Below are 115,343 nucleotides of genomic sequence, written 5' to 3'. Positions count from 1 at the left end.
AGAAACTGTCTTTGCTGTTCTCTGTAGGTAGGATTCAAGCAGGATTGAATCAGTTTGCCAGTGAGATATCTCTGGGGGAAACAGATGTTCTAGTTGGCTTATATCAAAATAATCTCCTTTGGGAATCATACACGTTTTAAGTTATGAGTAGTGAAGTGAACAAGTTGGGAGAAAACCTCAGATGGGTCGCAACCCCACCTTAACTTTTGATCGTGGTACGTTAATTTTACACCCACCACCACACAGTAAAGCTTGGATAGACTATGCAACATGGGATGATAGAGTCGAAAAATTCCGCATTCCGGCGATTAGATATCGTTGTTTAGTCGAAGCATTGCAAGCAGAAGATACAAACTTCACAGATGAGGCCAAGGGATTTTATCCTTTGGATTTGGTTGCCAGTTTGGAAATGACTCCATACCCCCACCAAAATGAGGCTTTAGCGGCTTGGAAATTAGCGGGAAGACAGGGAGTCGTAGTGTTGCCGACGGCTGCGGGTAAGACTTATCTGGCGCAAATGGCAATGCAAGCGACACCGCGCACGACGTTGATTGTTGTGCCAACTTTGGATTTGATGCACCAGTGGTATGCACACCTAACGGCGGCTTTTCCTGATGCGGATTTGGGTTTGCTGGGGGGTGGTTCACGGGATCAAACACCGATTTTGGTGGCTACTTATGACAGTGCAGCGATTCATGCGGAAACTTTAGGTAATAAATATGCTTTGATAATTTTTGATGAATGTCATCATTTACCAACTGATTTTAATCGAGTCATTGCTGAATATGCGATCGCACCCTATCGACTCGGACTTTCTGCTACACCAGAACGGACGGATGGTAAACACGCTGATTTAAATATTCTCATTGGTAGAGAAGTTTATCGCCAAGGTGCTGAAGATTTAGCTGGTAAGGCTTTAGCAGAACATCAAATTGTGCAAATTAAGGTCAAGTTATCCCAATTGGAAAGGGAAAGATACAATCAGCTAATTCAAACCCGCAATGATTTTTTAAGGCAATCGCGGATTTCTTTGGGAAGTCTGCAAGGTTGGCAAACTTTTGTGCAAATGAGTGCGCGATCGCAAGTCGGACGCAGAGCAATGTTAGCACACCGTCAAGCTAAAGAAATCGCCCTGGGAACTGATGGTAAATTAAGAATTCTGATGGATTTATTAGCTGAACATTATCCCGCTAGGGTGTTGATTTTTACGGCAGATAATGCTACCGTTTACCGTATTTCTCAAGATTTATTAATTCCGGCTATTACTCATCAAACTCCGGTGAAGGAAAGGCATGAAATTTTAACTAAATTTAAGGAGGGTGAATATAATACTTTGGTAGCTTCTCATGTCTTAAATGAGGGTGTTGATGTTCCCGCAGCTTCAATAGCAATTATTCTTTCGGGGACTGGTTCGGCTAGGGAATATATTCAACGTTTGGGGAGGGTTTTACGCAAGGGTAATATTGAAAATAAACAGGCGATTTTATATGAAGTCGTAGCAGAAGATACTAGTGAGGAGGGAACTTCGGCCAGGAGAAGGGGGGAAAGAAGTAACGAACCGCAAAGGTGCGAAGAGCGCGAAGAGAAGAAAGAGAAGAAGAAGGACAGGAAAGGGAATTGAAAGGTTTTTTATGGAGGTGGACAGGAAAGAAGTGCTAAGGTGGCAGAACAGTTAGAAATTAATTATTCAACTGAGAAGAAGGATGTTACCAACGGAGTTATTGATTCATCGTCAAAACGGGGAAGAAATTATCCCGAAGAGATTGAAACTTGATCAGCAACATTTATGTTTAGCAAACAATTTGATTGGTTTTTTTAAGGAAGCAGTGGGGAAATCCCAAGGGGTTCTTGAACGTCAATTAGCTGATTTTGAAGGTGATACTACTGATTATCGCATGAAGCGCGGTTTGGCTTATATTCTTAAAAGCAGTTTCTGCACTTTTGAAGTTGTTAGTCCTCTTGAGCCACCAATGTTAAGGGAACGGGTTTTTGCTTTCGCTGCAAAGTCTGTTCCTAGTCGGGAAGCAACTGAGGTGACTTTAAGCAAAGTTGCTGATGAATTAAGTCAGCAATTACAGCAGGAAGTTTTACCAATTCAGGTGCGTGATGGTCTTTATGCTGATTTATCTGAAAATAAGATTTTAACTGCTTTTGAAGCACCAAAACCAGACGATTTATTACATCGCTATAATTTGTCTCAAGTACAAGGTGTGTTTTATAAAGCCAGTCAATTGGTGTTAAATGCTCACCGCAATGTACCAGGAGAATATAAGTTGTTATTTCGTTATTTGAAGTTGTTTCGATTAATGGCTTATATTGAAGGTGATGCTGATCACGGTTTTACCATTAGTATTGATGGTCCAACAAGTCTATTTACTCCTAGTACCCGTTATGGTTTATCCATAGCTAAAATGATTCCTGCTTTACTTCATGTTACGAAATGGAGTTTAGCCGCAACTTTACAAACACGAGATCTTTATACAAATGAATGGAAACCTGGCAGATTCACACTGAATTCTGAATGTAGTCTAGTATCTCACTATCCTAAAGGCAAGCCTTATGATAGTATGTTAGAACAGTCTTTCGCTGATAAATGGGATAGTTTAAAAAGTGGGTGGATCTTAGAACGAGAAGTTGATTTAATTCCCATTCCTGGTAGTGTAATGATTCCCGATTTTCGCCTTGTACATCCTGATGGTAGGACTTTTTTATTAGAAATTGTTGGTTATTGGCGTACAGAATATTTACAAAGAAAGTTTTCTCAGGTACGTCGTGCAAATTCCGATAGTTTGATATTGGCAATTTCCGAAAGATTAAATTTAGAAAGGGCAGGTGTAAAATTAAATGATTTCCCGGCCAGAATTGTTTGGTTTAAAGAAAAACTATTACCAAAAGCAGTATTAGCGGTGATGGAATAATTTTGGTAATTGGTGATTGGGAATGATATTTTGACTGATTTCTGCATTGTGAGGGGATTTTAAATCACTGCTGTCTTTGTGAGCTTTAAAATAAAATAAAAAAACATAACTTAGACCAAAAACATGATTACATCTACTCGTCCCATTTGGATAACTGACTTAGAACTGGCAATCTTTGATAAAATAACTAATCAGCACGCACCCCATTTACTGAAAAAGCGATTGTATGAAACTAAACCTCCAGAAACAAAAGCAGAAATTGAAAATTTTTACCGTTTTCGTGTTGCAGGTGCGGCTCATGATTTGTTTATTGTACAAGTTTGCGCTTATATAATTGGTCAAATGCCTGACCCAGAACTTCAATTATTTTTAAGCTGACAAATTGGTGATGATGGCGCACACAAAGATTAAATTTACAAAAGGCAGGTGTAAAAGTAGCTGAAAATACCCATCGTACAGCGCAAATTATCTCTGGACGTGATCCCATTGAAGATATCCAACAACAAGTTCAAAAATATTGGGATTATATGGGAGATTTACCAATTGGTAATTGGCAAGGTTTTTTAGCTTTTGAGTTACATTATGAAATGCATATTGTGGCATCTTTATTAGTTAAGAGTCGTACCAGTAAAATTAGTGATCCTGAATCAGCTAAATTTTCTGTGACCAGAATTCAGCCAGAAGGAGCTTTTCACCGTCTAGGCGTAGTAAACTGGTGGCAACGGAAGTATGACCAAGGTTCGCCAGCAGAAAAAGTAGATTTAGCAGCACAGCTATTAGAACTGGAGCAAGAAGGACAAAAAAGAAGAAATGCCTACCTTAAAGAACATTGGCAACTGACTCATCAAGCCATTGGTACGGATATTAATGACTTACCAAGAATTTACGATGCCTGGCGGCGAGAAGTATTGGCTTACTTTTTAGATATTCCTGTGTCTCAACTTCCCCAACTTGTGAGTGTTAATGATTGATTATAGGGAATAGAGAGGGCCGAAAATTTACAAAGGCTTATGTGTGTGGCTTTCCATAGTGTTAAGATTAGGAAAGAGCCAAGGAAAGAATCAGGGTTGGGAATAGTTACGGATAGTTCCTATCCATGAAGATGTTGATGACAAATTTATAACTGACCTCATATCCATAACATGTATGACATGGGTAGAACTAATGAACTAATTCCTAATGTGACTAAACCAAAAATAGTAAGAATTACTTGTGAGTAAATTGGGGAATTTAAGGGAAATCTTTGTTGAGGTACCCGGAATATTTTTACAAGTCCAATGACCTGTTCAATAAAAATACCCTTGGTGGAAAACTCTTTGTTTCCTGCATTTTGTTCTGAGTCGCCATAGCATAATCGCTATCATATTTTTCTACCTGTTCAAAGAGACTAGCAGGGAAAACATTTCCTAATATCTCTAGCCAGTAATGAAATGTGTCCTTTGCTTCCGTTTTCCATATACCGAAATGCAAACCTAAAACCTCAAATGTTGGCATTTTCCTCAAATAGAACAAGGATAGACATACCTGTTGTTTTATCTCTAGTTTCCCTTTCCCCCCTCCTCCTTTCTAATTTATACCTATCTTTTTACTTTCTATGTCACCTTGAAGTTCTTTATGCTACATCCCAGCTTGGGCTAACAAGTCTTGAAACTGATCGGCAGGCTTTGCGAGGAGAGTAGATCAGAGCAGTTCCTTTAGTAGAGGTACGCAACTATATTGATCAGTTATGGCAAACCCCTACAGCATCAACTATACCAATGCGATCACGCGTAGCCTATCTCAAAATGTTCCTCAACTACATTACCTTAAGGATTGATGCTGAACGTTATTTCCTAAAACTGATGCGACAGGCACAGACTGATGTAGAACTGTTTAACGCCTGCGATCGCTTTCTCCTTGCTGATATGACGAAAACTTTAGCCCTAGCACCCTACTCAGGTGTATAACTATTGGTCTTGGCTGTTGGTAACTACAAGTTTTATCATTCTTGAAAAAGCACAGTAATCAACCATCATTCATGAACAATACGGAACTAGTCGTAATTGGTAGCGGTATTGGCGGATTGAGTTGTGCAGCACTCTTGGCACGCTATGGAATTGATGTCACAGTAGTAGAAAGCCACTCACTCCATTGCCGGTGGTGCGGCTCATACTTTTGAACGCAATAGTTACAAATTTGATTCGGGAGCCTCTTTATATTCTGGTTTATCTTATACCCCTTCCCCTACTCCCTTACGTCAAGTTTTAGATGCCATTGGCGAAGATTTACCATGTGTTAATTACAATACCTGGGGTTGTTATCTGCCAGAAGGCAACTTTGATGCTCAAGTTGGTGCTGACCAGTTTTGTGAAATATTACAAAAGCTGCGGGGAGATAAAGCCGTAGCTGAATGGTGTAAACTACAGGAAATTATGACACCTTTGGGTAAGAGTGCGATCACTCTCCCACCCGCCGCCTTGCGCTACCATTTAGGTGCAATGTTAACAGTGGGTAAATTTGCCCCGGCTTTACTCCAACAAGCTCCTAACGTCATCAAATTAACAGGGTCCTTTTCCCGTATCATGGATGGTGTAATCACAGACCCATTTATTCGTAACTGGTGAGATTTACTTTGCTTTTTATTATCAGGATTACCCGCAAATGGCACAATAGCCGCAGAATTTGCATTCATATTTGCAGACTGGTATCATCCTAATGTGCAGTTAGATTATCCCATTGGTGGTAGTGGTGCCTTAGTTGATGCACTGGTGAAGGGGTTAAATAAACATGGTGGTAAGTTAGTTTTAAATACTAATGTCCGTTTTAGTAGAAAACCACCGTGTTGTGGGAGTGCGACTGCGGAGTGGTAAAGAAATTAGAGCAAGTAAAGCGGTTGTTCCTAATGCTTCTGTTTGGGATACCCTCAAACTAATTCCCGCAGGTGCTGTACCCAAATGGTATGTAGAACAGCGACAAGCAACACCTGAATGCGATAGTTTCATACACCTGCATTTAGGTATTGATGCAGCAGGATTACCAAAAAATCTGCGTATTCACTACATTGAAGTGAACGATTGGGACAAAGGTATAACTGCACCCCAAAATGTCGTAGTTGCATCAACTCCCTCAGTTCTTGACCCATCCTTAGCATCAGCAGGTAAGCACCTAATTCACGTTTATACGTTTATTGATGAACAATTTGTGCTACTTGGCGAAAAAAGGAACGCAATAGCCAGAAATATGCGTTGTTAAAACAAGGAGGAAGTGATGTGGCAAGCTTTAGAAAGAATTATTCCTGATATTCATTCTCGTTGCGAAGTCACTTTAGTAGGTACTCCCCTGACCCATGAGCGATTTTTACGTCGTCATCATGGTAGTTACAGGCCAGCTATAGTTGCAGGTAAAGGTTTATTTCCTGGTGGTACTACACCTTTATCGGGGTTGTTGTGTTGTGGAGATTCGACTTTTCCAGGAATAGGTTTACCTGCTGTGGCTGCTAGTGGGATGATTACTGCTAATACTATTGTTCTGGTACAGCAACATTTACAATTACTCAAAGATATTGTTTAAACATAGCTGAAATTTGTGCAAGTCTATAATGAAGTTCCACCCAATATGTTTAACTTTGACTAAGTAGAAAGACGTGAAAAAACAAAATTTATTTATCTACCGAGTAGATTTTTGATAAAGTTGTCCAGTTTTGTAATAAAATTCCCAAATACCACAAATTGATGAAAATTTTTGTTCCAGGACGCTTGTACTTATTTGGTGAACTTACTGATTGGGGTGGAGGTTATCATCCCCACAATACCCAATTAGAAGAGAGTTATACTTTGCTAGTAGGTACTAATCAAGGATTATATGCTGAGGTAAAATATCATCCTACTAATTTATTTGATAATTAAGACTTCTCTAACTGACAGTAATTGTTAAATCTTAAACTTACCAGTGGAGAAGCAGACTTTACTTACTTACCCAAGCTCAAAAAGGAGGTTTTTTTAATTATACTGCTGGTGTCGCCTATCAAATTTTGAATCATTATCAAGTAGGAGGATTAGAAATTGATAAATATGTCACAGACTTACCCTTTCAAAAATGACTTTCTTCCAGTGCAGCTATTTGTTTGCTAGTAGTGCGGGCATTTAATCAAATATATGAATTCAACATGAGCCGTAGAGACGAAATTAAATTTACCTACTTGGGTAAAATTACAACACCTTCTCCTTGTGGAAGAATGGATCAAGCTTGTGCTTATGGTAATCAACCTATTGCTATAATATTTGATGGTGATGTTACCGAAGTCATTGAGTTAAAAGTCCCAAAAGATTTATTTTTCGTGATAGTAGACCTTGCAACTCATAAAAATACTCAGGTTTTTTTGAGTAAACTGAATTAATGTTATCCTTTTGTTAAGAACGAACTACAAAAGAATATGCATAAATTTGTGGGTACTATTAGTTACCAGATTACCCAAGCTGCAATTGAGGCATTACAAACAGGTGATGCTAAAAAAAATTGGTATGCTGATGAAACAACCACAGGAAGATTTTGATAAATATCTAATTCCCACTTGTATTGATGAATTAACCTCTCCTGTTATCCATCATCTCCTGAACTATCCACCAGTTCAAGAGTATATTTTTGGTGGTAAAGGTGTAGGTTTTCAAGGGGATGGAACAGCACAATTTATTAGTAAAAATGAAGAATACCAAGAAAAAATCATAGAAATAATTAACTGTGATTTTCTCCAAATGAAATGTGTAAAGATGACAACTTATGCTAAGCAATAAAATGAAGAAAGCTGTAATTTCTACTGCTGGATTTGGGACAAGATTATTTCCAGCTAAGAAAGTTCTGAAAAAAGAACTTTTCCCGATTCTTGATAAAGATGGCAGAGCCAAACCTGTGATTTCGGCAATTGTGGAAGAAGCTGTTAATGTGGGAATTACATAAGTAGGGATAGGAGTTCAACCAGATGATATAGGAATATTTACACAGTTATTTAAATCTCCACCTAAACTGGAATTATTCGCTAAACTTTAGCCACAGAATCAAGAATATACTCAATATCTGCAGGAGTTGGGGAGTAGAGTTACTATATTAACCCAAACAGCACAGGAAGGCTATGCTCATGCTGTATTTTGTGCTAAATATTATTGGGTGGATAATGAGCCTTTTTTCTTGATGTTAGGGGAGCATGTTTATAAATCAGAGATAGAAACATCTTGTGCTAGACAAATATTAGATATTTATTCACAAGTTAATCATAGTGTGATTGGTTTAAGAAGGGTGCCCCACCAGAAATTATTTATAAAGCTGGGTGTGTGGCTGGTATTTGGCAGGATAATAATTCTCTGCTTTCTTTAACGGAAATTTATGAAAAGACAAGTGTTGAATATGCGCGTGAGAATTTGCGTGTTGAAGGTATGGCAGAGGATAAGTTTTTATGTGTATTTGGTTTATATTTACTCACACCGCAAATCTTTGATTTTCTGGCAGAAAGAAAGTATCAATCAAAATTGGTGAGAAAGGGGTGAATTTTAGTTAACTTCTTGTTTGGAGAAATTGCGTCAAAAAGAGGGAATGACAGGATATGTTGTTAAAGGTAGGTGTTTTGATACGGGTTTAACTGATGCTTATCGTCAGACTATGATTGACTTTAGATTAATGGGATAGAAAAACTGGTTGTAAAGATGGTGATCGCTCACTGTTTCCTTTCTCTTTAATAGGTGATCGCATACTTCTAAACAGTCCCATGTTCCTAAATAATTAATTATTCCCCAACCGATTGTAAAATTATTGTGTACAATTGGTCACTCACTCGGAAATCAGCTTGCTCAATTAGTTGATCTATCAAAACTTTTACAGAATGAATCAACATTTTTCGTTTCGCTTGCAATAGGACTTCTAATAACCAGGTTATTAGTAAACCATAGCTGGTTGCGACTATCCTACCTCGATGTTCATCCATTAATAGTAAGTAGGTAGACACAAATAAACATAACTATGTAACAAAATGTAAATTACTTGAAACGCTTGGGATTGGTTGATTCCCCTTTGCTGCATTCGCCATGACATAGTTATAAATTCTTCCGCCCACCTACTTAAATCAGCTTTCAGTTCTAAAGCTAAAACAATGGCTTCTGCTTCACCCAAATCAATATTTTCTTGGGTTTCTTGAATCGAGGTTACTCTTTGAGAATCTACAACAGTTTGCTTTTGAATATAAGGTAAAGTTTGTACTTCTACAGCACCAGGAACTCATCAGAGACTCCAGTGTTCAAGGGCAATTTCTTAAACTAGTTTACAGAGGTAAACAGGATAAACTCGATTTAGATATTGAAACTGCTCTTCAAGAACACATTGGTAATCGCAACTTAGACCCTGATAAAAAACTTGGAAAACCTTGGCGTTATCCCATTGGCACTACAATCACGCTTGGTTCTTATGAAAAACGATACTTCCTAACGGGACGTAAACAAAAATCAAGGCCAAATGTAGCCCAAACTGGCTCTATCAGAAGGAAACACGTCCGGATTCCAGTTGAACCAATCAGTAAATAGAAAAGATATGGCTGTTCTCAACGCTTCTAAAGCTTCAGTAAAGGTATTCAAAGGTTTCTTAGCCCACCTTGGTCTTAATCCTCCAGTCCACTGATGGCAAAGAATAAAAGTGTAGGCACAGAAAACCAAAATAAAATGGCGCAGTCAACTGCTATTATCTCCAACTTGATCTTCTTTGAGTCCTAACCGTCCCTTGGCTTCCCTGTAAACAAGTTCTACCCAATTTCTTTGAGAATATGTATCAACTATCCATTAGGGTGTGACAGTTGATGAAGAAACATTGGTCATAAAGTAGTCAATATCAGTGGCTTGAGAGAAAGTAGAAGCCTTGATGACGATAGCAATATTGCCCTTTCCAGTTAAGGGTGATATTTCTACTTCTTGAGTTACTACCCATAATGTTCTGGGTTTATCTAACTCCAGTTGAATTTCTGTAAAAGCCTCTTGGGGTAAACTTTGTGCTAATTCATCTAACCTAATTATTTGTGGACTATCCTCTTGGTCACTGGCAAGGACTTTGGGATTTTTAGCTAATCCTCCTCAATACTTTAAATGCCGATTCTCTATCTTTAATAAGGAAGATGTATTGTGGCCATATCCAGCATCTATAATTACTATTCCTGGTTGATAACCACCGCTTAAGGTCAGATCTATTAATTTAATTCCTAACTCAGGTTTCTTATTAAATAGAGGGTCTTGTTTCCCTTTGGGTCAAGAATCACCGTGGTGATATAACTCTATATGTAATGGTAAGCTTTTACTGCCATCATAATAGATGTATGTGTTGTTACTACTACTATTCCAGTATCCCTTTTCCCGATTTCTCCAATATATTTTCTTCCTACTCCATCCCTAAAATTCCCGCTTTTTCTATGGACAGAATCATCAATTATTAAGCTAACTCCTCTGGTGATTCTCCTCTGACTACACCTGTTCATAATCTCTAACTGACACTCATTGACTTGGGAACTGGACCAAGGTGCTTCAGTTAAAACGTGGTGTAATCGGTGGTAGGTCACCCCTAGGGCATTCTCTGCCATTTTAAATAGGTTTTTTCTCTCACTTTCACCCAATCATCTCCCTAAGTCATGTCTAAACTCTGTTTTTTGCGCTTGATGAGTAAATACATCATCAAATGACACAATCTTTCAAACCATGGTGCCATTGCTGCGGCAGTGGTTTCTTTCATCAGCTTCTTTTAACGTGAAAGCTACACCAAAACCGCACCATACTCCTTTTTACTCTTAACTTTTGTTTAAGTCCCGGTAACAGATTCACTTAAGTATAATTTGTCATCTAACAAAATCCATGCACCTGAATTATTAACACTTTTTTGAGAACGAAGTGTGGAAATTTTTCTAGCAGCTAATTGTTTCTTTACTGTGGGAGATGACTTTACCTTCGTCTTTTTCTGTGTGGACAATAAATTTGATTTCTTCCGACTATCTATTGTAGTGGTCTAAGATTTTGAAATCCCAGTTACTGGAAATGACAATTTAGTGTTTTTGGACGCAGTGACACTGGGTTGCAGAGTTTTACTTTCACGTTTGCTTAACTATTAAGATATATGCTCACGGAATTTATCGCGGAAGTTTGCAGGAGCAGAGTATTCTCGGATCAATACTTTTATTTGAATTTTTTTCTTGAATGCTAATACATTTCGTCGCTGTTTTAGTGCTTATTCTGTATTAAGTTGTGCTGGTGATTGTCGAAAGTAAAACCATATTTCAAGCTGACTATTTTTCTGCCAGGATTTAACAGCCCTCTCAAATTCTTCAACTGTACCAGACTCAGCACGGGGTGTTAGAGTCCCTATAGGATTCCACATAATACCAACAAACAATGCATACTCGTTCATGTTGCCAATTTGCTGGTTGAGAACAGCTTGACCATGTTCGCCATAACCTGGAAAGGCATTTTCCGACTAGACTACATCTAGTTTTACCCCTTTACTATCAGCAATAGTACGATTAATTTTATCAATTACTTCATCTAGGTAGTTACCGGGACTTAAACAAAAGTTAAGAGTAAAAAGGAGTATGGTGCGGTTTTGGTGTAGCTTTCACGTTAAAAGAAGCTGATGAAAGAAACCACTGCCGCAGCAATGGCACCATGGTTTGAAAGATTGTGTCATTTGATGATGTATTTACTCATCAAGCGCAAAAAACAGAGTTTAGACATGACTTAGGGAGATGATTGGGTGAAAGTGAGAGAAAAAACCTATTTAAAATGGCAGAGAATGCCCTAGGGGTGACCTACCACCGATTACACCACGTTTTAACTGAAGCACCTTGGTCCAGTTCCCAAGTCAATGAGTGTCAGTTAGAGATTATGAACAAGTGTAGTCAGAGGAGAATCACCAGAGGACTTAGCTTAATAATTGATGATTCTGTCCATAGAAAAAGCGGGAATTTTAGGGATGGAGTAGGAAGAAAATATATTGGAGAAATTGGGAAAAGGGACAATGGAATAGTAGTAGTAACAACACATAGATCTATTATGATGGCAGTAAAAGCTTACCATTAAATATAGAGTTATATCACCACGGTGATTCTTGAACCAAAGGAAAACAAGACCCTCTATTTGAGAATAAACCTGAGTTAGGAATTAAATTAATAGATCTGACATTAAGCCGTGGTTATCAACCAGGAATAGTAATTATAGATGCTGGATATGGCCACAATACATCTTCCTTATTAAAGATAGAGAATCGGCATTTAAAGTATTGAGGAGGATTAGCTAAAAATCCCAAAGTCCTTGCCAGTGACCAAGAGGATAGTCCACAAATAATTAGGTTAGATGAATTAGCACAAAGTTTACCCCAAGAGGCTTTTACAGAAATTCAACTGGAGTTAGATAAACCCAGAACATTATGGGTAGTAACTCAAGAAGTAGAAATATCACCCTTAACTGGAAAGGGCAATATTGCTATCGTCATCAAGGCTTCTACTTTCTCTCAAGCCACTGATATTGACTACTTGATTACCAATATTTCTTCATCAATTGTCACACCCCAATGGATAGTTGATACATATTCTCAAAGAAATTGGGTAGAACTTGTTTACAGGGAAGCCAAGGGACGGTTAGGACTCAAAGAAGATCAAGTTGGAGATAATAGCAGTTGACTGCGCCATTTTATTTTGGTTTTCTGTGCCTACACTTTTATTCTTTGCCATCAGTGGACTGGAGGATTAAGACCAAGGTGGGCTAAGAAACCTTTGAATACTTTTACTGCAGCTTTAGAAGCGTTGAGAACAGCCATATCTTTTCTATTTATTGATTGGTTCAACTGGAATCCGGACGTGTTTCCTTCTAATAGAGCTAGTTTGGGCTACATTTGGCCTTGATTTTTGTTTACGTCCCCTTAAGATTCTGATAGATCAAAGCCTGATAGTTCTGATTTCATCTGTTGATTCAGCACAAGAAGCTGCCTTACGTAGTCTGCACCGAGAACAGCATTATTCTAAAAAGCAAATTCACTATACTTACCAAAATGAAGCCACAATAATGCAGGTAGAAAGTGTTTTACCAGAATCCATAAAGGGTAAAACTACCTTTGTTCTTACCCTAAAGCCATGTCCACAGGGACAGGGAAACAACATGATAGAGGTGAACTTTAATGGCTATAGCGCAGACAAAATTTCTGAGTTACGCGATCGTTTTTTATTACTCGATAAACTACTTCCTCCTAATCAGAATATAGATTGTTACATAATTAATTATGTTAACAATGGTTATGACAATTCCGTCAAAGTAGAAAAATGTTTTTTTATCAATTTATGGAGAAGCCTAAAAAATAATGATCCGCAGCTTTTCCTAACTCATGGACGTCTAACAGCAATTCGTTATTTAAAAATGAGCTGCATAGTTGAACCTATATTAGGGTTGAAGTTTACTCTACTCAAAAATAATATACTATCTGTTAAGTTTCGTGGGCAAAAAAGCAAGTTGACGGTAATCAAGAACCTGTTGTTATTGAGGTAAAAGGTAATTGCGATCTAAACGCCTAAAATATTTGTAGGGTAGATTATTGGATAATCACTGATGGATATTACTCATAAGATGTAGCGATTGTTGTATTATTTTATTGAGTTGGTATTATTTTCAGTTTCACCTCTAAATCGTTCCAAAATTAGCATCTTCGAAATAAGACTTTCGGGTGCAAAGGTTGGTTAAAAACTCAAGTTTACATCTATACCCAGTCAAAAGTTTTAGCAACCGCCTTCTTCCAAAGCCTATAACAACCTTCCCTCTCCACAACATCTATCTTTGCTTCCCAAGTCTGATCTAAAAGCCAATTATCAGACAACTCCTCCAGACTACTCGAGAAACTAGTTGCCAGCCCAGCAGCATAAGCTGCCCCTAAAGCTGTAGTTTCTACTAGCTGCGGACGAATCACTGGCACACCTAACACATCGCTTTGAAATTGCATCAGCAGGTTGTTGTAAACCATCCCACCATCTACCTTCAAAGCAGTTAAATTCAACTGCGCGTCTTCTCTCATCGCATCTAAAACTTCACGAGTCTGCCATGCTGTTCCTTCTAACAGCGCACGGGCAATATGACCTTTCTTTGTATAGCTGGTCATCCCCACAATCCCACCTCTAGCATAATTGCGCCAATAGGGAGCAAATAACCCAGAGAAGGCAGGTACAAAATAAACACCACCGTTGTCTGTAACTGTACTAGCTAATGCTTCTAGGTCTGCACTGCTTTGAATTAACCCCAAGTTGTCACGCAACCATTGAACTCAAGCACCTGCGATCACTATACTACCCTCCAAGGCATAAACGACTGGAGCATCACCCAACTTGTAAGCTACGGTTGTCAATAAACCATGTTGGGAAATCACTTTTTGTTAGCCTGTATTCAGCAGCATAAAGCAACCTGTACCATAGGTGTTTTTGGCTTCACCTACCTGAAAACAAGTTTGTTCAATTAATGCAGCTTGTTGGTCGCCTAAATCAGCAGCAATGGAAACTCCTGCCAAAATACCTGTAGCTGAGGTTTTTACTTTTATGACCATTGGGGTCATAAGTTGCAACTACTAACCCGTCAATAAGTAAGTTGGCACGATAACACCGATGTATGTTGATTTTTTAATAGCAACTGACTTAGTAGTCTATCAAAGATATTTTGACGGGTAATGACAGGAAAAAAATTTCTATTCTTCCGCTGCTTCCCTTCACCCGTAATTTTTGGGTTGACAGACTAATAGATACATTTCCAAATTAATAACCATATCATATTTAAATTTTAAAATATTAAGCAGATAAAAAATAAAATCTTTTGCCAAGACTTTATTTAAGCCTTGGCACGAAACCTATTCATATTTTTAATCAACAATGCTGAATGTTGACTAAAATGCAACCATTTCAAACTCAAAAGTTGCTACTAAACGCTCATCAACATAAACCTCTATTTTATGTTTACCAAGAGGATCACCGGGAGCTATTTTCCAAAAATTTTCAATTACACCATTTGCAGATGTTTCCGTGCGTTTCGTCACCGCAGTAGTTCCGTCTGCTGATAAATAAAAATTCTCATCTTCCTGTGTAGCCCAGGTTTCTGGTGCTTTTGGTAAGCGCAAAACTTCACGCCATCTTACCTTACCCTGATAATTTTGCAGTTTAATTCGCCAACCATAAGCATCACCCTTCTTTAAGGGTACTTTAGAAGTGGGGAAAAAATTAGCTTTACCCTTAGCATCAACTATTCTCACCCCAAATTCAGATTTCTTAACAGTAATATGTTTACCATTAACTAACAATTGAGAATGTTCTAGTGGGGCTTCTGCTAAAACAGCACTCGTGTTATAGAAATTCACAGCTACAAAGCCAGATATCAATCCTAAGGAAGTTAGAAAAAGCCTAAAAACAGAAATTTTCATGAACATCTCTTGTCAGATATTAAAATTGAATTTTAACACTTTGAATCCAGTTACGGGTTGATTTCTAGAGAAAATTAAACCAAAAAATATCTACCTGAACTCTACTCAAACCATATTGTAAAGCACAATAGCATAAGACTTAAAAAATTGTTAATCTAAGAGGATGTTTGAAAAGTCTTTAGTGATGTATCAAAAACTTTTATATCCCCCTAAGTCCCCCTTATTAGGGGGGTTAGGGGGGATCAATAAGTGCCTAACGTCACAGCCAGAAAATTTTAAAATAACCTCTAACAACAAAATCGCTGGCAGTTTTATTCTTTAGGTGATAGTTTAAAAACAAATAAGTGGTCTTGCAAAATAAATTGTAAATTTAGAGGAGGGACCAGGGAACAGATAAGCAAGACAAAGATTTCTGTTTTTCCCAAAAATGTTTAATTAATTTTGCCCAGGTACTTATTTCATATCATGAAACAAAATTTTGAAAATAGAAAATAGGATACAAACTAGCTGCATCCTAGTTCCAACGTATATTGCTGAATATATTTCAGCTTCTTAGTCTTCGTCAAGTGCAGGGAGAATTTCTTCAAACCGCCACAAACTATCTTTGTTCTCAATAAACCAAATTCGAGATGACGTAGTTAACTTACTCCAAACAACTTCAGGGGGAAGATGAGGAGAAGCATACTGATATTCTTGACCAAGTTCTCTGAGATTATCTGCTACATCACTAGGAATGCCAACATCTTCCCAGTCAATCTTTACATTTCTACCAGAAAGTCCCGCAGCAGGATCAAAAACTAATTGTGCAGTTCTGATTAAATCAGCAAAGTGTTGCGGTTTAAGTCCGATAATATCCTGAATTTCGAGTGATTTATTAGGCTCTAGGCACATTGTAACTGAAGTGATGAAGATAAATGGGTGATTGAACTTACGGCCAGAGATGACCCCAATTTATCTCAATGAATCCCCATAAATTTAGTTTAACGCGAAAAATCAAAGTTAATCACTAAGAGTGAAGGTTTCTAGGGTGAAATTCGTAAAATTAGAAGTTTCATGTTTGCGAATACCACGTAGTAATAAACTAGGTCGGACCAGCTAATCTACCACATATGGAAATTCTTGCCGACCAACTATTGTCTGAGGGCAACTACTAGAAACACTCTTGGATAAATACAAAGTTTGATAATCCTTAGCTAAATTTTCTAATGGTTGCCATGAGGTTACTTTAGGTAAAAATATTGTCAATTCTGCGGTGATTTTTTTAGCCATTCCCTACCAATTACCGCTGACTTCTTGTCGAGGTAAATTAGTCGTTAATTGCGGAAGAGTTCCTATTTGTTCGTCAATGAATGTAATCTTTTGCAAATTACCACTTTCATCATAAATGGTAATGGCTTCTGCTCTTATATTTTCATACCTATAACCCAGTGTCAAAACCAAAGATTGAGCCAATTTTTAATTTTGGAGAACAGGCAGTAAAGCTATTATCTAAAAATCAAGCTCTAATAGTTGGTTTTTTATAGGGACGAAAGGTTTTAATTTCTGTTTTGCCATCTTTATATTCTTTATATATTGATAGTGATTTCGATGTTTAGCTTTACTACCATCTTCAAAACCATCAGCTAAATTAGTAGTTTCTTTGGGTATTTGCCATTATTTTTCTACTTTACTGCCATCAGGTGAGGGAAATTGATTGGTGTGGTTAATGACTATATTATGAGTATTGGGACGCAAATTTATAATGCCTTGAGCAGATTTGATAACTTGTTTTCCTGGTGAATAAACAGTCCATGTACCCTGCATAGAAATACCATCTATGGGCAAGTATCCAAATAATTGTTCCCAATGTTGTTCTATATTCATGATTTTGTGTATACCATGTTGTTGTTAGCTTGTTGGTTATTCAGTTTCTACTAAAACTGTCACCGCTGCAACTGCTATCAACATTTCGTGATTTTTATCATTGAGGGAGGGTATAGCTAAACCATCAACTACCATTCCCCCTGCTTCTACAGTCAGGGTTTTTTTACCACAGGGAAGGACGGCTAATACTTCTGCTTCCCTTACTTGTTCGGGGTAGGGTACAGCTACCTTGACTTCTACAATCATCTCATTGGGGTCTTATAACCCAGCTATTTCCATGATACCGAGTAAGGCATTGTGTGCGATCCCATTTCTCAGCGCCCTTGCTGCTGCTACCGTGAGTTCTTGTCCGTGCTGGTCAACACCCATTCCCTAATAATAAACCGTTTTAGTGGCATAGATTCTTTAATTCTCTTTAGTTTACAATTGAATTGTATTAAAATTAATTAAATATTAATTAATTTTAATAAAGCATCATGAAATATTTGAAAACTTTCAGGGCGATTTTTCAATGGGTTTATATGTTTCTATGGGTTTATATGTAGCGATATCTTTCTTGCTGTTCTTCTATTTTCTAAACCACCTTTTTGATATCCTGCTGTTTGCAATAATTGCTGTAATTATTAACCCTCTATTCGCCAATGCACATCAACCGTCGTCAATTTCTTACCACCCTGGGACTAACCACCATAGCCACCCAAATTCCCCCAGCTATCGCCCAAAATCAACTTTCTCCACATACTACTATTAAACCACCACGTCTAAAAATAGGCGATACTATAGGCTTAATTTCTCCTGCGGGTATCATTGAAACCAAAGATATAAAAGATGCCAAACAAACTTTTACAAACTTAGGATTAAAAATAAAAAAAGGCGCACATATTTTAGATCATAATGGATATTTAGCAGGAACAGACATAAACCGCGCCAAAGATATTCACGCCATGTTTGTCGATAAATCTGTAAAAGCAATTATCGCTATGCGTGGCAGTTGGGGTTGTAATCGGATTTTGCCTTTACTTAGTTAAACTCTGATTCGTTCCCATCCCAAAATTATCCTCGGATATAGCCATATTACTTCTTTATTATTAGCGATTAATGCCCGCATTCAGTTAATTACATTTCATCGCTCAGTTGCTACTTCTAACTGGAATCAATTTAGAGTTGATTACTTTCAACGGCTCTTATTTAATGCAGAATAATTAACAATGGAAAATACTTCCACTAATGAAGGAAGAAGAGAATTAATTACACCAGGAAAAGCTCAAGGTAGATTAATTGGTGGTAATTTATCAGTTGTCGCTGCAATGGTAGGTTCTCCTTATTTACCATCATGGCATCACAGTATTTTATTTTTGGAAGATATTGGTGAAGATATTTATCACATAGACAGAATGTTAACGCAGTTTAAAAATGCTGGTATTATCAATCAAATTTCTGGGTGGATGTTTGGACAATGCACAAATTGCCAACCTTCAGATCAACAATCATTTACTTTCATGCAAATATTACAACAACATATCAAGCCATTAAATATTCCAGCTTGGTATGGCTCTATCATTGGTCATATCAAACACCATAAATTTACAATCCCGGTTGGTTTACAGGTAGAAATAGATGCTGATAATGGCACAATCAAGATGTTAGAATCGGCTGTAATTTAACCCACAGTTCTCATGGTTATATCATTGCTGATAGTTAAATTTGTCAGGTGGGCCGATATTTAAGCATTCAGTTTTGTAATTTTTGAGCAAGTTTGTATTTTCAGCGGTCAACAATTCCCGCAAACTATCAACTTCATTCAATATTTCAATTTCTTTCGCACATTATTGCTGTAATTTTGACAAATACTTATGTCGTTTTTAGACTGGTTGAATATATAAGTCAACCAGGAGACTTTCCGTGAGGTTTGGGTGTACAGGTGGGACTAGCAATGACTGCAAAAACTCCACCCAACGCTTGAGCAACTCTTCCAGGGCTCAATTTATCAACTTCTGCCAAGGTAGAGGATTGTCGGTAAGGATATCACGAGCTAACCACAATTCCCAAGTCATGAACCGCATTTAGCCCTACCTAGATGTTTGTAGGCTGCTTGAAAGAATTCTTCTAATCTGGCACGTTTCATATTGGCAGGTGAGAGGAGAGTTGGTAGTACTTCTCTCAGTTTCTACTACTAGGAGGTCTGATTGAATACAGACCTCATTTTTTTCTTGAACATCACCGATTTAGTCTAAACTCCAGAACTAAGCGATAGCACTTTTAGAAAGGCATCGAGATAAACTTATTCCCATTGACAACAAAGTTACCTCTCTAGAGATCCATAACCTCAGCTAAACCTTGATAGTCTAGATCCATAACACCCTTTAGTCATGTAATCAGGAATTCACATGGCCTATTTAAATCAGCGCCGACCTCAAAACGTCAACGGCGATTTTTATGTTGATACCACTTGTATTGATTGTTATACCTGTCGCTGGATGACTCCTGAGGTATTTTCTCGTATTGGTGAACAATCGGCAGTTCATCACCAACCCACAAATCAAACAGAAAGATTATCAGCACTGCAAGCACTTTTATCATGTCCTACCAGTTCTATTGGTACAGTAGAAATACCAAAAGAGATTAAATCTGTGCAGCAAACTTTCCCGATTTTTATAGATGAAAGTGTTTACCATTGCGGCTATCATTCAGAAAAATCTTTTGGCGGTACTAGTTATTTAATTCAACTGCCAGAAGGTAACATTTTGGTAGATTCTCCCCGCTTTACCCGTTCTTTAGTTAAGCGTCTAGAAGAGATGGGAGGAATTAGTTATATGTTCCTATCTCACAAAGACGACATCGCTGAACATCAAAAATTTGCGGAACATTTTCACTGTCAACGCATTTTACATATTGATGATATTTCTACAGATACACAGAATATAGAAATACAGTTAACAGGTTCAGAACCATTTCCACTCACAGCAAATTTATTAATTATCCCCGTTCCCGGCCACAGCAAAGGACATACAGTTTTACTGTACAAGAATAAATTTCTCTTCACAGGAGACCATCTTGCTTGGTCAGAAGACCTCCATCACTTAGCGGCTTTTCATGATTTCTGCTGGTATTCCTGGTCAGAACAGATTAAATCTATGCGTAAATTGGCTAATTATTGCTTTGAGTGGGTGCTACCCAGTCATGGAGGACGGTTTCATGCTGATGCTGAGACTATGCAACAACAGATGTACAGGTGTCTTGATTTTATGGAAACTTTCAACGCTAAAGTGCCAACTACAAGCCAATAGCTGATGTAACTCATCACCGATGATGAATCATAGAGGTAGAATAGAGGGATTGTGAAAAGATAATATGGCAAATGTTTTGGGCTGATAAAATCGCTGCTGATGCACAAGGCTACCAGGTAGTTAATGATTCCAAGACTCCATCAGGTAGAGTCCACGTCGGGTCATTGCGGGGTGTGGTTATCCATGACGTTATTTACCGTGCCTTGAAACACGCACGTAAGCCCGTGAAATTCTTGTACGGTGTGGATGACTATGACGCACTAGATACAGTTCCCAAATACCTTGAGCAAGAAACATTTGCTCCTTATTTGGGTTTTCCCATATGTAATGTTCCTTCTCCAGCAGAAGGTGCAAGTGATTACGCTAAATATTTCATCGGCGAATTTTTTGAAGTTTTTGAGTATTTAGGAATTAAACCAGAAACTTATTTTTTACGTGATTTATATCGTTCTGGAAAACTCAATTCCCATATCGACACTTTCTTAAAAAATGCCCACCTAGTCCGAGAAGTATACAAAGAGGTTAGTAAAGCAGACCGCCCCAATAACTGGTATCCTTTTCAAGTTGTTTGTGAAAATTGCGGCAAAATTGCCACAACTGTAACTACAGATTACAACGGATCAGAAGTTTTTTACACCTGTAACCCAGATGCAACCAACTATACAAAAGGTTGTGGTCATTCTGGTTGGGTTTCTCCTTTTAATGGTAATGGTAAATTACCTTGGAAAGTTGAATGGGTGGCTAAGTGGGATGTTGTAGGTGTAACTATTGAAATGGCAGGTAAAGACCACTCTCAAAAAGGTGGTTCTAGAGATGTTGCCAATGCTATTTCTCGGAAGGTTTTACAAAAACAACCACCATTCCATTCTCCTTATGAATTTATTCTCGTCAATGGCACGAAAATGAGTTCTTCTAAGGGTGTTGGTTCGAGTGCAAAGGAAATTGCAGCTTTGCTTCCTCCTGAATTACTGCGCTTTTTAATGTTGCGAACTCAGCCGAGAACAGTAATTAATTTTGTCCCGAATTATGAAACCATCACTCGTTTATTCAGAGACTACGATACTTTGATTAACAAGTATTCTAATTCCCCTGAATTAACTGAAGAACTAATGCCGTTATTTTACGCGCAATTAGGTGATGACATTCAAACCTTCCAACCATTTGATTTTAGTACGCTGATTTCTCTGTTGCAAGTTCCCCGCTTGAATATTCAAGAAGAAGTTGTACAACGTAGCCAACAACCTTTAACTGAGTATGATCAGCAAATTGTCAATCAAAGAATAGCTGCGGCTCAACAATGGTTGCAAGATTACGCTGATGAAGAAGAAAAGTTAGTTCTCTATCTGGAACAAGTACCAGAAAGATCAAATGATTTAACTGAAGAACAGGTTAATTATTTGCATAAGTTGGCAGAAAATTTGCAGAATATTTCTAACTGGGAAGCAGAGGAATTGCAAAGTTTGATTTTCTCAACTACCAAGGAATTACAAGTTCAACAAGCGACTGCGTTTAAGGCTTTGTATCTATCGTTTTTAAATAAGGAACGTGGTCCAAAAGCCGGCGGTTTGTTTTCTTATCTAGAGAAGTCTTTTGTGATTTCCAGGTTGCAGGATGTTGTAGCTTTGAATCAATCTAAGGAAAAAGTGGAAGTTTAATTACTTGTTCCCTGTCTCTGACAGGGAATAGAGTTGATGAGGCAGAGCCTCATATTAATATGAGCAGAAGGCAGCAGCCTTTTCATAATTTTGATATTATTTTTTCATGATATATCTATATGTATGGAGTTCTTCTTAGATTCTGTATCTAGACTTTTATCACGCTGCTTACACTCATCCAGTAACCTGAAAAACCATTAAGAGCATCCTTGTCATCACGGGTAAATAGCAGAATAATATTCGCCCAAGAATTGGAAGTTCTTACATCAAAATGTCTTTGTATCCAAGGCTGAAGATTTTCGTAAAAATCGGTATCTTCTTTAGTTAATTTCAAATCTAACTCACTCCGTGCAAACTGAATATCAGACTAAAAAATGGCGTAAAATAGTAATAGAAAGCTTACCAATATACATCCCTCGTCTGTCTTTTATTTTTTGTAAAACTTCATAGACAATAAGACAAATCTGCTTGATAATCGACTACACCCGGAATAACTTGATTAAAACTACTACTTGGAAAAAATTCAATTTCTTTTTCTAGAAAATACTGTCCCAGTAACAAACCTATTAAAGAAGTTATAAATCCATGCGCTTTACCGATACCTACAATTTCTAAAACTCCCTCACAATAAAATAAATGCACTCCTGGTAAATGCTCAAAACCCCTTTGAATTGCTTGAAATCTTTCCCAACTAACTCCACGACGCTAGAAACGTTGTTCCTCCTCTGGTAAACTCAAAGAACCTTCTAAAGCTTGAACCATAACCTCTCCTCCAAAAAACTCCTTGAACCTCCGCGTTCCTCTGCGTTAAAAACACTCCTAAATCAACACCAAATTATCCCGATGAATTACAGTTTCCGCACCTGCATAACCCAAAATTCCCGCAATGTCCCGTGAATGACAACCACAAATTTTTTGTAATTCTTCACTGTTATAATTCACCAAACCTCTGGCAATTTCATTACCTGTGCCATCGCACAATTGTACCGCTTCCTGATGGTCAAATTCCCCTTGTACAGCTTTAATTCCCGCAGCCAACAGAGATTTTCCTGCTTGGGAAATAGCATTAATAGCCCCATCATCTAAATATAATTTACCCATCGGTACTAAACCATAAGCTATCCAGCGTTTTCTAGCTGAGGTTGGTTCTGGTTGCGGTTCAAAATGCGTTCCTATAGCTTCCCCTTGGATAATTTTCTCAATATTGTGAGGAAAACGCCCTTGAGTAATTATAGTTCGCACACCCGCTGCGATCGCAATTCTGGCAGCAGATATTTTTGTTACCATTCCACCAGTACCCCACTGAGAACCCTGTCCCCCGGTTTGAATTTGCAAATCTGCCAATTCCCTCATATTACTTACCAAACTGATAGGACGGGCATCAGGTACAGAACGAGGATCAGCAGAATATAATTTCTCAACGTCTGTCAGTAAAAATAACCAATCCGCTTCCACTAAACTGGCAACTAAAGCAGAAAGGGTGTCGTTATCACCAAATTTCAATTCCTCTACAGCCACAGTATCATTTTCATTCACTACCGGAATTACTCCTAGTCGTAGCAATTCCTGAAAAGTATTGTAAGCATTTAGATAGCGGCTACGTTGTACCAAATCAGCGCGTGTTAATAATACTTGGGCTATAGGTTGTTGTAAAGTAGTAAATAAATCATCATAGATACGTATTAGCCTACCTTGTCCAACAGCTGCTACCGCTTGTTTGAGAGCGATCACTTTGGGACGTTCTGTTAAACCTAAACACGCACAACCCACACCCACAGCACCGGAAGAAACCAAAATTACGCGATGACCCTGGAGTCTTAAATTGCACAGGGTTTCCGTTAAGGTAGCAATGGTGGAAAGGGCTAGTTGTCCAGTTTCTCGTTGAGTAAGGCTAGAAGTACCAATTTTAACAACTATTGTTTTAGTCATGGGGCATGGGACATGGGGCATGGGGCATGGGACATGGGGCATGGGACATGGGGCATGGGGCATTAGTCGGTTACTCACCAATTACCCATTACCCATTACCAGCCTCAACTAGATGACTTGCAACTTGGTTAAATACCTCAAAAATTGTACAGCGCCAATCCCTCTATAGTGAAGGCTGACGCTGTACAGGTTTATATTTATTTATTATTGTCTAAGGTCTTTATGTGCTTGACCTGATCTTATTAATACTTATAATCTAAGATTTTTGGAGAAAGTTGAAATTTCTTAGGTATTTCTTTAGATTTACTTTTTTACTGATTTATAAATCTTTGTTAATTTTTGTCTGCTTGGGAGCGATAGAAGCGCCGAGTATTTCCGATACCCAAACTTCAAAGTTACGGATAGGGTGAGAACGGAGGACAGCATCAGCATGAACAATAGGTTCGACTAAAATAGTAAACATTCCCAAGCGATTACCAGCTAAAACATCAGTAAACAAGCGATCACCTACCATACCCACTTGATGTACAGGTAAATTCATTTGTTCCAAAGCTGCTCTAATTTTGCGGCGTGAGGGTTTAGCCGCACCCAAGTAATAAGGTAAATTCAGAGAACGGGCAATACTACCGATTCTGGATTCACTCAGATTATTGCTGACCAGGCACAATACAGCATAGGTACGGATTTCTTCTACCCATTGTTTCATTTCTGGGGAAGCAGCACTAACAGTTATTGGTACTAAAGTGTCATCAACATCCAACACCAGCCCTTTCAGCCCATATTGTTGAATGCTATCTGGTGTCAGGTTCAACACTGAACCTTCTAAAATCAAGTCAGGCTGTAAGATATTGTTCCAAGTCATAATAATTTTAGATTGTGTATGGGAAATATCTGATTGAGAAAATTCCACTACTCATCAACCTAGTTCACATACAGTGAAAAGTCAGATTAGTAATGGAAAAATTCAGAATTCAATTTTCAAACTTCACAATTAAAAATTTAATTTTTAATTACTGAGTTTTTAATTTTCAAACTCCGATTATTCAACTTGATTAAACAAGTGTTCTTCTAACAGCGGTTGCACTTTGCGAAACTCTTCAGGAGAGAGCAGTTCAGGCTGACCTGTCGTAGTGATCCGGGCAAAAAATAGCAGCGGATCGAGAGGGGTATAAACTGCATACTCCTGGTCATCATGATAAAAACTGGCCAGTAGTTGTAGTTGCTCTGGTTCTAACTCTGCTTCTTCATCTTCGATTTCTAAGGTGAAAATTTCTGACTCTTCCTCCGGTGGTAACTCACCTACTACAGTTAAAGCATAGGCAGTATTTTTAATGATTAAATTCTGCTCGGAGAGAACTGCTTGAGCGGTGCTAAAAATCCTATCAATTGTTTCATCATCTTCCACCAATACAGCTTCTTCTTCCTCACCTTCATCTTGCCAAGCAAAGATTTCTATAGGTGAGTCTATAGGCAGAAGTAAAACATATTCTTGATCATCTACTGAGAGGGAATGCTCAACATAACATTCGAGCGATCGCCCTTTTTCATCTGTCAAAGTGATAGAAGTAGCATCAGCGCGATCATTTTCTTCAGAAAATTCAGAGGAATACATAGTCACATTATGTAAATTTATCAATATCCCTAACTATGGAATTTATTGAACTGTTTAATGGCAGTCAATGTCAAGCCAAAATTTGGATATACAGTTGAGTAATAGTTTTCACAATACCATGTTAAAACACCATGTTAAAAGGTATCAATCATCGACAAATGCTACTGATCTATTGGAGGTGCTACCTCTAGCATCTAACCACTGTTGCAAAATCAAGGCTGCTGCTTTACGGTCAATCAGTCCCTTATGACGTGAAGGAGAGCGATTTTCTGCAATCAGCAGTTGTTCTGCTTGGTAAGAAGTTAATCGCTCATCCACATATTCCACAGGCAGTTTCAGAGCTTGAGCCAACCTGTGGGTAAATTTTTGGACGTGACGGGCTTGAAAACCTAAAGAGCCATCCATTGCATAAGGTAAACCAACAACCAGAACTTGCACCCGGCGAGCATTCACGATTTGTTGTATTTGCTCCACATCCTCTTCAAAGGATTTACGATCAATAGTTGTAAGACCTGTGGCAATTAAACCAGTACCATCGCACCCAGCCAGACCAATACGTTTGCTACCAACATCTACTCCCAAGGCTGATATAAAGGACTTTAACTTCTGCTGAGGGATCACGCTAATTGTTCTCCTCTTTGGCATCAGCTTCTTCACAATGACGAGATGCGTCTATCTTCGAGTATTGGTTGCCAAAAGCGACAATTTCTGATTTATTTGGCACCGGTCGGTCTGACTTGGGCTGCTGTTGTTTAGGAACCCATGACATTCCACCAGGAATAGGTTTGCGTGCTGGTTGTAGTCCTTGCAGCACTTCCGGCCACTGAATCCCTTCCAAGGATACCAATTTTGATTCCCGGATTTTATGCCAAACAGAGCGCGACATAATCAGGGTATGTTCAATACGCTTGGCCCCAATTCCTTCTAAATACTCTTCACGCTCCGGCTGATAATCAGAGGAAGCTAGTTGTAAACCTTGTTGGGGAAAATCTTCACCTATGCGAGCTAGTTGAGACAACAATTCTGGATACAACCAAGTATAGGCAGGGTGAACAGTCAGAGTTGCTACATGAGGATTTTCACCTTTACGATCAAGTTGCACCTGAAAATATCCAATAGCGGCTTTACGCTGGGGTTCAAACACATAGCCGCTAACGACTTCAGTTTTAGTCAGCCACTGTTTCACCGCATCAGAAAGAACACCAAATAAACTGGTTTTGAAATCATGGGTGTGGCGGTCAAATACCTGACGTACCAAAGGCGGCATTGATGCTGTATCTAGTTGATACAGCAATGGAGCATCCGCATTACTGACTGGTAAAAGGTTGGGTAAATCTGGTTCTGCTTTTGCTAATTCAACCAGTAACTCTGGGGTAATTTCCCAGTATGTCATTTCTGCCAACCGCTGAAATCCATTTTGCCGATAAAGTGCCAAAGCATCTTTATCATTGACATTAACTTCTAGTAGCCAGGTACGAGCTTCTAAAATTGATTCAAAACAATGGCGGAGCAATTGTGAGCCTACACCTTGCTTATCAGCAGCCCGGCCTAACATCACCCTGTCAATTCGCCAAGTGCTACGAGTGCGGTTAAACGGTGATACTTGAATCATCCCAAGTAGTATCCGCCCTTGCTCTGCTACATAACCACAGAAACGATATTGTAACGGGTTAGGAAACCAACTTAAAAATTTGAGTAGCCCAAACCAATGACGCAGCCATTGCATCGTAAAGAAGCTTCCCTGGGGAGATACGGCTGGAAATGAATCTTGAGTTAGGCGCTCAATGCCGTCCAGATCCCGGTATTGGACTGGGCGAATTACGAGGCTGAGATTTCGAGGAAGTAGTGAATTCATTTTGATTCAAGCCGCCATTTAGCCTTTACTAATTGCCAAGGGTGAGATACTGCTGGAATAATATTAACGGCTTTTTGGTCTTAAGCTATTGCTCCAAAAGATTGATCTTCGTAACTAATACCGCAAAAAGTATAAAAGGCAGATATATTTGTGATTACACCGGTCCACTAATCACAAATATATCTGCTTATATTATATGATAATTCAGTTAAAATTCTGCATAGTACCTGTTGTTTCTACAAAACTTGTCGAGAAACCAGCTTTTCAAAGTTGGCTTGGGTTTGATGAAGTAACTGCTGGCGACTGTCTTCTTGTATCTGTTTTAGTGTTGGAACCAAGTTGCGAGCTTGGAGTGTCATGTGCAATTGTAGATGTGCCACGTATTCACTGATGTCTTGGTTTTCTACAACTGCGCCCGTTAATACATTTGATTCCATTGTCACTGAGTTCTCCTTGCTAGATTTTGTGTGGTTGTATGACATGATTAAACGCTATCATGTTTGTTTTACTCGGCCTCTTAATTCGTAATGAACTGTAACGATTTTGATAGCTGAATTGATCTAAGTAGGTATAAGTGTATTTTGGTTTAACATTGTCTTGGCAACTGTGATCGCTTCTTCGCCATCATTCACAATAGAAACATTTTCCTATTTCATAACAGTTTTACAAATCATCCGCTGTGGCTGTTTCTCCAAGCCCCATTACACGAATAATATTTCTTCTCACCCTCATTCTCCAAAATCTGGCGACAGATTACAACTGAGCAACCAAAATTAAATTGAACCTTAATTAGGCATTATGAGTTGAATTACCACTTCTCTACCCAATAAACAATTTCTGATGCTGTACTATCAATAGCTACTCCATAACTATGACCATGATTCCATTTAAACCCTGCTTTACCTTAATACTGTGCTTTTAATACCAATATTTATTTGATAAGTCTTGGGAAAAACTTCATTACCCAAACTACTCGTGTAAGAAAAGGTTGTCGGTACACCATTAGGTTGGTTACTATGGTCGTTTGTATCACCTCTTTGATATTAAGACAAAGCACTTTTACTGTACTGTAAAAGTAATTTCTCAATCTTTTCTCGAGGCTGTTGAAAACGGATTTGAAAAAACTACTTCCTTGAATGAGACCTTTTGAGTAAGCTAGATGCACAGCTTTGGCATTAGGAGGAATTGATACAGGAAAATGCTTGATTAAGTTAGGGTCAGACTACTTGTAATTAAGAATTTATGCATAGCGTAATGTATCATTAAGTATCTTTGCTGTTCCTGTTTTGCTAGAAGTTATTGTACCGATAAGTACGCTAACACTATAAATAGAAAATAAACTCATACCAGTAATTTCTACAGCAAGAGATTGCTATATTTAGTTGAAATATTAATCTAGCTTGTAGATGAATATTTCAACTAATAAAATAACTATCATGATAATTTTTAATCTAGCATCAGAGATATTAAATCAGTTACCAGTTATCAATTGTCTAACTAGATAAATTCTCTTAAATTCTTGTGTATCCTTTTCAGTAACTTATGGCTAACACCACGCAAGCTAGAGCCAAAGCTGCCTGTAATATGCGCTTGAAAAACTTTACATATCTGTCTTCTGTCCCTTTTTCCTGTTTAAGAGTCTCTATGTTCATGTAGCATCTCATAAAAATTAATCATGGATATGCAAGGTATTATGAATGAATCAAAGAAAGCAGAATTCCATATACATCTATTGGAAACTTATGTATATTAATTAACTTAATCCTTGGGTTCTTTTACTAGAAAATGAATTACTTATGAGTCAGAATTAAGTAATTGTAAAGCAAGTCCTAATAAAGTTTGATAGTATCAGCTCAAACTAAATAGAAATATAAGAAAGTGCAACTAGTTTTAGCAAAAGACGTTGATTATAATATAATAACTGCAGTATATAACAGCATTGGAACAGAAAATCTCTCATATTAGTTGCTCTAATCAATGATATATCTTCTTAAAAGAAAGATAAAACCTATTTTCTGGAGTCTTGACTCCTTCACTAATAGCTGGAATATAGCCAAAAGAATTAGTTTTGGTTACACGGTATGGCTGGTGTAGCACTAGTATTTGATTTATGAAAATGCTCCGTACATCTGGAGAGAGGGAAAATCAAAGGTAGTATTTTGAATCAACCACTCAAATATCCACTTAAGATGAGAAAATGTTGGGATTAAAGCACAAAAACGTCGCACCCAAGTTTTCCCTTGCAACCAAACATCTTCTATGGGGTTTTGAGAGGGACAGTTAGGAGCAAAGCGGACGCAATAAATTTTCCATTGCTCTAAAGGTAAACCTTGGTTAATAGATGCTAAAAAATTTTGAATTTCTTTTGAACGATGATAACTAGCTCCATCCCAGAAAATAAGTAATTGTTGGTTAGGTGACTCTTCTAGTAAATAGCTGAGATAATCCATAGTATTTTTTGAGTTAGCTGTATCATAGGTTTTCAACAATAAATTTTTACCTAAATAGTCAACTGCTCCATAATAAGTTTGTTTATCTCGTTCGTTACTAATTGGAATGCTTATTTTTTGGTCAGTTCTACCCCAAACATATCCAATGCTATCTCCCCAAAGTAAATGACACTCATCTAATAGCAAAACTCTCAATAGCCCAGCTTCTATATCTTCTCAGCAGCTCGCCAACAATGATGAAATCTCTTTTTTTTGCGGCAAGTGCTTCTTCATTAGCTTTTGGATTTGCTGAAGATGTTTTCTTCCAAGTAATTCCTGCCGCATCAAACAAGTCATAATAACTACCTTTTGATTCATAAAGTACATCATATTCAAAAGCCAATTTATACTCAAGTTCGCCAAGCTCCCAACATTCCTTCGTTTGTAACCAAGCCAGTACTCCTTCTCTTTGTTGAGTATTCAAGTAGCTTTTTCTCCCTTTGTGTTTCAGGCGCAGTCCTAAAATTCCATCTTTCTCATAGGCTTGTTTCCATGTTGTTATTGAACCAACTGAAACATCTAAAATTGTTTGAATTTCCTCATACTTGTAGCTTTGATAAACCAGCTTCACTGCCAATGCTTTTCTTACTTCCCTTGCATCTGGAAGCTCATCTATAAATTCTTGTAGTTCTGCAATTTTAGATTGTAGCTCCTGATTACTCATTGTTAGCTATTAGATAAGATAGTTTCTCAGTATTATCTCTTAGTCTTTTTCAAAAATCAAATATGATTTCTATATAATTCCTACAGGAGCAATAAGTACTTTACTGATTGCCAACTATTACGAAGAAACAGCCCAAAAGCAATTATTTCCATGTTATCAGCAAGAATTACTTGTAAAAGATTTAAAAAATTCTGTAACTACGGTAAGGATGTATCCACAAAGAGCAGTTAATATAGTAGAAAATTATTTCTTAATTAAGATATCTCGAAAAAAATAGATTTACAAAGGAAATTAATCAGGTAAATACACAGTTATCTCAGCTAGAAACCTTTATTACAGAAAATTTTAATGCTTTAGCGGTAAATAATCAAGATTTCATTAGCTTAATACAAGAATATAAAAATAATAGACATCTTAGAAAATTGTTTATGTGGTATGAAAGAGAGTTTTAGATTTTATATATTTTTGGTGTTCTTTGCCCTTGCTAATTCAGAGATAACCCTGGAACTCTAACTTTTGGCTAAAATAAAGACAACCCCCTTTTATAACATAAAATTAATTCTCCATGAAGTCCAATAGACAGTTATATAGTGAAAGTATCATAACTTTTTGGCGTTCTATAGGAGTCAATAACTTACAATATCAAACAAATAATTGTACTCAGCTAATTCTGCTAATTTTGCTAAATTAACAAGAATATCTAAAGCCCAATTCCAATTTGAGGAACTGGTAAATTAGTTAAATATAATTATCAAAAATACTGATCTGCAAAGATATGAGGCAAATGTTAGCTTTTGATAAAGCTAAAAAGCTGCGAATAAAAAGTATATTATAAAAAGTATATTAATTTTGTATTTAATAGCAGCTGTGCTTGCATTTATGACTACTAACTTAATTACCCGTCCTCTACAAGCAGTTACTAACACTGCTAGAAAAATCACCCAAGAATCAAATTTTAAAATCAGAGCTAATATTAAAACCAATGATGAAGTAGGGACATTACCAACATCCTTAAATCAATTAGTCGACTCTGTTGCAGATTATACAGACTAATTATAACTTCCTCGTAAAAATTTAGAATAAAGGGTAGAAAAACGAACTCAAGAACTGCGACAAGCGCAACGAACTTTAGAACAAAGGGTCAAATAAAGAACTCAAGAACTGCAACAAGCACTGCAAGATTTAAAAAATACTCAAGCGCAACTAATTCAAACTGAAAAAATATCTTCTCTTGGGGAGATGGTAGCAGGAATGGCCCATGAGATTAAGAATTCTGTGAATTTTATTCATGGTAATGTTCCATGTACTGAAAATTTTTTTAAAAATTTAATTGCTTTATTGTATTTGTATCAAGAACAGTACCCTGATAAAAATTTAATCATTGAGGAAAAAATTGCAGCTATTGATTTAGAACTTATGACTGAAGATTTGGGTAAGATTTTGTCATCTATGACGGTGGGCTCTCAACGTATTCGGGAAATTCTATTGTCGTTGCGTAATTTTTTCCGATTAGATGAACCGGAAATGAAGGATGTAGATATTCATGAGGGTATTGATAATACTTTATTAATTTTCAATTAACGCTTGAATCAAGAAATTAAAGTCATTAAAAAATATAATAACTTACCTTTGATTGATTGTTATCCGGTACAACTTAATCAGGTATTTATGGACATTCTTTAGTAATGCCATACATGGATTTTATAGAATGTCAAAAACAACATAATAAACAAATAGTTATAGAGATATCACAAGTTGATTATCCATATATCAAAGTCAAAATTAAAGATAATGCTTTAGTAATTGCACCTGAAATTATTAATAAACTATTTGATCCTTTCTTCACGACTAAGCCTGTAGGTAAAGGTACTGGTTTAGGGTTGAGTATTTGTTATCAAATAGTTGAGAAACACTAAGGTAAGATAGAAGTAATTCCAGCGGTTGAAAAAGGAACATAGTTTGTAATTAATTTGCCGATTAAACATCAAGGTCAGTAGCTGGATAAGGTTAGCTTTTTAGGCTGGGTGTGCCGCTATAAATCAATACGGTTTAGTTAAGAAAAATTATCTGTTTACCCAGCCAGGGGGAGAGAAAGAGGCTTATCTGAAACGTATTGGGGTATAAATCTTTAGAAAGAACCAACTATTATTCCTGCTAAAATCAAAAATCCAATCCAGACATTTTGACGGAACATTTCACCATAAGCAGGTTTGGGTAGTTCTGGGTTTCTTAAGCGCATAAATTGCCAAACCCAGCTACAAGCGGAAGTGATTAAGGTAATCCAGAAAAATCCATTGAGATTAACTAAGATTCCCTCTCCAGCGAGGAGGATGATTGTTCCAGCGAAGAAAATACCAATGGCTATAGGAGCGTATTTACCAAAGAAGAGGGCGCTAGAATTAACACCGATGCGTTGATCATCTTGGCGATCGCTCATCGCATAAATTGTATCAAATCCCAATGTCCAGAAAACTGTTGCACCCCACAGTAACCAAGTAGGTGTGGAAATGTTTTGTGTAACTGCACTCCAGCTAATCAACACTGCAAAACCCCAAGCAATGGAAAGCACCAATTGAGGTACAGGAAATACCCGTTTTGCCCCTGGATAAAATAAAATAACAGGTACTGCTGCCACTGATAACCAGAAGCTTAAGGGGTTAAGATAGAAAGCGAGAACTAGTGCACAGGCTAAGGCAACTATACCAACCACAATACCAACTTTTAAGGAAAGGGCTCGGGAAGCCAGGGGGCGCTCGCGTGTTCTCTCTACTTGCGGATCTATATCTCGATCCCATAAATCATTAACTACACAACCTGCTGCACTAGTGGCTAGAGTACCTAATATAATTACTCCCACTAGGGCTAAAGGTGGTTTACCAGCAGCTGCCAAAAATATAGCCCATAGTGCAGGAATCATCAAAATTAACCTGCCTTCTGGTTTATGCCAGCGTAAGAGCCGGATAATTACAAGCCATAATGGTTCTTGGTTGCTTTCTGGTGTTTTGAGCATATTTAAAGAATTCACATATCTTAACATCTATAGAATAATATCGTTATTTGCTAACTGTACATACAGGGAGCATCCAAATTTTGGAAAAATACATGGCGTAAGGCAAAAACTCTTTTTAAACATCTTTCATTTGTATCCTGGGGTTTGTTATTTGATGATCCTTATACATTAACTAAGGTTACAGTTTTGGATACAAGTTCATGACTTTAATTGTGAGTAATATCACCAGATAATTAACCTGATCAATCTAATCTATAGATAGATTGCACGTAACAAGTATTAAGTGCCGATTAAACCGACACACTAATATGGCAGGATTCAGGACTAAAACTCTCTTGCTGTCTAGGTTTCAATTTAGATTCTGTACTTCATTGATCTGCAATCTGCTATAATTATGCACTTGCTTTCTCGCCTTCTACCTCCTTGTACCATTCATTGTTAAGAGAGAGAAACCTAAATGCTGAATGCAGTTTCAGCTAACTGGGAGAGTACACCTACTCAACCAGTCAAGCAAAACCCGATTATTGCGGCTATTGATATCGGTACTAATTCCTTACATATCGTCATAGTAAGAATTGAACCGACGCTACCAGCTTTTACGATGATCGCCAGAGAAAAAGAAACGGTAAGATTAGGCGAGCGCAACTTGGAAACTGGAGAACTCAAACCAGAAGTGATCAGAAAAGCGATCGCTTGTTTGGGACGTTTCCAAAAACTTGCTAAAAGCCTAGAAGCAGAAAGCATTATTGCAGTAGCAACCAGCGCCGTCCGCGAAGCCCCTAATGGGCAGGATTTTTTACAGAACATAGAAAGCGAAATAGGCTTAAGCGTAGACTTGATTTCTGGTCAAGAAGAAGCCCGACGCATCTATTTAGGTGTTTTATCAGGGATGGAATTTAATCACGAACCACACATCATTATTGACATTGGTGGTGGTTCCACAGAATTAATTTTAGGTGACTCTCAAGACCCCCGCAGCCTTACCAGCACGAAAGTAGGTGCAGTGCGACTAACTGGAGAGTTAATTAACACCGACCCAATCAGCCATTGTGAGTTTCAATACTTACAAGCTTATGCAAAAGGGATGTTAGAACGTTCTGTAGAAGATGTACTTTTTAAACTCAAACCTGGTGAATCTCCCAAATTGGTGGGAACATCAGGCACCATTGAAACCTTAGCAACTATTCATGCTAAAGAAAAAATGGGTGTTGTTCCTTCTACTCTCAACGGTTATCAATTTAGTCTTCAAGACTTGCGGACTTGGGTAACTCGCTTACGACGGATGACCAATGTAGAAAGGGCTGCAATTTCAGGAATGCCAGAAAAGCGGTCAGAAGTGATACTAGCTGGGGCGGTGATATTACAGGAAGCCATGACCCTGTTAGATGTGGATTCAGTTTCACTCTGTGAACGATCTCTGCGAGAAGGTGTAATTGTCGATTGGATGCTGACACATGGTTTTATTGACAACAAACTACGCTATCAAAGTTCGATTAGAGAACGTAATGTTCTAAAAATTGCTAAGAAATACCATATTAACTTAGAAAATAGCAATGCTTGTGGCGACCATAGCGATCACATAGCTAAATTTGCATTGAGTTTATTTGATCAAACTCAAAGTCAACTACATAATTGGGGTCAACAAGAAAGACAATTGCTTTGGGCTGCTGCCATTTTACACAATTGTGGTCACTACATCAGCCATTCTTCACACCACAAGCATTCATACTATTTGATTAGAAATGGTGAATTACTTGGTTATAACGAAACTGAAATAGAAATCATAGCTAATTTAGCCCGTTATCACCGCAAATCACCCCCTAAGAAAAAACACGATAACTACCGTAATTTATTGCATAAAGAACATCGGCTCATAGTTTCTCAACTGAGTGCAATTTTAAGATTGTCAGTAGCCTTAGATAGAAGACAAATCGGTGCTATCTCTCAAGTGCAGTGTGAATATATTCCCCAGAAACATGAATTTAAAATCTTGTTATTCCCCAGAATTTTAGGTGATGATTGTGCTTTAGAACTGTGGAGTTTAGATTATAAGAAAGGTGTGTTTGAAGAAGAATTTGGTTTAAAATTAGACGCAAATTTAGTTAATACTTGCAGCGTGAATTTTCCTTAGTTTTGAGGGTGCGTTAGAATTACTTAGCGCACCTACACCAGTGAATACAAGTAGAGCTTGCTGGAAAAGTGTTTTGCAAGGAGTCAGTAAGGCAGTAATTGATACAAGTTGAATTTCTCAAAATATATTCTTCATTACAACTTTAAAAAGAGTTTAGTAAGAAAATGGGTTGAGAAGAGAATATTATTTGGACTCGGAGACGAATCATGGTAGCGATCTCAGAGGAAGTTGAGCCTCGGTTAACTATACAAACTGTTGAAATTGCCCCTAACACCACGGCGATTCGCTCTCTTGATTGGGATCGGGATCGTTTTGATATTGAATTTGGACTGCAAAACGGCACAACCTATAATTCATATTTAATTAGAGGTGAACAAACTGTTTTGATTGATACTTCTCACCAGAAGTTTCGTCAATTGTATTTAGATACACTCAAAAGTTTGGTTAACCCCAAAACTATTGATTATATAATTGTCAGTCATACAGAACCAGATCATAGTGGTTTGGTAGAAGATGTATTACAGTTAGCACCAAGAGCGACTGTTTTAGCTTCCAAAGTAGCACTGCAATTTTTGGAAGGTTTGGTACATGATCCTTTTTCCAAGCGAATTGTTAAAAGTGGCGATCGCATTAATATTGGTAAAGGACATGAAATAGAATTCGTCAGTGCGCCAAATTTACACTGGCCTGATACCATTTTCAGCTTTGACCGCAAAACCCAAATCATCTACACTTGCGATGCTTTTGGAATGCATTTTTGTGATAATCGCACCTTTGACGAAGATTTAGAGGCCATTGAAGCCGACTTCAGATTTTACTACGATTGCTTAATGAGTCCAAATGCTCGTTCTCTATTGAATGCAATGAAGAGAATGGGTGATTTAGGCAAAATTAACATTATTGCCAACGGACACGGACCATTACTACACCATCACTTAGATATTCTGACAGAGTGTTATCAAAGCTGGAGCCAAAGACAAGCCACAGCAGAAACTACTGTTGGTTTATTCTATGTTTCAGAATACGGTTATAGTGATCGCTTGGCTATGGCAATTTCTGAAGGTATCCAAAAAGCTGGTGTGGGAGTAGAAGTAATTGATCTGAACACCGCAGAACCTCAAGAAATTCAAGAACTAGCAGGTAGAGCATCAGGTCTTGTGATTGGAATGCCTCCAACTAGTTCGATTTCTGCTCAATCTGGTATCAGTTCATTGCTATCAGTCGCCAAAAATAAGCAAGTAGTGGGACTATTTGAATGTTACGGTGGCGATGATGAACCCATTGATACCTTACGTCGTAAGTTTATTGACTTGGGAATTAAAGAAGCATTTCCAGCAATTCGCATTAAAGAAGTTCCTGGTGTCTTTACGTACCAAATTTGTGGAGAAGCAGGTACAGATTTGGGACAATTGGTGATGCGGGAACGCAACATCAAACAAATCAAATCCCTCGACGTGAACATGGAAAAAGCGTTGGGTCGGATTAGCAGTGGATTGTACATTGTTACCACCAAAAAAGGTGATATTAGTGGTGCAATGATAGCTTCCTGGGTGACACAAGCTAGTTTACAGCCGTTAGGATTCACCATGGCTGTAGCTAAAGATCGGGCTATTGATAGCTTACTGCAAATAGGTGATCGCTTTGTTCTCAACGTTCTGGAAGAAGGAAATTATCAAGACCTGAAAAAGCACTTCCTCAAGCGTTTACATCCCGGTGCAGATAGATTTGCCGGAGTAAAAACCCAAACCGCCAAAAACGGTTCACCAATTTTGACAGATGCACTTGCATACATGGAATGTGAAGTTGTCACCAGCATGGAATGTAGTGACCACTGGATTTTATACTGCACAGTTGAAAATGGACGAGTTTCTAAACCTGACGCAGTTACAGCAGTACGTCATCGCAAAGTAGGGAACTACTACTAATTGGCGACTGGGGACTGGGTATTGGGGACTGGGTATTGGGGATAGGTGATAGATAATTCTCCCGATTACCAATTCCCCATTACCCATTTTTTAATTTTGAATTGCAATGCACAGATATTTTACGGCGATCATTTCATAATTTATATGGAACTTCCAGATTCTTTTTCCAACGCTTTTGCATCGGCTAAAAATTGGTTTTCTCAAGTTTTTTCTCCACAACAAACATCTAAAAAATCTATGAGCGATTCCAAACCACGCGACGTACAAGTTCTACCTATTGCTACAAATACAAAGGTTCTCAGAGCGAGAAGTTGGTCACGTCTCCGGTTTGAAATTGAATATGCACTAGAAAGAGGTACTACCTCTAATTGCTATTTAATAGAAGCCGATAATACTGCATTGATTGATCCTCCGGGAGAAAGCTTCACCACTATTTATCTAGAAGCTTTGCAGAATACGGTCAACTTCCGCAAGTTGGATTATGTGATTATGGGTCATTTTAGCCCCAATCGGATACCAACTTTAAAAGCACTTTTAGAACTTGCACCACAAATTACTTTTGTTTGTTCTCTTCTTGGTGCAAATAATTTGCGAGCATCTTTCCCAGACCAAGATATCAAAGTTTTGGTCATGCGTGGTAAAGAAACATTAGATTTGGGTAAGGGTCATGTTTTAAAATTCTTACCTACTCCTAGTCCCCGTTGGCCAGAAGCACTTTGTACCTACGACCAGCAGACCCAAATTCTCTACACAGATAAATTATTTGGAGTGCATATCTGTGGTGATCAAGTCTTTGATGACAATGTGGAAAGCTTTAAGGAAGACCAACGTTACTATTTTAATTGTTTGATGGCTCCCCATGCAACTCACGTAGAAGCTGCTTTGGAGAAGATCTCTGATTTGCAGGTGAGAATGTATGCTGTTGGTCATGGTCCTTTGGTACGTACTGGCTTAATTGAATTGACTAAAGCTTATGGTGAATGGAGTCATTCTCAAAAGAATCGGGAAATATCTGTGGCGTTACTTTACGCTTCAGCTTATGGAAATACAGCGATTTTAGCACAGGCGATGGCCTTGGGGCTAACTAAAGGAGGAGTCGCTGTTCATTCTATTAATTGCGAATTTGCACCACCTGACGAAATTCGTCATACCGTAGAACAAGCGGATGCTTTAATTATTGGTACTCCGACTATTGGTGGTCATGCACCTACACCTATTCACACAGCTTTAGGTATTGTCTTAGCTACTGGTGACAGTAGTAAACTGGCTGGGGTGTTTGGTTCCTATGGTTGGAGTGGAGAAGCTTTAGATTTAGTTGAATGTAAACTGCGAGATGCTGGATATCGGTTTGGCTTCGACACGTTGAAAGTGAAGTTTAAACCTGATGAAGTGACTCTGAAAATGTGTGAAGAAATTGGTACAGATTTTGCACAGGGGTTGAAAAAGGCTAGGAAAATTCGTGTACCCCAACAAGCAGCTACCCCAACAGAACAAGCAGTGGGCAGAATTATTGGTTCTGTCTGTGTGGTCAGTGCTAAACAAGGAGAAGTTTCCACAGGAATGTTAGGTGCTTGGGTTTCTCAAGCTACTTTTAACCCACCAGGAATTACGGTGGCGATCGCCAAAGATAGAGCCGTAGAATCCCTCATGTATCCCGGTGGTAAATTTGTCCTGAATATTCTCCCGGAAGGAGTTCATGTAGACTACATGAAACATTTCCGTAAAAATTTCACCCCCGGAGAAGACCGGTTTGCTAACTTCCAGACTGTAGACGCAGACAACGGTTGTACAGTTCTCACTGACGCTTCAGCATATTTAGAATGTTCCGTTAACCAACGTCTGGAATGTGGTGATCATTGGGTAGTCTATGCAACCGTAGATAACGGTAAATTACTCAAACCCGATGCCATAACAGCTATCAACCACCGCAAGACAGGTACACATTATTAGAAGGAGTATGGCTATCGTCACGCTATGCCTACGGCACACTAAGTTTAGCTTACTTGCCGTAGGGTACGCTATCAGGAATCAGGAGGGAATATATTATTCTCTCGATCTCCCTAAACCCTATTCCCTATTCCCTTTATAGATTCAGAACCGCTTCACTAGTGAAAGCGGTTTTTTGCGTTAACTCAAGATAGGAATCCAGTTAGAAGTGGGTAGTCTAACTAAATACGAACAACAAACATTAAGGAGTCTCTTTCTGGAAGAAGAGCATCCTCTCTTGTAGTTATTCACCAGTAGTTGTCAAAACAATCAAACTTCAAACATACTCTAACATACTCCTTAGTTGTTTGGTTTGTATACCGAAGATGTTCCTAAGAAATAGCACCTGTACTATCAGAATACTGGCAAAGAATGCCTAATAAGTATGATTGGATATTGGTTTTCAACTAACACCTATTAAAATTATGAACCCAGAAAAATTTCAAAACATCATAGGTTACTATGTCGAGGAATCACAAGAACACCTGAACACCATCTACAACGGTTCCCTGAATATGCAAAATACAATTGATGATAGATACGAATTAGAAGCAATTTTCCCTACTACCTTTAGCCTCAAAGGTGGCCCAGCCATGCTAGGATTTACAAGTTTGCAGAAAATTGTCCATAATTTAGAGGATTGTTTACAATTACTTCCTTATCCGATTATTGCCAATGAACCTCTACAATTATTATTTTTAGATATTTATCATGTACTTAAACAATCAGTCTTTCCAATTAAAATAAATGAGGGAGTAACAACATGAAAATTAGCTCATATTAAGTTAAACATTGATTCTATCTTCCTTTGTTGTTATTAAGTGCCATCTAATTTTCTTGATTAATGAATCAAACTAAAAAAGTAAAGACCTCAACACAGATTCCTGTCTAACTTGGGGTTATAATATTCCCTTAAAACTGATTTTGCTACATACTAAAACTTTTTTATGCAGAACTTTTGCAGATTATTTTGAAGGCTTACCTAATGTAGAAATAGTTAATGGCACTTTTGAAGATTTGCCTCTTTTAGATCGTGTAGTTACCGCCTCTAGTTGCTTGTCCTCTGCTAACAATAATATTGATGCAGCAGTTCTCAGATTTTTCGGTGAAGATGTAGAAAAATTATTACAACAACGCATTCAAGAAGAGTATTTAGGAGATCAACCCATAGGTTCATCCTTAATTTTAGAAATAAATCACTCTTTACATCCTTTTATTGCTCATACTCCAAGTCTCAGAATGCCCATATCTATGGCTGGTAAAGATCATGTGTATCAAGGTATGTGGTCAACTCTGTTGGTAATTCGTCAACATAATAAATTCTACTGTAATTGTTTAGAAAAACAAATTAATATAGTCGCTGTTCCTGGGTTGGGGACAACTATTGGTTGTATACCTATTGATGAAGTGGCTAGACAAATCTCCATGGCTTATCAAAACTTCCTTCTCAGTCTTCCCCCCTACCAAAGTTCGCACCAGCAACAAATGCAGGATTTAGTCAAACTTTTTTGAAGAATGCAAAAGTTAAATTTTTTTAACTTCCGCGATTTCCACCAAGACAATCAAAAAATATTGGTTTAATCTTCTATGTAAAAGGTATTTAGTAGTTGAAACTTAATTATTCAATGAAATCACAACTACTCCTGACGCAATTTTATAAAGTTTTGTTCCTCCTATGGCTTGTAAAAACACAACAATTAAATTCCCTCTTTGGCATTATTTGAACCAACCCTTATTTAGTCCTAATACTAAATTGATATGGAATCCTTACCGCTTTGCCTTACTTTGGCGAATCCAACTTTTAGAACGGTGCTTGGTTAAACATTGCGATGCTAAAGGACATCACCAGTCTTAAAAAATTGGGCATTGGGCAACTGGCAACTGATAACTGATTACGCCTCGTCTATAGAACGGGGCTTTTTGCCATCTAGTAAAGCACTGACAGTGATATCTCCCATGACATTTATTGCCGTGCGACAACGATCTAAAAACCAGTCTACTGTCACCAATAAAGCTATATACTGTATCGGTAAACCTACGGAAGTGAAAACCAAGGTCATCGTTACTAGTCCAGCATTGGGAATACCTGCTCCACCCACTGAGGCAAAAATAGATGTGAGAACGACAACTAATTGCTGTCCTAAACTCAGATGTTGCCCAATGACTTGGGAAATATACAATGCAGATATGGCTTCATAAAGGGCTGTGCCATCATTATTGAAATTTGCGCCAACTAATGCGTCTAAAGAAGCAGAAGATTTTCTTAAAGCAATTTTTGTTTGTGAAACTTCAAAAGTGATGGGCATTGCTCTTCTTGAAGAAGAGGTGGGAAAGCCTGTTAAATAGGTATCAGCAGCACCAGCTAAGAATTTCACCGGGTTTACCCAAGAACCAAATTTCACTCTGGTGAGGTAATAACAAGCTTGTAAAAATAAGGTTACTAACACTGCTAAGATGAAGGCTGCTAAGGATTGAAATGCTACAAAGCCTCTTCCGGCAGTGATTTTGGCGACTATACTAATATAGGTACTAAGGCAATTACCCACTTGAGGATACTGATAATTGCTTCAAATAATATGGCAATTACATCTTCAATTCGTTGGTATGCTGTCTTTCCAGCATTGATTTGTTCTGATTTTAATGCTTGTAAAACTATACCAAAGCTGAGGGCGATAACGATGAGTTGGATGACATTATTATCAACCAGGGGTTTGAGGATGGCTTCTGGTAAGGCATCTTTAAATAATCCCCAAGGGTCGAAACTTTTAGGAGTGATTTCTGTGCTACCTGGGGCTACTAAAGTTCCCCAAGTACCTGGACGTAAAATGTTGGGTACTAAGAGTACCACAACAATAGCTAGTATGGTGTTAGTTAAAAGCAGCACTGCTAACCGTCTACCGGCTGTACCGGGAAGATTGGTAGTCATGAAGGTGTGGAGCACTGCTACTAGAATTAAAGGTGTAGCTAAGGCGCGGAGTGCTTTGAATACTAATTCAGCGGGAATTGCTAAGTTAGTAATTAAGGTGGCATTGCTGCGGCTAGGATTTCCTCCGCCTAAAGCCATACCTAAGATGATTGGCAGGACTAGGGCAATGATGATTTGTAAGGTGAGAGGAATACGCTTTAACCAGGTAATAGCCTTAATTTTGTTCATGATGGATACTATTGTATATTTGTCTCTACTAGAACATCAGTTGTCAGGAGAAAAGTTTCGCATTGTTAGAGGTCATTGTGGAGAAAAACTGTTAAGCTGTTACTGCATCTTGATTTTTTAATTTTTAATTGTTGAATTTTTAATTGTTGAATTTTTAATTGCTTATGTCTTTTGTACCTTTACATATTCACAGTGACTATAGTTTGCTCGATGGAGCAAGTCAATTACCAGAGTTAGTAGATCAAGCGATCACACTGGGGATGAAAGCGATCGCCCTCACAGATCATGGTGTCATGTATGGCGCTGTTGAACTGATAAAAGTCTGTCGTAGTAAGAATATTAAGCCAATTATTGGCAACGAAATGTATATTATTAACGGTGATATTGAAAAACAAGAACGCCGTCCTAAATATCATCAAGTTGTCTTAGCTAAAAATACAAAAGGTTATAGAAATTTAGTTAAATTAACCACAATTTCTCACCTTCAAGGTGTGCAAGGTAAAGGTATTTTTTCCCGTCCTTGTATTAATAAAAATTCGCTCAAAGAATATAAAGAAGGTTTAATTGTCACCAGCGCATGTTTAGGTGGAGAAATTCCCCAAGCAATTCTTAGTAAGAGACCAGATGCCGCCCGAAAAGTTGCTAAATGGTATAAAGAAGTATTTGGTGAAGATTTCTATTTAGAAATTCAAGACCACGGTTCACAAGAAGACAGAATTGTTAATGTCGAAATTGTGAAAATTGCCCGTGAATTAGGCATTAAATTTATTGCTACCAATGATTCCCATTACATTTCTTGCTTTGACGTAGAAGCACACGACGCTTTACTTTGTATTCAAACAGGACAGCTAATTAGTGAAGATAAGAGAATGAGGTATAGCGGCACAGAATATCTCAAATCTGCCCAAGAAATGCAACAGCTATTTCGTGATCATTTACCCGATTATGTCATTGCCGAAGCCATTGCCACAACGGAAGAAGTAGGGGATAAAATCGAGCCTTACCATATTATGGATGAGCCGAAAATTCCTACTCCTCCTATTCCTTCCGGTCACACTCCTGATACTTACGCAGAAGAAATTGCTTGGCAAGGACTTTTAGAAAGATTAAATCGCAAATCTCGCAGCGAAGTAGATCAAATTTATAAAGAAAGATTGGAATATGAATTAAAAATGCTGCAAAGAATGGGTTTTTCTACATACTTTTTAGTTGTGTGGGACTACATCAAATTTGCGCGAGATAATAATATTCCTGTGGGACCAGGTCGTGGTTCTGCGGCCGGTTCTTTGGTCGCTTATGCCATGCGAATTACTAATATTGACCCGGTACATCATGGTTTACTATTCGAGCGATTTTTGAACCCAGAACGGAAATCAATGCCTGATATTGATACGGATTTTTGCATTGAGAAACGAGATCAAGTAATTGAATATGTAACTAATAAATATGGTGCTGATAGAGTTGCCCAAATTATTACTTTTAACCGTTTAACATCAAAAGCAGTATTAAAAGATGTGGCTAGAGTGTTGGATATTCCCTATGGGGAAGCTGACAAAATGGCGAAAATGATTCCGGTGGTACGGGGAAAACCAACTAAACTCAAAGTTATGGTTTCTAATGAAACACCAGCACCAGAGTTTAAGGAAAAATATGATCATGATGCTAAAATTCGTCATTGGCTAGATATGGCTATGCGAATTGAAGGAACTAATAAAACCTTTGGTGTTCATGCAGCAGGTGTGGTTATTTCTGCTGAACCTTTAGATGAAATTGTTCCTTTACAACGAAATAATGATGGTTCCGTAATTACCCAATATTTCATGGAAGATTTGGAATCATTGGGTTTATTAAAAATGGACTTTTTGGGTTTACGTAACCTGACTCTGATTCAAAAAACTATTGATTTAATTCAAGAAACTAATGGTTACAAAATTGACCCCGATGAAATTACTGGTCAAGAAAGAAAAGCACAACATATATTAGCTAAAGGTCAACATAGTACATTACCTAAAGAAGTACAAAAGGCATACTCATTATTAGAATCTGGAGATTTGGAAGGTGTATTTCAATTAGAATCTTCGGGAATGAAGCAGATAGTGAGAGATTTGAAGCCTTCTAATATCGAAGATATTTCTTCTATTTTGGCACTTTATCGACCTGGACCATTAGATGCAGGATTGATTCCTAAGTTTATTAACCGTAAACATCGAAGGGAAGAAATTGAATATGAAACAGGAATTTTAGAACCTATTTTAAATGAAACCTATGGAATTATGGTTTATCAAGAGCAAATTATGAAAATTGCTCAAGATATGGCAGGTTATTCTTTAGGACAAGCTGACTTACTGCGTCGTGCTATGGGTAAAAAGAAAGTTTCGGAAATGCAGAAGCAGGAAGAAAAGTTTATTGACGGTGCAATGAAAAATGGGGTGAAGAAGCAAGTTGCAGAAAAGCTATTTGCAGATATGTTGAAATTTGCCGAGTATTGTTTAAGTTATAAAACAGAGGTTTTGACTGTTGAATATGGTTTGATTCCTATTGGGGAAATTGTCGAAAAAAGGATTGAGTGCAGTCTTTTCAGCGTTGATGAAAATGGAAATATTTACACACAACCAATAGCACAATGGCATCATCGGGGTGTGCAGGAAGTGTATGAATATTGTTTAGATGATGGTACAATAATTCGGGCAACAAAAGATCATAAATTTATGACCACTATTGGGGAAATGTTACCCATTGATGAGATATTTGAAAGGGATTTAAATTTACTACAGGTTAATGGTTTACCAACAGAATAGTGTTTATAAAAAGGGAGTATCCCAGTCTTTATACAAAAATCACAGGACTAATTCAAAAACCCTTTGAAGCTCTCTTTTCTTCACGTTATTTGTGTCCTTTGCGGTATGCCGTAGGCATACCGCACGAACATTCATTTATTTTATGCCTTGGATAAGTTGTAAGGTCAGATAAAAATAAACTTACACATGTGGGATTCTCCCGGTAAAAAAGACGATGATAAACCCTTAGTACAGTGATGAGAATGTAATTTTTTTGCTATTGCAATTTCACCGCAGCACGTTGTAAAGGTAAAACTTCTTCTAAACATAATTCATGGTCTGTGGTAAGATGGCTGCTACAACAAATTGTACTAAAGAAAATCTGCTGACCAACAACTTGAGAAAAATGCTTTTCTAACAATAAACGCGAAGTGATATCACCTAATAACTCACTCAAATCTTTTGTTAATTGGTCTTTATCATCACGGTGAACCATCCTGAATTTAAAGTTCGTTTCCCCAACTAACTTTTTAACTGAGGAATCAAATTTGTCTGCTTTGCTATGAACATAAGCGAAAGCTTGTTCTTCTAAAAACTTCCAAGCTTCGGGAAAAATATCCTGAATTTTGTCGAGATGATTTTCTGCTTGGTAGACTAAAGTAGCAGTTTGACAATCCATATATTTATTAATTTATGCAGTTGTGAAGAAAACCCGATTCTTTCTGTAGTTTTACCAGTGGAAGTAAGATTTAGAATTTAGCTTTTTATTCATTATAGTGACAAGTTAATATAAATACTGTTACATAAACTACAAAATTCCCAGATAAAATGGAGAAATAGAAAAAATGAGGTAACATTGAACGCACATTAATTTGAATTGTTAAAGTGAGGATTTATGCGTTCTGGACAAATGGAAATTATTATAGGTTGGTTATATCCTCAGTTGATGAGTACCTATGGTGATCGTGGAAATGTTATAATTATAGAACGTCGCGCACAATGGCGGGAATATAACGTCACAGTATTGCCCTTAGACCAAAACTCCACCCCAGATGATCTAAAATCAGTGGATGTGATAGTCGGTGGAGGCGCACAAGACCGTCAGCAAGAAATCGTGATGCGGGACTTACAAGGTGCAAAAGCTGACGCAATGCGGGAGAAAATCGAAAATGGTACACCAGGGGTTTTTACCTGTGGTTCTCCCCAACTACTAGGACATTATTATGAACCAGGCTTTGGACAAAGAATTGAAGGCTTAGGAATATTAGATTTAGTTTCTATCCATCCTGGTGAAAATACGAAACGTTGTATTGGTAATTTGGTTATAGAAGTTACAGCTTCACGTTTTGCACAAGAACTGGAAGCAATGACAGGAACTAAACCCTATTTAGTCGGGTTTGAAAATCATGGTGGACGCACTAAATTAGGTAAAGTGGAAGCCTTGGGGCGCGTGGTGTATGGCTTAGGTAATAATGGTGAAGATGGTACAGAAGGTGCATTTTATCAGAATGCGATCGCAACCTATTCTCACGGACCATTGTTACCGAAAAATCCCTTTGTAGCAGATTGGTTAATTCAAACCGCCTTAAGGTTGAAATATCAGGAAGAAATTCAACTTTCACCCTTAAATGATACCTTAGCAATGCAAGGGCGGGAAGCAATGTTTAAACGATTGAAGGTGAATTTACCTCTTGCGGGTAGAATTTAATTATGTAAGTAATCAGCAGTCAGTAGTACACTAGGATGATGAAGACACGGATTCATAGGTGTTGAATAGCTAACGAATCTGACTCTCATTTTGTAATAAAGGACGCACAACTAAATACCCAGCACCAAAACCAGTAATCATAATTAAGACAATAGTAATTATTAACCACCAGCCATTCAGTCCCTTTAATTCAGACTCATGATCAGTATAATATCTTACTTCTTGTTCCTCTATAAAAACTGGTGCTGAAGAGGGAAAATTCATATCTATCACAGGTACAGAAAAAACCTCACTTCGGATTTTTTGAGGTGGTTTGGGAGTTGGTTGACGTGGAGGAGATGCTTTTTTCGCAGGTGGTTTATTTGCAGATTTAGCTTTAGCTTTAACACGTAGTAATGGCTGATAACTCGGTATAGTGTTGATGACATCAGCTTGGGTCTGTTTAGCTGGTTGAGACACAGGTGCTGAAGAGTCTACTAACTTTTGCAGTTCTAAACAAGACTGAACCACTTTGGTAATTTCTTGCCGCAGTTGTTGATTTTCCTGGGACAATTTCTGATTATGGCTGGTGACTACATCTAACTTAGCCTGTACCGCTTGTAACTCGGCAACTAATTCCCGGTACACATGAAGGGGTACAGAAGGTGAATAGCTTGGTGTAGCTGGCTGACTGTGAATATTCGCTATAGTTGTTTTCATCTGGATACTGGTATTAAAATTATGTTGTTAGATTAAAAATCTACTAACAGCATAAAGTAATACCGGAGATTATGTCTCGAAATAATATAAAAATTACTTCAAGGGACTTCCAAATAAAAAACCCCCAATTCATAGTTGGGTCGGTTACGAACTTTATGTTTGAAAGAGGTGTAGAGGGCTGGGTTCTCTACACCCGACACCCTATTTGGGTCAAGGAAAAGGCAAGAGACAAAAAATTATTCTTCTCACATCCTGCACCCTGTTCTTTCCAATCACCTAATGATGATGGTGATGATGATGAGTTAAAGGCAACTGCACATTAACTTCCTTAGCTTCCTCTTGCATCAACTCTGCAATATGACCATTTGCCCATTCAGCAGCCATATCCAAAAATTGGGGATTGTCATTTACACAAGCCATTTGTAAATAATCCACATTCGGATGCTGTTTTTCTAAAACATGAATGATGTGATGAACATCTAACAATGTTTCGTGGTTTTCTGTGGCAAAGCCAATTGGCATAAATATTACCACTTCTGCACCCAATTGAATGATATTTTTTGCAGCTTGGGTAGCATTTGGCTGTGTCCACTCAATTAGCGGTGTATGGTGGTTTAACCAACCTACAGAAATTAAAGGATACCGGTTAATTAACTTTTCTCTGACTAATTCGTAAAGTGCTTGACTTTCATCAATACCAGATGTAAATCCTTTGGCTTTGTGAGGACAACCATGATTCATCAACACAATGCCAATTTGTGAAGGTAGGTAGGCATCGGCTAAGTCAGAATTAATTTTTTCTTCTACCAAACGCGCCATTAAATTAATATATTCAGGCTCATTGTAGAAAGAAGGAATATAACGCATTCCTTTGACCCAATGTTCATCACCATTGGCTAATTCAGCTAGAGCATTATTAACTTGCTCAATAGCTATGCCACTGGTGAAAATAGAATCTACTACCAACAACGGATAAATTAAGATTTTTTCAAAACCTTGATTTTTGAGTTCTGCTAAAACCTGTTTAGGCAAAAAAGGAGCGCAAAAGTTAAAAGCTTTGAAAACTTGAACACCACCACCCCATTTATGTTGTAATTCGTGTTCAATTCCAGCCCGTTGCCGTTCAAAAATGGCATTATGTGGAGAGATGAAATCATGATGTGTATGTCCCCACTCATGACGGTCAAATAACGCCAATAGTTTTCCTAGGGGCGGATAAATCCAAGTGGGTACTGGAGCGAATTTGGCAGTAAGTAGATTTAAAGCCTGTTCGTTATAATTAGCGAAATCTTCGTAGGTTTCGACTTCACCGTAGCCCATGAGCAATACAGCTACTCGGTCATGCCCTGGTAGATGCTCGTGAGTATGTTGCAGTTTTTCTGGAGTTGCAACCACAATAACTTCCTCAATATAACCAAAATGGCAAGATTGTAAGTGGGAATGACTGTATCATTGCCCATACTCGTTCATTATTATCCCTTCCAGGGGGATAGGATAGACATAAACACAAAAATATACAATAGTGTTGTTATTACGTTACATAGGAGACTGTGTTTTGAGTTACCAGTGTCAAATGTGTGTAATAATTAACTGAAAATAAAACTAAATCAAAGGTACAAGCTGATAAATTTGATGCAAATACATAATATTTAAAATATTGAATCTAAAATATTTAATCTTTCTAAAGAATGAAAAGTGTGATAATTGCCAATATAACAAAGTAAATGACTATTATTATTTGCCCTGGAATTCATGAACCAGAATTAACTGAAAGCTTTATTGCAGAATGCTTAAATCCAGCGACTGATATAACCATCAATGGAATCGCAGTAGATATACTTACTTTCCCAGGGGAAGGTATTTTAGCTTTATCAGGATTTCATATTTTGCAGTTTTTGCATGATAACTTTGATCGCCGTAGGCATCGCTTGAGTAATAAGCTAGAATCGCCTGTTATATTCATTAGCTTTAGTGCTGGTGTAATTGGCGCAATTATCGCTGCTACCAAGTGGCAAGTCCTGGGCGGTCATGTCAAAGCTTTTATTGCTATAGATGGTTGGGGAGTCCCACTATGGGGTAATTTCCCAATACATCGCTTGAGTCATGATTATTTTACCCATTGGAGTTCTGCTATTTTAAGTAGTGGGGAAGATAATTTTTATGCCGATCCATCAGTAGACCATTTATCAATGTGGCGATCGCCCCAAACGGTACAAGGTCATTGGGTAGATCAATCAATTGGGTGTTCCCAACCCCAGAATCGTCTGAATGCTGCTGAATTTTTACATTTGTTACTAAAACACTATGAATAAAAAGGGGATTGGGGACTGGGGACATGGAAGATGAGGGAGATGGGGAAGATGAGGGAAATGAGGGAGATGGGGGAGATGGGGGAGATGGGGAAGTAATTTTCCTAATGCCCAATGCCCAATGCTCCATGCCCCATGCCCCATGCCCAATTACCTTAGTCATTAGTCAATAGTATCTAAATGTTTCCCACTGAACCAACTGCTGTCAATAACGGCTTTGCCGCACTGCTAAAAAGCCGCAATTTTATGCTTATGTGGATTGGGCAACTGATTTCCCAGTTAGCAGATAAGGTTTTACTAATCCTAATGATTGACTTATTAGAGAAAAAATACTTACCTGCTAATTTGTCAGAAGGGACAGGGCGCCTTTATTTATACATGGCCTTTACCCTGCCAGCCATTTTTTTTGGTTCTGCTGGTGGTGTCATTGTTGACAGGATGCCAAAAAAGCTGATCATGATTGCTTCTGATCTTATCCGTGGGTTATTCACGCTGTGTATACCATTCTTGCCACGACAGTTAGGAATATTATTAGCACTGAATTTTGGTATCTCCACTGTGACACAGTTTTTTGCTCCTGCCGAACAAGCCACTATACCCCTAATGGTGAAACGAGAGAATCTGATGGCTGCCAATGCCTTATTTAGCAGCACCATGATGGGAGCATTAATTGTTGGCTATGCTGTGGGCAAGCCAATTCTGCACTGGGCTGAATATCTCAACTTTCAATTTGGTAAAGAACTATTAGTAGGTGGTTTCTACCTTTTGTCTGCGGCAATTATGCTACCCATTCGTTTTAAAGAAGATCTGCAAACCTCTGTAGCTAATCCATTAACTGAATTCTTACAAGGTTGGCGGTATCTCAAACAAAATGGACTCATCTGGAATGCTATGCTGCAAATCGTCGCCTTGTACTGCGTGTTTGCTGCACTCCTGGAATTATCCATTAGATTAGCTGCAAAGTTAAACTTAGAGCAAACTGATTTTAGCTTTTTTGTGGCAGCGGCTGGCGTAGGAATGGTTTTAGGTGCAGGGATTATAGGACACTTTGGCCAGAAATTACATCGTAAGCCTTTGCCTTTGATTGGTTTTATATTTATGGCAGTGGCATTAGGAATGTTTATTTTTATTCAGAACCTAGCTTTAGTGTTGGGACTGTCCGTTGTCTTAGGTTTAGGTGCAGCCCTAATTAACGTGCCAATGCAAACTTTGATTCAACAATACACTCCCCCAGCAATGCATGGTAAGGTATTTGGCTTTCAAAATCATGCCATTAATATTGCCCTCTCTGCACCTCTGTTGATTACAACCAAGCTGGTTAACGTCTTTGGATTGCCAGTGGTGCTGTGCGGAATGAGTCTCACTGTCCTAGTTATCGGTTTCTGGACTTGGCACAATACTAGGAGAGTCTTGCAAGATGTGATCTAAATCCTGTAGAATCATAATCCATCCTTAATGCTGATAATTAATGCTGATAAATAGAGATTTCTAAGCATTGGTAATAAGAGCTTTGCCATTAAAATGAAATTATAAATACAGAATCTAAGTCTTAACTTTAGTTATATTTTGAGGTTAACCGTGCGTTCACAAAGTGTCTCCGCAGGAGAATCGCCTTCTCAAATCAGTCTCCCACAATCTGAAAATAACAAAAAGTCTCCTATCTCTAACTCGCCAATTGTCGCTCCTACAAGGGCTTCTGGCGGTTTTGCCTTGTTAGATAGTCTCCTCCGTCACGGTGTTGAGTACATTTTTGGTTATCCCGGTGGGGCAATTCTACCGATTTATGATGACCTGTATAAAGTGGAGGCAAGCGGTATAATTAAGCATATTCTTGTCAGACATGAACAAGGTGCTTCCCATGCGGCTGACGGCTACGCCCGCGCTACAGGTAAAGTAGGAGTGTGTTTTGGGACTTCTGGTCCTGGGGCAACTAACTTGGTGACAGGTATTGCCACAGCTTACATGGATTCCATTCCGATGATTGTGGTGACAGGACAAGTACCACGAGCGGCAATTGGTACAGATGCTTTCCAAGAAACGGATATCTACGGTATTACTCTGCCCATTGTCAAGCATTCTTATGTAGTCCGTGACCCCAAAGATATGGCGCGGATTGTGGCTGAAGCCTTCCATATTGCCAATACAGGCAGACCAGGACCAGTTTTGATAGATGTTCCCAAAGATGTGGCTTTGGAAGAATTTGATTATGTGCCTGTAGAACCTGGTTCAGTCAAGTTACCTGGATATCGTCCTACAGTTAAAGGTAATCCCCGACAAATTAATGCGGCGATTCAGTTGATTACGGAAAGTGGTAGACCCTTATTATATGTTGGTGGGGGTGTGATCGCAGCGAATGCCCACGCAGAAGTTAAACGTCTGGCAGAATTATTTAATATCCCCGTCACCACAACCCTCATGGGTATCGGTGCATTTGATGAACATCATCCCCTATCTTTAGGAATGTTGGGGATGCACGGTACTGCTTACGCTAATTTTGCGGTTACAGATTGTGATTTGCTGATTTGTGTTGGTGCAAGATTTGATGACCGTGTAACAGGAAGATTAGGTGAATTTGCTTCCCGTGCTAAAGTCATTCACATCGACATTGACCCGGCAGAAGTTGGTAAAAACCGCGTTCCTGAAGTTCCTATCGTTGGCGATGTCAAGAGTGTTCTAACTGATTTACTCCGGCGATGTCAAGACGCAACGGGAAAAACTACACCTAATCAAAATCAAGAATGGTTAAATCTAATTAACCGTTGGAAACAAGATTACCCCTTGGTTGTGCCTCATCATGCTGACAGCATTTCTCCCCAAGAGGTAATTGTGGCAGTTGGGAGTCAAGCACCCAATGCTTTTTATACCACCGATGTTGGTCAACATCAAATGTGGGCAGCACAATTCCTCAAAAATGGACCTAGACGCTGGATTTCTAGCGCCGGTTTAGGAACAATGGGTTTTGGTGTCCCTGCGGCTATGGGTGCTAAAGTGGGCTTCCCTGATGAAGAAGTGATCTGTATTAGCGGTGATGCCAGTTTCCAAATGTGCTTACAGGAACTGGGAACTATAGCACAGTATGGGATAAATATCAAGACTGTAATTTTAAATAACGGTTGGCAGGGAATGGTGCGTCAATGGCAAGAAGCCTTTTATGGTGAACGTTATTCCTGCTCAAATATGGAAGTAGGGATGCCAGATATTGAGCTGTTAGCACAGGCTTATGGGATCAAAGGGATGGTGATTAGCAGCCGGGAAGAATTGGCAGATAAAATTGCCGAAATGCTGGCACACAATGGACCGGTGATTGTCGATGTTCATGTTACCAGAGATGAAAACTGCTATCCGATGGTAGCCCCTGGCAAGAGTAACGCGCAGATGTTTGGTTTGCCAAAACCTCCACCCACAAATACAGATGAGCCAGTTGCTTGCAGTCATTGTGGGACAAAAAACTCGCCTAACCATAACTTCTGTTCTGAGTGCGGCACTAAGTTGTAAGTATTCTACTGTACGAATAATTGCTGAAAATGTAATGTAGTACTGGATGACTACAATAGTAATTTAACACTATTCTGACACCAACGGAGTCATTCATGAATCAAGCAACATTACCTGATGTTTTAACAATCGAAGAAACTTCAACATACTTACGGATAACTGTTGAAGCAGTCCTCCGTCAAGCATTACACGGTAAGATTCCAGGTCGAAAAATTGAGGATGACTGGAGATTTTTGAAAGTTGCTATTTGATGAGTGGCTACGTTCTCCTAGTGGTCAAGCTATTCTTCTTCAGCAGACAGGTACTTTAGCCGATGATGTTTCTTTAGCTGAGTTGAGAAAAACAATTTAAGTTGAAAAAATTACCTTTCTCTGCAAATGTATGAAAAAAAGTAACAGTATCTGTAATTTTCTGCAATCATTTGGGAATCTTAGAAGTTAAGTAAATCCAAGGATATTTATGTCTAAATGTGACTTGCTCAAAAGCCGCAGCAGTAAAGTGAAGTTAGAACCAGAAGTAGCGATTGCTATTATGGGACTTTTTTCAGCCTCTGCTGATGGTGAAGGGATTATCCCCACCGAAGAATACCCATTAGCGGAAATGCTAGAAGGTATTGGAGTGTTTGAAGAATACGCTGAGGAAGATTTTGATCAGTTGACAGCAAAAGTCAATACCTTGAGAGAGAAAGAAAAAGCAGAGAATTTAATTCCCAGTGCGATCGCATCCTTAACAAAAAAGAACTATCGTGAAACCGCTTATATTACCGCTATATTGGTGGTAGGGATGGAAGAAGATATATCAGAATCAGATCAAGATTATCTGTTTGAGCTTCAGGAAGTATTGAAGATTTCCGATGAGCGAGCAGAAGAACTAATAGACGAAGTGTTTGAAGAATATGAAGAGGAAGAGGAAGAATAGGAATAATTCTTTTTGTATCTCAATTGTGAGATTACCACATTTAGCGAAAAGAATTATTGAGTTTGCCGTTGTAGGATAAATAAGTTTATTTAGCTCATGACTAGTATATTCTAGACTATCATGGGCTTTTTACATATAAAAACATTTCCATTCAATCTACCATTAATTAGTATGAAGATTTCCCAGAAGATTTCCATGCACTTGATACTACTATTTTTGGGTATTCCAGTTAGTTTTAACCACCAAATAGCTCAAGCACAAACTCCTGTTGCACCACCAACTACCGCAAAATATACTTGTCCTGCTCAACTAGAATCATCTATATAATGCTGTAATTAACCGTCCTATCTTTAAAAAGATGCGTTGGGGAATTTTGGTAAACCCTCTATCATCTCCACAAACACTTTACAGTCGACAAGCCGATAAATATTTTATTCCTGGTTCTAATGCTAAATTGTTCACAACAGCAGCAGCATTACAAAAATTAGGAGCAAATTTTCGCGTTCCCACTTCTATTTATCAAGATAGCGAAGGAGTTTTACGGATTGTTGGTAGAGGAGATCCCAGTTGAAAAGATGAGCAACTGAAAATATTAGCCAAGCAACTATATCAACAAGGTATTCGTCAAATTAATCAATTAATTGTTGATGATACTTATTTTCAAGGTGAACTTATTCATCCCAGTTGGCAATGGGAATACGTACAAGCTTATTATGGTGCACCAGTTAATAGTTTGATATTAAATGAAAACGCCTCTCTATTAAGATTGTTACCCCAAAAAATCGATCAGCCATTCCAAATCAAATGGAATGCTCCAACGGAAGCATATAAATGGAGTATTGAAAATACTGCTGTCACTCTTCAAGAAAATGAACCGAATTTTGTGGAAATCAATCGTGATCTTAAATCTTAAAGGACAAACATTGCGGATAAAAGGGCAATTAGCTGTAAATACCAAACCAGCAAGAAATCACAGCTTTAGCTATTTTTGAGCCCATTGACAATTTCCTCATAAATTTCCGTCATAATTTACTCAAAAAGGGAATTACCGTTAAACCAATATCTATAGCTAATGGTATGAAGAATGTACAAGAGATAGCATTTGTTGAACCTCCATCTTTATCTGAATTAGTGATAGAAACAAATATCAATAGCAATAATTTGTATGCAGAAGCTTTACTCAGACATTTAGCTAATCAGCAGCCATTAGCAAAAAATCAAACTACAGCCGATGTAGGATTGCAAATTTTAAAAACCACCTTAAATGAATTGGGAATTTAACCCACAAATTACATATTAGTAGATGGTTCTGGTTTATCTTGTAAAAACTTAATTAGTCCAGAAGCCTTGGTACAACTTTTGCAAGTGATGGCTAAATCTTCCCAAGCAGAAATATTTCGTGCATCCTTACCCATTGCAGGTATGAGTGTCTCTTTAAGAAATAGATTTATTAACACATCGGCTCAGGGAATTATCCAAGCCAAAGCAGGTACAATGATGGGTGTAGTTTCCCTATCTGGATATGTCAATGCTCCTAATCATGAACCTTTAGTGTTCAGTATTAATTATGGTAAATCAATCGGAACAACCTGCAAGCGTTATGAGGAAAGCAATAGATAAAATTGTGGTGTTATTAGCGCAGTTGAAGTGATGTTAATATGTAAGAATTCAGGAGTTAGGAGTAAGGAGTCAGAATTTTTGATAAATTGGTTAATTATCAAATAGGTATAGAAGGTTGATGAGATTTTTTATCACTACACTATTTTGCTACTTTATCAATAGACCTATTTTTAAAGGAAATTTTGTGGGAAAATAAACAGAGAAAATGTAACTGTGTATATCAAGAATGACAAGTACCCTAGAAAGAATAGAATTATACCCCCAGGAATCGAAAATATTAATTAGGATTAAGTATGAAGACTTTATCACATTAGTAGCATTAGCAGAAAAAAGGCATCTAGAGAAACAGGCAGAAATTGAAAAAAGAAAAATTAGGTTAATAGCGTCTGGAGGAGAATGTAAAGCAGAAATGACCCCAAAGGAGGGAGTATGTCTATGCCTAGTAGACCTGAGACAGAAGCCAACATTTGAAACTCTAGGATTATTGTTTGATCTATGGAGGACAAAAGCAAATAACACATTTCATTATTGGGTAGAAATTCTGAGGGAAATTTTACCTGTCTCCCAAATATAAGAAGAAAAAAAAGATGAGCAAAAATATCAAGAATTATGGGAAGGAATGAGTCAGTTTATATTAATAAATAATAGATATGCAGAGAAAGCTATAGAAAAACCAGGTGACTATCAAGAGCAGGAAAAATATTATTCATGCAAGAAGAAAACACACACTCTCAAAAATCAATTTAGAGTATTGCCAGGAGGTGAAGACATAGTTGATATTTATATTGGACAATTAGGTAAGATAAGCGATACTACAGTATTTAGAAATAATTGCCAAAACCTAGATGCCAAAGAGAGATTTTTGGGAGACAAAGCTTATATAGGAGAAGAATTTATTACCACACCTTATAAGAAGCCCAAAAAAGCTGAACTTTCAGAGATTTCAAAAGAAGAAAATAAGAAAATATCATCAAGAAGAATTGATGTTGAACATCTCATATGTAGAGGTACAACTTTTCGAGTGGCTAGTGATAGATTTCCTTTAGCTGGACATGGTTATAATCCGGTGATAATGGCAGTATGTGGATTAGTTGGGTTAGATCTAAATTATTCATTTATACTAAATCATAATATTTGAATTATCAGCCTTTAGATTATCTTCTTTAGGAAGCTATGTTTCTCAGAACTTTTAAACTGTAAGTTTGATATTTTCATCCCCAAACCCTTATTTTCGCCTTCAGGCATAATTAGTGTTTCACCCCAGTTATAGTTCGTGTAACGCTCTCACAGTAGGCCTTTTATCTTTTTTAGACAAGTCTAATGAGTAAGTCCTTTGTTTTTAGAAAGTTTAATCAACTTGAAGAGATTGGTATCAACTTCCTAATTTGGGAATGGTAGCTTCAATCTGGCACAGAAAGTCTAAAGGCTTCTTATCTGTAATTTCGATGCCTGAAAGAAAGGTAAGCATTCAGGTCTAAGGAAGAGGGATTAAAGAAGGTGTATGGAAAGCAGAGTAAACCATGGCTTTCATAGGTTGGTCAGAAAACTCAATTAGAGAAAGTGCTTGACGACGACAAGTTTGTATAACCGTCAATAAATTGGCAGGATGTTGGAATAGCTCCAGAGAAAGAGAACCACCACAAACTTTTCGTTGTGTCAGTGCTAAATGTAACCTTGGTTCAGCTAAATTATGATCAAGGTCTATTGCCTAAGGAAGGTAAAAGTTTACCAGGTTCCCCTGGGGCTTTATCAATAAATGAATGGAAGATTCAACTTTCGGTTTAAACTAGGATGGCTAAGTCAAGAATTCATGAAGGTTTTGGGTTTGTTGGAATAAAGGGTAGTTTTTAAAACCTTCATCTATGAGGTCCATGAATGTTGTGCCAATTTCTTGGTGATTGAAGCCAGGAATCTTGATTAGTGTCTTGAAGTGACGGGGTAGGGTAGATGTGCCTGACATTTCTGTTGAGCTGTGACCGCATAACCGTTATAGGCAGTAAAGTCATCAGAACTGATTACACCAGAGTAACTTGAACCCACAATGGATTCTAATTCGCCAGGACAAGGAGTATCAGGCCCATGAAATAAAGGGAAGTCACTATTGGCAAAAATCCATAACCATTGTTTCACCCCTTTGACTACCCAGAGTGTTTCATCCCCAAGGATATGAGGCTGGGTTTGTTTTATCCACTGTTTGAGGCTATGAATACTTTGAGCCACTGGACCATCTATTCCTTCATTGGTACCTACTAATGTTCCCACTCCAATTTCTATTGGACCCAGTTCCCACAACAAGAAGTATTCTTTTTCATAGGGTCAATGGCCCTAGTTATTGATCCATCCCAAACAAGATTGTAGTGTGATTCCTATATCTTGTCCCGGTACTATCTCTGCTGACCAGTGTGCCCTTTGTGTTTCCGCACACACACTGCAAATCCACTTCCATTGGCCTGTCCACCAACTCCCCTACTTGTTGTGTTTCGATTTTTATTATTAGTTCGCCAAATAATTCCCCCTGAGCTCACCATCCACACACTTGCCGTCCCACTATCTCAAATCTATCCTATCTACTCCACCAAACCCCTTTCTCCTTTTTCCCCTATGCCCTGGTTGTCCTCTTGGTTTCCGTTTTCATGTCTGGTTTTCTTCTGGTTTCTCTTGTTGTTTGTTCTCGGTTTTTTTGAGGATGTCTCCCGACGGTGGTTTGGATAATGTTATGGTTTCTAAATCTCTACTGACTTTGAGTTTCTCTATTTCTTTTTCCAGTTCTACTACTCTATTTGTTAGCTTCTCTATACTTTTCGCCTAGTCAATAATGATTTCTACCAGTTGCTCTGTTCCCAACTGCTTCAATATCTCTCTGTCTAGTTTTGGTCCCAGCTTCTTTTCCATAACTGCTATATTCTGCCTCACCTATCACACTTGTCAATACCCCACCACCTGAATTCCCCAATTTACTCACAAGTAATTCTTACTATTTGTGGTTTAGTCACATTAGGAATTGGTTCATGAGTGTTGCCCATTTCATAAATGTTATGGATATGAGGTCAGTTATGAATTTGTCATCAACATCTTCATGGATAGGAACTCTCCGTAATTATTCCCAACCCTGATTCTTTCCTTGCCTCTTTCCTAATTTTAACACTATGGAAAGCCAGATACAGACTCCTTTGTAAATTTTCAGAGGTGTCTAGTAACGATAAGTAGTGAAGCGGACAGATGGTTTATTAGTTTTCAGATAGAAGTAGAACCGACAATATCAAATTTAGACAGTATTCTGGGTGTAGATTTAGGTGTGAAAAATCTAGCCATATTATCTACATGTGAAGTAATTACAGGTGCTCAATCTTATAAAAGATATGAATCTAAATTAAGGAGATTACAATAGACCTCTTGCAAAATTGTTTCTGTGGTATGATCGAGAGTCTTAGATATTATGTATTTTTGGTGTTCTTTGTGATCGCTAATTCAAACATAACAGTGTAACTCTAACTTTTGGCTAAAACAAAGACAACCCCTTTTTATAACATAAAATTAATTCTGTAAGAGGTATAATGATTTTGAACCGGGTTTAATTTTGTACTTAGTCGTCTTTATTAAGAGAATATCTAACTTAATACTAGTAATCCCTATTTAGCGCCAATAAATTCTAGTCAATTCTACCACTAACTAGTTCTTATGTACTAAATACATCCGTTTTGTTGGGGTCTAACAGTTCTGACTTTTACCTTGGGGTAACTAAAAATTACACAACAAAAGGCTGGTAAGATGCCCGCACCACAAGATAGGATTAATTATTTTTTGGAAATACCTAATATCTAATTCGCGGATCTACATAAGCATTGAGAATATCAATTAAAATACTCGCAGTCACAACGATCGCACTAAAAAATACTAACACCCCCTGCACCGTTGGGTAATCCCGGTCAGAAATGGCTTGATATAATCTATTTGCTAACCCCGGCCACGAAAAAGTTACTTCCGTTAAAATTGCTCCTCCTAATAGGGAAGCAAATGTTAATCCTAATACTGTAATTACGGGAATTAAGGCATTCTTTAAAGCATGGGACACTAAAATATTATTTTCTGGAATTCCTCGCGCCCTAGCAGCTTCTACATAATCAGCTTTTAAGGTCTGCTTTAAATTCACCCGCACAATACGCTCAAAAATGCCACTGAGCAAAATTCCTAAAGTCAAACTTGGTAATGCCAAATGATGTAAAGCTGTGAAAAATTGACTGAAATTACCACCTAATAAACTATCAATTGTATATAAACCAGTAATAGGTGCAGGTGCAGGAAGATTAGGAGGAAAACGGTTAGAATTAGGAAACCAACCAAGTTGCACTGAGAAAATTAATTGTAACAACATTCCCGCCCAAAACATGGGGAGTGCATAGGTAATAATTCCAAATAAACGCCCACCTAAATCAAAAGAAGTTCCTGGACGAGAAGCAGAAAGTGTACCCACTAAAATCCCGACAATTAAAGCCACCAGCATACTACAAACGGCTAACTCTACTGTGGCTGGAAAATGCTGACTAATAATTTCCCAAACATTTTGTCCCCGACTTGTTAAGGAAGTACCTAAATCGAAACGCAGTATATTTCCTAAACAATTGAGGTATTGTAACCAGATAGGTAAATCTAAACCCAGTTGTTTTCTTAATTCTTCTTTCGCACTTTCTGGTGCACGTCCACCGAGAATTGCATCTGCTGGATCGCCTGGAGTTGCTCTCAGTAAAAGAAAAACAATGGTGATAATAGTTAATAGTTGCAATGGTGCAAATAGCACCCGAGAAACAATGTAATACTGTAAAGCTTTTGAACGAGACATATTTATAGTAAGTTTTCAGGAGTCAGGAGTCAGGAGTCAGGAGTCAGGAGTCAGGAGTCAGGAGTCAGGAGTCAGGAGTCAGGAATTAAATATATTATTCTTGTTCCCAGTCCCTAGTCCCCAGTCCCGAATCTTGAATCCCTACTTTTTAATGTTCTTGTAAATCAAGTTCTGGGTAGGATCAAGTTTTACATTACTTACACCTTTTTGGGCAAATACATAATCTTTGTTTTGCCATAAAGGAATATAAGGGACATCATTAACTACTTGGCTTTGAATCTCAGTAAATATTCTTTTTCTGGCTTCTGGGTTTTGTTCCTTACGTTGTTGATCAATGAGTTTATTCATTGTTTCGCTATAGTAAAATGACCCTTGCATTTGACTTCCTCCGTCTTCACAGCCTTTTGATTCTGAACCTTTTTCACAAGCTAAAAATGGTTGTACGTAATTATCTGGGTCTAAAAAGTCTGGATACCAATCTAGTAAAGCTACTGGATATAAACTTTTGGAAATTTCTTTAAAAAATGTAGCACCTTCTACGGTTTTTACTTCCAATTGTAATATCCCATCCATTTTAGTATCAGCCAAGGATTTGAGTGTTTGTGCGGCTAAACTTCGAGTTGGTGAACTCGCAGGATACCAAACTTGCACTTTAGCGGGATTTTGTTGGGAAAAACCAACGGTAGTTAACAACTTTTTAGCTTCTTCAAAGTTACCATCACCATATTTAGCTTGAAATAATGGCTGGGAAACATTAAAGGTAGTGGGAATCATGGTGTAAAGTAGATCTGCCTGATTAAACAAAACTCGCTCATTGAATAATTGACGATTAATGAGTGATGCGATCGCTCTTCTAACTTCTGGTTTATCCAAAGGTTTCTGATTGCGATTCAACACCATATAACTCACTACACTACCTTGGGCAGTGATGGTTTGCCAATCTCCTTTTTTAGCACCTTCTTCTAAACTACGAATTTGGTCTGGTTGTAAAGATAGATAAGCAACGTCTACCGCACTAGTTTTAAAAGCATTGAACAAATTCACTGGACTGCTTTGAATCTGGACATTAATACCTTTATTCGCTGGTTTTTCTCCCCAATATTTATCAAATACATCAAATCTGAGAGAATCAGTCCCATACTGGGCTAATTTATAAGGGCCAGTTCCCACAAAGATATTGGGTTGAAATTTACCTGCACCTATTTCGTAAGCTCTCGGAGAGACAGCACACACTCCAGAAAATGCTAACAGTGAAGGAAAAGCTGCAAAGGGCTTTTTCAGCTTAATTGTTAATTCATAATCCCCTGTAGCTTTCACTGAATCTACCGTATCTGATAGTAAGAAAGATGGTTTACCTTTATTTTCGATAAAACGCTGGATGGTAAATTCCATTGCTTTAGCGTTAAAAGGTGTACCATCGTGAAAGAGCACTCCTTGACGTATAGGTATGGTGTATGTTGAACCATCTGCACTAACTTTAGGTAAAGCTGTAGCCAGTTGGGGTTTAATTTCTATACTCCCTGGTTCGTAAGTATATAGGCGATCACTCATATTAAACACCAAACCCATAGATGCTAATTCATACGCATCAGCCGGATCAAGGGTACGAGGTTTCTGAGTCGTACCGATAGTAATCCGTCCATCACTGGCAGGAGTATTGACAGCACCAGATGTTGGAGTAGTTATCTGTTGAGGAGGGGTACAGCTTACAGTCAACAATAAACAGATAGAGAATAAAGATAGAAATTTCGCTATTCTACCCCACCGTGTCATAGCCCACGAAAACCAAGTTATTACCATTAATTTTTTCAAATCAGCAGTTAATTATTCTAGGATATATGTTTAGCTATTTACATCTGGTCAAATTATCTTCACAAGATTAGTATCTTATGCTTGTAAAACTTGAGCAGGAGTCAACTTGAGATCAGGAAATAGAGGAGAAACGATCAAGGTATCATTTTCAAATACCTGTTGTTCATAAAAACCTTCCACCCATTCCAATACTGTCACCTTTTGGGCGATGGGATCAACAATCTAATATTCAGCAATACCCCATGCTGCATACTCGGATCTCTTGTAGCCATAATCACGACTAGCCTGATTAGGACTCACCACCTTAACCACCAATAACGGTGGTGGCATATCCATTAATACCAGTGATCGAGTAGCTCCTGTCATTGCGATCGCTAACTCTTCAGAAAGTAGTACCAGATCAGGTACACGCACACCCAAACTTCTGCTATTCACAGCCACCTAAGCTTCATCCCCAATCGAGAATATGGGATGCCTAATTGATAAAAATAGAACAATAGAAACATTACTATTCTTAGATTGATATCACGTTCTGAAAGTATGGGAATTAATTCTCCATTTTCCAATTCTTCATATAAATTATCCGTACCATCGTCATATTTGAGAAATTCCTCAAAGGTCATATTTTTAACAATTGCCACTGTCATTGCCTTTTCTCCGGTGGATTAGCTGATATTAATCAGCGCTTAGTTTTTTAATCTCTCATTCTTCAATTAAGGCTCTCGCAACAACCTCACCTCCTTTTGCTGATTGAGTTGAGGCAGGAAGATGCTTTGTATTAACAGGAGCTGACAGTAAATACAATGTTTTTTGGCATGTGAAAATTCCTCTAGAGAAATTAAGATAGCCTTGTTACCTTTGTTATTACAAATAATAGTCGGTTCTACATGTGCAATAACACGATCTATTAAACCATATAAGTCATTACTTGCCTCTTGAGTAGTCATTGCATGCATTTCATACTCTTTTATCTGTTAAATATTAGTTAAATTCTAGCCTAGAACTTTTAGTATAAAAGAAGAGATAATATTAGGTTTACCCTTTTAACCTAGGTACAACATAGGCAGGGAAAACCTAGCTAAATTAGTTGGTCAGCAGAAAGGCTCAAAGAAAGCGTAGACGCACAGCGGCTTCTCGGAGAGTAGTATGTAACTAAAGTTAAAATTTCCCAAAAACCTCTTCCCTCCTGCCTTGTCATAACGACAATTTTTAACGCCGACCTGCTTAAATTATCATTATGTTTAGATTTGATGAGAATCTAAATTGTTAAAAAGCGCCTCATAAAATTCTGTATTCTCTTTCTGTAGTTCCTTTATTATTTCTTGAAGCTGTAAACGTTCATCTGGGGAGACATACTTGACTGTTACTACATCTTTATGTTTTGTGATTCCACGGTTCATAGGGTAGAAATTATGAGTCGGATCAAACCAGACAATATTGAACGTGTTATTCCAGATGAAACCATAAATTCGCCCATAATTTCTTCCCAACCTTACTTCAAAAGGCCTTGAGCCTATTTCCCTAGCCTGATCTAGCAATAATTCTTCGTCCCTTGTTTGAACGAAGAGCTTATCCTTAATCTTTATTACCTCATCAGAAAACGAGTCCCTAATTGAAGTTTGGGAATTGAAGATCGACTTAGGTGATAAACTAGGATGCGTTTGCTCAGTTATTTCCCTTTCTGTACTGGATTCTATTGTGGATATGCAATCAAACAATTTCTGATAGTATTTGATTTCCATTCCATGAAAAAAGAACTCGTCTGAGTCCCAATCAAGGTATTTAAAGGAAACACGGAGACACTCTTCTACTACAGACTTTGCATCTTGTTCCGCAATAGCACTAAATTTGTTTTTAGCCATAGGCTTTCAACTTAGAAGCGAAGTAGTTACGCAGACATTCTGAAGTAGTTCTGAAGTAGTTACGCATACATTCTTTAGTCATTAAAGTATTGCTACCTTCTGATTCATCTAAATCACCCCTTGCCTCTAGCCAAGGTCTTTCTCTGTGCGTTATTGTGGTAAGTGCTGCTTTGTTATATCGGATATAAGCACTTACCACATATCTTAATTATTCATCATCAATGCCATCTGCCTCCCATACCTCCTCATCAATTGGATGCCACTTATACCCCTTATATTTTTTATAGTAAAGATCATATATCACTGGTCCATGCTGCCATGCCTGAAAATCTTCAGGGAATAACTCTTTTGCTTCAGCTCAGGCATATCCTTATGCGTAATACAATTTCTGTAACTTCATTGGTGAAGGACTTTCATCAAATAGCTCTCTGTGAATAGCTATGATTGCTCTTTGAACCTTATCTAATTCTTGTAAAATCATATTCATTCACCTCAAATAAATACTATACTATTGTAATCTTTAATTAAGATAACTATGTTAAGAATATTAAGAACATGAGGATTTTCCGCTTCTTCCTATCCTAATAGCCAGAACTTCTATACGTAAACTTAGTCTAAAATCAAACCTGTAATCATTCAATAAGCGCTCGCCAGTTAAAACACCAATTTAGTTTTATGCCAGACATTGTGGACTTAAAAGCATTTAATCACCACAGAGCCATTCAGATGATAATCAGCAGCATTTTGGGGATTGGTAGGGATGTTTGAGCCACAAGCCAGTTAATCACATCTATAATTAGAAGCTTGCAAAGCGTTCCATCAATAGTTACACTTTTTAAAATATTCTCATTTTTGCTTGGCAATCCCATAGCCACTCCAACAGACACTTCCCAAAAGTTATCAACTAAAGGGAATAAAGCTGTTTCAGCGGATCAGCATTGCTAAACCACAGGCTCATCTGTGGTAGAACTCAAGACTGGCAATAACAAAAAACTCAGAGATTTCTCCAAGCGACGGCTTCCGTTTCCTGAGAACCTCAGTAAGAAAATTGCTTTGTAAACTAACTCTTCAAGGAGGATCGTAGTCGATGGGACTACCTTGGTACCGAGTACATACAGTTGTTCTGAACGATCCAGGTCGACTGATTTCTGTACACCTGATGCACACAGCACTAGTCGCCGGCTGGGCTGGTTCAATGGCATTATACGAACTAGCTGTATACGACCCCAGTGATCCAGTTCTCAACCCCATGTGGCGACAAGGGATGTTTGTTCTTCCTTTCATGTCACGTTTGGGCGTAATCAAATCCTGGGGCGGTTGGAGTGTTACTGGTGGCACAGCAGTAGATCCTGGCTTCTGGTCATTTGAAGGCGTTGCTGCTGCTCACATTGTTCTTTCCGGTTTGTTATTCCTAGCAGCCGTTTGGCACTGGGTTTACTGGGATTTGGAACTCTTCAGAGATCCTCGTACCGGCGAACCTGCCTTAGACTTGCCAAAAATGTTTGGCATCCACTTATTCTTATCTGGTTTACTTTGCTTCAGCTTCGGTGCTTTCCACCTCACCGGACTATTTGGTCCTGGGATGTGGGTATCCGATGCCTTTGGTGTCACTGGCAGCATCCAACCAGTAGCACCAGAATGGGGACCAGCCGGGTTTAACCCCTATAACCCTGGTGGCATTGTCGCTCACCACATTGCAGCTGGTGTAGTTGGTATTATCGCTGGTTTATTCCACCTCACAGTCAGACCCCCCGAAAGGCTCTACAAAGCACTACGGATGGGTAACATTGAAACCGTACTTTCCAGCAGTATTGCTGCGGTGTTCTTCGCTGCTTTCGTAGTAGCTGGTACTATGTGGTACGGTAACGCTGCTACCCCCATCGAATTGTTTGGACCTACCCGTTACCAGTGGGATCAAGGCTACTTCCGTCAAGAAATTGAGCGCCGTGTGCAAACCAGTGTTGCTCAAGGCACAAGTCTAAGTGAAGCTTGGTCACAAATCCCCGAAAAATTGGCCTTCTACGATTACGTAGGTAATAGCCCCGCTAAAGGTGGTCTATTCCGTACAGGTCCAATGGTTAAGGGTGATGGTATTGCCCAATCTTGGCAAGGCCACGCAGTATTCACAGATGCAGAAGGACGTGAGTTAACTGTACGTCGTCTGCCTAACTTCTTTGAAACCTTCCCAGTAATTTTGACCGATAAAGATGGAATTGTCCGCGCTGACATTCCTTTCCGTCGGGCAGAATCTAAATATAGCTTTGAGCAAACAGGCGTTACTGTTAGCTTCTACGGCGGCAATCTCAACGGCAATACCTTTACAGATCCTGCTGACGTGAAGAAATACGCTCGTAAAGCTCAAGGTGGAGAAATATTTGAATTTGACCGCGAAACCTTAAACTCTGATGGTGTATTCCGTACATCTCCCAGAGGTTGGTTTACCTTTGGTCACGCGGTATTTGCCCTACTGTTCTTCTTTGGACACCTCTGGCATGGTTCTCGGACAATCTACCGTGACGTCTTTGCCGGTGTAGAAGCGGATCTGGAAGAGCAAGTTGAGTGGGGTCTGTTCCAGAAAGTTGGTGACAAGACCACTCGTACGCGTAAAGAAGCTTAAACTAGGAAAAAGTGTGAAGTATGAAGTTTTATTGCTTCATACTTTTTCCTAGTCCTGGTAAACTAAGATTACTGGCTGGATAGGCAGGAACTCCTAATATGGAAAGATATGGAAAGCGTTGCATACATCTTAATTTTGACCTTGGCAATAGGTGTTCTCTTCTTTGCGATCGCATTTCGCGAACCCCCCCGCTTTGAGAGAAAAGAGAAAGATTAAACAGTTAAAAACTAAAAGCTGGCATTTTTTCTCAGTATTCACCATTTAGCGATTTTTCAAGTCAGATTCTGAATTACCAGACTTGTAAAAAAAACTCACAATATTATCCGTTGCTGCCTATTTTGGGTAGCAACGGATAATATTGTGAGTCTCTGTTGCTAAAATTTATTAGGCTGAAAATGCCAACAAGGGAAAAGATTTTGGTTATGTGATATAATATCCTATCTGGAAGATAATATGTGTAAACCTAGCTCTTCTACGCTAGGTTTAACAAGGATGTAAGTGTAGACTTATTTAAAAGCCACCGCATATACATCGTTAACTTTGACAAAAACTTGACGGAGACTAGAACCAGGAACAAATCAGCATGGTCAATCAGAATTTAACCGCTACAGAAATTGGATTTACTCACGAAGATTTCGCTGCTCTACTTGATAAGTACGATTATCACTTCAGCCCTGGTGATATTGTACCAGGTACAGTGTTTAGTATAGAGCCGCGCGGCGCTCTGATTGACATTGGTGCTAAAACAGCAGCATACATACCTATACAGGAAATGTCTATTAACCGGGTGGATAGCCCGGAAGAAGTCTTACAATCAAACGAAACACGGGAATTTTTCATCCTCACTGATGAAAACGAAGATGGTCAGTTAACCCTTTCCATTCGTCGTATTGAATACATGAGGGCATGGGAAAGAGTACGGCAGTTACAAGCAGAAGATGCTACGGTCCGTTCTGGTGTATTTGCCACTAATCGTGGGGGCGCATTGGTACGAATTGAGGGATTACGCGGCTTTATACCCGGCTCTCACATTAGTACCCGCAAACCAAAAGAAGAATTGGTAGGGGAAGAATTGCCGTTAAAATTCTTAGAAGTAGACGAAGAACGTAACCGCTTAGTTCTCTCCCATCGTCGGGCGCTGGTTGAGCGGAAGATGAACCGTTTGGAAGTTGGCGAAGTGGTGATTGGTACAGTTCGTGGTATCAAACCCTACGGTGCATTCATCGACATCGGTGGTGTTAGCGGACTACTCCACATTTCTGAAATTTCCCACGAGCATATTGACACACCTCACAGCGTGTTCAATGTCAATGATGAAGTGAAAGTGATGATCATTGACTTGGATGCAGAAAGAGGACGGATTTCTCTGTCTACCAAACAGTTGGAACCAGAACCTGGTGACATGATTAAGAACCGCGATTTGGTCTATGATAAGGCCGAAGAAATGGCAGCTAAGTATAGGGAACAAATGTTAGCTAAACAGCAAGGTATCACTGCTGCACCTGTGGAAGTTGTAGAAGCTGTGGAAGCTGTAGAAACTATAGCTGAAGAAGAAATTCCCCCAGTAACTGAAGTTGAAGAAGAAATTCCCCCAGCTGTTGAACAATAATATATTCTAAGTTGTAATTGCTTGCAACTTAGAAGCATAAAACTATTTAATCAAGAGGGATTTTCCCTCTTTTTTTGTGCTAATTGAAGACGGATAAAAATTAAAAAATAAAAAACTCCGGTCTATTGCAAGAGCGCCTTTTCTCACTGATAACTGATAACTGACTAATATGGCTACTATTAAATGTGGAGACAAGACCTTTCCTGATATTCAGGCAATTTTATTTGACAAAAATGGGACATTAGAAGACTCAGAATCCTATTTCCGATCGCTCGGACAAAGAGGGGCAAGAATTATAGACGCGCAAGTTCCCGGTATTGGTGAACCATTGTTAATGGCTTTTGGTATTAATGGTGATCGCCTAGATCCAGCAGGTTTAATGGCCGTAGGCAGTCGTCGAGAAACAGAAACCGCAGCCGCTGCTTATATTGCCGAAACTGGAAGAGGATGGTTTGAGTCTTTAACAATTGCCCGCCAAGCATTAGCAGAAGCGGAACAATACATTGGAAAAACTCCCTCACCTTTATATGTGGGAAGCTTAGAAATTTTAAAATCCCTATCATCAGCAGGATTAAAACTGGGCATTCTCTCAGCCGCAACAACGAAGGAAGTGCAGAAATTTGTCATCACTCATGAGTTAAGGGACTACCTACAACTAGAAATGGGAGTTGATGAAGATCCGAGTAAACCAGATCCCATTTTATTCCTACAAGCTTGTCAGACTTTAGGCGTAGAACCGAGAACTACTTTGATGGTTGGTGATTCTGTTGGTGATATGCAAATGGCGCGAGATGCTAAAGCCGCAGGTTGCATTGGTATTACTTGGATTGGTAATTCCGGTAATGTTCAAGGTGCAGATGTGGTGATTAATCAACTTGATGAAATTCAGGTTCTGGAAGTATAGAAAAATAGCACGGTGGGCATTGCCCACCAGTTAAAGTATTCTCTATGAAATCAGGCGATCTTGGAGTTTTGCCACCATTTCCGCACGAGCAGAAACCCCTAACTTCCGAAACATTCTTTTTAATGCTTGCTTAACGGAATTTTGTGTAATCCAAAGTTTAGCGCCAATTTCTCCATTAGTTAAACCTTGGGCGACTAATTCGGCAATTTCTAACTCTCTGGCTGTGAGTAGAGAATTAACAGCAGATGATAAGATTTTGGGTTTTGCTCGTAGGGTAGCGAGCTTGGCTGATAAATGAATACATAAAGCACTTAAATCAGACAAATCATTACCATTAAAAGGGGCGCTACCGGGGTCACGGGCAAAATTCAGTGTTCCTACTAACCGACCATCACAAACTATCGGACCAGTCATGATGTGTTCGTGACGGGTGCAAAAATTTTTCCAATCTTCTGGTGATAAGATTAATTGCTCATGGGTGGGGGCGTGACGTTCGACGACATAGCGACCGACAGGATTAGCTTCCAAACATACAGCCGGAATATCGGGAGTTTTGATTTCCGTTAATAACTCATCATCCAGGAAAGAAATACCCCAGTGTTGCACGCCAAAATGGTCGCCAATGGTGTCCATGAGCGCCTGTTTTAATTCTTGCTCGTTTTGAAAATGAGCGATCACTTCAAAAATGGCATGGAGAGTTTTTGTCATAAGAGTACCCACTTGGGGACTATCCAAACCTCGATAATTACTTCTATGGTAATACCAGCAAGCATAAAACGCTATTCTTACTCGTAGCCAGAGGACAAGCATCATGACAGTTACTCAAATCTCTGCCCAAGAACTTTTCCGGGCTGCATATCAAAACCGTTATACTTGGGATGAAAATTTCCCAGGTTATAGTGCAGATATCACCTATAAATATGATGGACAGGTATTCACTGGCAAAATTCGCATTGACGCTAATCTCAAATGGGAAGTTTTGCAAATAGAAGACCTATTAGCAAAGAAAGCTATTGAAGGTCAAGTTTGGGAAATCGCTGTTCACCGTGTCCGTCGCAGTTTTGAACAAACTCACGGCGAAAATACTTTTACCTATGGAGAAACAGATGAAACTGGGGCTGTAGAAATTTTCCTTGGTGGAAAATCAGCAGGTGACAAATATAAAGTTCGTAATGATGTAGTGACTCTTGTTCATCGTCATATTCATGGAGTTGTTGTGACAATTAACACTTTTAGCATTCACGAAACAGGGGCAGGATATCTATCTAACACCTATGATGCTGTATATCATGACCCCCAAACTGGTATCCAAAAAGGTGGTCTGAGCGAGTTTACAGACGAATATGAAAAAGTAGGAAATTATTACATTCTCAACCGTCGGGAAATTCGCACTGAGACAGACGGAAATCTTTCTGTACAGGAGTTTATTTTCTCTAATCTAGAATTGTTAGGCTAGATTTTTGAATAGTCAATAATTAGCGGTAGTGTAAGCCATCCCTTTTATTTTGGATTGATTTTAAAAATGTTAGAGGGTGTTTGAAAACTTTTTCGTGTGGTATCCAGCACTTGTAGATCTCCCTTTCTTTCTCAGGGGTCTAGGAGGATATCAAGATTTTCGATACATAACCAAGGACTTTTCAAACATCCTCTTAGACTGTGATTAAATCAACTTGTGAATATTGTCCTCCCAATTTGCACCATCAAAAGGGACATCTCAAAATTACCTATCACATCACCATCTAAACAACTGATATTTACATCAATACCATCAGGATGACTGCGGGGAATATAAAGAGAATGAATTCCACACATACGACGAACTTTATTTAGGTTATGCTACTCCTGTATTAAATTGATAGGTCTTCAAAACATCTTCACCTTGTAATAAAGTAAATTTACCTTTAGGGACAATTAAATAAATGTAAAAATCCCTTTTTACTACAAATTTAACAGTTACAATCATCCACTTTGTGGTTATCAACTATTACCGGAAAGCCTACTGCACCGCAGTGACAAGACAACCACCTTCATAAGTAGCAGTTTTATTAATATTTATTGCTATCTTGATTTACCTCAAGGGTTATTACACCGTTAAGAGCAGCAAATTAGAGATTTTTATATAAAAGACCAATCAAAACCTCTGGTATTTCCAGATGTGCTAGTATACATGAGTGACCGATCACTTGAAAATCTCGAATAGCATTTTTATTTAAACTTGCCAATCTTCGTCCTAATTTGATATTAGTAGATTGTGCCTCCTCACCCCAGCAAAATAGAGTAGGAATTTTTAATTGCCGAATATATAAACTCAAATCAAAATAAAGATCACCCTGTAAAAATGCCAAAGCAGAAAACTTTGCATTAGGCTTTTGTGCACAACTTAAATAAGCCTCTACCATTTCTTGTGTCACTCGTTCTGGTTGAGAAAGAAGAAAGCTTTGTAAAAAATTGCTAACCGCAACTTCATTGTCAGCACCCAAAGCATAAATTAAATTATCCACAAAAGGGATATTAATCACTGAAAGCGGTAATCTCCTTCCAGGACCTTGTCAAAAATCATCAAACCCAGAGGGAGAAACCAAAAACAAAGATTGGAATAAATCAGGTTCAGCAATAGCTAAACGGATAGTAAAACCAGCAGTTAAAGAAGAAGCTATCACCGTCACAGGTTGATCACAAGTCTGGTGAATAAACTCACTAATAGTAGTTAAATAATCTTGAATTTGATAATCTCGTACCGGATGATCAGATTCTCCCTAAGCAATTAGATCCGGTGCAATCACCCGATATTTAATCGCATAAGCTGGATAAACTTTAGACCATTCATAAGCAGATGCACCACCACCAAAATTATGCAGAAATAATAATGGTGGTAATTTTTTCACAATATTCCAAGGGTCACTGATTTGGGTATAATAAACCATCGAACCCAAAGATGTATTCATAACCTTACAAGCAAAGCCAGGAGGTTGAAATTTCAGCATATATATATTAATTAGGAATTATGAGAGATCATCTTTAGTCACTGGTAGAAGTTGCTGAAGATTATCACCATTAATATGGTAAATAAAACCAAAACCAATTACAAAATGTCCCTCAGTTGGACTGAGTTGAAAAATTCTAAACTCTGGCAAACTGCGTAACATTTCAATAATTTCTCCAAACCGCGCTTGAAATTGTTCGACAATTTGATTCCATTATTCAGTTTCCCTCTCAATTAAAGTGGCTGTACAATCAAAACTCAAACGACGACGAGCGAAAATATTAGGAGTCTTCGCTTCATCATCAATAAATAAAACACCCACATAAGGATGAGCCTGAATATTAGTAGTATGACTAGCTAAACCGCTCATATAAATGTAAACATTTTTAGATTCATCTATTACAAAAGGAGTATAACTGGCGTTAGGGATTCCCTGGGAGTTAACTGTACTAATAATGATACTGGCAAATTCTTGAGGAAAATTTTCATACTCAGCTTGAATTTTTTCAAATTGGCTCATAACAATAGCTTAATGCTGACTTATTAAAGTATAATAATATATATTTCATACTCTCAGATCCCCCACTTCTATATATTATTCATGATTTAGATTCATGATTTAGATAGCAATAATATAAAATTGCTAGTCTAAGAGTAGAATACACTAGACTAGTAACGAAGTAATTATGACTGAAGAGAATCGTTCTCCATGGGACTTATACCGATTCATCAAAACCCTGACCTACTTTGAGGTATTTCCTGTTCTGAACTGGCTACAAAAGTTATTTCAAGGTCGTCCTGCAAATCATCAGAATCCACCAAATCGGGGGAGGAAAATGGGTATAATTCTAGTAGCTGGTGCGACAGGTGGAGTTGGTAAACGAGTAGTAAAAAGATTACTAACCCAAGGTTATAAAGTTCGCTGCTTAGTCAGAGATATTGACAAAGGGCGGTCAATTATTGGTAATGAAGTTGACTTAGTAGTGGGAGATATTACCAAACCTGAAACCCTCAACAGCTTAGTTATGAGTAATATCCAAGCAGTTGTTTGTTGTACAGCAGTGCGTGTTCAACCAGTAGAAGGAGACACACCTGATAGAGCTAAATATAATCAAGGTGTGAAATTTTATCTCCCAGAAACTGTTGGTGATACACCCGAAAATGTCGAATATAACGGAGTAAAGAACCTAGTAGAAGCAGCAGTAAAATATCTACCAAACACAGGAGAAAAAGGAATATTTGACTTTACTCAATCATCACAAGAATTAAAAGACATTTGGGGTGCTTTAGATGATGTGGTTATGGGTGGTGTCAGTGCCAGCAATTTTCAGATCTTAGAAAAAACTGCTTTATTTGCTGGTAATGTTTCTACTGCTAATTCAGGAGGTTTTGCTTCTGTCAGAACCAAGAGTTTCTCACCAGCAATTGATTTATCAGGTTATGCAGGTGTAAAATTGCGCGTCAAAGGTGACGGACAACGTTATAAAATCTTTTTGCGAACAGAATCAATATGGGACGGTGTTGGTTACAGTTATTCTTTCGATACTGTAGCTAATACATGGATAGATATTACCATTCCCTTTGCGAATTTAACACCTGTATTTAGAGCTAAATCTGTTAAAAATTGTCCACAAATTGATGCTAGTAAAATTTGCTCTTTTCAATTGATGTTGAGTAAATTTGAATATGATGGAGCTTTAAATCCTAAGTTTAATACTGGTAGGTTTACATTAGAACTAGAGTCGATCAAAGCTTATGGTGGTGAAACTTTACCCCAATTTGTTTTAGTTAGTTCTGCTGGTGTGACTCGTCCCGGAAGACCAGGAATTAATTTAGACGAAGAACCTCCAACGGTAAGATTAAATAACCAGTTAGGAGGAATTTTAACTTGGAAATTAAAAGGAGAAGATAGTTTAAGAGCAAGTGGAATTCCTTACATAATTATTAGACCCTGCGCTTTAACTGAGGCAGATGGAGGAAAAGAGTTAATATTTGAACAAGGGGATAATATCAGAGGGAAAATTAGCCGGAATGATGTGGCGGAAATTTGCGTTCGATCTCTAAAACAACCAAAAGCACGTAATATAACTGTGGAAGTAAAAGAGGGAGAAAATAATCCTAGTTCTATCAATTGGGAACATTTATTTTCTAAATTAAAATCTGATGAATAAGTAAGAGCTAAATACCCAGTCAATAAGATGTTTAAAAAATTATTGTTTGCTGGTGTTTTGGTCATAATGCTGTGGAGTGGTATTTTGTCTAATACCGCTTCATCACAGCAGGTAGAGTTTCGGGTTAATAATCTAGAATCTGACTTGCGTCGTTTGGAGTTGAGGTTAAACCAAATAGAGTTATTACTCAGTCGAAAACCTCAAACTCCATCATCTAGAATTACTCAGGCTTCTCCAAAACTACCACGTTATACGAGAAATTTATCTCAATCGGAACGGGATAGAATGTTCGATAGATTATCAATTTTATTGGTTGAATTAGAACAACAAGTTAATGCTTTAGAAAAGCGGGTTATAAAACTGGAGTCGGGAAAATAAGGATGATATAAATCTTTACTTAATAAAACCAGGTTATGATAATAAAAACCCTGAAAGTCCTACTTAAAGACCATAAATGCTATTATTAACAAATAACTACTTGATACTATATCAATATCAATACAAGTAATGTAAGTTGGGTTGAAAAATAGAAACATATCCACAAACACCCTCCAAGCCTGTGGCAAAATTGATCAGAGTCCTAAAGAACTGATTATTCCCAGCATGACCGCAACTATTCCCAATCTCCCCAGTCTCTACGAAGCCTTCTCCACAGAAGCCAAATGGCAAAAATTCTGGGAAGAAAACCAAGTCTACAAGCCAGACCCGAATCACAAAGGTGAACCCTTCTGCGTCGTTATCCCACCACCAAACGTTACTGGCAGTTTACATATAGGTCACGCCTTTGAAAGTGCGTTGATTGATACCCTTGTGCGCTACCATCGGATGAAGGGACATAATACTCTATGGGTACCGGGAACAGACCACGCGAGTATAGCAGTCCAAACAATTTTAGAAAACCAACTCAAGGCTGAAGGTAAAACTCGCCATGATGTAGGTCGAGAAAAATTCCTGGAACGCGCCTGGCAATGGAAAAATGAATCTGGCGGGACAATTGTTAATCAATTACGCCGTTTGGGTGTTTCTGTGGACTGGTCACGGGAACGCTTCACCTTGGATGAAGGTTTATCTAAAGCTGTTTTAGAAGCATTTATCCGCCTCTATGAAGAAGGATTAATTTACCGCAGTAACTATCTGGTTAACTGGTGTCCCGCTTCTCAGTCTGCGGTATCTGATTTAGAAGTCGAACCAAAAGAAGTAAATGGTAATCTTTGGCACTTCCGTTATCCCCTTAGCGATGGTTCTCGTTTTGTAGAAGTTGCGACAACAAGACCAGAAACCATGTTGGGTGATACAGCAGTTGTGGTTAACCCTGGTGATGAACGGTATAAAGATTTAATTGGTAAAACCCTCATCGTACCCATCATAAATCGGGAAATCCCCATTATTGGTGATGAGTTAGTTGACCCTGCTTTCGGTACAGGTTGTGTGAAAGTGACTCCCGCCCATGACCCCAATGATTTTGAAATGGGTAAGCGTCACAACTTGCCGTTTATCAATATTATGAACAAAGACGGCACGCTGAACGAGAACGCCGGTGAGTTTCAAGGTCAAGACCGCTTCGTTGCTAGAAAAAATGTCATTGCCCGTTTAGAAGCTGATGGTGTACTGGTTAAAATAGAAGATTATAAACATACAGTACCTTATAGCGATCGCGGTAAAGTCCCCGTTGAACCCCTGCTTTCAACTCAGTGGTTTGTGAAAGTTCGTCCCCTCGCTGACAAAACCCTGGAATTCCTTGACCAGCAAAATTCCCCTGAGTTCGTCCCCCAACGCTGGACTAAGGTTTATCGTGACTGGTTAGTAAATCTGCGTGACTGGTGTATTTCCCGTCAACTTTGGTGGGGTCATCAAATCCCTGCTTGGTATGCTGTTAGTGAAACAGGCGGCGAAATTACCGACACCACACCCCATTTCGTCGCACGGAATGAAGCAGAAGCTTTAGAAAAAGCTAAATCACAATTTGGGGAAGAAGTTAAATTAGAACAAGACCCCGATGTTTTAGATACTTGGTTTTCCTCTGGTTTATGGCCATTTTCAACTTTAGGTTGGCCAGAACAAACACAGGATGTAGAAACTTACTATCCCACCACTACCTTAGTTACAGGCTTTGACATCATCTTTTTCTGGGTAGCAAGAATGACGATGATGGCAGGACATTTTACAGGAGAAATGCCTTTCAAAACTGTTTATATTCATGGTTTAGTGAGGGATGAAAATAATAAGAAAATGTCCAAATCAGCAAATAATGGAATTGACCCATTATTGTTGATGGATAAATATGGAACTGATGCCCTCCGTTATACTTTAGTGAAAGAAGTAGCCGGTGCTGGTCAAGATATTCGCTTAGAATATGACCGCAAAAAAGATGAATCAATATCTGTCGAAGCATCACGTAATTTTGCTAATAAATTATGGAATGCCGCCAGATTTGTAATGATGAATTTGGATGGACAAACTCCAGTACAATTGGGTAAACCTGCACTTACAGAACTTAGTGATAAATGGATTATTTCCCGTTATCATCAAGTAGTTAGACAGACAAATAATTACATTGATAATTACGGTTTAGGAGAAGCAGCTAAAGGACTTTATGAGTTCATTTGGGGTGATTTCTGTGATTGGTATATTGAATTAGTCAAATCCAGATTACAAAAAGATGCAGATCCGGCATCTCGTAAAGTTGCCCAACAAATTCTTGCTGAAATATTGGAAGGAGTATTAAAGTTATTACATCCTTTCATGCCCCATATTACCGAAGAGATTTGGCAAACTCTCACCCAACAAATAGCCGAAAGTCCTCAGACTTTAGCTTTACAAAGCTATCCAGAAACGGATACAAATTTAATTGATTCTTCTTTAGAAGAACAGTTTGATTTGTTAATTGATACAATCCGCACTATTCGCAATTTACGCGCGGAAGCTGATGTTAAACCAGGAGTAAAAATTACTGCTAATTTGCAAAGTGAAAGCGATAAAGAAAGGGTAATTCTTACAACTGGACAGTATTACATCAAAGATTTAGCTAAGGTAGAAACCTTAACTATTAATGCTCCCAAAACTACTGTAGAAGAACCAAGAATTAACCAAATTTTTACCAGTCCTTATTGGCGAACTTTCAAAACTATTGCTTTAATTATTATTGTCTTAGTTTCCATCAGATTCGCTATCTTTGTCGGAAATACAACTCTACGTCTACCAATTTTTGGGATGTTCTTTGAAACTTTGGGTTTGGGTTACGCTGGTTGCTTTTTTGTTCGCTATTTACTAAATGCTAAAGCGAGACAAGAATTATTTACTAAATACTTCCCAGTCAAAGAAACGTCAACAACAGCAGAAATAACACCAACACCAGAAATAGAAAATTCTATTTCTGGTGTTGTTGGTACAGTTCAGGTTGTAATTCCCTTGACTGGAGTAGTTGATATTGAAGTCTTACGTGCCAAATTAGAGAAAAGCTTGAATAAAGTTGAAACGGAAGCTAAATCTTTAAGTGGAAGATTGAGTAATTCCAGCTTTGTAGATAAAGCACCTATAGATGTGGTACAAGCTACAAGAAATGCTTTCACAGAAGCCGAAAAACAAGCAGAAATTTTACGCGCTCGCTTGCGTAGTCTAGTATAACATAAACTTGACGGTTGACTCCTAACTGTTAACCGTCAACTTACTCACAAGAAAACTTTTAACAGTCACAAACAAATGATTAATGATTTATTACTAATAACAAAATTATGAAATATCTAGCCCAAGTACATAAAAACGATTTTGACCAGTATCAATTATGCCTATTAGCGCATCAGGAAACTGAATATTTATGGTCAATAATTTCTGAAGAGACATTTATTCCTTTAAAAATAGACAACACCATGAACGAGAAAGTGTTAGTGTTAGTTGCAATTTCTCCTACAGGTGAAATAGAAACAATTGAAGATGCTACTAAGTGGCTAATTTATTTAGTAGAAACTTACCTAACTGCTGGTATTACTCCAGCATTTTTACAACAGGAAGCAGATCAAGCAGAACATTGGCGACAATCTTTAACCTTGCAAAGCCAAGATTTAGCACGTCGTACTTTGGAATTAGAAGCCCGTCGGGAACAAATTCAAGCCCTAGAAGAAAGTCTCAACCGTGATAAAAATGGTCATCAAGAGGGTAATTCATAATTGGTAATGACTACCCAGTTACCAGTCACCAGTCCCCTTTACCCAATTTCTTCTGCTGCTAATAATTGTCTAATCAACTTAGCTAAAGCTTTCTGTGTAAAACGATGGGCAATTTGTTGCCCCAAATTTTGTACTTTAGGATTCACAAAAATTTGCGCTATTTGAGGAGCGAGTTTTGCCGGATCAAAACCTCTAGTTTCTCGCAAAATCCCCACAATGCGTTTGATATGTTCTAAGGTTTGTTGTTGTTCAACTGTAGCCCGAGGAGTTTCACTAATAGCTGTTAATCCCACTCTTTCCCGCAATAGTGATGTAACACCATGTAAGGCATTTTTACTCATGGCATCGAGTCCATTTATAAACTCATCAACCAACCTGTCACGAATAAATGCTCCCCGTTCAGAAGATAAAAAGTCTATTCCCTGAGACACTACTAAATTAAAGTCGTAATCCTGATTACTACGGGCATTTTTTAACAAATTTTCTAAACGATTCCACCGGAATTTACCATCTTTAAAAAGTAAATCTCGTAATGAAGTTCTTAATTCGTCCGCTGGGTCAGTTAACAGGCGTTTAGAAACATAAGGATAAGCTTCACTGAGAACTTTAAAGTTAGGATCAATATAGATAGCAATCCCTTCCAATGTCACCAAAGAACGAATAATTAAAGCGTAATAAGGAGGAACGCGGAAAGGATACTCATACATTAATGCCGATAAATCATCTGTGATGCTTTTAATGTTTAATTCTGCTACACTTGCACCTTGAGCGTTAGCAAAAACTTTGCCAAAAGCAGGAATAATTGGTGTTAAATCTGTTTCTGGAGAAAGAAACTCTAATTTCACATAATCTTGTGCTAAAGAGTCAAAATCACGGTTGACAACGTGAACGATCGCCTCAATTAAACCATAACGCTGTGGTGGCCTAATTTCGCTCATCATCCCAAAGTCTAGATAAGCCAACTTACCATCAAAAGTAGCTAACAAATTACCAGGATGAGGGTCAGCATGGAAAAATCCATGTTCCAATAATTGACGCAAAGAACACTGCACACCCACTTCAATTAAATAGCGTGCATCTATTCCTAGTTCCTTAATTTCACTGGTTTGAGTTAATTTAATCCCCTTAATCCACTCCATCGTTAAAACACGACGGTTAGTGTATTCCCAATAAATTTTGGGAACGTAGATATCTTGAATATGCCCGTATAATTCAAAGAAGCGTTCCGCATTTTCACCTTCATGGATATAATCCATTTCTTCAAAAATGCGATCGCCCAACTCATCCAAAATGCCAACTAAATCACTCCGTACCCGCTTCACCTTCCGTTGTACCCAACCAGCAAGGCGGCGTAAAATATACAAATCAATAGTAATTATTTCTCGTAAATCTGGGCGCTGTACCTTAATAGCCACCTCTTCCCCAGTTTTAAGCTTCCCCTTGTATACCTGTCCTAAAGAAGCAGCAGCAATAGGTTCAGGTGAAACTTCCGCATAAATTTCCTCTGGTTTAGCCCCCAGTTCCTCCTCAATAAACTGGTAAGCAATTTCATTCGGAAACGCTGGTAATTGGTCTTGCAGTCTAGTTAACTCCTCCAGATATACTGGTGGCACCAAATCAGGCCGAGTAGACAAAGCCTGTCCGATTTTAATATAAGCAGGTCCCAGCTTAGTCAACAACTCTCGCAGTTGAATAGCCCGACTACGGTCATTTTTGACCTTAACACCCCGTTTATTATCCAACCACAAACCGAAAACATAAGACAAAGTTGGTTGCAGAACTGCCAAAGTCCGGCGTAACACTTGTAAAAGTTTATTTTCATAGTGCGCTAGGATTTCTACAGGATCATAACGCAGTATTTCCGGTTCAGCTTGTGTAGTTCTTAAGATTGTGGGAGAACTGCTGACTAAGGCTCCTATCCCATTTTCAGGTACTACTTCAATAACCGACAACTTGCTGTTGCCACTGTCCTGCACACTCGATTGGGAACTAGGAGGTGTGAAACTCTTAACCATCATGAGGAAAGCCACCAGTTAGATGAACGCTGTTAAGTATTGTAACAATATATTGCCATTTCAGCATATTCATAACAAGTTTGCACATTGAGGCAGGAGTCAGCAGTCAGGAGGAATAGATTATTCTCCCTCATATCCCTCATCCTCCCCATTTCCCTATTACCTGTTATTGCTTCTTCTCAGATGTAACCTTTGCCTCTACTTTGAAACTTTTCACACCTTTGACTTCCTTAACCAAAGCTTCTGCTTTTTTGAGTTCTTCCTCGGAAGCAGCAGCACCTTTGAGGATAATTACACCTTCCTGATTCTCTACTTCCAACTGATTGCTGGGTAAACCTGCCTTTAACTTTTTGCTAATTTCCGTTGTCAAATCGCCTGCAGGTTTAGCAGACCCCGGAGTAATTTTTGTAGTTGATTTTTCAGGGTGAGCAGTTTTTTCTGTAACTTGTGTTGTTTGAGATGTCGGTTTAACTGGTGCCAAAATAGCTTCAGTTTTTGTAGCAGGAGTTTCTGAACCAGTTTTACGAGCTTCTTGGCAACCAAAAACACCAACAACTAAAATGCCACTAACAACGAAAGGAATGAGGTTTTTCATGTTTATCTACCAATTGAATACTTGAAGCGATGAATTGAGGTGTCTGTGATGTCCAGGAGGGAATCTTAAAAAACAAATTAAATGACTACACCCATGCTTAATCAAGCATTTAGTTTGCTGAAACAGGACTTACGCAACTAGTATATTAGTAGGATAAGTCAGACCTATCAATTGGTTAATATCAACAGATTTTCGACATCTGAGGCACCCTACAAGAGATTTGATTGCGACACTTGCGTAAGTCCTATGAAAATTGAAGATTGGATAACTTTCTAGCGACTCAGATTTACAAGCCTTTTCTCAGAAAAGTACCAATTCAATTTTCTTAATGGCTACAAACCTAAGAGGACTAGTATATGGAAAATGACTGGTTAATCGATCTATGGATCTGAGCTTAGAATCCCCGCAGCTTTTTTAAGGGTAGATTATGCAGCCACATCTGGATCACTTGATGTTATCAGATTTGGAGAAGTTTGACGCATTCTGAAGCAAAATTTTAGGCTATCGACAGTTACAGAGGATATAGAGAAATAGGGAGGACAATATATTATCTCCTGCCCCTTTCCCTTGCTACCTGCGGAAATTGCCCCTGAATTGTTCGGTTCTACGACTGTTATTAGTGCAGGAATGACTATAACCTCGTAAGTAAGTATATGGTGCAATGTCTACTTTAGCTGCTGTTAGACGCTCTTGAATCAAGGGGTGAAAACCTGTGTACGAATGGATCTTGCCAAGTCTGAGAGAAGTTTTAGCCTATAGCCAATCAACTATGGCTGAGTGTTCATCTGCCAAAGCAGAGCAGCAATGGCGCATCAGTTTAGCTGCTACTGAACATCTACTACTCAAAACTTTAGCACCCACTACCCCTAATATCACTCAAGGTTTGGTTCTAACTGCACCAGCACCCTTATTTAGTCAGCCAAAACTAACTCAAAGTTTACAAACAGTAACTTTTACAGCCAAACCTTTTAACCCGTTGGCTTTGATGCCGTTTCATATCTCACCAGCGATGGTGCAGAGTGGTGGGAAAGAGGTAATGTGTACTCTGGAAAACTCACCGGGAATGACAGACTGTGCTTACGCACACACAGAAATCAATCCAGAGGAATCCATATTACCTTTATTACCTGCCGATCCTCTGGGATCAGAACAATTTTGCTTGGTATTCACAGAAAAATTTAGATTAGTTCTGGTTTTGTCAGAACACATAAGCGGTAAAAAAGAATTTTTATTTTCATTTGAACCAGAAGTAGTACAACAGGCTTGGCACGCATTAGGTGCAAGGGTTGTTCTGACTAATCCAGATTTATTCGCTGAGTTGGATGTTTTAGTTCAGCAATATTCCCCAGTTGTAGCAGATTATCAAACGGTAATTCAATTTAGCCAGTTGTTGCTTCAGGAATTAGCAGAGCCAGAAGCAGATAAAGCAGTACATAATCCTCCCATTTCTCCACTTCCTCATATTCCCACTTCCCCATCACCAAAACTATCTTCCCGTTCTGATGTAGAATTACTACAAGCCTTTGCTCACGAAGTCCGCACACCATTAGCGACTATTCGCACTCTTACTCGTCTGCTACTGAAGCGGCGGGACTTATCTATTCCCGTAATTAAGCGATTAGAAGTAATTGACCACGAGTGTACTGAGCAAATTGACCGCATGGAGTTATTGTTTAAAGCGGCAGAATTACAAACTTGTTCTGCCGCAAAATCTGCCAATACACAATTAACTCCCATGTCTTTGGATCAAGTATTACAGCAAAGTATCCCTCGTTGGCAACAAGCAGCAACACGACGGAATTTAACTTTAGATGTGGCTTTACCCCAGCAACTGCCAACTGTGGTCAGTAATCCCGCTATGCTAGACCGGGTACTTACGGGTTTAATGGAGAACTTTACCCGCAGTTTACCCCCTGGAAGTTCTATTCAAGTTCAAGTTATTCCCGCTGGTGATCAACTCAAATTACAATTATCTCCTCAATTAGATTGCCAAGATACAACTAGAACTGCAACACTACCAATTCGTAAATCTCTTGGTCAGCTATTAATGTTTCAACCAGAAACTGGAACAATTAGTTTAAATATTGCTGCAACTAAGCATCTATTTCAGGCAATTGGTGGTAAGTTAATTGTCCGTCAAAATCCCAAGTATGGAGAAGTATTGACGATTTTTTTACCTTTGGAAGTCAACAGCAAACAAAAGGTAAAATTCACTTAACTTTTGATTTTTAAGTAATAGTTCAGGAGTCAGAAGTCAGAATGTTTAAAAAATGGTTAATTATCAAATAGGTATTTTGGACGTTAGCCTGAAAAAGCTGACTGCTGTTCGCGTAGTGTCCCGTTAGGTATTAGCTGAATGTTTACAATTATAATTGTATATATTGGGACTGAAGGAACTATTACGAATTACGATATCGTCTTTCTTCCATAAGTTGAATTGCTTGAAAAAGTGCTTCTACTTTTACAGGCTTAGAAATATAATGATCCATACCCGCAGCTAAACAATTTGCTCTATCTCGTTCGATTGCATTAGCCGTCATAGCTATAATGTAAGGACGACTTTCAGCCCATAGGTGATAAATTTCTTCAGTGGCTTCTATTCCATCTAATCCTGGCATTTGTATATCCATAAAAATAACATCATAAAATTGCTGTTGTAACCAATTCAAAACTTCATAACCATTAGGGACAACTTCTATTTTATATCCCAATTTTTGGAATAATTTCTCTGCTATTTTTCATTTACTATATTATCTTGTGCTACAATAATATTTAAAGGTATATTCTGTGATATATTGCTATCTATTTTAATTTTTGGAGTTAGTTTTTTTGGAGAGTTTAAAACCGTATTTAAATCTAGATGGAAACTGAGAATATTACCTTTCCCTAGTTTACTAATTACTGTAATATCACTACCCATCATTCGGGCTATCTTTTGACTAATTGCTAAACCTAATCCTGTACCTTGACCTTTTAATTGGGTTGCCCCTACTTGTTCAAATGCTAAAAATATCTTGGACAATTTTTCAGTAGGAATGCCTATACCTGTATCACTGATCTCAAACTTGACTTTAGTCAAAGATAATGATTCATTATGAGTTTCTTTACTAATTATATTGACCGTAAATTTTACTTTACCTCTAGAGGTAAATTTAATAGCATTGCCTAATAAGTTTAGCAGAATTTGCCGTAATCGTTTCTCATCAGCTTTGACAACTACAGGTATGTCAGAACTAAATTGATAAATAAAATCAATATTTTTTTCTGCTGAAGAGTTGCAATAAGTCCCTACTATTCCTTTAAGAAAATCAGGAAAATTGAAATTTTGATGTTCAAGTTCCATCTTTCCTGCTTCTATTTTAGAAATATCGAGAATCTCATTAATAAGAGTCAGGAGGTATAAGCCAGATTTTTCAACAATAGCAATATCTTCTTTTTCCTGATTTGTTAACTTTGGTAAATGCTGAAAAACTTGGGAAATTCCTAAAATACCATTGAGTGGTGTGCGAAGTTCATGACTCATGTTGGTGGGAAATTCACTTTTAGCGTGGTTAGGAGTTACAGCAGCTTGTTTGGTCGCTGCCAACTCTAAATTTTGCCGAGTAAGCTGTTCTTTCTGTTGCTTTTCTTGTTCTGAAAATTGAGCATGAGCTAAAGCAATACCTACTTGATTTGCGACTGCTTATAAAAACTCGATTTCATCATTCGTCCATGTGGGAAAGTCATCATACTGATGGACACTAATTACACCATTGACTTCACTGTTATAGGAGGTGGGTACACTGATTATGGTTTTGAGATTAATTGCCTGATATAAATTAGCAAATGGAACTGAAATTTTGTCGGTATGAATATTTTTAGAAACAAGAGCCTTATCATTGATAAATAATTTTTCTAAATCAGGATTATGTTTAATATAAATATCTAATTGGCGGATTGACTGACAGTTAGATTGTAAATATTCCGCTCTGGAGACTAGCACAGTATCAGGGTTAGAATGATAAGTATAAATTCAACAAGAATTAACTTTTAATGCTTGTCCAAACCGGCTAGCTGTTGTATGAAATATTTGTTCTCTATCTAAATTTTGCCTAATTTTTCCAGTGATTTTTTTTTTAGTAAGGCTCTTTCAAATTGTTGCTCTAAAACCGCTGCTGTCTGCTGGAGTTCGGAGGATTTGTCTAAAAAATGTATGTAATTGTGATTTTCTTAAGATCAAGAGTGCCTGTTCTTTTTGCTTTAGTACAGCATTTAAGACCAAGATTTTTAATACAATTACTCCTATAAAACATTGTAATAATATTAAGGATTCAGTCAAGGTAGGACGGGCAAAAAGTCCTAATCCTCTAACTGTTCCTAAAACAGCGATTACAGCGATAATTACAATTAAGTTAGTAGAACCTAATTTTCCAAAACGGAAAGCGGCCCAAGCTATACAGGGAATTAGGATATACTCTATGAAGTAGTTACACCAAAAGGCGTTTTCTCCTATCCAAATTACAATTAATAGTAATATTACGACTTCGATAAATTGTCCCAATTTTAAATTGTTTAAGCTAAGGTTTAAAGAATTATTATGAAAAGATAGAATATTATATTTAATCAATTCTCCCCAATTCAATAGTGCTGGTGTAAAAATAAAAACTCCTGCTACGTTAGATATCCACCAAGTTAACCAAACTTGAATATATTGACTGTTAGGTATTTTCCCTCCTGCTGTTAAAGCTGTGACTCCTACTGTTGCATTCACAACTGGTCCGAGCATCCCGGTGAAGAATAAAAATTTGATCACATCACTAAGTCGGTTTAGTGGAGAAATATGGCCTATTGATTTGCGAAGTAAGAAGCTACCTAATAAATAGTGTGCCTAAAGTTGTTCCTCCAGCAATAGCTAAAACCTCTACAATTGAGATAATTTGAGTCACTATGCTTTGAGCATCAATAAATGCACTTATGTTCGCTAAAAATGAACCTACTAATACTCCTGGCCAAATCCAATAACGGAAAAGTAAAATGGCAGCAGTAGCAAATCCATCAGGTGGCCAAACTGGTGTAACATTTTGGGGAGTGGAAGCGAGAATCCGAGATAATTCTGCAGTTTCATAGTAAAGAAGGGCTAAAACTGCTATCAATGGCAGACGGATTAAAACAGGTCTTAAATCATACTTCATATTTTTAATTGCTGCATTGCTAAAAGCGCAGTTCCATAGGCTGCTTCTGTATTGATAGAGGAAGCTATTGGGATGTTTAAATACCTACCTCTAATAGCAGTCCAAGTGGAATTTGCCGCCCCACCACCAGCAGTATAAACGTGCTTTAATTGATCTGCTCCTAGTTCCTGTAATAACTTGTACCCTCTTGCCTCTATTCGTGCCATACTTTCTAGTAAGCCGTGTAAAAATTCTCTGGGATTATCTGGACGGGGTTCTAATTTGGGAGGTAGGTGGGGATCATTAATGGGAAATCGATCACCCTCTTTCAATAATGGATAATAATCTAATTCACTGGCTTTCGATACATCAATTTCCCGACTCAAGCTGACTAATTCTTCATCAGTAAAAAATTTCTTCAACACTGCACATCCTGTATTAGAAGCTCCTCCAGTTAACCATAAATCACCTAAGCGATGGCTATAAATACCATATCGCGCATCTTCTATGCGAGTACGGCTCAAAAGTTTAAGTACCAAGGTTGAACCCAAAGAAGTTACTGCTTGCCCTGGTGATTTTGCACCACTAGCCAAAAAAGCTGCAATGCTGTCTGTTGTCCCTGCACATACCAAGCAATCATGCCTAAAACCAAATTTAGCAGCAATTTCTGGATTTAATTGGCCTACTGGTGTGCCAGGTGCTAAAATTTGGGGCAAAGTAATTGGAATTTGCAGTTTTTCTAGCCATTCTGGATATTGAAGCTTTTCCACGTCGTAACCCAATTTGAGAGCATTATGGTAGTCGCTAATACCTAATTGCCCATGCAGAAGAAATGCCAGCCAATCAGCTTGATGTAATAAATATCTAGCTTGCCCAAAAGAAGGTAAATGTTCCATCCACAGCAGTTTGGCAAGGCTAGAAGTAGCACTTAATACGGTGTGATTGGGTGGTACAATGTGGCTCAAATCCTTTAGCACCATTGATCCCCGTGCATCGTTATACAATAAGGGGAGATCTACAGGCTGGCCAGTGGCATCAGTGAGCAAGATTGTTGAAGAAGTACCGTTAATAGCGATCGCACGAATTTCTCCCTTGAGCTCCAGGGAAATTGCCTCTAGAAGACTCCATAAAGCCTCTTTCCAGCAACTTACCCAATCTGCAATATTTGTCCAAGGATGACGCATCTGGGACACAATCCTAGCTTCATCATCAATCACCACTGCTCGTGCCCCAGATGTACCAAAATCAATACCCAAGTAGAAAGTCATAATGATGGGGTGTGGGGAAAATGAGGGAGAATAATCTATTCCTGCTGACTCCTGACTTCTGAATTCCTTCTTCTTCTAAGATCATGTTTTTGTTGCATCTTGTAACAAGATATTCCCCAATCTTGGCAAAACAGGGAAAAGTAGTAAACGAAGTCTTAATCATCTAGTTTGACGTTAAGAGGGTTTCCACCATGCCTATATCAGATACTCAAGTGTACATCGCTCTAGCTGTGGCTTTGATTCCAGGCATTCTAGCTTGGCGTTTGGCTACTGAACTTTACAAGTAACTCCCAGATGTGACACGCCCAGACGACTAAATTATCCTGGACATACGGAATACAGCCTCTAAAATCTTACGGCTTTGAGCTAAAAGTATTTTGAGAAAATGTACCTGCGTATGCCAGGTATTTTTTTTAATTATGTATTTATTGTAGAAATTTACAAAAAATGAAGTAATATGGCAGCTAAATCAAGCCAAAATTAGCGCCAGTTTGCTTTTAATGGTGCCTCCCTTCAGTTAGCAAGACTATTTTTAGTATCATGAATGCTTTTCAACCATCCAGACCACCGCTACAACCAGAAAAACAGCGTCGATCTGTACCTAGACCAAAGAAACATCTCCACCAACGTTCCTACCAGATAATGGCACTGGAAACTTCTGCCAAGATCACTGTAAACTTGGTGATTATTACAGCGGCGGTATCGGCTTTAGTACAACTGTTACCATATCATTGGTTACAGCAAGACAAGTTGCGAGAAATCCGCACAGAAGTCAAGCTGATGGAAGCTCGTGTTAATAGTTTAAGGACGGAATTTAGCCGCAACTTTGATCCTAGTCAAGCTAAAAGTATTAGACAAGAACAATCATACCGATTTGATCCTAGTCAACGGCAGGTTATACTGATTAACCCAGATCTTAAAGATGCCGAACAATCATATTCGAGTCCATGAGGCAAGTTTATACAACTGTTATAATTCGGAATGTGTATAAACAGGAAATTAATTTCTATGAGTATCAATAGCTAATAGCTAATTATTACAGAGTTCTATAGTTATAATCTATTAGCAAATCAAAGATACAGAGGCGCTATCTACCAATTTAAATTTGCAATCAAAGTTCAAAAATGTTTTGTTCAAAAATGTTTTTTTGAACTTTGAGTTTATTCTTATATCATTTGACAAAAATGTGACAGATTAAACCCGCAAAGCCAGATACAATCCTATCAGTCCAATTTTTAAGTTTTAAATTTTAATTTTGAATTGATATTCAACTTCTATAGCAATCCGGAATCATTCGTGAGAAAATACTTAATTGATTACAGATAACATAAAATACCAAATAAATTTGTGTTTTGTGGCTGAAGTGCTATATGAAGGGTAATTCATAGCTTTAAATTCTAGTTTTATAAGTTACAACTTTTATAAGTTACAAATGCAGTAAAAGTATTTACTCATGATTCATTTAGGATTGCTATACCAATCAGTTTTTTGAGAAAACAGGAGTTCATCCAGCCAATTTTCTATTTGTAACCGGAGACGATAAGTAGAAACTTCTTCGTTGGTATCTTGAGAAATTAGATGTGTGAGGGCACGGTAATAATCGGAGATCGCACAATTCCAGTCACCCCATACATGATATGTTCTACCACGTTCTGCCCAAATATTACCTTCTAGCTGACCAAACAGCAGTGAAATTTCAAAATTATCAATTGCGTCTTTGTATTGCCCCAAATCACGCAGCGTAATACCTCGATTAATCCAAGCACGAACATAACGCGGATTTAAATCCAACGCCTGATCATAGTCAACCAATGCTGCGGCTAACTCTCCACAAGCAGCATAGTAATTAGCCCGGTTATTATAAACACTGGCTAAGTTAGGATTTAGTTGCATTGCTGTATTGTAGTCACGCAAAGCTTTTTGAGATTCACCACTTTGAAAATAAACCAACCCCCGGTTATTATAATCAACCGCATTCTGAGGATGACTATCAATAAGTTGGCTTAATAAAGTGATCGCCTCAGTGTAATCTCCCTGATGAGCTAACTTTAAAGCATAAGACCTTAAGTAGCTATTCTCAAGTGAAGATTTATTACTGTCTTTAACTCCTGTTTTTTGCATATACGCAGTGTTTGTCTTATCTGTACTGTATAAGTTATTTTGGTGACTACCAAAAGCTAAAAACAAGTAATGATCCATATATTATCCGTCCTTCAGCAACTTGCTTTGTGAAATTAAATTATAGTTTTTTGCCCGCTAGTGGTTTGGCCACTGTGTCACTTATTCAGAAATTTAGGCTTACAGGACTGAATGTAAACTACTTAAAAATTAAGCCGTAAACCTAATAATATATACTTCACTCCTGAATCCAATTCCTGAAAGAATTACATCAATCTCCCAGAATACTCAAGTAGATAGCAGTAACAAGTTGGTAGAATGCCAAAAAGATGGTGTATAGGGTGTAGGAGTGTAGGAGTGTAGGAAAAAAACTTAATTCTTGCCTCCTTCCTTCTATCTCCTGTCCCCATTTCCTAGATTTAAATTTTGAGGAAATTTTCCCATGACAACAGCAATTTCTTATCCAAATGCTTCCGATCTCACAGCAGATGATTACATTGTGATTGGCTTGGCAACGTGCTTCTACAAAGAAGATGGAGAAGTGCATCAAATCGAAGTTATCGAGCCTATTCCCTCAGCAGCATTGGAAGCTATCTTAAAAGGCATTCCTACTTCATATAAGCTCGCCTATGGGACAAATCTGGGATCTATATTGGCAGGTGATAACCTTTTGTTACCTCCAGGATTTCCAGAATCTGCACAATTCGGAGATGAATTTCTGTTAAGGGCATTTTCAGCGGCTCGCACCTACAAGCGCCGTCAATCAGCCCAAACCTTTATACCTGTGGGAACAACTAAAACCGATTTGAACTATTCTACAGAACGGAAGCGGATACTCAATGCAGGCAGAGTTGTCACCAAGGAAGACAACATTAAACAACATTCTCACACTCACAAAGTTCTTTAATTTTAAGCAATTATTATGTTGAAGCTTTACGATGCCGCTTTTAGTCGTGCATCAATTATTGAATGACCACAAGTGTCCGGTGATTTGCATGGATGAGCAGCCTATACAATTGGTCAAAGAAACCCCCATTCCTCTGTCAGCCAAACCTGGACAGCCACAGTCGGTTGATTATGAAACGAACGCAATGAATGGAACAGCCAATATCTTTATGTTTACAGAACCGTTGTCTGGGTGGCGCAAAACAGTCATCAGTGAAGGTAGAAAACGACTTTTAACATTTTACAGTGAAATCAATTTGCTATAAAATGCTATCACACAACATTTGCTCATTTCCTCCATGTTCTCCTCCCTCTCTACGAGACGCTACGCTTTAGCGGCTATTTTGCTTTAGCATTACGTGTTGGCGCAGATTGGTCGGATAACTGTCGTCATTCACCCGACATTCATCCCACGCTCCCCTTCGGTTGAGTTGTGGGGCTTCTGTCGGTTTTAGCTAAATCGTGAGTGTATCTAAATAAAAACCGCCTCAGCGGGATTAATTTTATGACTGAAAACAAGGATAATTTATTACTGAAGGCTGCAAAAACTGGCAATATCAAAAGGCTGTATGAGCTACTAGCGAGTGGTGCTAAGGTGGATGGATGCGATCACGATGGTACGACAGCATTAATGTTTGCTGCTAATCTAGGTTATACAGAAATTGTGCGATCGCTCTTAGATTGTGGCGCTAAGATCAATCTACCTAGAAAAACTTATCGTTTAACAGCGTTAATGCTGGCAGCTAGTAGCAATCAAATTGATATTATCAAGCTTTTAATATCTAAAGGTGCAGAAATAAATGCCATTAATGATGATGGCAGCACTGCTTTAATGGCCGCAGCCCAGAAGGGTCATCTTGAAGTAGTCCAAGTCCTCTTAGCTGCCGGTGCTGATGCCAACATCGCTGATAAAGATGATGACACAGCTTTAAAACTAGCCATCAAGCAAGACTACACAGCAGTTGTTAAAGCAATACTACAAAATAGTGAAATTGTCAATATTCCAGATGCAGAAGGTGAGACACCTTTAATGATAGCCGCAGACTTGGGATATTTAGATGTAGTACAAACATTGTTGTCAGCAGGGGCTGATACTAATTTACAAAATCCCGATGGTAACACTGCGCTATTAGCAGCCGCAGCCGCAGGACACGGTAATATCGTTGCTGCTTTATTAGATGCACATGGGAAAATTAATCACCAAGATAAAGAAGGTGAAACTGCCCTCCACTGTGCTGTTGTCGAAGGCTACCTTGATGTAGTACAAATTTTAATTCAGTGGGGTGCAGATGTACAAATTAGAAATCATCTTGGCGATACACCCCTACTTGTAGCCACATTTCAGGGATACAGCGAAATAGTTGAAGCTTTGCTGCGAGCTAACGCAAATATGGATGAGAAAAACTTTGGTGAAGTTGCCCTCACATTGGCAGTATCCCAAGGACATACCCAGACCGTCAAAATATTACTTGACCACGGTGCTAATATTAATACATTAGCAGATGATGGAAAAACCGCTTTAGTCAAAGCCATAGCCAGCAACCATCCAGAAGTATTCAAACTCCTGCTAGAAAAAGGGGCAGATGTAAATTTTCAAGACTCAGTCGGCGCAACAGCGTTAATGTGTGCTGCTGCTGAAGGTTATAGTCAAGCTGTGCAGATTTTAGTTACATCTGGCGCAGATGTGAATTTAAAAAACCAAGGTGGTTATACAGCTTTAATGATTGCTGAATTTAATAACTATCGCACAATTGCCCAAATTTTACGACAAGCTGGAGCGCAGGAATAATAGAGCAAAACCCCGCCGTAACTTTTGTGCATTTGTTACGACGGAGAGAAAAGAAATTGAAACATCAAGATGAAATGCTTCCGCTACAAGGGTAGAAATAAAGTAAACATGAAGACGTAATTTACCTTTTACCTTTGCTTTGTTTCTCCCTCAATGTTTCCTACTGTGCTAGATGTACTAAATATATCGGCTTTTGTTTTTCAGAAAGTATTAAAGTTATCATTTTGGGTGTATCTAAAAACACAATACTAAAAAATCAATTATTCTTAAGTGTAATTTTTCGGCTACTGATAAGGCTTTGAGGCGATTCCATATAAAATATTAAATTTTCTTCGTAGTAACACTGAATGATTTAAATATGCAAGTAGAGTTACTAAATTCGCAAGTTTTATGGGTGGGGATTGGTTGTCAAAAGGGAACTTCAGGCAAGTTAATCAGTATAGCAATTGAGAATATTTTGCTAGATACTCAATTTACCTATTCTGCCATAGCGGGTATTGCCACCATCGAATCTAAAGCTTCAGAAATGGGGTTAAGGGAATTTTGCCGAGTACACAATTTCCCCCTCAAAACTTTCACAGCGGAAATTCTCGCTGGTGTCAATGTTCCCAACCCTGCAAAAATTATTGCACAAATAGTAGGAACACCGAGTGTGGCTGAGGCTTCTGCTATTCTGGCAGCTACGGAGATTAGTTCACAAATGAGGTTATTAGTTCCCAAGCAAATCTTCCGTTTACCAGAAGACGCAGGAGTAGTAACAGTAGCTATTGCCCAAAGGGTGTAGGGGTCTAAGGGAAATTCCAATGCCCAATGACCTTCAGTCAACTATTCTGAAAAAATAGTTAATGATACTAGAAACAATAGACAGCACAATAGAACCGAGAAAAGCAGGTATAAAACCTCTAATTTGAAACTCAGAACCTGGAGTAATAGCACTTGCCAACCAAAGAGTTAAGGCGTTGATGATAAATGTAAATAAACCAAACGTAATTAGAGTTATGGGAAATGCTAATACCTTTAAAATTGGACGAATGAAGGCATTTACTAAACCGATTACAATAGCGGCAATGAGAGCAGCTACAAAAGTTTTGATAATAAATCCTGGTACAATTTTAGCAGTCATTAGTAATGCGATCGCAGTAGCAAGCCAAGTTAATAAAAAGTGTTTCATCTCATCGGATTTTGAATTTTGAATTTTTTTACCGTGCCTGGGGTAGTCGTCTCACAAAAGCCTCCCAAGTAGCACCACCAGCAATGCCATCAGGTTGTAAGCCATAACGTATTTGAGCAGCTTTTACAGCGGCTTCAGTCGTGATACCAAAGTCTCCATCTATACTACCTTTTAAAAAACCCAAATTTTGTAGTAGTTTTTGCAACTTCACGACTTCTGAACCACGATTACCTAAACGTAAAATCGGCCATCCTTCTTTTGTATATTGAATATTGGGATTTTGCTGATTAAGAGGAGTTGGCTGAAAGGCAGTATTGTTTTGATTGCGGGAAGTTACATTTGGTTTTGGAGCAATCGGTTTGGGTGCAGATGTATTATTAATTCTGGTAGGTACAGTCAAACTACCAGTTGGGATAGGTGGGACAGAAGATGAAGAGATATTGGTCGCAACTATTGATACATTAGGAAAAAGTTTTTGCCATGTGATAGCATCTACAACGCCATCAGGATTTAAGCCGGCAGCTTGTTTAAATTGCGAAACAGCCCTGGCTGTAGCTTCTTGATAAACACCATCTACTGCACCTGTGTAAAAGCCCAAAAGTTTCAGTGCTGCTTGCAGTTCAGAAACACGCTCACCTTGACTACCAACTTTGAGGGTAGGACGGTTAATGTTCCCTACTGTGCTGACTTGGGCGATTTTTGTTGGTACGGCGATCGCTACTATAGCATAAGTTCCAATCAATATAGATGTGGCGGTATACAACAGCAAATAATACATAAAACGTCTCGCTGGTAAACTAAGTACAAAATTTAGTTACAAACTCAAGCACTAAAACAGGTTTAATGATACATACAGCAGATTGCAGATCAATGAGGTACAGAATCTAAATTGAAACCTAGACAGCAAGAGAGTTTTACTCCTGACTCCTGGCTCCTGACTCCTGACTCCTGGTGTAGTTATTTTGTGAATTGAGGTTTTGTAAAACTCCCTGAAAATATTTACCCCATTGTGAGGCTAAAGAAGTTTCTGTAAAAGGTACACGAACTGATTTAGCTGGTTCAGAAAACAAAAATTCTAACTCAATCACACGCCCTTTTTGGGGTGGACTTTCGATTTTCACTTGTTTTTCATCTACTAAAAACTTAATTTCTTTAACATCGAGTACAGAAAAAGTTTCTAGTTTAATCGGTCCTTTGGGGGTAGGTTTACCCCAGGTGATATCATTACCCTTTTGACCTAATACAGCATAAATATCATACTTGGTTCGTTCAAATTGTTCCGCCCAAAGACGATAGGTTTCAACTTTTTGATATTCCTGAGAACCTTGCCAAGCTAACCAGAAGAATGCCACTAACAGGGGCAACCATAAAAGACCACGTTCCATAATAATTAATAATTCTTACTTCGAGGCTGGGGATTGGGGACTGGGGACTAGAATTTTTTAATTTTTAATTATTAACTTTTAATTTTGAGTTATGGTAGTGTGCAAACTGACAAAAAGCTTTGATGAGTTTATATGAGAAGATTTATATTACTGTGCTTGTTTCTTATCGGGTTAGTTACTGTCGTGTTCGGTTTCCTGAACGTCCAGGGATTGGCGAGCAAAGGTGAATTTGAGACAATTTTGCTAGATTTTCGGGAAGATATTCCAGCATTGGTGATTAATCAGGATTTGCAACTGATCGCTCAACAATATCATATTACACCCCGACTGGATAACCAATTCTCAGCGGCTGATCATGTGTATATTATCAAAGGAGATCGCCAAGGGCTGCAAGATTTAAGAAAATCTCCCTTTGCTGAAGCCACAGAGTTCATCGAACCAAATTACATTTACAGGAAAGTTCCGGAAGGGAAGACTACAGCACTGGGAGAACAGTTCCTACCCCAAAACAATCAAAATCCTAAACCTTCATTAATTGGCCCCAACGACCAATATTACAGCAAACAGTGGAACCTCCACAAAATTGGCATAGAAGGCGCATGGACTCGCACTAAAGGGAGTGGCATAACAGTTGCAGTCATTGACACAGGTATCACTCAGGTGCGCGACTTAGCAGAAACAAAATTTGTTAAAGGCTACGACTTCGTAAACGACACAGAAATAGTCAAAGACGACAACGGACATGGCACCCATGTAGCCGGCACAGTCGCCCAAACCACTAATAATCAATATGGTGTAGCTGGAGTCGCCTACGAAGCTAGTCTCATGCCCTTAAAAGTGTTAAATGCAGATGGTAGTGGTACAGTTGCCGACATCGCCGAAGCCATCAAATTTGCCGCAGATAAAGGCGCAGATGTTATTAATATGAGCTTAGGTGGTGGTGGTGAAAGTAAACTCATGCAAGATGCCATTGAGTACGCCTACAAAAAAGGTGTAGTTATTATTGCCGCAGCCGGAAATGAAAGTACAGATGGGGCGAGTTATCCAGCCCGTTATCCTCATGTAATTGGCGTTTCTGCCTTTGGCCCAGACGGAGAAAAAGCATCCTACTCTAACTTTGGTGCTGGTGTAGATATCTCCGCCCCTGGTGGTAGTGAAACAGGAACAATTCTCCAGGAGACCATTGACGAAAACGGCCAAGGGCTATTTTTGGGACTCCAAGGCACAAGTATGGCCTCTTCACACGTTGCAGGTGTGGCAGCTTTAATTAAAGCATCTGGAGTCACAGAACCTGATCAAATTTTAAAAGTCCTCCAACAGTCAGCCAGAGTTATCCAAGACGACGCTTTAAATTATTACGGTGCTGGACAACTTAACGCCGAAGCAGCAGTCAAACTAGCCAGCGAAGGACAAATTAGTTTTCCAGACTTCTTTCGGTGGTTGCGGGATAACGGCTATATCAACCCTGGTTTTTGGATTGATGGCGGTGCGATCGCGCTAGTACCTAAAATATTAATGGTAGTAGGTTCCTATCTCCTCGCTTGGTTTCTACGGGTTTACTTCCCCTTCGCTTGGAGTTGGTCTTTATCTAGTGGCTTAATTTTTGGTAGTTCTGGACTCTTCTTCCTGAAGGGATTTTATATCTTTGACCTTCCCCAGTGGCCTTTCCGAGTTTTGGGCAGTTCTCTTCCCGAACTAGGTAACAGCTTACAGGGAACAGGCACTTTAAATCCTCTTTTTGCCAGTGTGCTAATTCCTGTTGTGTTGATAGTATTCCTCCTAGGACATCCCAATTGGAAGTGGTTTGCTGTTGGTTCTACCCTTGGCATAGCGGCTTGTTTAACAATCAGTGCCATTTATGACCCTGCTGTTTGGGGACTAGGAGATGGTAACATAGCCCGTATTTTTCTCATCGTTAATGCTTTACTTTGTTATGGATTGGTACGTTTAGCATTAAAAGAAGACAAACAAACAGCTTAAATCAGTTATCAGTTATCAGTTATCAGTTATAGGAAATATGCTGAAAACCCCTCGGCTTCAGCCAGGGGATGAAAGCTAACCGCAGGCTTTAGCCTATTTTCCAGCCTTAAATTAGATTGGGTAATTCCAATCTTAATTCTTCTTGCCAGTCAGGGATAGATTTCAATTCTCTAGCTAAATCTTTGTCAACCCTAAAACAGATCGGACTACTGGTTAATGGTTTTTCTCTATTTGTCGTAAAACCTGTTTTGTGATTTTTCTGGAATGGCATTGTAATCACAAGTAAACATGTGTATACTAATATAATTAACACATTAAGGAGGTGAGTGCAAGCTGTACGAATGTCAACAAAATCTAATCAATAAAATCTAATCAATTCTGATAAGGACTTAAAAGCAAGTCTGGAGTTCATTTGCTCTGAATTAATTTCACAAGCTAACCAATTGCGGTGTTTACTATGCGCGTCAGTTTTTTGTCACGGCGAAAAAGATAATTGGGAAGCATGATTTAAAAAGATAATATAAGTTAAATAGACATTACCAAGCTTTGCACTCTCAGGCTGCACAACAAGTTTTGTTGTCTGTTTTTGAATCTTTCAAGTCATTCAAAGAACTAGACAATAAATACCTCCAAGGCGAATTGCATTTTCGTCCCAAATTTCCTAACTACCGTCAAAAGAACCGATTGTTAATGGTCACATATCCTCAATTGGGTGAAAAACCTGAAGGGTGGAAACGAAGCAGAAACCGAATTAAACGCGGTATATATCGCACTGGTACGGGGAAAATCATCAATGCTGATTTAAACGGCGCAGCGAATATCCTTCGCAAAGTAGAGACACAATTAGGCTTGTGCCTAGTAAAGGTCTGTAGGCGTAGGCAAGTTTTGACCCTTGCTACCAGATTTCGTATCTGGGAAACCAAAACTAGGAACCGGAACGGAGCGGCTTTAGCCCTCCGTATAGCAACAGTTTAGAATCCCTGTGGCTAAAGCCCAGATAGAGGTCAACAGTTAAAATTCTTCCCTAGTTTTAATTATGACTATTACAGTTACAGGAAAAATAGAACGCCGCAATATTGGGCTTGGTGCTTGGACATTTGTTACAGACGAAGGCGTTATTTATGAAATTCCCAAAAGTACTGACAAAAACCTACTCAAGTCAGGACAAACAGCCAAAATTACAGGAAAAGTGCGCGAAGATATAATGACAACAGCAATGATTGGTTCTCTTTTAGAGGTTCATTCTTTTGAAGTCATTGAGTAAGTTAATACATAAATTCAAAGCCCCCCTTAAAAAGGGGGGTTGTGGGTATCATCTATAATCCTGATTTTGAATACTTCGCAATTTCGCCGCATCACGCATACCATAATCAGCACGAGTAAAGCGATTTAACTGCATTTCAAAAAACTCCCGATTTGCCTGTAGATGCTTAGGATTTGGGTCATCTAACGGATATAAAAGTGCAGTTCTTAAGGCTTGAATTACTGCGGAAGTCACATTATACATTGAACGTTGGAAAGTCACACCCAACTGTATCAACATATCATCTTCACCCCGACAATATTGTTTGTAATAATCAACCAGATATTGCGGGAGAAAATGCAACATATCTTGCATTAATAAAGTGGGAGGAATACCCGCAGTTCCGACAGGAAACACATCAGCGTAGAGAATGCCGTAATGAAAGTCTTTTTGGTCATCTGGTACTTGTTTAGCTTGGGCATTATATGATTTTGTACCCCGGAATGGTGCCGTGCGGTAAAATACAGCTTCTACATAGGGTAAAGCGGCTTCATATAACCAAGTAAAACCTTTTGATTTGGGAATGATTTCATAACATTCACCATCAACATAAAGATGATGATAAATAGGACGACCGGCAATGGCAAAGATACCATTAACTAAGAACTTCATGGCATCAGGAACACCTTTAAAACCGCCTTCATCATAAATATCCGACATTTCGAAAAATATCGGTGCCATCACTTCCCAAAAAAGTCCTAAATTGGAGTAATAGGACATCATGCGGCACTGTTCCAAAAACATATCAGGAAACAGTTTATAAAGTCCCAACATTGCTGGATTTTTTTTGAAGTAAGCTTTAATTGCTTGATCAGCGTTGGCTTTATATTCTTCCGAATCTAAATGTGCATCAAATTGGTTAACAGGGGCATACATTTTGCGATGCCATAACATTGCCTGCATACAAGCTTCGGCGAATTCCATGTTAATTCTGTCATGGAATAAATGATGTAATATCTTTGGCATTTTGGTGGTTTCACCTTTTTCCATAAATGTCAAAAGTTCAGGATGTGCGGTAGCGACACCACGCCAAATTCTTAAATCAGCATCATCTCCAGCGTAATGGTTATGCAGGTCTAAATATTCTTGTGGTAAGAAGTATTTAAAAGCAGGAAGGGGATTTAAAAATACTCTTTCTGCAATATAAAGTAAGTCGCGCCAGTAGAAGTCCATTGGTACAGCATAAGCTTTATAAATACCGATGATTTGCATTAAGTTTTCCGGTGTATCTGGCAGCATTGAACCACCAGCTTCTAGACGATGAATTATTTCTGCAAATTCGTGGTTGGATGGTGGTAGTTTGGTTGTTGGTTTATCTGACGTTTGTAGCATTTTGATTAAGTTAGGAAGTAGGAGTATTTTGTAAATCTTGACGAATTTTTAAGGCGTGAAAAATGTTTTTGAGGTTGCTATATTTTTCCCTACTGAACTCCTTCTTCCATTACTTCAATGCCACTTGTGAGATTACCGTTTTTTCAGGAATAGCTGCTATCATTGCTGTGGTTGTGGTTTCACTCCAACGTACTAACCAGGTGGGTTGTACTCCTAAGAAAATGATGAGGGATGCCAAAATTAAGGCTGGTATTTTTTCATCCCAGATGACTCTAGGATAATAGCCTAAATCGTTATTGAGTCTACCGAAACAGGTACGGTTGAGGAGAATGACGAAGTAAACTGCTGTTAAACCGGAAGAGGCTACGCACAATAATGTTGGTATGGGGAAGCTGGTAAAACTACCTTGGAAAACGATAAATTCAGCGATAAAGCCTGTTAAACCTGGAATACCGGCGCTGGCCATGCCTCCGAGAACTAGTAAGGCGCTGATGAGGGGTAATCCACGTATAGGACTCATTAAGCCGTTGAGTTTGTCTAGTTCTCTTGTGCCAACTTTGGCTTCTACAATTCCTACTAGGTGGAAGAGGATGGCTAAAATAATACCATGACTGAACATTTGGGCTACGGCACCAACTAGGGCAAGGTCGGTGCTAGAAGCTGCGGCTAGGAGAATATAGCCCATGTGTCCGATGGAACTATATGCTACCATGCGCTTGATGTCTTTTTGAGCGATCGCTATTACTGACCCATAAATTGCAGTGATAGCACCCCATGTCGCTAATGTTGGTGCAACCACATTCCAAGCTTGGGGAAATAAACCTAACCCAAACCGCAATAGTCCATACGTTCCTAATTTAGCTAACACACCACCTAATAAAATGGTGATAGGTGCAGAAGCTTCAACGTAAGCATCAGGTAGCCAAGTATGGAAAGGAATTAAAGGAATTTTGATACCAAAACCTAGAATTATTCCCACCAATAACAGTAGCTGCATTCCTGCAGAAAGGTTTTGGGTGAAAATACCATCCATTGCAAAACTGGGAGAACCACTTAACCACACTATACCCAGGAATGTTGCTAAAATTAACGCCCCGGAAACTGCGGTATAAATCAAAAATTTCATACCAGCATAGGCGCGTTTTTCTCCTCCCCAAATGGAAATTAATAAGTAAAAGGGAATTAATTCCAATTCGTAAAATAGGAAGAATAGCAGTAAATTTTCCGCCAAGAAAGCACCAGCAACGCCTCCACTGACTAATAAAATCATGGAATGGAATAACCGAGGACGTTCGGTATTCTGGCTGCTGCTGTAAATAGCTATCCAAGTTAAGAAGCTGTTTAATACCAACATTAATATTGATAGCCCATCAACTCCTAGTTGATAGCTTAAACCCAAGCCTTCATTCCAAGGTAAATATTCCTGAAATTGCATTCCTGGAGTTTTGAGATCAAATTTGAGGAGAATGAAACCGTTCCACAACAGAACCAAAAATGACAGAGTTAAGGATACTAGTCTAATTTTATTTTTAGGAATGATTGTATTTGGCAACAGCCCGATAATAGCAGCGCCAATAATTGGCAACCAAATTAAAACACTGAGCATAATTGGTAATTGGTAATTGGTAATTGGTGATTACTAATTGGTAAAAGGTTTTTGTATTCAAAAAACCTTTTACCAATTGAGTTAAATGAATTAACTTACTAAGGTAACTTTACCACTATCTAAGTCGTAATAACCGCCTACTATTTTGAGTTTATTAGACTTGATTAATTCCGATAGCACTGGTGATGATCTCAATTTCTCAATTTGCACCAGGATATTAGCTTTACAGGCGTTTTCTAATTTATCTCCTGGTTGTTCTTTAGATTTTTCCAATCCGGGCTTAATTGCCTGTAATAAGCTACCAATTTGTCCTGGTACTTCTTCGCCTTTAAGCGTGGCACTTACAGCACCACATCTTTCATGTCCTAGTACCATAATCACTTTTACTCCTAATACTAAACTCCCATATTCTAGACTGCCAATTTCTTCTGATGTAGCAACATTACCAGCAATACGACAGACAAATAAATCACCTAAACCCTGGTCAAAAACTATTTCTGAAGGTACTCTTGAATCTGCACAACCTAGAATAGAAGCAAAGGGTTTTTGACCTTTGGCAACTTCCTGTAATCGTGAATAACTTTGGTGTCCATAGCGGCGTTTTCTGCTGGCAAATCTGTCGTTACCATCCAGTAATGCCTGTAGTGCCTCGTCGGGTTCAGTAATATTTTGTGGGGTGGCAACTTCAGGTTGAACTAAGTTTGAACCAACTCCTACAGCGACTCCTACGCCAATTAAACCTGTGCCTAATTGCAGTAAATTTCTTCTGGAAAGATTTTTGTTTCGATGTTTGGTATTCACTAGATTTTTTACAACTAAAACGTCAGTTCTTATTGTAGATTGGGATTACCAATCTAAATTATAGGTGTTTAAAAAACTAAATCTATGAACTGCACACCCCAGAAAGGCCATGTTACCCAAGCACCTAAAACTCCCACACCTAATAAAACAGTGAAGGCGTAAAATTGGGTTTGTCCATTGGTGCTGTACTTTAAGCCTTCACCACCTAGTAGGGAGAATAAACCGACAAAGTTAACTATGCCATCTACAACAAATAGATCCACTATATCGGCTAATTTGGCAAGTTGAGCTACTCCAAAAATGATGGTGATTTTATAAAGTTTAGGTGTGTAAAAATCATAAGCAAGTAAGTCTTGTAAACCCTGCCAGGGTAAGTGGACTGGTTTAGAAATGTTGCCTATATAAATTACGCCACCAATACTGCAACCGAAGATACTAGACCAAATTAAAAGTAGTGCTACATCTTTATTTAAGATTGCCCAATTTGGTAATAAAGATAAACTTTGCAACAGTAAAGGCAGATGTAAAACCAAGCCAAATAAAACCATCATTGGTAAAACCATCAACCAAATGGCTTCTGGTGAACGTTCACTCATTTGTTTAGGTTTACCAGCAAAGATTAAACCGAATTCTCTGGTTAAACTAAAGGCGGTTAAAGCGTTAACACCAATAACAATGCCTACTAACCAAGGGTGTGTTCCCCATAATCCATCAGCTAATTCCATTAATGCCCAAAAACTGCCTAGAGGGGGGAAACCAATTAAACCTAATGTCCCGACAATAAATGCTAAACTGGAAATGGGACGACGTGACCATAAACCACCAAGTTGGGTAACATCTTGGGTGACGCTATTCCAAACAATACCACCTGTACTCATGACTAAAAGTGGAGCAGAGATGGCGTGAGTGAGGACTAATAATAATGCTGCGTCATCTTGTTGTGTACCTACCGCGATAAAAACCAATCCCATGTAAGCACTGACAGAATAGGATAAACAGCGTTTGATGTCAACTTGAGCGATCGCAATTAATGAACCACCAATAGCTGTGACTGCACCAATGGCCACCATGGCAGAAGAAGCTACAGGGGACAAACTAAACACAGGTTGTAATTTAATCAGCACCCATGCACCACTGGCTACTACCACTGAGTTCCGCAAAATCGTACTGGGAACAGGCCCTTCCATGGCTTCATCTAACCATAGATGTAAGGGGAACTGGGCGCATTTACCCATGGGACCGGCAATTAACGCTAAACAAACTAAGGTAATAATTGTGGGGTCTAGTTTCGCAGTTTGCGCCCATATTGCTAAATCTTGATAGTCCCAAGTTCCGGCTAAAGTCCAAAGTCCCAGAACTCCCATTAGCAAGAACAAGTCACCAACCCGCTTGGTTAAAAACGCATCTCGCGCACCACTCACAACCAGGGGTTGACTAAACCATAAACCCACTAATAAGTAGGTTCCTAAAGTGAGAATTTCCAGGATTACATAACTAAAGAACAGGTTGTTACATAAAGCTAAGGCAGATAACCCAGCTTCAAATAATCCTAGTAAAGAATAGAAACGTCCCCACCCCCAATCCATTTCCATGTAGCCCACAGCATATATTTGGGCTAGGAAATTTAAACCTGTAATCACAATTAATGCACCTACCGTGATGGCAGATATTTCTACATTGATAGTCAGGTTTAAACCAGCGGTGGATAGCCAAGGTATTAATACTTGTTTTGCTGGTTGATTCCAAATGGCGGTGAACGCCAAAACGGAATGCACAAAAGATAATAACGTCATAATTAAATTGACGTAACCAGCTGGTCTTGGCCCTGTGCGCCGAATAACTCCCGGCGACCAAGGCAAGGCTAAAATACCACCTAATAAAGCATAGCAAGGGACCAACCAAACGGTCTCTAGCAAGGATTCAAACATGAATTCACCTCTATATTTAGTATGGAAAATTTCTAACAGAAATCTATTTTTGGTTGATCCCTGTAGATTCTAGTTATGAAAAGTAGATTCTAGTGGTGAAAATACGGCAAATTTATCTTTGCTTAATATTGTTAGCTATAGCTTACCGTTATTTGTACCAAAAGGGAATTAGTTGATTAGATAAATACACGATATTTCCTCTAATTTATTCTTATAGTTCTATGGATTGGATTATCGAATAAATAATATTGATAAAACTCTATGGCTATAGAAGGAGTGTCAGGAGTCACGAGTCAGGAGTCACGAGTCAGGAGTCACGAGTCACGAGTCAGAATGTTTGAGAAATTAGTTGTAAGAATTCAGGAGTCACGAGTCAGGAGTTCTAGAAGGATAAAAAAGTAATTTTCAATGCCCAATGCCCAATGCCCAATGCCCAAATCTAAAATTATTTGCATAATAGGGGCTGGATGCATATCACGATAATCGAGGATTTGGACAATAATAAGATAGGCAATAGCTAAAAGAATAGAAATTGCACCTGTAATAATTGCAACTATTTTTGAACGCTCCATAGTATTTCCTCTGAAAAAAGTAATTAGACTTTTTAAGGCAAGGGTAAAGGTTGTTCTTTCCCCCTACTAGTACCGCCGTGAATTCAAAATCCTTCTTTCATAAGAGCTAAGCTAACAAAATATTGGTTCCAGCAGGCTGCCCCAAAAAAATTCAAAATGTATACGTTATGAGCTTTTCAGAGATTTGGAATGGTTGGTTTATTTACCCCGTGCTGTCATTACCTGTCTAAGACATTTTGACAGGTAATGACAGGAAAAAAATTTCTCTTCTTCCCCTGCTTCCCCTGCTTACCTTCACCCGTCACTTTTGGGTTGACAGACTACTATAGCCCTACAATTCACCATTTTTTTATTGGACATCAGTTCTGTTACTTGTTGGATAGACAGCGGTTTATAGAACAGATATCCTTGCACGCACGTCATCACAATTAATCGACCTCAAGAAATTTAGTTCTTCAGGTTTTTCTACTCCCTCAGAAGTCAGCTTTAAACCTAAACTCCTTCCTAAGTCAACTATAGCCTTGATGATATGAGCTACTTTATCATCTGTGGTCAGTTCGCTGACAAAAGACTTGTCGATTTTTAGATTGTGGAGTGGTAAAACCTGTAGACGGTGACGAGAAGAATGACCTGTACCAAAATCATCTATGGAAATGAGTACACCCATGGCCTCTAAATGTTCCGGTACAGTTGTGGTAAATTATATATCCTGAATGGCAGTTGTTTCTGTAATTTCTAACTCCAAAAATTGCAGATCAAGATCTGTTACGTGTAAAATCCCTGCTACTATTTCCACCAGTTTGGGTTGGCGAAACTGCTTGAGTGAAAGGTTTACTGCCACCGTCATGGGTGGGAAACCTGCATTTTCCCAAGCTTTATTTTGAGCACAGGCTTGTTTAAGTACCCATTCACCGATGGGGATAATTAATCCACTAGCTTCTGCTAAAGGAATAAACACGCTGGGAGCAACGATTCCCATTTCTGGGTGATACCAGCGCAATAGAGCTTCCATGCCAGTAATTTCTTCTGTGATGATGTTAACCCGTGGCTGGTAATACAGGAGAAATTCTTCTCGTTCTAGAGCATGGCGTAAGCTTTTATCTAAACTCAAGAGTTCAGGAGTTTTTGTACTCAGGGATTTTCTATAAAACTGGTAGTTATTTCTGCCTTCGTCTTTGGCGTAGTATAAAGCGGCATCTGCATGCTGGATTAGGTTTTCAGCATTAGGACTTTGTTCATTGACCATGGCTATGCCCAGACTGGCACTTATGTAAAGTTCGTGTCCGTGCAAATAAAAGGGATTTTCCAAGGCTGCTAAAATTCTCGTAGATGCCTGGATAACTTCTTCGCTATTAGAGATTTGAGGGAGTAGGAGGGTAAACTCATCACCTCCCCAACGAGCAATAATGTCTCCTAATCTCACGCAGTGTCGGATTCTTTGGGCAACGTTTTGTAATAATTCGTCTCCTAGTGTGTGTCCCAAGGTGTCATTGATGATTCTGAAACGATCTAGATCGAGGAACATGACAGCTAGACAGTTTTGCTCTTAATCTTCAATTGCTTGATCTATTGCTTTGGTAAGTAGATCGTTAAACTGCAAGCGATTGGGCAAACTGGTAAGTAGGTCATGCAGGGCTTGGTAACGAATTCTTCTTCTACCTGCTGACGCTGACGAGGGCCGCTGATAATAGCGGCCATGGTCAATCCACTAGATTTTTCATGGGTTGACCAATGACGCTGAGAGGTACAGTCTGCTAAACCCAGGTAGCCCCAAAAATCTTCGTCTAATCCCAGGGGTACAAACAGGATAGACTGAATTTTGTCTCGACTCAGGAGTTGTTTTTCTGTGGTGGGAAACTCTTGGAGGAGTCGGCTAATGGGCTGTCCAATTGATAGATTATTGTACCAACGCTCTAGCCCAGAAGTTTGATAAGACTGATTTTGCCAAAGGTGTTGGCATGATGGGGTGCCAGTTTTTGTCCATTCAAACTGTAGGCTCATTGCCATGTCCCCTGTTAGGTGATGGGGATGGTTTTGAAAAAGATAGATGCGCTCGCTATTGGCAGCTGCGCCAAAGGTAGCAAGTGCTTTTTGTATTGCTATTTCATAGTTCATTTCTGCGAGTAAATAATTGGCAGCTTCAGCAACTCCTTGCAGCAAGCGATCTCGCTGTCGTAATTCTGCTTATGCTTTGTTCTCCTCAGTAATATATCTAATTATAGACGTTTTAATTAAATCAGTTTATGGTAAGTAATAAACAGCTTGTCCAAAAATTTATCCCTAGTTCTGCCAAAATTGGGTGTTCTTTACCAATTTCCCTGTTCTTTACCAATTTCCCTGAGTCTGGGAAACTTACGACTTGCTGCTGGATTCAAATAGGTAACATTTCCTTCGGAATCCATTTCGATAATTGGATTGGGTATCAGTTGTGGAAAAGAGGCCAATCGAGTTAAAACAGCATCACCAGATCCTTCAATGCCAGTCTCATGAATAATGAGAGTATCAAAATGATTACCAGGATTTCCTTGAGCTAAAAGAAACCCAGACAAGTCTCCAGATGAACAAGAAGCGCCAAATGCCTCCTCTGACAAGTTGGAAATAGCATAGTATTTAGCTTGTGCTTGGGGATTGCCAAAAGCAACCGTGTCTCCATGCTGGAGGTTATGAGAAAACTGTTTAGTGCCATTAATAAATATGCCTTTGGTACTTCTTTTCCCTTTGAAGTCACCATAAATAATCCGAAACCCATATTTATTTCAGTATCAAGACAGCACGCAATAAAATTGCGTGCTGTCTTGATACTGACTGAGAACGGAGAACAATAGCGTTTCTAGTATCCCTTCCCAAAGAGTACGTAGCCTCTAACAGGGGGATAGTTCGCTGTCCTTCTGTATCTCGGACAAGCGATAGGTGGCGTATTTTGTCCCGTTCATTTTCTGCCATACCTTGTCCTTGAAATTCTCATATCTGTGATTCTGTTCTGCAACAATATGGCTACTAGAAGTCCGAATTTTCTTGCGAACCTTCAAAACTCAACTTCAAGAGTTTTTAGCCCAAGTTCTTATAAAGTCTGAGTAAGCGCAACCAGCGTAGCCGGATTTTAGCCGGTTGATCAAAAAATGTAAAAATATCGCCAAAACCCAAATTAGTTTTCTGATGGTGTAGTCAATGTTCTTCATGAGTAGTAATAAATAACAACTGACAAAACAAAGTTATGAATTTAGGTATTTGCCAACTCAAAGCATTGATATGTCTCCACGATACATGAAATTGACCCAACAACAAACCGGAGATTACACTGAGATGAGATGATGTCCACGAGGATAACGCTACCAGTAAGTATGGTAACGCACCTAAAATACCATCTAAAAGCACCTGATAATTGAATGTTAAAATAGCATAGTGGCGAAAGTCCTTTTTCCAAGAGTGGTGTGTTGTCAAATGAAAGCTACCAAAAACGTACTGAGGTACATGATATTAAAGAAAGTTGAAAGGAAATCGCCTAAAGACAGTAACAACGAAGCAACAACAACAACAACCTCAAGCATTTGTACTCCTCAAATTTGATGAAAAAATTGCCCAGAGAAAATAACGCAAACCTTGCAGCAGCAGTCAAGAGCAAAATTCCATTCATGAATGGTGTTGTCACGCCTATTTTGTGCTTGATTTACCTGCAATATCCTGTATGTCAAGCAGTTGTAGTTTTGTAAATTTAGGTTTCTCAATAGCAGTTAACACCAACTGTAGATTGATGATTAGTTGGTTGCTGCTGTTAAGGTCAGGTAAATTATACATCTACTAGCCATAGATATACTGGATTTGTTTTTGATGCTTACAATCTTCTTACTAAGAAATACGGGATAAGCAAAGATTGAGTTCACATCAGTACAAATTTAGGTTAAACTTTCCCTTTGAATGTGAAGATTTATCTGTCTTTACAAGTAAGTCCATGAATCGAACCGATATAGGTGATATTTAAGATGCCACAATGGAAATTATTAACAGAATTTACGTTTGATAGCGCCCACTACATCAAGGACTATAACGGTCCTTGTGGGAGAATGCACGGTCATACTTATAGAGTCAAAATTGAAGCAAAATCTTCACAATTAAATTCTTCAGAATACTGTCCTCACCCCGTGATGGTTGCTGATTTTAGAAGCTTACGTTGGGCTAAAAAAGATGTTACTAAAGGAGGTTTAGATCACTGTGTTCTCAATGAAGTTTTACCACCTGAATATGAAACAACTGCGGAGATGATTGCTAAATATATTTATGCTGAAACCAAAAAGCGATTACCACAAGATGTAAAACTGAAGGTAGCAGTATCGGAGACTCCTAATTCTTGGGCAGAATATGAAGATGATTAATTTGAGATTTTAGACTTTGGATTTTGGATTTGAGTATTTCCCACAGCAGCGTAAATAGGGAATAAGGTTAACTATTAGTCCAGCTTTAGAAAGCTCAAACTTAAGCATTTTTTCGTAGTATCCCGTGTTTTAATTGTTGAGGTAGCAATTAACAGATATAGGGTATACCAGAGAAAGCAGCAGCTTTGAAGTTTGTGATTTTACTTGGTTTTGTTAGCCTATTTGCCGACGCAACTTATCAAGGAGCGGGTAGTATTAAGGGGAGTTACGTAGAGGTTTTGGGGTTCTGGTTGTGACGCAATACGTTTTAGTGTCGGATACAATACCTGCAAACTTTATATCCCTGCTCTCAAAGAAGACTTTTGCTCCTGTGGCAATGCTGCTAAATTTACAAGAGAGAGGTCCGAAAATTTACAAAGGAGTCTGTATCTGGCTTTCCATAGTGTTAAGATGAGGAAAGAGCCAAGGAAAGAATTAGGGTTGGGAATAGTAACTGATAGTTCCTATCCATGAACATGTTGATGACAAATTCATAACTGAGCTCATATCTATAACATGTATGACATGGGCAAAACTAATGAACCAATTCCTAATGTGACTAAACCACAAATAGTAAGAATCACTTGTGAGTAAATTGGGGAATTCAGGGGAAATCTTTGTTCAGGTACCCGGAATATTTTTACAACTCTAATGACCTATTCAACAAAAATACCCTTGGTAGACAACTCTTTGTTTCCTGCCTTTTGTTCTGAGTCGCCATGGCATAATAACTATCATGTTTTTCTACCTGTTCAAGGAGACTAGCAGGCAAAACATTTCGTAATATTTCTAGCCAGTAATGAAATGTGTCCTTTGCTTCCGTTTTCAATATACTGAAATGTAAACCTAAAACCTCAAATGTTGGCATTTTCCTCAAATAGAACAAGGATAGACATACCTGTTCTTTTATCTCTAGTTTCCCTTTCCCCCCTGCTCCTTTCTGATTTATACCTATCTTTTCACTTTCTATGTCACCTTGAAGTTTTTTATGCTACATCTCAGTTCGGGCTAACAAGTCTTGAAACTGATGGTTAGTTATTCCCTGTATTTGTTTTGTAGGATGTGGATATTCTTGAATATAGTTAATTTAGTGGATTTTTCCTTTTGGTACACCCTCAAAATTCCCTTCTACCATTTTTTTGACTCCAAGTTAATTTTCCTGATAGGTCTAATTAGATTATCTTAGTCTAAATTTTCTAAGTTATAAGCTTTTTGTTTTTATAAGTTTAATAGTCTCTTCTAACCAGAGGAAATCATTAATTCCATACATTTGTTGCAGTTGATTTTGTGTCATATTTATGATAATCACGATTCTTTCTTGAATTAATATATTTGGTTGACAAGGTTAAATCCAAATCTGGTAATAATTCCCTTTGATTAACCTGGTTATATTGATTATCTTTTAAGGCAGAAATTGTTAATACTCCATCTTTCCAAAACCAAACTTTTAGTATACCCATTCGTTTATATATTTCTAATATTTCTATGTTTCCACAGGTAACAATTAAGTAGGTGGGCGGAAAAATTATAACTATGTCATGGCGAATGCAGCAAAGGGGAATCAACCAATCCCAAGGGTTTCCAGTAATTTAGATTTTGTTACATAGTTATGTTTATTTTGTGTCTACCTAGTTACTTCAATAATTGAATTGGGGATGTCTTTTCGTAAATACCAAAATATTGCAGATGTTGTGCATAAATTTCCACTCACTTACACATTGTAAAGATTTATGAAAATAAACATTAGCATATCTCTAAAATGATAGATTCTGGGAAATTGTGGGTAAGGTTAAGAAACGGGTAACTTTAAGAAGGGATGCCTGCTGTAAGAGTTCGTAAAGCGTTTAGGAGAGAACCCATTATTATCATAGAGAAGTTAGTTTCTAATAAGCTGGATTATAAGGCTATGTTGCCAGATTATGAAGCAGCAAGCGCGCGCTCCCTAAGGAAACTTAGGGTCAATACTAAGAGCATCATTATGAATAACGCAATAAGTAGTAATTCTGAACTGAACCATTTAATTCCGCCAGAAATTAAAAATGATGAATTTTATAGAGCTATTTATAGAATTGCTAGACAAGAAGATGTTAAAAGTGTTTTAGAGATTGGCTCATCTTCAGGGGAAGGAAGTACTGAAGCATTTGTTATGAGTCTAAGAGAAACCCCTAACCAAGCAACTTTATTTTGTATAGAAATTTCCAAAGATAGATTCACTGAGTTGCACAATAGGTACACAAATGACTTTTTTGTAAAATGCTATAATTTTTCCTCTGTTTCACTAGAAAGTTTTCCTAATAAGCAAGAAGTTATAGATTTTTACAACTGTAATAGAACTAATTTAAATCTATATCCCTTAGAAAGAGTTCTTAGTAGGTTAAATCAAGATGTTGAATATCTAAATAATTCTGGAGTCGATGATGCTCGTATTCAATGGAGCAAGCAAGAAAATAACATAGATTATTTTGACTTAGTGTTAATAGATGGCGCAGAATTTACCGGTACTGCAGAATTAAATGAGATATATGGAGCAAAGTATATTTGTTTAGATTATATCAATTGAAAATTATACGAATCATTATAATCTTCTAGAACATCCTAATTATATCCTCATTTCTCAAAATACATCTATTACAAATGGATATTCTATTTTCAATTTCACAAAAAAGGATAACGTTGAACACTATTTTTCTGTATCCGATCAATTACTAGTTACCAAACTTGTTAAAGAAGGAATGCTAGTTTTTAATATTGGTGCTAATATTAGGTGACTTTTCGATACTTTTAAGTAAATTGGTGGGTTCTTCTGGGAAAGTTTATTCTTTTGAACCAACATCAAGTACGTTTAAAAAGTTCCAAGACAGAATACCTAGTCTCAAAATTAATAACAACATGTAATTTATTACGAAAATAAGCTAATATAATTTTAGAATTTAATGAATTTACGGAGAATTTTTCGGCATTGAACAGTATTGGTAGACCACAAATGTTAGTTCCACAAGGCTCAGGTCAACTGATTGTCAAAATAGAGATTATTGCAGCAATTAAATTAGATTCATTTTGCTCAGAAAATAATATTGAATATATGGATTATTTAAAAATTGATGTTGAAGGTGCTAAAACTGATGTATTGTATGGAGCAGAAAAATTACTACAAAATAAATCTATAAGATATATACTATTTCAAATAGTACAAAAAATCTTAGAGGGATTAAATCATAATGCCAAATTCACGTTTGATATTTTGATGAAAAATGGTTATGAATGTCATCCTATAACTAAAGAAGGAGATATTGGACAACAAGTATGCGATTCCAATTGTTTTTATGAAAATTACATTGCATTTCCTATGGTACCAATCAATTTCTTCACCATTGTTCTAAATTGGCAACTATTTATTCAATACCATATTGAAATATTCAAACAAATCCCTTTTAAATGGCATTGGCATATTGTAGCTGATTTAAATCATGATACTAGTTGGAGTGTGGAACTGGGAGTAAAAGTCAATCATGAAATTCATAAGAATGGTCTTAGCTACGACGGAATACCTAGATGCATTAGAACGACTATATCCAGATAACATCACAATTTACCGTAAACCGGAAGGCCTGTTTTGGGATGATAAAAAAGAAATGGTAAATGAACCACTTGCGAATATTCAGAAGGAATGTTTATTATGGCAGGCTGATGTAGATGAACTATGGACATTAGAGCAGCTTTGTATAGCTAGCGAAATGTTCATTAATAGCCCTGAAAAAACTGCGGCTTTTTATTGGTGCTGGTATTTTTTTGAAGAAAAACTTATTATTAGTACCCGCAACTGTTATGCACAAAATCCTCAGCAAGAATGGTTAAGGACTTGGAGATTTAAACCAGGTGCTTTTTGGGCTGCACATGACCCTCCTATATTAGTAGAACCATTGTCAAATGGTGGACATAGAAATATTACAGATATAAATTCTTTCTTACATGATGAAACTGAAAAGAAGGGTTTAGTGTTTCAACACTTTGCTTATGTAACACCAGAGCAATTGAAATTTAAAGAGCAGTACTATGGCTATAGTAATGCCGTATCTCAGTGGCAAGATTTACAATCAAACAGTAAATTTCCCGCACTATTGCGAGATTACTTTGGTTGGGTAAGAGACGAAACAAGGGTAGATACTGTAGAATCTTGCGGTGTAGTACCAATAGCACAAAGAGAAATTATTAGCAATCATTGGCCCTTGTTACAACCAAATGAAGTACAACGCAAACTAGCGCATATTCAACAACAGACACCGATGATTATTGTGGATGCTGTATTTTTCCAACTCTATCAAACAGGAATTGCTAGAGTTTGGCGAAGTATGCTAGCACAATGGGCAAACACGGACTTTGCTAATCATATCTTAGTATTAGATAGAGCTAATACTGCACCCAAAATTAATGGTATTCGTTATCGCACTATTCCCCTCTACGACTATAACAATACCGAAGCTGATAAACAGATGCTTGAACAAATCTGTAATGAAGAACAAGCCGAATTATTTATTTCTACCTACTACACTACCCCTATTGACACCCCTTCAGTATTTATGGCTTATGACATGATTCCCGAAGTATTAGGGGGAAAATTAAATGACCCCATGTGGCGTGAAAAACACAACGGAATTAAACACGCCTCTTCTTATATTTCTATTTCCGAAAATACAGCTAAAGACTTAAGTAAATGTTTCTCTGATATACCCTTAGAATCCATTACGGTGGCTCATTGTGGCATAGATTCTCTATTTTCTCTAGCTTCTGAAGATGAAGTTAAAGCTTTTAAATATAAATATGGAATTAATAAACCCTACTTTCTATTAGTTGGTACTGGAACTGGTTACAAGAATGGTATTTTATTCTTCCAAGCTTTCTCACAAATAGCCAGCAGTTACGGATTTGATATTATTTGTACTGGTATTGGCGGAGTGTTAGTGCCAGAATTAAGAGCATATACATCAGGTAGTGCTGTATATCTTTTACAACTTAGTGATAAAGAACTAGCCATAGCTTACTCTGGTGCAGTAGCACTAGTTTATCCTTCTAAGTACGAAGGCTTTGGAATGCCTTTATTAGAAGCGATGGCCTGTGGTTGTCCTGTAATTACTTGTCCTAATGCTTCAATACCAGAAGTTACAGGAGAAGCAGCTATTTATGTTAATGATAGTGATGTGGAAGCAATGGCTAATGCTCTTTGTGAAATACAAAAACCTAGTGTTCGTCAGTCATTAATTACCGCAGGTCTAGCACAGGCTAAAAAGTTCTCTTGGAAAAATATGGCTGAAACTGTTAGCAAGGTCTTAATTGATGTAACTTTATTATCTTTAAATATCAAGGAAACTAATTTCATTATATTCCCTGATTGGTCACAACCAGAAAATCATTTAAGTTTGGAGTTGGCAGAAATTATCAAAGCATTAGCTAGTCATCCTGAGAGTTCCAATACCACCCTACTAATTAGCATAAGTAGCATTGATGCTGAAGAAGCAGCAATGTTTTTATCTAGTATTACTATGAATTTACTGTTGGAAGAAGATTTAGACATTACTGAAGATTTA

At 38.3% G+C, this 115,343-nt stretch carries 100 protein-coding genes and 17 pseudogenes (1 of these 117 running past the window's edge); 59 read left to right on the top strand and 58 right to left on the bottom strand.

Annotated elements, in window-relative coordinates; translation table 11 throughout:
* The first annotated feature begins 181 nt into the window (after positions 1-181).
* The 4 genes and pseudogenes from AAZO_RS19840 (at position 182) to AAZO_RS39350 (ending at position 3,889) form a co-directional block, all read left to right on the top strand.
* Positions 182-1,774 (top strand): annotated as a pseudogene (locus tag AAZO_RS19840) (DEAD/DEAH box helicase).
* Positions 1,704-2,918, top strand: a complete 1,215-nt coding sequence (locus tag AAZO_RS19835; RefSeq protein WP_013192602.1) for a DUF790 family protein — start codon at positions 1,704-1,706, stop codon at positions 2,916-2,918. Before AAZO_RS19840 ends, AAZO_RS19835 begins: the two are co-directional and overlap by 71 nt.
* A 123-nt stretch (positions 2,919-3,041) precedes the next feature.
* Positions 3,042-3,296 (top strand): hypothetical protein, encoded by a 255-nt coding sequence (locus AAZO_RS39355; protein WP_228371303.1) that lies wholly within the window; start codon positions 3,042-3,044, stop codon positions 3,294-3,296.
* A gap of 149 nt (positions 3,297-3,445) precedes the next feature.
* Positions 3,446-3,889, top strand: coding sequence for a hypothetical protein (locus AAZO_RS39350; RefSeq protein ID WP_228371302.1), 444 nt, complete (start codon positions 3,446-3,448; stop codon positions 3,887-3,889).
* Positions 3,890-4,184: 295 nt separating this feature from the next.
* Here AAZO_RS39350 and AAZO_RS19825 read toward each other — a convergent pair whose 3' ends face one another.
* The gene (locus tag AAZO_RS19825) at positions 4,185-4,412 is read right to left on the bottom strand and encodes a transposase family protein (protein ID WP_041641549.1); all 228 of its coding nucleotides are present in this window, start codon (positions 4,410-4,412) and stop codon (positions 4,185-4,187) included.
* A 161-nt stretch (positions 4,413-4,573) separates the two neighbouring features.
* Here AAZO_RS19825 and AAZO_RS31440 point away from each other — a divergent pair.
* The 6 genes and pseudogenes from AAZO_RS31440 to AAZO_RS39330 form a co-directional block, all read left to right on the top strand.
* Positions 4,574-4,864, top strand: a pseudogene (locus AAZO_RS31440) (tRNA-dihydrouridine synthase family protein); the annotation flags it as partial.
* Positions 4,865-4,935: 71 nt separating this feature from the next.
* Positions 4,936-6,467, top strand: a pseudogene (locus AAZO_RS19815) (phytoene desaturase family protein).
* Between the two features lie 161 nt (positions 6,468-6,628).
* Positions 6,629-6,802 (top strand): hypothetical protein, encoded by a 174-nt coding sequence (locus AAZO_RS39345; protein WP_228371301.1) that lies wholly within the window; start codon positions 6,629-6,631, stop codon positions 6,800-6,802.
* 227 nt (positions 6,803-7,029) lie between these two features.
* On the top strand, positions 7,030-7,293 hold the full coding sequence (locus AAZO_RS39340) for a hypothetical protein (protein WP_266886324.1): 264 nt from the start codon (positions 7,030-7,032) through the stop codon (positions 7,291-7,293).
* 130 nt (positions 7,294-7,423) lie between these two features.
* On the top strand, positions 7,424-7,687 hold the full coding sequence (locus tag AAZO_RS39335; RefSeq protein ID WP_228371300.1) for a hypothetical protein: 264 nt from the start codon (positions 7,424-7,426) through the stop codon (positions 7,685-7,687).
* Positions 7,674-8,573 (top strand): annotated as a pseudogene (locus AAZO_RS39330) (sugar phosphate nucleotidyltransferase). The gene AAZO_RS39335 and the pseudogene AAZO_RS39330 overlap by 14 nt, the downstream one beginning before the upstream one ends.
* A gap of 97 nt (positions 8,574-8,670) precedes the next feature.
* On the opposite strand, the gene AAZO_RS19800 reads toward AAZO_RS39330, so the two are convergent.
* Together AAZO_RS19800 and AAZO_RS39325 are read right to left on the bottom strand one after the other, a co-directional pair.
* On the bottom strand, positions 8,671-8,868 hold the full coding sequence (locus AAZO_RS19800) for a PIN domain-containing protein (RefSeq protein WP_081462836.1): 198 nt from the start codon (positions 8,866-8,868) through the stop codon (positions 8,671-8,673).
* Entirely contained in the window at positions 8,868-9,053 is a 186-nt protein-coding gene (locus tag AAZO_RS39325) for a hypothetical protein (RefSeq protein ID WP_041641541.1), read from the bottom strand. The genes AAZO_RS19800 and AAZO_RS39325 overlap by 1 nt, the downstream gene beginning before the upstream one ends.
* On the opposite strand from AAZO_RS39325, the gene AAZO_RS44065 reads away from it, so the two are divergent.
* Complete coding sequence (locus tag AAZO_RS44065; RefSeq protein ID WP_420807074.1) at positions 8,984-9,460, top strand: macro domain-containing protein; 477 nt, start codon at positions 8,984-8,986, stop codon at positions 9,458-9,460. The two genes, AAZO_RS39325 and AAZO_RS44065, sit on opposite strands and share 70 nt — an antisense overlap.
* Here the strand turns inward: AAZO_RS44065 and AAZO_RS31430 are convergent.
* A pseudogene (locus AAZO_RS31430) lies at positions 9,383-10,649 on the bottom strand (IS701 family transposase). The gene AAZO_RS44065 and the pseudogene AAZO_RS31430 sit on opposite strands and share 78 nt — an antisense overlap.
* A gap of 489 nt (positions 10,650-11,138) precedes the next feature.
* A complete protein-coding gene (locus AAZO_RS19785; protein ID WP_041641530.1) occupies positions 11,139-11,318 on the bottom strand; it encodes a hypothetical protein in 180 nt (59 codons plus the stop codon).
* Positions 11,319-11,540: 222 nt separating this feature from the next.
* On the opposite strand from AAZO_RS19785, the pseudogene AAZO_RS31425 reads away from it, so the two are divergent.
* A pseudogene (locus AAZO_RS31425) lies at positions 11,541-12,807 on the top strand (IS701 family transposase).
* The gene (locus AAZO_RS19770) at positions 12,737-13,444 is read left to right on the top strand and encodes a hypothetical protein (RefSeq protein ID WP_187289678.1); all 708 of its coding nucleotides are present in this window, start codon (positions 12,737-12,739) and stop codon (positions 13,442-13,444) included. Before AAZO_RS31425 ends, AAZO_RS19770 begins: the two are co-directional and overlap by 71 nt.
* Before the next feature lie 208 nt (positions 13,445-13,652).
* On the opposite strand, the gene AAZO_RS19765 is transcribed toward AAZO_RS19770, so the two are convergent.
* The 8 genes and pseudogenes from AAZO_RS19765 to AAZO_RS19740 all read right to left on the bottom strand — a co-directional run bounded on the left by AAZO_RS19765 (position 13,653) and on the right by AAZO_RS19740 (position 17,611).
* On the bottom strand, positions 13,653-14,201 hold the full coding sequence (locus AAZO_RS19765) for an FGGY-family carbohydrate kinase (protein ID WP_081462835.1): 549 nt from the start codon (positions 14,199-14,201) through the stop codon (positions 13,653-13,655).
* A gap of 117 nt (positions 14,202-14,318) precedes the next feature.
* Complete coding sequence (locus AAZO_RS39320) at positions 14,319-14,486, bottom strand: hypothetical protein (RefSeq protein WP_228371299.1); 168 nt, start codon at positions 14,484-14,486, stop codon at positions 14,319-14,321.
* A gap of 333 nt (positions 14,487-14,819) precedes the next feature.
* Complete coding sequence (locus AAZO_RS19760; RefSeq protein ID WP_013192601.1) at positions 14,820-15,350, bottom strand: hypothetical protein; 531 nt, start codon at positions 15,348-15,350, stop codon at positions 14,820-14,822.
* A gap of 552 nt (positions 15,351-15,902) precedes the next feature.
* Positions 15,903-16,241 (bottom strand): hypothetical protein, encoded by a 339-nt coding sequence (locus tag AAZO_RS19755; RefSeq protein ID WP_013192600.1) that lies wholly within the window; start codon positions 16,239-16,241, stop codon positions 15,903-15,905.
* A gap of 204 nt (positions 16,242-16,445) precedes the next feature.
* Positions 16,446-16,619 (bottom strand): hypothetical protein, encoded by a 174-nt coding sequence (locus tag AAZO_RS35670; RefSeq protein ID WP_187289528.1) that lies wholly within the window; start codon positions 16,617-16,619, stop codon positions 16,446-16,448.
* Between the two features lie 3 nt (positions 16,620-16,622).
* A complete protein-coding gene (locus AAZO_RS19750; RefSeq protein WP_041641520.1) occupies positions 16,623-16,802 on the bottom strand; it encodes a DUF3598 family protein in 180 nt (59 codons plus the stop codon).
* Between the two features lie 201 nt (positions 16,803-17,003).
* The gene (locus AAZO_RS19745) at positions 17,004-17,213 is read right to left on the bottom strand and encodes a DUF3598 family protein (protein WP_041641517.1); all 210 of its coding nucleotides are present in this window, start codon (positions 17,211-17,213) and stop codon (positions 17,004-17,006) included.
* 36 nt (positions 17,214-17,249) lie between these two features.
* A pseudogene (locus AAZO_RS19740) lies at positions 17,250-17,611 on the bottom strand (Lin0512 family protein).
* A gap of 243 nt (positions 17,612-17,854) precedes the next feature.
* Between AAZO_RS19740 and AAZO_RS19735 the strand changes: the two are divergent.
* From AAZO_RS19735 to lysS, 3 genes and pseudogenes are all read left to right on the top strand, one after another.
* Positions 17,855-18,877 (top strand): annotated as a pseudogene (locus AAZO_RS19735) (S66 peptidase family protein).
* 723 nt (positions 18,878-19,600) lie between these two features.
* Positions 19,601-20,500 carry an MBL fold metallo-hydrolase gene (locus tag AAZO_RS19730; RefSeq protein ID WP_013192599.1) on the top strand — a complete coding sequence of 300 codons (900 nt, stop codon included), beginning with the start codon at positions 19,601-19,603 and terminating at the stop codon, positions 20,498-20,500.
* A gap of 71 nt (positions 20,501-20,571) precedes the next feature.
* Entirely contained in the window at positions 20,572-22,155 is a 1,584-nt protein-coding gene (gene lysS / locus AAZO_RS19725; RefSeq protein WP_013192598.1) for a lysine--tRNA ligase, read from the top strand.
* A 148-nt stretch (positions 22,156-22,303) separates the two neighbouring features.
* Here lysS and AAZO_RS34270 read toward each other — a convergent pair whose 3' ends face one another.
* The 9 genes from AAZO_RS34270 to AAZO_RS32930 all read right to left on the bottom strand — a co-directional run bounded on the left by AAZO_RS34270 (position 22,304) and on the right by AAZO_RS32930 (position 30,677).
* Positions 22,304-22,489: a hypothetical protein gene (locus AAZO_RS34270; protein WP_049790838.1), complete on the bottom strand. Its 186-nt coding sequence runs from the start codon at positions 22,487-22,489 to the stop codon at positions 22,304-22,306.
* Positions 22,490-22,599: 110 nt separating this feature from the next.
* Positions 22,600-22,797, bottom strand: coding sequence for a hypothetical protein (locus AAZO_RS27355; RefSeq protein ID WP_013192597.1), 198 nt, complete (start codon positions 22,795-22,797; stop codon positions 22,600-22,602).
* 177 nt (positions 22,798-22,974) lie between these two features.
* Positions 22,975-24,084, bottom strand: a complete 1,110-nt coding sequence (gene proB / locus AAZO_RS19710; RefSeq protein ID WP_041643501.1) for a glutamate 5-kinase — start codon at positions 24,082-24,084, stop codon at positions 22,975-22,977.
* A gap of 319 nt (positions 24,085-24,403) precedes the next feature.
* Positions 24,404-24,946 carry a YqeG family HAD IIIA-type phosphatase gene (locus tag AAZO_RS19705; RefSeq protein ID WP_013192595.1) on the bottom strand — a complete coding sequence of 181 codons (543 nt, stop codon included), beginning with the start codon at positions 24,944-24,946 and terminating at the stop codon, positions 24,404-24,406.
* Positions 24,947-25,123: 177 nt separating this feature from the next.
* A complete protein-coding gene (locus tag AAZO_RS19700) occupies positions 25,124-25,696 on the bottom strand; it encodes a DUF3727 domain-containing protein (protein WP_013192594.1) in 573 nt (190 codons plus the stop codon).
* 144 nt (positions 25,697-25,840) lie between these two features.
* Positions 25,841-26,341 carry a Holliday junction resolvase RuvX gene (gene ruvX, locus AAZO_RS19695; protein ID WP_081462834.1) on the bottom strand — a complete coding sequence of 167 codons (501 nt, stop codon included), beginning with the start codon at positions 26,339-26,341 and terminating at the stop codon, positions 25,841-25,843.
* Complete coding sequence (locus AAZO_RS19690; protein ID WP_013192592.1) at positions 26,319-27,551, bottom strand: GNAT family N-acetyltransferase; 1,233 nt, start codon at positions 27,549-27,551, stop codon at positions 26,319-26,321. The genes ruvX and AAZO_RS19690 overlap by 23 nt, the downstream gene beginning before the upstream one ends.
* A 236-nt stretch (positions 27,552-27,787) precedes the next feature.
* On the bottom strand, positions 27,788-27,988 hold the full coding sequence (locus AAZO_RS19685; RefSeq protein WP_013192591.1) for a hypothetical protein: 201 nt from the start codon (positions 27,986-27,988) through the stop codon (positions 27,788-27,790).
* A gap of 1,671 nt (positions 27,989-29,659) precedes the next feature.
* Positions 29,660-30,677 (bottom strand): IS630 family transposase gene (locus tag AAZO_RS32930; protein WP_420807073.1). Its coding sequence is split into 2 segments (ribosomal slippage): positions 29,660-30,215 and positions 30,214-30,677, totalling 1,020 coding nucleotides; the frame shifts between segments, so codons are not numbered across the junction.
* An 894-nt stretch (positions 30,678-31,571) separates the two neighbouring features.
* On the opposite strand from AAZO_RS32930, the gene AAZO_RS39315 reads away from it, so the two are divergent.
* The 3 genes from AAZO_RS39315 (at position 31,572) to AAZO_RS39305 (ending at position 32,620) form a co-directional block, all read left to right on the top strand.
* On the top strand, positions 31,572-31,757 hold the full coding sequence (locus tag AAZO_RS39315) for a HAMP domain-containing protein (protein ID WP_228371298.1): 186 nt from the start codon (positions 31,572-31,574) through the stop codon (positions 31,755-31,757).
* A 186-nt stretch (positions 31,758-31,943) separates the two neighbouring features.
* Entirely contained in the window at positions 31,944-32,285 is a 342-nt protein-coding gene (locus AAZO_RS39310; protein WP_049790835.1) for a sensor histidine kinase, read from the top strand.
* A 113-nt stretch (positions 32,286-32,398) separates the two neighbouring features.
* Positions 32,399-32,620, top strand: a complete 222-nt coding sequence (locus AAZO_RS39305; RefSeq protein ID WP_049790834.1) for an ATP-binding protein — start codon at positions 32,399-32,401, stop codon at positions 32,618-32,620.
* A 212-nt stretch (positions 32,621-32,832) separates the two neighbouring features.
* Here the strand turns inward: AAZO_RS39305 and AAZO_RS19660 are convergent, their stop codons facing one another.
* On the bottom strand, positions 32,833-33,714 hold the full coding sequence (locus tag AAZO_RS19660) for a 4-hydroxybenzoate solanesyltransferase (RefSeq protein ID WP_013192589.1): 882 nt from the start codon (positions 33,712-33,714) through the stop codon (positions 32,833-32,835).
* A 457-nt stretch (positions 33,715-34,171) separates the two neighbouring features.
* Here AAZO_RS19660 and AAZO_RS19655 point away from each other — a divergent pair, with 457 nt between their 5' ends.
* From AAZO_RS19655 to AAZO_RS39295, 5 genes are all read left to right on the top strand, one after another.
* Positions 34,172-35,845 (top strand): Ppx/GppA phosphatase family protein, encoded by a 1,674-nt coding sequence (locus tag AAZO_RS19655; protein ID WP_013192588.1) that lies wholly within the window; start codon positions 34,172-34,174, stop codon positions 35,843-35,845.
* Positions 35,846-36,051: 206 nt separating this feature from the next.
* Positions 36,052-37,770, top strand: coding sequence for a diflavin flavoprotein (locus AAZO_RS19650; protein ID WP_013192587.1), 1,719 nt, complete (start codon positions 36,052-36,054; stop codon positions 37,768-37,770).
* A gap of 237 nt (positions 37,771-38,007) precedes the next feature.
* Complete coding sequence (locus AAZO_RS19645) at positions 38,008-39,720, top strand: diflavin flavoprotein (RefSeq protein WP_041643494.1); 1,713 nt, start codon at positions 38,008-38,010, stop codon at positions 39,718-39,720.
* Positions 39,721-40,145: 425 nt separating this feature from the next.
* On the top strand, positions 40,146-40,523 hold the full coding sequence (locus tag AAZO_RS39300) for an Hpt domain-containing protein (protein WP_041641506.1): 378 nt from the start codon (positions 40,146-40,148) through the stop codon (positions 40,521-40,523).
* 157 nt (positions 40,524-40,680) lie between these two features.
* Entirely contained in the window at positions 40,681-41,268 is a 588-nt protein-coding gene (locus AAZO_RS39295; RefSeq protein ID WP_013192584.1) for a macro domain-containing protein, read from the top strand.
* Between the two features lie 380 nt (positions 41,269-41,648).
* Here AAZO_RS39295 and AAZO_RS19630 read toward each other — a convergent pair.
* Positions 41,649-42,910: pseudogene (locus AAZO_RS19630) on the bottom strand (dicarboxylate/amino acid:cation symporter).
* 164 nt (positions 42,911-43,074) lie between these two features.
* Between AAZO_RS19630 and AAZO_RS19625 the strand changes: the two are divergent.
* Entirely contained in the window at positions 43,075-45,708 is a 2,634-nt protein-coding gene (locus AAZO_RS19625; RefSeq protein ID WP_013192583.1) for a trans-splicing intein-formed DNA polymerase III subunit alpha N-terminal partner DnaE-N, read from the top strand.
* 256 nt (positions 45,709-45,964) lie between these two features.
* Here AAZO_RS19625 and AAZO_RS19620 read toward each other — a convergent pair whose 3' ends face one another.
* The gene (locus AAZO_RS19620) at positions 45,965-46,366 is read right to left on the bottom strand and encodes a hypothetical protein (RefSeq protein WP_013192582.1); all 402 of its coding nucleotides are present in this window, start codon (positions 46,364-46,366) and stop codon (positions 45,965-45,967) included.
* A gap of 216 nt (positions 46,367-46,582) precedes the next feature.
* On the opposite strand from AAZO_RS19620, the gene AAZO_RS19615 reads away from it, so the two are divergent.
* Positions 46,583-47,395 carry a type 1 glutamine amidotransferase gene (locus AAZO_RS19615; RefSeq protein WP_013192581.1) on the top strand — a complete coding sequence of 271 codons (813 nt, stop codon included), beginning with the start codon at positions 46,583-46,585 and terminating at the stop codon, positions 47,393-47,395.
* 69 nt (positions 47,396-47,464) lie between these two features.
* On the opposite strand, the gene AAZO_RS19610 is transcribed toward AAZO_RS19615, so the two are convergent.
* A complete protein-coding gene (locus AAZO_RS19610) occupies positions 47,465-48,094 on the bottom strand; it encodes a hypothetical protein (protein ID WP_013192580.1) in 630 nt (209 codons plus the stop codon).
* A 276-nt stretch (positions 48,095-48,370) separates the two neighbouring features.
* The gene (locus AAZO_RS19605; RefSeq protein ID WP_013192578.1) at positions 48,371-49,489 is read right to left on the bottom strand and encodes a ferrochelatase; all 1,119 of its coding nucleotides are present in this window, start codon (positions 49,487-49,489) and stop codon (positions 48,371-48,373) included.
* Between the two features lie 329 nt (positions 49,490-49,818).
* Between AAZO_RS19605 and AAZO_RS19600 the strand changes: the two genes are divergently transcribed.
* From AAZO_RS19600 to AAZO_RS19565, 9 genes and pseudogenes are all read left to right on the top strand, one after another.
* Complete coding sequence (locus AAZO_RS19600; RefSeq protein ID WP_013192577.1) at positions 49,819-50,406, top strand: hypothetical protein; 588 nt, start codon at positions 49,819-49,821, stop codon at positions 50,404-50,406.
* 23 nt (positions 50,407-50,429) lie between these two features.
* Positions 50,430-50,576 carry a hypothetical protein gene (locus tag AAZO_RS35665; protein WP_013192576.1) on the top strand — a complete coding sequence of 49 codons (147 nt, stop codon included), beginning with the start codon at positions 50,430-50,432 and terminating at the stop codon, positions 50,574-50,576.
* 7 nt (positions 50,577-50,583) lie between these two features.
* Positions 50,584-51,831: an MFS transporter gene (locus AAZO_RS19595; RefSeq protein WP_013192575.1), complete on the top strand. Its 1,248-nt coding sequence runs from the start codon at positions 50,584-50,586 to the stop codon at positions 51,829-51,831.
* Between the two features lie 150 nt (positions 51,832-51,981).
* On the top strand, positions 51,982-53,898 hold the full coding sequence (ilvB, locus tag AAZO_RS19590; protein ID WP_013192574.1) for a biosynthetic-type acetolactate synthase large subunit: 1,917 nt from the start codon (positions 51,982-51,984) through the stop codon (positions 53,896-53,898).
* A gap of 95 nt (positions 53,899-53,993) precedes the next feature.
* Complete coding sequence (locus AAZO_RS39285; protein WP_013192573.1) at positions 53,994-54,149, top strand: helix-turn-helix domain-containing protein; 156 nt, start codon at positions 53,994-53,996, stop codon at positions 54,147-54,149.
* Positions 54,150-54,357: 208 nt separating this feature from the next.
* Complete coding sequence (locus AAZO_RS19580) at positions 54,358-54,816, top strand: tellurite resistance TerB family protein (protein WP_013192572.1); 459 nt, start codon at positions 54,358-54,360, stop codon at positions 54,814-54,816.
* A 177-nt stretch (positions 54,817-54,993) separates the two neighbouring features.
* Positions 54,994-56,467 (top strand): annotated as a pseudogene (dacB, locus tag AAZO_RS19575) (D-alanyl-D-alanine carboxypeptidase/D-alanyl-D-alanine endopeptidase).
* Between the two features lie 195 nt (positions 56,468-56,662).
* Complete coding sequence (locus AAZO_RS19570; protein ID WP_041643484.1) at positions 56,663-57,010, top strand: helix-turn-helix domain-containing protein; 348 nt, start codon at positions 56,663-56,665, stop codon at positions 57,008-57,010.
* Between the two features lie 45 nt (positions 57,011-57,055).
* The gene (locus tag AAZO_RS19565) at positions 57,056-57,574 is read left to right on the top strand and encodes an HARBI1 family protein (protein WP_049790833.1); all 519 of its coding nucleotides are present in this window, start codon (positions 57,056-57,058) and stop codon (positions 57,572-57,574) included.
* A 779-nt stretch (positions 57,575-58,353) separates the two neighbouring features.
* Here AAZO_RS19565 and AAZO_RS44060 read toward each other — a convergent pair.
* From AAZO_RS44060 to AAZO_RS27330, 6 genes and pseudogenes are all read right to left on the bottom strand, one after another.
* Positions 58,354-58,731, bottom strand: coding sequence for an IS66 family transposase (locus AAZO_RS44060; protein ID WP_049790832.1), 378 nt, complete (start codon positions 58,729-58,731; stop codon positions 58,354-58,356).
* Positions 58,732-60,247: 1,516 nt separating this feature from the next.
* On the bottom strand, positions 60,248-61,273 hold the full coding sequence (locus AAZO_RS19555; protein ID WP_013192571.1) for an ABC transporter permease: 1,026 nt from the start codon (positions 61,271-61,273) through the stop codon (positions 60,248-60,250).
* A gap of 141 nt (positions 61,274-61,414) precedes the next feature.
* Entirely contained in the window at positions 61,415-63,046 is a 1,632-nt protein-coding gene (locus AAZO_RS19550; RefSeq protein WP_013192570.1) for an ABC transporter substrate-binding protein, read from the bottom strand.
* A gap of 114 nt (positions 63,047-63,160) precedes the next feature.
* Positions 63,161-63,732: pseudogene (locus AAZO_RS19545) on the bottom strand (Uma2 family endonuclease).
* A 594-nt stretch (positions 63,733-64,326) separates the two neighbouring features.
* On the bottom strand, positions 64,327-64,947 hold the full coding sequence (locus tag AAZO_RS19535; protein ID WP_013192569.1) for a hypothetical protein: 621 nt from the start codon (positions 64,945-64,947) through the stop codon (positions 64,327-64,329).
* Entirely contained in the window at positions 64,940-65,146 is a 207-nt protein-coding gene (locus tag AAZO_RS27330; protein WP_049790831.1) for a Panacea domain-containing protein, read from the bottom strand. The genes AAZO_RS19535 and AAZO_RS27330 overlap by 8 nt, the downstream gene beginning before the upstream one ends.
* A gap of 888 nt (positions 65,147-66,034) precedes the next feature.
* Here AAZO_RS27330 and psbB point away from each other — a divergent pair.
* From psbB to AAZO_RS19515, 4 genes are all read left to right on the top strand, one after another.
* Complete coding sequence (psbB, locus tag AAZO_RS19525; protein WP_013192568.1) at positions 66,035-67,564, top strand: photosystem II chlorophyll-binding protein CP47; 1,530 nt, start codon at positions 66,035-66,037, stop codon at positions 67,562-67,564.
* Positions 67,565-67,672: 108 nt separating this feature from the next.
* On the top strand, positions 67,673-67,780 hold the full coding sequence (locus AAZO_RS31400) for a photosystem II reaction center protein T (protein WP_013192567.1): 108 nt from the start codon (positions 67,673-67,675) through the stop codon (positions 67,778-67,780).
* Positions 67,781-68,147: 367 nt separating this feature from the next.
* A complete protein-coding gene (locus tag AAZO_RS19520; RefSeq protein ID WP_013192566.1) occupies positions 68,148-69,173 on the top strand; it encodes a 30S ribosomal protein S1 in 1,026 nt (341 codons plus the stop codon).
* Positions 69,174-69,342: 169 nt separating this feature from the next.
* On the top strand, positions 69,343-70,077 hold the full coding sequence (locus tag AAZO_RS19515) for an HAD family hydrolase (RefSeq protein ID WP_013192565.1): 735 nt from the start codon (positions 69,343-69,345) through the stop codon (positions 70,075-70,077).
* A gap of 42 nt (positions 70,078-70,119) precedes the next feature.
* On the opposite strand, the gene AAZO_RS19510 is transcribed toward AAZO_RS19515, so the two are convergent.
* Complete coding sequence (locus tag AAZO_RS19510) at positions 70,120-70,785, bottom strand: LuxR C-terminal-related transcriptional regulator (RefSeq protein WP_041643477.1); 666 nt, start codon at positions 70,783-70,785, stop codon at positions 70,120-70,122.
* A gap of 103 nt (positions 70,786-70,888) precedes the next feature.
* Here AAZO_RS19510 and AAZO_RS19505 point away from each other — a divergent pair, with 103 nt between their 5' ends.
* A complete protein-coding gene (locus tag AAZO_RS19505; RefSeq protein WP_013192563.1) occupies positions 70,889-71,533 on the top strand; it encodes a DUF3386 domain-containing protein in 645 nt (214 codons plus the stop codon).
* Positions 71,534-71,737: 204 nt separating this feature from the next.
* On the opposite strand, the pseudogene AAZO_RS19500 reads toward AAZO_RS19505, so the two are convergent.
* The 3 pseudogenes from AAZO_RS19500 to AAZO_RS19490 form a co-directional block, all read right to left on the bottom strand.
* Positions 71,738-72,139 (bottom strand): annotated as a pseudogene (locus AAZO_RS19500) (GFA family protein).
* A gap of 43 nt (positions 72,140-72,182) precedes the next feature.
* Positions 72,183-73,061: pseudogene (locus tag AAZO_RS19495) on the bottom strand (alpha/beta fold hydrolase).
* Positions 73,062-73,079: 18 nt separating this feature from the next.
* Positions 73,080-73,580, bottom strand: a pseudogene (locus tag AAZO_RS19490) (HugZ family pyridoxamine 5'-phosphate oxidase).
* Between the two features lie 166 nt (positions 73,581-73,746).
* Between AAZO_RS19490 and AAZO_RS19485 the strand changes: the two are divergent.
* From AAZO_RS19485 to AAZO_RS19470, 4 genes are all read left to right on the top strand, one after another.
* Positions 73,747-75,231: a CIA30 family protein gene (locus AAZO_RS19485; protein WP_013192562.1), complete on the top strand. Its 1,485-nt coding sequence runs from the start codon at positions 73,747-73,749 to the stop codon at positions 75,229-75,231.
* 27 nt (positions 75,232-75,258) lie between these two features.
* Complete coding sequence (locus AAZO_RS19480; protein WP_013192561.1) at positions 75,259-75,609, top strand: hypothetical protein; 351 nt, start codon at positions 75,259-75,261, stop codon at positions 75,607-75,609.
* A 225-nt stretch (positions 75,610-75,834) separates the two neighbouring features.
* Entirely contained in the window at positions 75,835-78,855 is a 3,021-nt protein-coding gene (locus AAZO_RS19475) for a valine--tRNA ligase (protein WP_013192560.1), read from the top strand.
* 107 nt (positions 78,856-78,962) lie between these two features.
* Positions 78,963-79,394, top strand: a complete 432-nt coding sequence (locus AAZO_RS19470) for a hypothetical protein (protein WP_013192559.1) — start codon at positions 78,963-78,965, stop codon at positions 79,392-79,394.
* A 38-nt stretch (positions 79,395-79,432) separates the two neighbouring features.
* Here the strand turns inward: AAZO_RS19470 and AAZO_RS19465 are convergent, their stop codons facing one another.
* Entirely contained in the window at positions 79,433-81,412 is a 1,980-nt protein-coding gene (locus AAZO_RS19465; protein ID WP_013192558.1) for an ABC1 kinase family protein, read from the bottom strand.
* A 163-nt stretch (positions 81,413-81,575) separates the two neighbouring features.
* The gene (locus AAZO_RS19460; protein WP_013192557.1) at positions 81,576-82,004 is read right to left on the bottom strand and encodes a BON domain-containing protein; all 429 of its coding nucleotides are present in this window, start codon (positions 82,002-82,004) and stop codon (positions 81,576-81,578) included.
* A 712-nt stretch (positions 82,005-82,716) separates the two neighbouring features.
* On the opposite strand from AAZO_RS19460, the gene AAZO_RS19455 reads away from it, so the two are divergent.
* Positions 82,717-84,222, top strand: a complete 1,506-nt coding sequence (locus AAZO_RS19455; protein WP_013192556.1) for a sensor histidine kinase — start codon at positions 82,717-82,719, stop codon at positions 84,220-84,222.
* Positions 84,223-84,403: 181 nt separating this feature from the next.
* Here the strand turns inward: AAZO_RS19455 and AAZO_RS19450 are convergent, their stop codons facing one another.
* The 6 genes from AAZO_RS19450 to AAZO_RS19425 form a co-directional block, all read right to left on the bottom strand.
* Positions 84,404-84,739 (bottom strand): response regulator, encoded by a 336-nt coding sequence (locus AAZO_RS19450; RefSeq protein ID WP_081462831.1) that lies wholly within the window; start codon positions 84,737-84,739, stop codon positions 84,404-84,406.
* The gene (locus tag AAZO_RS19445; protein WP_041641495.1) at positions 84,736-85,590 is read right to left on the bottom strand and encodes a sensor histidine kinase; all 855 of its coding nucleotides are present in this window, start codon (positions 85,588-85,590) and stop codon (positions 84,736-84,738) included. Before AAZO_RS19445 ends, AAZO_RS19450 begins: the two co-directional genes overlap by 4 nt.
* Positions 85,591-85,686: 96 nt before the next feature.
* Positions 85,687-85,986 carry a GAF domain-containing protein gene (locus AAZO_RS19440; RefSeq protein WP_041641491.1) on the bottom strand — a complete coding sequence of 100 codons (300 nt, stop codon included), beginning with the start codon at positions 85,984-85,986 and terminating at the stop codon, positions 85,687-85,689.
* Positions 85,987-86,133: 147 nt separating this feature from the next.
* Positions 86,134-86,823 (bottom strand): MASE1 domain-containing protein, encoded by a 690-nt coding sequence (locus AAZO_RS19435; protein ID WP_266889655.1) that lies wholly within the window; start codon positions 86,821-86,823, stop codon positions 86,134-86,136.
* Between the two features lie 28 nt (positions 86,824-86,851).
* A complete protein-coding gene (locus AAZO_RS41640; RefSeq protein WP_041641484.1) occupies positions 86,852-87,175 on the bottom strand; it encodes an MASE1 domain-containing protein in 324 nt (107 codons plus the stop codon).
* Positions 87,172-88,422: an FGGY-family carbohydrate kinase gene (locus AAZO_RS19425; RefSeq protein WP_013192555.1), complete on the bottom strand. Its 1,251-nt coding sequence runs from the start codon at positions 88,420-88,422 to the stop codon at positions 87,172-87,174. Before AAZO_RS19425 ends, AAZO_RS41640 begins: the two co-directional genes overlap by 4 nt.
* Before the next feature lie 191 nt (positions 88,423-88,613).
* Here AAZO_RS19425 and psaM point away from each other — a divergent pair, with 191 nt between their 5' ends.
* Together psaM and AAZO_RS19420 are read left to right on the top strand one after the other, a co-directional pair.
* Complete coding sequence (gene psaM, locus AAZO_RS31395) at positions 88,614-88,709, top strand: photosystem I reaction center subunit XII (protein WP_006196319.1); 96 nt, start codon at positions 88,614-88,616, stop codon at positions 88,707-88,709.
* Between the two features lie 253 nt (positions 88,710-88,962).
* Positions 88,963-89,373 (top strand): slr1601 family putative cell division protein, encoded by a 411-nt coding sequence (locus tag AAZO_RS19420; RefSeq protein ID WP_013192554.1) that lies wholly within the window; start codon positions 88,963-88,965, stop codon positions 89,371-89,373.
* Positions 89,374-89,880: 507 nt separating this feature from the next.
* Here the strand turns inward: AAZO_RS19420 and AAZO_RS19415 are convergent.
* Positions 89,881-90,621, bottom strand: coding sequence for a tetratricopeptide repeat protein (locus AAZO_RS19415; protein ID WP_013192553.1), 741 nt, complete (start codon positions 90,619-90,621; stop codon positions 89,881-89,883).
* 361 nt (positions 90,622-90,982) lie between these two features.
* On the opposite strand from AAZO_RS19415, the gene AAZO_RS19410 reads away from it, so the two are divergent.
* The 4 genes from AAZO_RS19410 (at position 90,983) to AAZO_RS19395 (ending at position 94,058) form a co-directional block, all read left to right on the top strand.
* Positions 90,983-91,447 (top strand): hypothetical protein, encoded by a 465-nt coding sequence (locus AAZO_RS19410; protein ID WP_013192552.1) that lies wholly within the window; start codon positions 90,983-90,985, stop codon positions 91,445-91,447.
* Positions 91,448-91,478: 31 nt separating this feature from the next.
* A complete protein-coding gene (locus tag AAZO_RS19405; protein ID WP_144031334.1) occupies positions 91,479-91,751 on the top strand; it encodes a hypothetical protein in 273 nt (90 codons plus the stop codon).
* A gap of 239 nt (positions 91,752-91,990) precedes the next feature.
* Complete coding sequence (locus tag AAZO_RS19400) at positions 91,991-93,274, top strand: ankyrin repeat domain-containing protein (RefSeq protein WP_013192551.1); 1,284 nt, start codon at positions 91,991-91,993, stop codon at positions 93,272-93,274.
* A gap of 358 nt (positions 93,275-93,632) precedes the next feature.
* On the top strand, positions 93,633-94,058 hold the full coding sequence (locus AAZO_RS19395; protein ID WP_013192550.1) for a cobalamin biosynthesis protein: 426 nt from the start codon (positions 93,633-93,635) through the stop codon (positions 94,056-94,058).
* A 33-nt stretch (positions 94,059-94,091) separates the two neighbouring features.
* Here AAZO_RS19395 and AAZO_RS19390 read toward each other — a convergent pair whose 3' ends face one another.
* From AAZO_RS19390 to AAZO_RS19380, 3 genes are all read right to left on the bottom strand, one after another.
* On the bottom strand, positions 94,092-94,445 hold the full coding sequence (locus AAZO_RS19390) for a phage holin family protein (RefSeq protein ID WP_013192549.1): 354 nt from the start codon (positions 94,443-94,445) through the stop codon (positions 94,092-94,094).
* A 28-nt stretch (positions 94,446-94,473) separates the two neighbouring features.
* Entirely contained in the window at positions 94,474-95,223 is a 750-nt protein-coding gene (locus AAZO_RS19385; protein ID WP_013192548.1) for a peptidoglycan-binding domain-containing protein, read from the bottom strand.
* 136 nt (positions 95,224-95,359) lie between these two features.
* Positions 95,360-95,830 (bottom strand): hypothetical protein, encoded by a 471-nt coding sequence (locus tag AAZO_RS19380; protein WP_013192547.1) that lies wholly within the window; start codon positions 95,828-95,830, stop codon positions 95,360-95,362.
* A 132-nt stretch (positions 95,831-95,962) separates the two neighbouring features.
* On the opposite strand from AAZO_RS19380, the gene AAZO_RS19375 reads away from it, so the two are divergent.
* The 3 genes from AAZO_RS19375 to AAZO_RS19365 all read left to right on the top strand — a co-directional run bounded on the left by AAZO_RS19375 (position 95,963) and on the right by AAZO_RS19365 (position 99,074).
* The gene (locus tag AAZO_RS19375; protein ID WP_013192546.1) at positions 95,963-97,810 is read left to right on the top strand and encodes a S8 family peptidase; all 1,848 of its coding nucleotides are present in this window, start codon (positions 95,963-95,965) and stop codon (positions 97,808-97,810) included.
* 573 nt (positions 97,811-98,383) lie between these two features.
* Entirely contained in the window at positions 98,384-98,785 is a 402-nt protein-coding gene (locus tag AAZO_RS39280; RefSeq protein ID WP_228371297.1) for a transposase, read from the top strand.
* A gap of 61 nt (positions 98,786-98,846) precedes the next feature.
* The gene (locus AAZO_RS19365) at positions 98,847-99,074 is read left to right on the top strand and encodes a hypothetical protein (RefSeq protein WP_013192544.1); all 228 of its coding nucleotides are present in this window, start codon (positions 98,847-98,849) and stop codon (positions 99,072-99,074) included.
* A gap of 48 nt (positions 99,075-99,122) precedes the next feature.
* Here AAZO_RS19365 and AAZO_RS19360 read toward each other — a convergent pair whose 3' ends face one another.
* The 7 genes and pseudogenes from AAZO_RS19360 to AAZO_RS39275 form a co-directional block, all read right to left on the bottom strand.
* Positions 99,123-100,445 (bottom strand): CO2 hydration protein, encoded by a 1,323-nt coding sequence (locus AAZO_RS19360; protein ID WP_013192543.1) that lies wholly within the window; start codon positions 100,443-100,445, stop codon positions 99,123-99,125.
* 109 nt (positions 100,446-100,554) lie between these two features.
* Positions 100,555-102,051, bottom strand: a complete 1,497-nt coding sequence (locus AAZO_RS19355; RefSeq protein ID WP_013192542.1) for an NADH-quinone oxidoreductase subunit M — start codon at positions 102,049-102,051, stop codon at positions 100,555-100,557.
* 90 nt (positions 102,052-102,141) lie between these two features.
* The gene (locus tag AAZO_RS19350) at positions 102,142-102,852 is read right to left on the bottom strand and encodes a carbonic anhydrase (RefSeq protein ID WP_013192541.1); all 711 of its coding nucleotides are present in this window, start codon (positions 102,850-102,852) and stop codon (positions 102,142-102,144) included.
* Between the two features lie 68 nt (positions 102,853-102,920).
* A complete protein-coding gene (locus AAZO_RS19345) occupies positions 102,921-104,780 on the bottom strand; it encodes an NAD(P)H-quinone oxidoreductase subunit F (RefSeq protein ID WP_013192540.1) in 1,860 nt (619 codons plus the stop codon).
* Between the two features lie 359 nt (positions 104,781-105,139).
* Entirely contained in the window at positions 105,140-105,352 is a 213-nt protein-coding gene (locus tag AAZO_RS19340; protein WP_013192539.1) for a hypothetical protein, read from the bottom strand.
* A 294-nt stretch (positions 105,353-105,646) separates the two neighbouring features.
* Positions 105,647-108,295: pseudogene (locus tag AAZO_RS19335) on the bottom strand (EAL domain-containing protein).
* A 105-nt stretch (positions 108,296-108,400) separates the two neighbouring features.
* Positions 108,401-108,900, bottom strand: a pseudogene (locus AAZO_RS39275) (fatty acid hydroxylase).
* Between the two features lie 432 nt (positions 108,901-109,332).
* Here AAZO_RS39275 and AAZO_RS19330 point away from each other — a divergent pair.
* Together AAZO_RS19330 and AAZO_RS39270 are read left to right on the top strand one after the other, a co-directional pair.
* Positions 109,333-109,722 carry a 6-pyruvoyl trahydropterin synthase family protein gene (locus AAZO_RS19330; protein WP_013192538.1) on the top strand — a complete coding sequence of 130 codons (390 nt, stop codon included), beginning with the start codon at positions 109,333-109,335 and terminating at the stop codon, positions 109,720-109,722.
* A gap of 164 nt (positions 109,723-109,886) precedes the next feature.
* A pseudogene (locus AAZO_RS39270) lies at positions 109,887-110,006 on the top strand (MFS transporter); the annotation flags it as partial.
* 395 nt (positions 110,007-110,401) lie between these two features.
* Here the strand turns inward: AAZO_RS39270 and AAZO_RS34255 are convergent.
* Together AAZO_RS34255 and AAZO_RS19320 are read right to left on the bottom strand one after the other, a co-directional pair.
* Positions 110,402-110,629: a helix-turn-helix domain-containing protein gene (locus AAZO_RS34255; protein WP_013192537.1), complete on the bottom strand. Its 228-nt coding sequence runs from the start codon at positions 110,627-110,629 to the stop codon at positions 110,402-110,404.
* A 388-nt stretch (positions 110,630-111,017) separates the two neighbouring features.
* A complete protein-coding gene (locus tag AAZO_RS19320) occupies positions 111,018-111,326 on the bottom strand; it encodes a hypothetical protein (RefSeq protein WP_187289527.1) in 309 nt (102 codons plus the stop codon).
* Between the two features lie 251 nt (positions 111,327-111,577).
* Between AAZO_RS19320 and AAZO_RS44055 the strand changes: the two genes are divergently transcribed.
* The 3 genes from AAZO_RS44055 to AAZO_RS44045 all read left to right on the top strand — a co-directional run.
* The gene (locus tag AAZO_RS44055) at positions 111,578-112,321 is read left to right on the top strand and encodes a hypothetical protein (RefSeq protein ID WP_041641470.1); all 744 of its coding nucleotides are present in this window, start codon (positions 111,578-111,580) and stop codon (positions 112,319-112,321) included.
* A gap of 399 nt (positions 112,322-112,720) precedes the next feature.
* On the top strand, positions 112,721-113,341 hold the full coding sequence (locus tag AAZO_RS44050; RefSeq protein WP_420807030.1) for an FkbM family methyltransferase: 621 nt from the start codon (positions 112,721-112,723) through the stop codon (positions 113,339-113,341).
* On the top strand, positions 113,271-115,343 hold the 5' portion of the coding sequence (locus tag AAZO_RS44045; RefSeq protein WP_420807029.1) for a glycosyltransferase family 4 protein. It continues 177 nt past the right edge of the window; the window shows 2,073 of its 2,250 coding nt (coding positions 1-2,073); its start codon is at positions 113,271-113,273; its stop codon lies beyond the right edge, outside the window. Before AAZO_RS44050 ends, AAZO_RS44045 begins: the two co-directional genes overlap by 71 nt.

This window comes from 'Nostoc azollae' 0708 (assembly GCF_000196515.1).
Lineage (GTDB): Bacteria > Cyanobacteriota > Cyanobacteriia > Cyanobacteriales > Nostocaceae > Trichormus_B > Trichormus_B azollae.
Note: the sequence above shows the minus strand (reverse complement) of the source record. Positions and strands in the feature narration are given on the sequence as shown.

What these genes read in the sequence shown, in the direction of transcription:
- AAZO_RS19835 (WP_013192602.1), top strand. Translation starts at nt 1,704, where the DNA reads ATGTTACCAACGGAGTTATTGATTCATCGTCAAAACGGGGAAGAAATT.
- AAZO_RS39355 (WP_228371303.1), top strand. Translation starts at nt 3,042, where the DNA reads ATGATTACATCTACTCGTCCCATTTGGATAACTGACTTAGAACTGGCA.
- AAZO_RS39350 (WP_228371302.1), top strand. Translation starts at nt 3,446, where the DNA reads ATGGGAGATTTACCAATTGGTAATTGGCAAGGTTTTTTAGCTTTTGAG.
- AAZO_RS19825 (WP_041641549.1), bottom strand. Translation starts at nt 4,412, where the DNA reads ATGCCAACATTTGAGGTTTTAGGTTTGCATTTCGGTATATGGAAAACG.
- AAZO_RS39345 (WP_228371301.1), top strand. Translation starts at nt 6,629, where the DNA reads ATGAAAATTTTTGTTCCAGGACGCTTGTACTTATTTGGTGAACTTACT.
- AAZO_RS39335 (WP_228371300.1), top strand. Translation starts at nt 7,424, where the DNA reads ATGAAACAACCACAGGAAGATTTTGATAAATATCTAATTCCCACTTGT.
- AAZO_RS19800 (WP_081462836.1), bottom strand. Translation starts at nt 8,868, where the DNA reads ATGGATGAACATCGAGGTAGGATAGTCGCAACCAGCTATGGTTTACTA.
- AAZO_RS19785 (WP_041641530.1), bottom strand. Translation starts at nt 11,318, where the DNA reads ATGAACGAGTATGCATTGTTTGTTGGTATTATGTGGAATCCTATAGGG.
- AAZO_RS39320 (WP_228371299.1), bottom strand. Translation starts at nt 14,486, where the DNA reads ATGGTCATAAAAGTAAAAACCTCAGCTACAGGTATTTTGGCAGGAGTT.
- AAZO_RS19760 (WP_013192601.1), bottom strand. Translation starts at nt 15,350, where the DNA reads ATGAAAATTTCTGTTTTTAGGCTTTTTCTAACTTCCTTAGGATTGATA.
- AAZO_RS19755 (WP_013192600.1), bottom strand. Translation starts at nt 16,241, where the DNA reads ATGTGCCTAGAGCCTAATAAATCACTCGAAATTCAGGATATTATCGGA.
- AAZO_RS35670 (WP_187289528.1), bottom strand. Translation starts at nt 16,619, where the DNA reads ATGGCTAAAAAAATCACCGCAGAATTGACAATATTTTTACCTAAAGTA.
- AAZO_RS19745 (WP_041641517.1), bottom strand. Translation starts at nt 17,213, where the DNA reads ATGAATATAGAACAACATTGGGAACAATTATTTGGATACTTGCCCATA.
- AAZO_RS19730 (WP_013192599.1), top strand. Translation starts at nt 19,601, where the DNA reads ATGGCCTATTTAAATCAGCGCCGACCTCAAAACGTCAACGGCGATTTT.
- lysS (WP_013192598.1), top strand. Translation starts at nt 20,572, where the DNA reads ATGTTTTGGGCTGATAAAATCGCTGCTGATGCACAAGGCTACCAGGTA.
- proB (WP_041643501.1), bottom strand. Translation starts at nt 24,084, where the DNA reads ATGACTAAAACAATAGTTGTTAAAATTGGTACTTCTAGCCTTACTCAA.
- AAZO_RS19705 (WP_013192595.1), bottom strand. Translation starts at nt 24,946, where the DNA reads ATGACTTGGAACAATATCTTACAGCCTGACTTGATTTTAGAAGGTTCA.
- AAZO_RS19700 (WP_013192594.1), bottom strand. Translation starts at nt 25,696, where the DNA reads ATGTATTCCTCTGAATTTTCTGAAGAAAATGATCGCGCTGATGCTACT.
- ruvX (WP_081462834.1), bottom strand. Translation starts at nt 26,341, where the DNA reads ATGCCAAAGAGGAGAACAATTAGCGTGATCCCTCAGCAGAAGTTAAAG.
- AAZO_RS19690 (WP_013192592.1), bottom strand. Translation starts at nt 27,551, where the DNA reads ATGAATTCACTACTTCCTCGAAATCTCAGCCTCGTAATTCGCCCAGTC.
- AAZO_RS19685 (WP_013192591.1), bottom strand. Translation starts at nt 27,988, where the DNA reads ATGGAATCAAATGTATTAACGGGCGCAGTTGTAGAAAACCAAGACATC.
- AAZO_RS39310 (WP_049790835.1), top strand. Translation starts at nt 31,944, where the DNA reads ATGGTAGCAGGAATGGCCCATGAGATTAAGAATTCTGTGAATTTTATT.
- AAZO_RS39305 (WP_049790834.1), top strand. Translation starts at nt 32,399, where the DNA reads ATGGATTTTATAGAATGTCAAAAACAACATAATAAACAAATAGTTATA.
- AAZO_RS19660 (WP_013192589.1), bottom strand. Translation starts at nt 33,714, where the DNA reads ATGCTCAAAACACCAGAAAGCAACCAAGAACCATTATGGCTTGTAATT.
- AAZO_RS19655 (WP_013192588.1), top strand. Translation starts at nt 34,172, where the DNA reads ATGCTGAATGCAGTTTCAGCTAACTGGGAGAGTACACCTACTCAACCA.
- AAZO_RS19650 (WP_013192587.1), top strand. Translation starts at nt 36,052, where the DNA reads ATGGTAGCGATCTCAGAGGAAGTTGAGCCTCGGTTAACTATACAAACT.
- AAZO_RS19645 (WP_041643494.1), top strand. Translation starts at nt 38,008, where the DNA reads ATGAGCGATTCCAAACCACGCGACGTACAAGTTCTACCTATTGCTACA.
- AAZO_RS19625 (WP_013192583.1), top strand. Translation starts at nt 43,075, where the DNA reads ATGTCTTTTGTACCTTTACATATTCACAGTGACTATAGTTTGCTCGAT.
- AAZO_RS19620 (WP_013192582.1), bottom strand. Translation starts at nt 46,366, where the DNA reads ATGGATTGTCAAACTGCTACTTTAGTCTACCAAGCAGAAAATCATCTC.
- AAZO_RS19615 (WP_013192581.1), top strand. Translation starts at nt 46,583, where the DNA reads ATGCGTTCTGGACAAATGGAAATTATTATAGGTTGGTTATATCCTCAG.
- AAZO_RS19610 (WP_013192580.1), bottom strand. Translation starts at nt 48,094, where the DNA reads ATGAAAACAACTATAGCGAATATTCACAGTCAGCCAGCTACACCAAGC.
- AAZO_RS19600 (WP_013192577.1), top strand. Translation starts at nt 49,819, where the DNA reads ATGACTATTATTATTTGCCCTGGAATTCATGAACCAGAATTAACTGAA.
- AAZO_RS35665 (WP_013192576.1), top strand. Translation starts at nt 50,430, where the DNA reads ATGGAAGATGAGGGAGATGGGGAAGATGAGGGAAATGAGGGAGATGGG.
- AAZO_RS19595 (WP_013192575.1), top strand. Translation starts at nt 50,584, where the DNA reads ATGTTTCCCACTGAACCAACTGCTGTCAATAACGGCTTTGCCGCACTG.
- AAZO_RS39285 (WP_013192573.1), top strand. Translation starts at nt 53,994, where the DNA reads ATGAATCAAGCAACATTACCTGATGTTTTAACAATCGAAGAAACTTCA.
- AAZO_RS19580 (WP_013192572.1), top strand. Translation starts at nt 54,358, where the DNA reads ATGTCTAAATGTGACTTGCTCAAAAGCCGCAGCAGTAAAGTGAAGTTA.
- AAZO_RS19570 (WP_041643484.1), top strand. Translation starts at nt 56,663, where the DNA reads ATGACAAGTACCCTAGAAAGAATAGAATTATACCCCCAGGAATCGAAA.
- AAZO_RS19565 (WP_049790833.1), top strand. Translation starts at nt 57,056, where the DNA reads ATGAGTCAGTTTATATTAATAAATAATAGATATGCAGAGAAAGCTATA.
- AAZO_RS19555 (WP_013192571.1), bottom strand. Translation starts at nt 61,273, where the DNA reads ATGTCTCGTTCAAAAGCTTTACAGTATTACATTGTTTCTCGGGTGCTA.
- AAZO_RS19550 (WP_013192570.1), bottom strand. Translation starts at nt 63,046, where the DNA reads ATGACACGGTGGGGTAGAATAGCGAAATTTCTATCTTTATTCTCTATC.
- AAZO_RS19535 (WP_013192569.1), bottom strand. Translation starts at nt 64,947, where the DNA reads ATGGCTAAAAACAAATTTAGTGCTATTGCGGAACAAGATGCAAAGTCT.
- psbB (WP_013192568.1), top strand. Translation starts at nt 66,035, where the DNA reads ATGGGACTACCTTGGTACCGAGTACATACAGTTGTTCTGAACGATCCA.
- AAZO_RS31400 (WP_013192567.1), top strand. Translation starts at nt 67,673, where the DNA reads ATGGAAAGCGTTGCATACATCTTAATTTTGACCTTGGCAATAGGTGTT.
- AAZO_RS19520 (WP_013192566.1), top strand. Translation starts at nt 68,148, where the DNA reads ATGGTCAATCAGAATTTAACCGCTACAGAAATTGGATTTACTCACGAA.
- AAZO_RS19515 (WP_013192565.1), top strand. Translation starts at nt 69,343, where the DNA reads ATGGCTACTATTAAATGTGGAGACAAGACCTTTCCTGATATTCAGGCA.
- AAZO_RS19510 (WP_041643477.1), bottom strand. Translation starts at nt 70,785, where the DNA reads ATGACAAAAACTCTCCATGCCATTTTTGAAGTGATCGCTCATTTTCAA.
- AAZO_RS19505 (WP_013192563.1), top strand. Translation starts at nt 70,889, where the DNA reads ATGACAGTTACTCAAATCTCTGCCCAAGAACTTTTCCGGGCTGCATAT.
- AAZO_RS19485 (WP_013192562.1), top strand. Translation starts at nt 73,747, where the DNA reads ATGACTGAAGAGAATCGTTCTCCATGGGACTTATACCGATTCATCAAA.
- AAZO_RS19480 (WP_013192561.1), top strand. Translation starts at nt 75,259, where the DNA reads ATGTTTAAAAAATTATTGTTTGCTGGTGTTTTGGTCATAATGCTGTGG.
- AAZO_RS19475 (WP_013192560.1), top strand. Translation starts at nt 75,835, where the DNA reads ATGACCGCAACTATTCCCAATCTCCCCAGTCTCTACGAAGCCTTCTCC.
- AAZO_RS19470 (WP_013192559.1), top strand. Translation starts at nt 78,963, where the DNA reads ATGAAATATCTAGCCCAAGTACATAAAAACGATTTTGACCAGTATCAA.
- AAZO_RS19465 (WP_013192558.1), bottom strand. Translation starts at nt 81,412, where the DNA reads ATGATGGTTAAGAGTTTCACACCTCCTAGTTCCCAATCGAGTGTGCAG.
- AAZO_RS19460 (WP_013192557.1), bottom strand. Translation starts at nt 82,004, where the DNA reads ATGAAAAACCTCATTCCTTTCGTTGTTAGTGGCATTTTAGTTGTTGGT.
- AAZO_RS41640 (WP_041641484.1), bottom strand. Translation starts at nt 87,175, where the DNA reads ATGAAGTATGATTTAAGACCTGTTTTAATCCGTCTGCCATTGATAGCA.
- AAZO_RS19425 (WP_013192555.1), bottom strand. Translation starts at nt 88,422, where the DNA reads ATGACTTTCTACTTGGGTATTGATTTTGGTACATCTGGGGCACGAGCA.
- psaM (WP_006196319.1), top strand. Translation starts at nt 88,614, where the DNA reads ATGCCTATATCAGATACTCAAGTGTACATCGCTCTAGCTGTGGCTTTG.
- AAZO_RS19420 (WP_013192554.1), top strand. Translation starts at nt 88,963, where the DNA reads ATGAATGCTTTTCAACCATCCAGACCACCGCTACAACCAGAAAAACAG.
- AAZO_RS19415 (WP_013192553.1), bottom strand. Translation starts at nt 90,621, where the DNA reads ATGGATCATTACTTGTTTTTAGCTTTTGGTAGTCACCAAAATAACTTA.
- AAZO_RS19410 (WP_013192552.1), top strand. Translation starts at nt 90,983, where the DNA reads ATGACAACAGCAATTTCTTATCCAAATGCTTCCGATCTCACAGCAGAT.
- AAZO_RS19405 (WP_144031334.1), top strand. Translation starts at nt 91,479, where the DNA reads ATGCCGCTTTTAGTCGTGCATCAATTATTGAATGACCACAAGTGTCCG.
- AAZO_RS19400 (WP_013192551.1), top strand. Translation starts at nt 91,991, where the DNA reads ATGACTGAAAACAAGGATAATTTATTACTGAAGGCTGCAAAAACTGGC.
- AAZO_RS19395 (WP_013192550.1), top strand. Translation starts at nt 93,633, where the DNA reads ATGCAAGTAGAGTTACTAAATTCGCAAGTTTTATGGGTGGGGATTGGT.
- AAZO_RS19390 (WP_013192549.1), bottom strand. Translation starts at nt 94,445, where the DNA reads ATGAAACACTTTTTATTAACTTGGCTTGCTACTGCGATCGCATTACTA.
- AAZO_RS19385 (WP_013192548.1), bottom strand. Translation starts at nt 95,223, where the DNA reads ATGTATTATTTGCTGTTGTATACCGCCACATCTATATTGATTGGAACT.
- AAZO_RS19380 (WP_013192547.1), bottom strand. Translation starts at nt 95,830, where the DNA reads ATGGAACGTGGTCTTTTATGGTTGCCCCTGTTAGTGGCATTCTTCTGG.
- AAZO_RS19375 (WP_013192546.1), top strand. Translation starts at nt 95,963, where the DNA reads ATGAGAAGATTTATATTACTGTGCTTGTTTCTTATCGGGTTAGTTACT.
- AAZO_RS19365 (WP_013192544.1), top strand. Translation starts at nt 98,847, where the DNA reads ATGACTATTACAGTTACAGGAAAAATAGAACGCCGCAATATTGGGCTT.
- AAZO_RS19360 (WP_013192543.1), bottom strand. Translation starts at nt 100,445, where the DNA reads ATGCTACAAACGTCAGATAAACCAACAACCAAACTACCACCATCCAAC.
- AAZO_RS19355 (WP_013192542.1), bottom strand. Translation starts at nt 102,051, where the DNA reads ATGCTCAGTGTTTTAATTTGGTTGCCAATTATTGGCGCTGCTATTATC.
- AAZO_RS19345 (WP_013192540.1), bottom strand. Translation starts at nt 104,780, where the DNA reads ATGTTTGAATCCTTGCTAGAGACCGTTTGGTTGGTCCCTTGCTATGCT.
- AAZO_RS19340 (WP_013192539.1), bottom strand. Translation starts at nt 105,352, where the DNA reads ATGGAGCGTTCAAAAATAGTTGCAATTATTACAGGTGCAATTTCTATT.
- AAZO_RS19330 (WP_013192538.1), top strand. Translation starts at nt 109,333, where the DNA reads ATGCCACAATGGAAATTATTAACAGAATTTACGTTTGATAGCGCCCAC.
- AAZO_RS34255 (WP_013192537.1), bottom strand. Translation starts at nt 110,629, where the DNA reads ATGCCAACATTTGAGGTTTTAGGTTTACATTTCAGTATATTGAAAACG.
- AAZO_RS44055 (WP_041641470.1), top strand. Translation starts at nt 111,578, where the DNA reads ATGCCTGCTGTAAGAGTTCGTAAAGCGTTTAGGAGAGAACCCATTATT.